Raw genomic sequence first — 112,354 nt, forward strand, 5'->3', positions numbered from 1 at the left:
CGCCGGCGGACAAGGACGCGGAGATCGCCCGGTTGCGGGCGCAGGTCGCCGAACTGCAGCAGGAGAAGCTGGTCCTGCGTAAGGCAGCCGCGTATTTCGCCAACGAGATGGATCGGTGACCAGCCGCTTGCGGTTCATCTGCGCCCACCGCGCCGAACCCGGCGTGAAGCGGTTGTGTCAGATCCTGGCTGTCTCGGCTTCCGGTTACTACCGGTGGCTGAACACGGAGCCCGCCCGGCAGGCCCGCGCGGCAGCCGAAGACCAGCTCGCCGTACGGATCCGGCAGGCCCACGAGCAGTCCGGCGGCGCCTACGGGTCACCGCGGGTCACCAGCGAACTGCGTGAGCAGGGCGTGCTGGTCAACCACAAACGCGTCGAGCGGGTCATGCGCCGCCGCGCGATCATCGGGATCCATCAGCGCCGCACGGTGCGCACCACCATCCCCGGCAGCAACGCGCCGGACGTGCCGGACCTGATCCGCCGGGACTTCACCGCCACCAGGCTGGATCAACGCTGGTGCGGCGACATCACCTACCTGCCGGTGGCCGGCGGCTGGCTGTACCTGGCCACCGTCATCGACATCGCCTCCCGACGCCTGATCGGCTGGTCCATCAATACCCATCTGCGCACCAGCCTGATCACCGACGCCCTCGACGCCGCCGTGACCGCCCGCAGCGGCCAGGTCACCGGGGTGATCTTCCACTCCGACCGCGGCACCCAGTACACCAGCAACGCATTCGCCCAAGCCTGCCAGCGGCACCAGATCCGCCGCTCGACGGGCCGGGTCGGCACCAGCTACGACAACGCCCTGGCCGAAGCGTTCTTCGCCACCCTCAAACGCGAACTCCAGATCAACCACCAAACCTGGACGTCCGAAGCCGACGCCCGCCGCGACGTGTTCCGCTGGATCGCGTACTACAACCACCGCCGCCGGCACTCCGCCCTCAGCCACCACAGCCCCGCCGACCACGAACACCAACTCCAAACCACCACCGTGAACCAGCCGATCGCGGCACAACCCAATGTCCACACCCCGGGTGGAAGCACACTGCGCCCCCTTTGCTCTGCTCACCTATGCGCACGAAAAACGAACGCCCGCTCGTTTCCGGTGCGCATAGGTGAGCAGAGCAAAGGGGGGCGCGCGCAGCCACCCTGCGCCACGACCGTGATCTTCCCCCCGGAGGAGCGGACACCTTGAAACTGGGCGTTGATGCCCAGAGGAACGGGTGTCCCCGGTTGGGACGTCCATCGAAGTTCACACCCGAGCTCAACCGGGACGCGGCGGCCGGTCAACGACGTGAACAAACACTGCCGCCGGCCCGAGGCCGACAGGCAGATCCCGGCGACGACGGCGGACAAGGACGCGGAGATCGCCCGGTTGCGGGCGCAGGTCGCCGGACTGCAACAGGAGAAGCTGATCCTGCGTAAGGCAGCCGCCTGGATCGCCTTCTACAACTACCCTCACCCAGCCAACCGCGGCATAACCCGGTGTCCACGCCCCGGGGGGAAGCTCATCTCCTCGGTCACTCTGGGCGGCATTCGCCGCCAAATCAAAGCCCGTCAGGTGAGTTCCAGGACCACGTAGTCGACGTCGGGTTCGTGGTGTAGCTCTATCAGGCGGAAGCCGCAGCGTTCCAGCAGGCGGCGGGAGGCCAGGTTGTTTACGTCGGTGTCGGCGTAGAGGGGTCTTGTCTGTTCCAGGGACAGGAACTCGCGGAGGGCGGAGGTGCCTATGCCTCGGCCCCAGAAGGCGCGGCCCAGCCAGTAGCCGACCGTCCGGCGGTCGTCGCGCCACCAGGAGACTACGTTGCCGGCTGTCTCGTTGCCGGACAGGATGGTGCGGACCAGCACCGACGGGTCGCCCAGGACTCGGTCGCGCCAATGGGTCTCGAACTCGTCGCGGGCGCGGGCCGGGACGTTCGCGCGGCGTACCGCCTCGGGGTCGGCTGCCTGGTGGTAGAAGACCTCGATGTCGTCGGGCGTCACTGGGCGGAGCGTCACCGGGTCGTCGAGTCCGAACCACGGGCGGCAGGCCTCGAAACCGGTCACGTCTACGTCGTAGCCGGGCCAGCGGTCGGCGGTGAGCAGCATGTTCTGCAGGTCGGCTACTTCGCCGCCGGTGTCGACGATGCGGGTGCGGCCGTTCTCCACGTAGCCGACGCGCCGGGACACGCCCAGGGACGCGCTGTTCGCGAGGGTGGCCGAGCTGATTGCCGCCGTCGCGCCCAGATGGTCGAAAGCCAAACCCAAGGCGGCCGTACGCATGCGCACGCCGATGCCTTTTCCGCGCGCGGCAGGGACCAGCCACGAGGCCGAGTCGACGGTTCGCAGGGCCGGGAAGTTCTCGCCCTCGAGGGTCTGCACGCCGACGATCTCGTCCTCGTGGATGACCGCCAGGTGCAGCACCCACGAGGTGGGGTCCCAGGTGCCCAGCGCCTTCCAGTAGCCCATGCACAGCAGGCGCCGTTCGTTCTCGAGCAGCGACTGGGACGGGAAGAGGGCCAGCCGCGGATCGTGCCCGACGTCGGGTGGGAGCACGTCGCAGAGGTATGGCAGATCCGCCTCGCGTACCGGCCGGAGCAGCACGTCGCGATGGCGGATCCGCAGGTCGAAGAGTGGCCACATAGAAGGGTGTATAGCCGATCGCCGGCCGCCCGGGGGCAAGAAGGCGGCCGGCGATCGGGGCCTTTCTACTCCGCGCCGAGGGCCACGACCGGGCTGACCTTCGCGGCGCGGCGGGCCGGCAGCACACCGGCGGCCGCCGTGAGCAGCACGAGGATCACGAAGACCAGGGCCAGCTGGCCGATCGGCAGGGTGAGCGGGGCGTTCACCGGAAGGACACGAACCGCGAGCCACGCGTACGGGACGCCGAGCACCAGCCCGATGCCGGCGCCGATGACCCCGTACAGGGCCGACTCGGTGGTCAGCATGGCGCGTAGTGCGCCCCGGGACAGGCCGACCGCGCGCAGCAGGCCGGACTCGCGGACCCGCTCGACCACCGACAGCGCCGTGGTCGTGCCGACGCCCACCACGGCGATCAGCACGGTGAGCCCGACCAGGCCGAGCGCGATCGCCAGCAGCACGGTCAGCTCGCTGTTGATCTCGTCGCGCTGGTCGGCCAGCACGTCGATGGCCCAGCCGCGGTTGCCGGCGGCCTCGCTGAGCACCTTGCGCCCGTCGGCCCGGCCCTTCTCGCCGGTGCCGGACGCGTCGGCGAGCAGGCCCGCGTACCCGGCCGTGGCCCCGAGTTTGGTCAGGTCGGACGGGTCGAGCACCATGGCCGAGCCGAGCGGCCCGGAGTCGGGCAGCTTGGCGGCCACCGTGAGCTTGTCCGTGTGCTTGCCGGAGGTCAGGGTGATCTGGTCGCCGACCCCGGCGCCGGTGTAGTCCGACATGAACGCGGAGATCACGACCTTGCCCGGCCCGAGGTCGGCGAGCTTGCCGGCGACCACGTCGAGCTTGCTCAGCCGCGGCACCGAGGCGATGGGCAGGTCGACGGCCCGCAGGTCGCTCTCGTTGCCCGAGACGCGCACGTCCAGCCGCCGGTAGGGCACCACGTGCGACAGCTCGGGCCGCCCCTGAAGCTGCGTGACCACGTCGGCCCCGATCGGCGCGTCGTTGGTGGTCATCTCGTAGTCGGCGGGCGACGACGAGGCGCTCTCCCGGTCGGCGAGGACCCGGATCGACGCGCCGCCCACGAGGCAGCCGGCGATGAGCGTGACGCCCAGCGCCACCACCACCGACACCGCAGCGGCCCGGCGGGGCGCGCCGCCCACTCCCCCGGCCGCCAGCCGCCCGATCGGGCCCGACCGGCGGATGGGCGCGCCCAGCACGGCCAGCACCGGCCGCACGAGCACCGGGCCGAGGGCGATCAGCGCGAGGAACGCGAGGCCGCCCGAGGCGACGATGGCCAGCAGGTTGACGCTCGGGTCGTAGTTCTTCGGATCGCGGCCGGGCAGGTTCCGCAGCACGTACCCGGCGATCAGCCCGGCCGCGACCACGAGCACGAGCCCGGCGGCCCAGCGCAGCTTGCCGATGTCGCGCCGCGCGCCGGTGACGCCCGCGCCGCGCAACGCCTCCAGCGGCGACACCTTGCCGGCGGTGAAGGCCGGCGCCATCACGGCGATCACGGTCAGCCCGACGGCGAGCAGCACGGTGAGCACGGCCGGTTTGAGCGGCAGGCCCGGCGAGGCGACGTCCGGCCCGAGCGCGGCGACGATCCGCGGCACGAGATGGCCGGCCCCGAGTGCCAGCAGCACGCCCGTCAGCCCGGTGACGAACCCGGTCAGCGCCCCCTCGAACGCCAGGGACCAGGTGATCCCGCCGCGTCCCGCGCCGACCGCGCGCAGCAATGCCAGCTGCCGCATCCGCTGGGCGAACACGATCCGGAACGTCGACGCGGCCACCAGCCCGGCCGCGACCACGGCGATCGCCACGAACAGCCCGATCACCTCGAAGACGCTGTCGACGTCGTTGGCCTTCTGCCGGGCCTCCTCGAGCCGGACTTCGCTGCCGGTGGCGACCTTCGGCCGCTCCCCGTCCTTCACCTTGGCGGCGCCGGCGGCGGTCAGTGCCTCGATCTGCCGGCGTACGCCGCCGGCATCCGCGCCCGGCGCCAGGCGCACGTCGATCTGGTTGAGGGCATCCGACCCGCTCATTGCGGCAACAGCCGGCAATGCCGCGTACGCCTGGAATCCGTAGTCATCGCGGCCCGTGACCACGCCCGTCACCGTGAGGGAACTCGGTGCCAGGGGTTTTCCGTCCTTGTCGTAGCGGAGCGAGACCTTGACGGCGGAACCGGCCTTGAGGCCGAGCCGTTCGACCGTGCGCGGGCTGACCGCGATCTCGGTGGGCCCCTGCGGCAGCCGGCCGGAGACGAGGTGGGTGACCGCGAGCGGCCCGGTCGAGGGGTCCGCGATGATCTGCAGGTATTCGTTGCCGATCTGGCCGCCCGCGTCGACGCGCCCGGCGGTCTCGGCCACCCCGGGGATCTTGCCGATCGCCGCGAGCTCGCCGGTGGTCAGCGTGCCCTGCCGGGCCACGATGTCGACCGCCTCGGGCGTGCCGCTCAGGCCGTCGAGCACGCTGCGCTCGGTGATCTGCTGGGCGAGCACGGTGGCGTAGACGACGAACGACACCACCAGCACCGCGAGGCCGGTGAGCAGGAGCCGCGCCGGCCGGCGGGCGACTCCGCGCAGCTGGGTGCGCAGGACCGCGCCGCTCACCGCTGCGCCGCCAGCGACCGCAGGGCCTCGGTGACCGACGCGTGGTCGGGGTGGTCGATCTCGCCGGCCACCTTGCCGTCGGCGAGCAGCACGACCCGGTCGGCGTAGGCCGCCGCGCCCGGGTCGTGGGTGACCATGACGACGGTCTGGCCGAGCTCGCGCACCGAGTTGCGCAGGAACAGCAGCACCTCGGCGCCGGAGCGGGAGTCCAGGTTGCCGGTCGGCTCGTCGGCGAAGACCACCTCGGGCCGGGAGACCAGCGCCCGGGCCACGGCGACGCGCTGCTGCTGGCCGCCGGAGAGCTCGCCGGGCCGGTGGCTGAGCCGCCCGGTGATGCCGAGCGACTCGGTGAGGTGCGCGAACAGGTGCCGGTCGGCCTTGCGGCCGGCCAGTTCCAGCGGCAGCAGGATGTTCTGCTCCGCGGTCAGCTGCGGCAGCAGGTTGAACGACTGGAAGACGAAGCCGATGCGCTCCCGGCGCACCTTGGTGAGCACCCGGTCGCTCTGCCGGGTCAGGTCGGTGCCGCCGAGCAGCGCCTGCCCGGAGGTGGCCGTGTCAAGGCCGGCCAGGCAGTGCATGAGGGTCGACTTGCCGGAGCCGGACGGTCCCATGATCGCCGTGAACTGCGCGCGGGTGAAGCCGACGGTCACCCCGTCCAGCGCGCGTACGGCCGTGTCGCCGCTACCGTAGACCTTGACCAGGTCGACGGCCGCGACCGCCGCCATCGCGTCCTGCGCGGCCGGTGGGTACTGGGTCTGCATTGTCACTCCACTCACACAACGGTCGATGTCGTGCAAGAGTCTGGATGGAGCGAGGTGCCCGGCACATCGGTCCCCGGCCAGGTTCGCCTCTCTTACTTTCGGCCGATGGGGACCGCCTGACCTGCCATTACGCTGGGTACACGATGCAGAACAACCCGAACCGGAAGATCCTGCTGCGCTTCGGCCAGGTCGGCGCGCTCATCGTCATGGCCATGCTCGGCCTGTTCGACGTCGCGCAGGGCCGCCTGCTCATCCAGTCCGGCACCGAGTTCCTCGGCCTGGTCCGGATCCTCCTGGCGATCGCCGCGGCCGCCGTCTGGCTGCCCGCCCACAAGCAGAACTCGACGTCCCTCGCGAAGGGCACCATCTGGCTGAGCCTCACCTCGATCGTGGTGACGTTCGCCGTCGCGTTCTCCCACCCGGAGTACGGCAGCTGGGGCCTGGCCGAGTCGCTGGCGTTCCTCGGGGTGCTGTTCGTGGTCGCGCGCCGGGCCCACGCGGGCTGGGCGGTCGCCGCCGTGATCGCCGCGGGCGCGGCGGTGAGCTTCCTGCCGCTGCGCGGTGGCCAGTCCTCCGAGTTCGTCATCTTCGGGCTGATCCAGGCGCTGGCCGCCGCCGCGGCCACCGGCCTCGGCGTCTACCTGCGCATCCTCGAAAGCTCACGGCAGCGGGCCGTCGACGCCGTACGCGCCGAGCAGCGCGCCGAGTTCGCCCGCGACCTGCACGACTTCATCGCGCACCACGTCACCGGCATCGTGGTGCAGGCGCAGGGCGCGAAGTTCATCGCCGAGCAGGACCCGGAACGCGTGCTGAAGGCCCTCGACCAGATCGAGCAGGCCGGCGCCGAGACGATGGCCTCGATGCGCCGCATGGTCGGGGTGCTGCGCGACCCGGAATCGAAGCCCGACGCGCCGCTCGCGCCGGTCGCCGGCGTACAGGATCTGGGTCTTCTGCTCGAGCACTTCACGGCGGCGGGCGGTCCGCTCGGCCGGCTGCATCTGGACGGCGAGACCGGCGGCCTGCCGGTGGAGGTGTCGACCTCGGCCTACCGGGTGGTGATGGAGGCGCTCACGAACATCCGCCAGCACGCGACCGGCGCCCGCGTCGCCGACGTCTGGATCCGGCGTACCCCCGAGTGGCTGCTCGTGCGGGTCGCCAACGACGGCACGGCCCGCCCGGCCGGTCCGCGGGAGCGCTCGGGGTACGGTCTCGTGGGCCTGACCGAACGGGTCCGCGCGGTCGGCGGCCGCCTCACGGCCGGGCCCGGCATCGAGGGCGGCTGGGTGGTCGACGCCGCGTTCCCCCTGAGTGTGAAGGTAGTGCAGTGATCAAGGTCTTGATCGCGGACGACCAGGCCATGGTCCGCACGGGCTTCGGCATGATCATCGGCGCGCAGCCGGACATGGAGGTCGTCGGCGAGGCGGCCGACGGCGTCGAGGCGGTGGCCCTGGCCCGCAAGCTGCGGCCCGACGTCGCGCTGCTCGACATCCGGATGCCCAAGATGGACGGTCTCGAGGCGCTGCGCCTGCTGGCCGGCCCGGGCGTGGCCGACCCGGTCAAGGTGGTCGTGGTGACCACGTTCGACCTCGACGAGTACGTCCACCAGGCACTGCGCAACGGAGCGGCCGGCTTCCTGCTCAAGGACTCCGGACCGGCGCTGCTGGTCGAGGCGGTCCGGGCCGCGGTCTCCGGCGATGCCCTGATCAGCCCGAAGATCACCGTACGGCTGCTGGAGCATTTGTCACTCCCGAAGCCGGCGGGTGACGACGGCGGTCTCTCCCCGCGCGAGCTCGATGTGGTCAAGCTCGTGGCCCGCGGCCTGACCAACGCCGAGATCGCCGGCGAGCTGTTCATCTCGATCGGCACCGTGAAGACCCACCTCGGCAGCGTGCAGACCAAGCTCGGCGCCCGCGGCCGCGTCGAGATCGCCGCCTGGGCCTGGGAGCGCCGCCTGGTCGGCTAGCCGGCCAGCACCCGCTTCACGAAACCGGTCAGGTTGGTCATGGCCCGGTCGACGCGCTCGTCGAGGCTGAGCGTCTCCTCCTGGCGCACGAGCCGGCCGCGCGGCTGCCGCTTGCCGCGCAGGTAGAGCGAGCAGGCCAGGTCGGTGCAGAGGTATTCCCCCACGGTGTTGCCCTGGCGGCCGGACGCGCCCGCGAGCGGCGCCACGAAGAGCGTCACGCCGTCGGCGGTGTGCGTGGTGTAGCAGACGCGGCACATGCTCGAGCGAAGCGCGCCTGCGCGGCGGGAGTCGGGCCTGCGCAGCACGACGCCGACCGCGCTGGGCAGAACAATGAGCGCCCGCTGCGGCGCGCCCGGGTCGGTCCAGCCAAGGAAGTCGAGGTCGCCCCACGCCACGGCGGCGAGGTCCGGCATCTTGATCCGGCTCGCCTCGCCCTTGCTGCAGTTGGCGAACCCGGCCCGGATCTGCCGCTCGGTCAGGGGTTCCATGCCGCGAACGTAACGGATCACCCCGGAACGGGCACCCGATTAACTGGGCTGATTCCAAAGACATCGAAAAACTTCGTTAGGTCTATTTACTGTTAACACTCTTTAACTTAGGTTGACCCCAACAACCGGCGCCACATCCCCCATGAAGAGGAGACCTTCATGAGACGCAGGTTCACCCTTCCCGCACTGACCGTCGCCGCGACGGCCGCCTCATTACTGGTGGCTGTCGCCCCCGCCTCCGCACACGGTTACATCTCGTCACCCCCGAGCCGCCAGGCCAACTGCGCCAGCGGCGCAGTCGCCAACTGCGGCGACATCATCTACGAGCCGCAGAGCGTCGAGGCCCCCAAGGGCTCGAAGCTGTGCAACGGCGGCGGTTCCCGGTTCGCCGTGCTCAACGACAACAGCAAGGCCTGGCCGTACGCCGGGGTCGGCAAGACCGTGACCTTCAACTGGATCCTCACGGCCCGGCACTCCACCGCCACCTGGGAGTACTTCATCGGCAACACCCTGCTGGCCTCGTTCAACGACGGCGGCGCGCAACCCGGCGCCACCAAGCAGCATACGGTCAGCATGGGCAGCTTCACCGGCCGACAGACCGTCCTCGCCCGGTGGAACATCGCCGACACGACGAACGCCTTCTACTCCTGCGTGGACGTGAACATCGGCGGCGGCACCACCACACCACCCACCACGCCGCCGACCACCACGCCCACGACCGCGCCGACCACCGCCCCGCCGACGACCAGCCCCACCACCGCCCCGAGCGGGACGTGGCGGGCCGGAACCGCGTACAAGGTGGGCGACGTGGTCACCTACAACGGCATCTCGTACCGCTGCCGGCAGGCGCACACCGCCATCGCCGGCTGGGAACCGCCGAACGTGCCCGCCCTGTGGCTCGCCATCTGATCCGCCTCGCGCTGATCCTCACGCTGGTCGCCGGCTGCTCCGCTCCTCGGGAGCAGCAGCCGGCGGCCGGCACCGCGCCGCCGTTCAACGCCACCGACGTGATGTTCCTGCAGATGGGCCTGGAGCAGATCACCGACGGCGACCAGGTGGCCGCGCTGGCCGCCCAGCACGCCGGCGACGCACGGATCCGCGCCCTGGCCACCGAGCTGCGCACACAGTGGAAGGACGAGTCGGGCACCATGAGCCGCTGGCTGCTCGGCTGGCAGCAGCCGCTCACGGCCGACCCGTCGTCGGGCGCCCACGCCGGCCACGGCGCGCTGCACGCCCTGCGGCCGTCCGACATCGAAGAGTTGCGCTCCGCGTCGGGTTCCGCTTCCTTCGACCGTACGGCGGTCAGCCTGCTCCTGGGGCATCTGGGCAACTGCGTCGAGACGTCCCGCATGGAGGAGACCGGCGGCGCTTACCCACCCACGCGCTCATTGGCCACGACCGTCACCCAGCGCCGCCAGGCCCAGATTCAGCAACTCCTCCAGCTCGCGGCCACCCAGTAGGACTGTCACCGGTCCTCGTCGGCCGTCAGGTGCGTCGTGGCGAAGCGCTCGTCGATCGCCGCTAGCTGCTCCGCCGACGGGTCCGGCCCAAGCCGGCCGATCTCCTCGAAGAGCTCCTCGTTCCCGGCCGGCGCGCTGACGAACAGCAGCTTGCCGCCGGTCGGCGTGACGAACGTGTGATAGGACCCCTGGGGAACGACGACCGTGGTGCCCGGTCCGCCCGAGAACTCGGCATCCCCCACGCGGAAGTGGTACTCGCCCTCGAGGACGTACGCGATCTTCATGAAACCGTGGTGCGCATGCGGCGGGTTCTCGGCGATGACGTCATGGTGGAACACGAAGACGCCGAGCGCTCCGCCGACCTCCTTCCCCCGGACGATGATCTCCGGCCGGTGCGGCCCACCCAGCTCGATGAGCTCGCCCTCGCCGGGCCCGACGGCCCATCCGTCCCGGCCCCAGTCGGCATTCACGGCCATGTCGCATCCCCTCGCTCGCCGGTCGTCCCGGACTCGGTCTCCTCAAACGATAGGGATGCTCCGCACCTGGACGAGGACCGGCCACCCCGCGACCGACCTGCGCGTCCGGGTGCTGGTGCGGCACCGTACCGTAGGGCCATGCCCGAGTTGATCGCGCCGACGACGCGACTGCACGCCGCCTGGATCGAGTCGCGGGACGAGTGGGGCCGGGGCGTCCATCAGGACGGTGCGGGGATGCGGCCCGGGGACGACTACGACTCGGCCGCCGGGTTCGCCAAGTGGGTGCGCCGGCTCAACGACGAAGAGGACACTCGCATCCCGCCCGCGCAGGACTGGGTGCACTGCACGTACCGGTGGATCGTGGACGGTGACCGGGTGCTCGGCGGGATCGCCCTGCGGCACGGCCTCAACCACTTCCTGATCAACGTGGGCGGTCACATCGGGTACGGCGTACGTCCCTCGGAGCGGCGCAAGGGACTGGCCAGCTGGGCGCTCGGGCTGATCCTCGACGACGCGCGGCGGATCGGCCTGAGCCGGGTGCTGATCACCTGCCGGGTCACGAACGAGGCGTCGGCCCGCACGATCGAGAAGGCCGGCGGCGTCTTCGAGGACATCCGCGGCTCGGGCAACGACGAGGTCCGTCGCTATTGGATAGTGCTGTAGGTCAGGACGCCGCGGGCGGGCGCCGTTGGCGTTGCGGCCACGGCGACCGGGTCGGCCTGCCGGCCGGTCGCTTCCCGAGCGGGAAGGCGCGGACGTTGCGCGGCGGTGGACTGCCGGGTTGTTGATCGTCTCCAGCGCCCTGCTCCGACTGACTGCCGCGCCCGTCGCCGTTCGCGGGCGGAAGGTCGGCCGGAGCCTCGGCCGTCGGCACCCCGGCCGGCCCGTCGGCGGACTGTGCCGAGATCGGCGGCCCGTCACCGCGCCGCCGGGGCCACAGCCGCACCTCGAACGCGGGCCCGCTCGGCGGCGGCCGCCGCCACAGCAGCGGCACGCCGAACGGCACCACGAGCACGGCCACGATCAGCGCCGGCAGCCAGTAGTGGACGCCGCCCGTGACCACCAGCCCGGTGAGCAGCACGAGGGAGACCAGCGCCATCCACAGGAAGCGCGGCTGCCCGCTGCGCGCGGCGGCCGGGACCACGAAGGCGACGTGGAGCGCGAGCATGGTGACCAGCAGGGCGCGGACCGGAAGATCGTCACCGACTCCGACCACCAGCAACAGGGCCACGAAGGCCACCGTCCAGTAGCGCAGGGAACCGGCCGGCAGCAGCAAAAAACTGATGATCACCCAGATCGAGATGATCACCGTCGTGGTCGCTTCGAATCCGCTGATGGATCGAGCGTAATGCGGATCAGAACGGCCCACATTCGCTGGGATGGGTAATTGTGTGCCAGCTTGCCGAACACAGGGTGACGACCTTGGGCCTAAGCGTGACAACCGGTCAATTGCGCGCAGATGAGGAGTTCTTCGGACAGCGGCGACGGCGCGCGGCCCAGCCAGACCGCGTGCAGCGGCCGGCTCAGGGCGAGCCCGGGCACCTGGAGCTCGACCAGCTCACCGGCCGCGCGGGCGCTGACCACGCCGATGCCGCCGCCGGCCCGGGCCGTGGCCAGGATCGTCGTGGTCGAGCCGAGACTCGTGGCGTGCGGCAGGGCGGGCGGGCCGCCGAGCGCCTTCTCCAGCGCGCCGAGGAACGTGTCGCGGGTGCCCGAACCCGGCTCGCGCAGCAGCAGCGGCTGTTCGAGCAGGTCGGCGACCGGCAGGTCCTGGCCGGCCCGCGCGGCGAGGGGATAGCCGGCCGACACCACCAGCGCCACCCGGTCCTCCCCGACCCGGCGGCGGCTCAGGTCGGCCGGGATGTCCGGCGACTCGACGAAGCCCAGGTCGGCCCGGCCAGAGCGGACCAGCTCGCAGACGCCGGCGCTGTTGGACACCGCGGCCGAGATCTCGGTGCCCGGGTGGGTGCGGCGCAGGCTCAGCAGCCAGGCCGGCAGCATGTACTCGGCGATCGTGAGGCTCGCCGCCACCCGCAGCCGGGCCTCCCGGTCGGCGCGCAGCGTCAGCACCCCGTCGGCGAGTGTGTGCGCGGCCCCGACCACCTGCTGCGTCCAGACCGCGACGGCCTGCCCGGCCGGGGTGAGCAGGCTGCCGCGCCGGGAGCGCACCAGCAGCGACACCCCGAGGCGGCGCTCGAGCCGGGCGAGACGGGCGCTGGCGCTGGGCTGGCTGATGCCGTGCGCCTTGGCGGCGCGCCCGACGCTGCCGGTCTCGGCGACCGACAGCAGGAGGTCCAGCGCCGGCAGGTCGCTGATCCAGGGCGGCAGGGGCATCGTCGCGCAGTCTGTCACACGTACGGAAGTCTCTGCAGGCCAAGGCTGGTGGCACCCACCGCGACCCAGAGGATGAGGCCGAGCAGCAACGGTCTCGCGCCGGCCCGGCGCAGGGCCGCCACGTCGGTCGAAAGACCGACGGCACCGAGCGCGACGGCGACGCAGAGCATGGCCAGGTGCTGCACCAAGGGCTCTATTTCCGGTGGTACGAGGCCAAGCGTGTGCAAGGCGGCCGCGGCGAGGAACGCCCCCAGGAACCACGGCTTCGGCGCCTTCGCCCCTCGCGACAGCGCGAGAGTCACCGGAATGATCATGAGGGTCCGCACCAGCTTGACCACCACGGCGTGCTGCGCGGCGACCGGCCCGTACGCGCTCGCCGCCGCCACCACGGCGCTCGTGTCGTTCACCGCCGTCCCCGCGAACAGCCCGAACGCCTGCTGATCGAGCCCGAGCAGATGCCCGAGCGCCGGAAAGACGAGCACCGCCGCCACATTGAAGAAAAAGATCGTCGAGATCGCGTACGCGACATCGCTGCTCTTGGCCCGCAGGGCCGGGGTGACCGCCGCGATGGCCGACGCGCCGCAGATGCCGGTGCCGACCCCGATGAGCGTGCGCAGGTCGCGGGAGATGCCCAGCTTGCGCCCGACCAGCCAGGCCAGTCCAAGGCAGACCGCGAGCGTGCCGAGCATGACCGGCAGCGAGCTGACGCCGACGGAGACCACCTCACCGAGGGCGAGCTGCGTGCCGAGCAACACGATCGACAGCCGCAGGACCGGCCCCTTGGCCAGCTCCAGAACGTTGGCGTCCCGCCGGACGAAGGGACTGAGCAGCACTCCCCCGGCAATAGCAAAGATCGGCGCGCCGACCGCCGGCACCACCGAGCCGCCGACGACGGCGGCAAGACCCAGGGCGAGCAGCAGGAACGGCACACCACAAGGCTCGGCCGCGCCACCACCCGCCGGTAGCGGCTACCTGCCGAGCGTGGTCATAGCCAACGCCTATGACCGGCCGGCGCCCGCATCGCATCGCCGCCGACGTCCGCGGCTCTCGGGCCGCCCGAGCGGCTGCTCAGCCCTCGGCTTCCAGGATTCGCTTGAGGTTCGCGAGGTCCTTCTGATTGGCGCGGCGGATCGACGCGGCCATCATCGGCGCGGTGACCCTGGCGAACCCGGCCGGCTCACCCCGGTTCCGCAAGGTCATCCGGGTCCGGTCCGGGCCGGCGGGCTGCCAGGCATAGGTGGTCTCCATCGGGAACGGCCCCTGCGCGGTCCGCATCACCAGCCGCTCACCCGGCACCAGCTCGACCACCTCGTAGGTGTAGGCGAGCCGGCGGCCGAGGAACCGTGCCACGAAGTCCATCCGCGACCCGACCGCCACCGGCCCGGTGGTGCGCCACTCGACCGACTCGATGTTCACATACCACCGCGGCGCGTGCGACGGGTCGCCCGCGTAGGCCGCCACCTGCGCACGGGGCCGGTCGATCACGATCTCGGTCAGCACGTCGACGGCCATCTCCCCATCCTGCACCCACGTTTGTTCTTACTGCCTGCTGCTCGCCGGCCTGCGGCGGCGGAGGACCAGCGGCAGGGCGGCCGCGGCGGCCAGCAGGACCGCAAGAACACCGAAACCAATTCCGAGGCTTGCGTACGTCGCGACGCCGGCGACCAGCAGCGGCCCACCGGCGTCGCCGAGCTCGCGTCCCAGCTCGGCCGTGCCCATGGTCTGACCCAGGCGTTCCTTCGGGGTGCTCGCGGCCAGCGCCGCGAAGCCGAGCGGCGTGATCAGCCCGGTGCCCACACCGATCAGCGCCGCCCCGGCCAGCACGCCCACGAGGCCCGGCAGCGTCGCCGCGGCCAGTCCTGCGGCGCCGATGGCGAGACCCGCGGTCAGTCCATTGAGGGTGCTGAGCCGCCCGTCGTCCAAGGCCCGGCCGGCCCACGGCTGCACGACGGCGCCGCACAGCGCCAGCATGGACACCGCGGCGCCGGTGGCGATCGGGCCCAGCCCCGCGGCCCGCCCGAGCACCGGCAGGAAGCCCACTCCCACCGACAGGGCCGCGGTCCCGGCGGCGAGTGCGGCGGTCGGGGCCAGGAAGACCGGGTCGGCGATCCGGCGGGCCAGGTCGAGCACGGTCTGGCGGATCTTCGGCAGGGGCGGCACCGCGGGCACGGCCACCAGTGCCCAACCAGCGACCACCAGCGCTAGCACGGTGAGCACCACGAACAGCAGGCGCAGCCCGCCGGCCCAGACCAGCAGACCGCCGAGAAGCGGCCCGAGCGTGTATCCGATCGACTTGTAGAACCCGTACGAGCCGAAGGCCTTGCCGTGTTTCGCGGCCGGGTTGAGCCGGGCGACCAGCGCCGAGGCCGCCGGGGAGAACGCCGAGGCGGCGGCGCCCTGGCCGAGGCGGGCGGCCCACAGCCAGCCGGGGCTGTCCGCGAGCACGTAGGTCACCGAGGCGAGCGCGAACGCGACCAGGCCGCCGAGCAGCACGGGCCGCGCCCCGATCCGGTCGGCGAGTGTCCCGAAGACCGGCTTGAGCAGCACCTCGGCCCCGTCGTACAGGGCAAGCAGGCCGCCCAGCACCATCAGTGAGGTGACCGCGTCGTCGGAGAACCCGCCCAGGTTCGCGGCGACCGCGTGCGCGCCGAACGCGGTGGTGAACCCGGCCGCGTACAGCGGCCACATCCGCCGGCTCAGGTCCCGGTGCCGGCGACGTGGCCGGGTCTTCCGCGAGGAGACCGAGTTCGAGCTCTCCGGGCGAGCGTCGCCGCTCACTCAGGCGCCGGCCGGCTGGAACAGCTCCACGGGGTTGCCCGCCGGATCGTCGAGGACGATCTGCCGGCCACCGGGCCCGCTGACGACGTCGCTGCGGAACACCACGCCTTCGGCGCGCAGCCGGGCCACCTCGGCGTCGATGTCCTCGACGAGCAGGTGTATCCGGTTCCAGCCGCCGGGATGCGGCGTGCGACCGTCGGGCATCGGCCGGCCGGCGGAGCTGGCCGGGCCGGACAGAAGCAGCCGCAGATTTCCCCGCAGCACGTCGGCGAACGCCGGCGGATACGTGGTGTTCGGCACGAAGCCGAGGTGTGTGGTGTAGAAGTCGATCGCGGCCTGCACGTCGTCCACGAGGTAACGGACGTGCACGGTTTCGTCGGTCATGACGCCTCCCTGGCAGGTTCCGTGGCGATGGTGTGCAACAGGAAATCGATCCGGTCGGTGAGCTCGGCGGCGACGCGATCGAACGCGGGCCGGCCGTCGGGGTCAGCGGCGGGGTCGGGGATGCTCCAGTGCGTCGTCACCGGGTGGCCGGGGAACTCGGGGCATACCTCCCGGACCCGATCGCACAAGGTGATCACCCAGTCGAAGCGCTGCCCGGCGAATTCGTCGAGGTGTTTCGGCCGGGCGGTAGCCAGGTCGATGCCCCGCTCGGCCATGGTGGTCACCGCGTCGGGATGGATCGGTTTGGGTCGGCTGCCGGCGCTGAACGTCATCACCCGGCCACCGGATCGCCGGCGCAGCAGCGCCTCGGCCATCTGCGATCGCGAGCTGTTGCCGGTACACAGGAAGAGGACTCGAGTCGGTGCCGCCCCGGCCGGTGCCGTTGGCGCCGGCGGCGCAGTGAGTCGCAGGCCCGGGTGCAACGCCCCGCCCGCCGCTGCCAAAAGCTGCCCGCAATGCGAAAGGTCGAGCCGGTAGTAGATGTCGCGGCCGTCGGCGGAGCTGCGGCGAGCCCGAACCAGATCCGCTTTACGCAGCAGGCCGAGGTGGTAGGAGATCAGGCTCTGCTGCTCGCCCAGCAGCGCGGTCAGTTCGTGCACCTGCCGATCACCGCGGGCCAGCGCGCCCAGCAGGCGCCACCGCACCGGGTGCCCGGCGGCCGAAAGGAACGCCGGCAGATCAGTACCGTCTCTACGGTCCTGGCTCACCGGCCGATAATACATCAAACTCGTTTGATGGGAATTCGGTCCGGTACGGCGCGGCCTGAAACCTCATTGGTAGCCGCGCTTGAGCAGGAACTTGGCGCCAGCCGCGAAGCCCTCCTCGTCGAGCACCCGAAACTCGAACGCGTCGGCGAGCCGGTTGGTGATGTTGAACGCGGCGCAAACGGCCAGCGCGTCCTCGACCTGCTGCCGCGAAACGCCCGCGGCCAGGACCTGTCGCATGTCCGTGGCGCCGACCGTGCCCTCGCGGGTCAGCTTGTCGACCATGCGCAGCGTCGCCCGCAGCCCGTCCTCGATCGGAGCCGTCTCCAGGTCGGCCAGCACCGCCCGGACCCGCGGGCGGTCCGCGTACGCCTGCTCCGAGGTGGCGGTGTGCGCGCCGATGCAGAACGCGCACGCGTTGGCCCGCGACACGACGGCCGCCATCAGCTCCCGATCGCCCACCGACCAGGCCGAAGGCCCGCGCATCGCCAGGTGGGTGAAGCGTTTCGACGGATCGCCGTAGAAGTCCGGGCGGTAGAAGACCAGCTTGGCGGCGTCCGGCAGCGGCCGGCCGGAGAACAGCCGGACGACCGCGAAGAGAAGCTTGGTTGCCGGCTTGTAGCCGCCGTTAAGAACCTCGGGACGCATCAGCCGGATGCCTCCTCGAGCGCCGCCAACGCGGCGTCGTACATGCGGGTCGTCTGTCCCACCGCGGAAGCGATCACCAATTCGAAGAGCTGATCCTCACCGAAGCCCGCCGCCCGGGCCACCTCGAAATCCGCGTCGGTGATTCGGGTCGGGCTGGTCGCGACCTTGCCGAGCAGCGGGTCGAGGGCCGGGCCGACGCGGGCGTTCTCGAAGGCATGGGCGCGCTGCTCCGCGGTCGTTTCGCGCGGCCCATTCAGGATGCGGTCCACCAGAGTCCCATATACGGCGCGCTTCTCATCAGGCACGGCGGCTGCCCGGTCCGAACAGGCCGGCATAGCGGTGGAGATAGAGCGGCCAGCCCTGGTCGTGGCCGACGCCGTCGCGGACCGACTCCCAGCCGGGGCCGTGCCGGTCGAGATGGCGATGCTCCAGCGCGACGCGGGTCCGGTCCGGGGTCTCGGCGGTGAAGGTCACCTCAACCTCGCTGGTGTGCTCCGGGTCGGCCTCGACCTGCCAGCTCGGTCCGATGTCCCAGCTGAACACCACCCGATGCGGCGGGTCGTAGGCCAGGATCCGCGCCCACCGGCATTCGGTGCCGTCGGTGCCGCGGTCGTAGATGTGCCCGCCGACCTTCGGCTCGAACACCGTCTCGGCGATCGGCACCGGCAGCAGGTTGTGCTCCGGTGGTTTGAAGTCACCGAACCGGTCGGTGAACACGCTGAAGGCCCTCTCGAGCGGCGCATCGACCACGATCTCCTGCCGCACCACCATGTCTGCCTGCGTCATGAATTCTCCTCGGCGTCCTCGACGACGTCCTGGTAACCGTCCAGCGCCCGGCGCCAGAACATGTCCAGCTGGTCCTTCAGGGCGGCCACCCCGGCCGGGTTCAACCGGTAGACCCGGCGGGTTCCCTCGGCCCGGTTGGTGACCAGCCCGGCGCTCTTGAGCACCTGCAGATGCTGGGACACGGCCTGCCGGCTGATCGGGAGCCGATCGGCGAGCTCCCCGACCGCGCGCGGCCGCTCGGCCAGACATTGCACGATGGCGAACCGGCTGGGATCTCCCAGCGCTTCCCAGCCCAGATGGCCTTTGAAAGTCGCCACTAACGAAAGCTACGACTTACGGATGCCCAAGTCAACATCAGGTGGCCGCACGACAACGCCGCGGGCGTGATGCCCGCGGCGTTGGAACCTGCCCCGCCGAATTCACTCAGCCACCGGTGACGGTGAGCCCGAAGCTGGCCGAGTGACTGATCGGCTTGCTGCCGGCGGTGACCGCGCTGACGGTGACCGTGTACGACCCGGTCGGTGTCGACGACGAGGTGGTCATGAAAAGACTCGACCGGCCGTCGAGGAAAGGCCTGGCCGGAGAGAACAGCGGCGTGGCACCGCCGGGCAGGCCGGTCACGCTCAGCGTCACCCGGGTGTCCTCCAGCTTGGGCACCACGGTGAAGGTGACCAGATTGGACGCGAGGCCGCCGGCCCGCACCGTAGCCGTGGTCTTGCTGAAGTTGATCGAGTAATCGGTCGTCGTGTCCGCGACCGCGGCCGCCGGAGCCGCCAGGACCAGCGCCGCCGCCACCGCTGCGGCGCTGCCGAGAATGCGGTACATGGGTGTCCTTCCGTTGCGCGGGCGGCCGTGTCCGACCCGGTCGCCGTCTGTCGTCGGGAGCATCGCAACGGGCGCTGGAGCCGGGCTGACACGGCGCTGAAAGGCGACCGGCCCCGTTCAGGACCGGTCCGTGCACAACTCCACCGGGATGTTGCCGCGGGTGGCGTTCGAGTACGGGCAGACCTGGTGCGTGGCCTCGAGAAGGTCGTCGGCGACCTCGGACGGCAGGTTCTCGGGCAGCTTGGTGCGCAGGGTGACCTCGAGACGGAAGCCGCCCTGCCCGTTCGGGAGCAGGCCGACCTCGGCGGTGACGGAAAGGCCGGTGACGTCGAGGTGCTTGCGCCTCGCCACCAGCTGCATGGACGTGGCGAAGCACGCGGCGTAGCCGGCGGCGAACAGCTGCTCGGGGTTGGTGCCGTCGCCGGTGCCGCCCAGCTCCTTCTGGAGGGCCAGGCCGACGTCGAGCCTTCCGTCCGAGCTGTAGGCGCGGCCGTCGCGGCCGGTGGAGGTGGCGATCGCGGTGTAATGGGTCATGGTGGGAGCGTAGGAAGACCACAGTCGGCGAAACATGGCTTTCCGTCTCCCATTCATGTCTGGTCGTCTCGCCGGACCGAGTCGAGCGATACGATCTGGCGATGGACGTGCTGAGCGACGCGATCGGGGCGATGCGCACCGGGCGCCCGCACTCGGCCGAGATCCGCAAGCGGGCGCCGTGGGGAGTGCGGGCCGAGCCGTTCTCGGGCGCCGGCTTTCACGTCGTCCTGGAAGGCACGTGCTGGCTGATTCCGCCCGAGGGCCCGGCAATCGCACTCGGCGTCGGTGATGTGGTGTGCCTGCCGCACGGGTGCGGGCACGCGCTGGCCGACAGCCCGTCGACATCGTTGGTGGACGTGCCCTCGGCCTCGCTCGCCTCGGTCAGGCCGGTCGCCGATGACCGCGCCACGACGGTCCTGCTGTGCGGGGCGTACACCCTGGATCAGAGCCGGCCGCACCCCCTGTTCGCGGAGCTGCCCGACGTCATCCACCTGCCCGCGCGGCTCGGCCATCGGTCGCCGCTGCGGGCCGCGGTCGGCCTGCTCGGCGACGAGGTCGCCGGCCCCGATCACGGCAGCTCGGCGGTGGTGTCGGCGCTGCTGGACGTGATGCTGCTCTACATCGTGCGGGCCTGGCTCGCCGAGTCGGAGGCGGCGGCCGTCTGGAGCGATCCGGCGGTGATGACGGCGCTGCGTCGCATGCACGAGGAGCCCGCGAGGCAATGGACGGTCGAGGCGCTGGGGTCGGCGGCGGGGCTGTCGCGTGCGGCGTTCTCGCGACGGTTCACCGCGATGGTCGGCAAGCCGCCCTTGGGCTATCTGACCTGGTGGCGGATGTCGCTGGCGGCACGGATGCTGCGCGAGAGCGACAAGCCGGTGCAGAGCGTGGCGCAGCGGGCCGGGTACGCGTCGGAGTTCGCCTTCGGCAAGGCGTTCAAGCGTGAGCACGGGGTAGCACCCGGTCAGTACCGCCGGCAGACGCGCCTGGGCTGAGCTTCTACGCGCGGCGCTCCAGGAATTCGTACACATCCTGGCTGTCGACGCCGGGGAAGGTGCCCGGCGGCAGCGCGGCCAGCAGGTGGGAGTGGACCCGCGCGCTCGGCCAGGCGCTGCCGGCCCACCGCCGCACCAGATCGGCCGGGGGGCGCCGGCAGCAGTCGGGGTCCGGGCAGCGGGAGACCGTACGCCGAGTGGTGTCGCCGCCGCGGAACCAGCGGGCGTGCTCGTACGGCGTCCCGACGGTCACCGAGAACTCGCCGGAGCGGGTCGATTCGATGTGGACGGTGCACCAGTACGTGCCCGCCGACGTGTCGGTGAACTGGTAGAACGACGAGTACGGGTTGTCGGACTGGAAGATGGTGCGCGACGCCCACTTGCGGCAGATCGGCTGGCCCTCGATCGCGCCGGTCACGTCCGACGGGAAACGGACACCGTCGTTCTCGTACGCCTTGTACACGATGCCGTTCTCGTGCACGCGCGTGAAGTGCACCGGGATGCCGAAGTGGTGGGTCGCCAGGTTGGTGAAGCGGTGCGCGGCGGTCTCGTAGGAGACGCCGAACGCGTCGCGGAAGTCGTCGATGGCCAGGGCCCGGTCGGCCTTGGCCTCCTTGAGGAACTCGACCGCGAACGTCTCCGGCATCAGCAGCGCCGCCGCGAAGTAGTTCGCCTCGACCCTCTGGCGCAGGAAGTCGCCGTAGTCGGCCGGGTCGTTGTGGCCGAGCACGAAGTGCCCGAGGGTCTGCAGCACCACCGCCCGCGGGTCGTGCCCCTTGCCGCTGGCGACCTGGGGCAGGTAGATGTGCCGGTTCTTCAGGTCGGTCACCGAGCGTGTCGAGCCGGGGAGGTCGTTCACGTAGTGCAACGAGAAGCCCAGTGACGCGGCGATGTCGAGGATGCCGCGCTGCGACAGCGGCCCCGTCGTGTACCGCACCGACTGCAGCACCCGGGCGGCCGCCGCCTCGATCTCGGGGAAGTAGTTGTCGCGCTCGCGCATGTTGACCCGCAGCTGCGCGTTCGCCTTCCGGGCGACCTCGGGCGTCGCGCTCTGCTCGGCCAGCACCCGGCCCAGCTCACGGTGCAGACCCACGAGCGCTTCGAGCGCATCCGCCGGCAGCCGCCGGCCGCCGCGAACCAAGGGCAACCCCAATTGGGCGTACGCCTGCTCGTGTTGAAAATGAGCGAGCTCGATCTCGAGCCCGGCGCGTCGGCTGGGCGCCTCGGGACGCAGAAGATCCTGCAGCGGTACGCCGAGGGTGGCGGCGATGGCCTGCAGGACCGACAGCTTCGGCTCGCGCTTGCCGTTCTCGATCAGCGACAGCTGCGACGGCGCCCGGCCGACCGCCTCGCTGAGCTGCTCGAGGGTCAGGCCCTTGGATTTGCGCTGGTGGCGCAGGCGCTGGCCGAGGGTCACGAGGTCGACGGAGGCGTCGGGGAGCGAAGCGGTCACGGGTTTGACGCTAGCAGAAATTCTGCGTTTCTTCTGTTCACAAATGCCTCCCGGACCCCTTGCGGCGTACGCGACAGTCGAATTCTTCCACCGCTTCTTCCACACGAAGCAGGCGCGACAGGGCAGGAAAGGGATATCCGATGACTGATCAGCTGACCGAAGTCAGGGGCGGTACCGCAGCGGACCTCACTCGGGCGTGGGCCGGCGATCCCCGGTGGCTCGGCATCAAGCGCAGCTACACCGCGCAGGATGTGATCAAGCTGCGCGGCACCGTCCAGGAGCGGCACACGCTGGCCGAGCGCGGCGCGCAGCGGCTCTGGGAGCTGCTCAACAGCGAGGACTACATCAATGCGCTGGGCGCGCTGACCGGCGGCCAGGCGGTCCAGCAGGTGCGGGCCGGCCTCAAGGCCATCTACCTCTCCGGCTGGCAGGTCGCGGCCGACGCCAACCTCTCCGGGAACACCTACCCGGACCAGTCCCTGTACCCGGCCAACTCGGTGCCCGCCGTGGTCCGCCGGATCAACAACGCGCTGATGCGCGCCGACCAGATCGACACCGCGGCCGGCCGGTACGAGCGTGACTGGTTCGCCCCGATCGTCGCCGACGCAGAGGCCGGCTTCGGCGGCCCGCTGAACGCGTTCGAGCTAATGAAGGCCATGATCGTCGCGGGCGCGGCCGGCGTGCACTGGGAGGACCAGCTCGCCAGCGAGAAGAAGTGCGGCCACCTCGGCGGGAAGGTGCTCATCCCGACCCAGCAGCACGTCCGTACGCTGAACGCCGCTCGCCTCGCCGCCGATGTGCTCGGCGTTCCGTCGCTGGTCATCGCCCGGACCGACGCGCTCGCGGCCGACCTGCTCACCACCGACGTGGACGAGCGGGACAAGCCGTTCCTCACCGGCGAGCGTACGGCCGAGGGCTTCTTCCGGGTGCGCCCGGGCGCCGACGCGGCCATCGCGCGCGGTGTCGCGTACGCGGATTATGCGGATCTTCTCTGGGTCGAGACCGGCAAGCCCGACCTCGACTTCGCCCGCGACTTCGCCGAGGCGGTGCACAAGGAGCACCCCGGCAAGATGCTGGCGTACAACTGCTCGCCGTCGTTCAACTGGAAGAAGAACCTGGACGACGCCGACATCGCCCGCTTCCAGAAGGAGCTGGGCGCGATGGGGTACAAGTTCCAGTTCGTCACGCTGGCCGGCTTCCACGCGCTCAACCACTCGATGTTCGAGCTGGCCCGCGGCTACGCCGAGACCGGCATGACCGCGTACGTGAAGTTGCAGGAGGCGGAGTTCGCCGCGGAGGCGGACGGCTACACCGCGACCAAGCACCAGGCCGAGGTCGGCACCGGCTACTTCGACGCGGTGTCCACGGCGCTCAACCCGGACAGCTCGACCACCGCCCTCAAGGGCTCGACGGAAGCGGAGCAGTTCTGATGGGCAACGAAGAAGTCACCATCACCGGTACGACGGAAGGCCGCTACTCCGAGATCCTGACCCCCGAGGCCGTGGCGTTCGTCGTCGCGCTCGACCGGGAGTTCGGCGCTCGCCGGGTGCAGCTGCTGGAGCGTCGCCGGCGCCGGCGGACCACGCGTACCGAGGAACTGGATTTTCTGCCGTCGACGAAGGCCGTCCGGGATGACACCTCGTGGCAGGTGGCGCCCGCGGCACCGGACCTGACCGACCGGCGGGTCGAGATCACCGGCCCGCCCGACCGGAAGATGACCATCAACGCGCTCAACTCGGGCGCGAAGGTCTGGATGGCCGACTTCGAGGACGCGACCTCGCCCACCTGGGAGAACGTGGTCCTCGGCCAGGCCAACCTGCGCGACGCGCTGGACGGCAAGCTGGACTTCACGGCGGCCGACGGGCGCGAGTACAAGGTCGGCGACGAGATCCCGACGATCATGGTCCGGCCCCGCGGCTGGCACCTGCCGGAGTGCCACCTGCGGATCGGCGGCCGGGCCGTCTCCGCCTCGCTGTTCGACTTCGGGCTCTACCTGTTCCACTGCGCGCAGCGACAGCTCGACCGGGGCTCCGGCCCGTACTTCTACCTGCCGAAGCTGGAGTCGCACCTGGAGGCCCGCCTCTGGAACGACGTGTTCGTCTTCGCGCAGGAGCAGCTCGGCATCCCGCGCGGCACCATACGCGCCACGGTGCTGATCGAGACCATCACCGCGGCGTTCGAGATGGACGAGATCCTGTACGAGCTGCGTGAGCACTCGGCCGGCCTGAACGCGGGCCGCTGGGACTACCTGTTCAGCATGATCAAGAACCGGCCGGACGTCGTCCTCCCGGAACGGTCCCAGGTCACGATGACCGCGCCGTTCATGCGGGCGTACACGGAACTGCTGGTCCGCACCTGCCACCGCCGCGGCGCCCACGCGATCGGCGGCATGGCCGCGGTCGTGCCCAGCCGCGACCCGGTCGCCGCCAAGCGCGCCCTCAACCAGGTGCGCCAGGACAAGCGGCGCGAGGTCGGCGATGGCTTCGACGGCTCCTGGGTGGCGCACCCCGGCCTGGTGACGACCTGCCGCGACGTGTTCGACCAGTGGCTCGGCGACGAGCCGCACCAAATCGTCCGCAAGCGCGACGACGTGCGGGTCACCGCCACCGAGTTGCTGGACGTGAAGGCGATCGGCGTCCAGGTGAGCGAGGTGGCGCTGCGTACGAACGTCAGCGTCGCGCTGCGCTACATCGCGGCCTGGCTCGACGGTCGCGGCGCGGTGGCGCTCGGCGGTCTCATGGAGGACGCGGCCACGGCCGAGATCTGCCGCGCCCAGCTGTGGCAGTGGATCCACGCGAGCACCCCGACCGACTACGGCGTGCCGGTCTCGGCCGCCCTGGTCACCCGGATGCTGCGCGAGGAGCTGGACGTCCTCAGCGAGACCGGCGCCCTCGACGAGGACGCGGCCCGCCGGTTCGGGCAGGCCCGCACGCTGCTGACGGTCCTGCTCACCGAGCGCACCTGCCCCGAGTTCCTGACCCTGCCGGCGTACCTGCGCCACCTGTCCGGCGGCTCCGGCACTCCCACCTCCGTCGAGCAGGCTCCTGTCGCGGCCTGACCTACGGAAGAGAACGGCGCGGTCCCCGGCACTTGGGGCCGCGCCGTTCGTCTGTCCACCGCTAAAGAGGGCGCCGGGCCCGTTCCATGACCTCCTCGTCGGTGAGCGGGCTGCTCGGGTGGTGGCTGAGGCAGAGCGGGGTGTTGATCTTCTGCGGCGGCTCGCCCTCCAGCGCCACGTAGAACTCGCCCGAGGTGAGACTGCCGATGTCCGGCACGTCCCCGCCCTTCGCCCGGGCCATCTCCTGGGCGGCGGCGATCTGCGCCGACACGGTCATCCGCCCGAACAGATGCGTCGCGGCGTTGCCGGAGACCCGATTGTGCAGGCCCTTGGGCGCCTGGGTCGCGAAGAGCAGCCCGAGGCCGTACTTCCGGGCCTGCGCGGCGAGGGCGAGCGTGCTCTGCGTACAGGCGGTCATCGCTCCCGACGGCGCGAAGTTCTGCGCCTCGTCCATGACCAGCAGGCCGAGCAGCGGCCGGTCCGAGGCCGGATGCTTCTTGATCCACGCGAACAGGCCCATCTGCAGCTGATTGACGAAACTCTGCCGGGCTTCGTCGTTCAGCCCGATCATGCTGATCACCGAGATCCGGGCCCGCTTCCCGGCCGACGGCGTGAGCAGGATCCCCGGGTCGGCCGGCGTCCCGCTCCCCCCGAACATCGGATCGTTGTCCATCGACGCGGTGAGCGTCTGCCCGAGATCCGACGCGATCTTGCCGGCGTCGGCCAGCTCGCTGACCCCGTCGGGCAGGTCGCCGAGCAGCTCGATCAGTCCGCGCAGGCTGCTTCCGCCCTGCCGTCCGTAGTACTCGATCGTCTTGCGCAGGACGGCCAGCCCGAGGTGGGCCTTCTGCGCGCGGCCCACGACGTTGGCCCGTGGCGCCAGCGCCGAAGCGGCCGCCTCGACGGCCGCCGCGAACTCGTCGGGGTCGTCGCGCACCGCGGCGAAGTCGGGCAGCGGCTGAAAACTCAGCGGCCGGCCCGTCTCCCGGCGCGGGGTCCACACCACGACCTCGGTGCCGGCCAGATACTCCGCGGCGCGTTCGGCGTCGCCCGCCCGCCAGCGTTCCGGCGGTTCCGGCCAGGCGTCACCGAGCCGCGCCAGGTCGTTGTTCGGATCGAGCACGATCGCCGAGACGCCGAGCAGCGCACATTCCTCCACGAGATGCCGGATCAGCACCGTCTTCCCGGACCCCGACGCGGCGAAGATCGCCCCGTGCTTACGCAGAGCCTCCAGGGTGATCGGCACGGGAACGCTGTCGTCGCCGCAGGCACGCCCGATCGGAAACCCCGCCGCCGGGACCTCCCGCCGGGCCACGGCCGGTATCGGCCACGAGTCGACGTCGGCGAGTGCCTCCTTGAACAGGGTGAGCTGCTGGGTCGGGCGCTCGCGCACCAGCCATGCCTGCAGCTCGGCCGGGTTCTCCTGGCGCAGCCCGTGCAGGGCGGCGAGCACCCGCAGGTCGGCCTCGTCGATGCTCAGCGTCACCCCGCCGTCGGCCGCCAGATCGGCGACGACCTCCCGGGTTTTCGCGGACGTCGACCACGGGCCGTTGCGAATCAAAAAGAGCTTCCGCTTCGGTACGTCGGCGCTGAGACCGGCCGCCGTCCGGGCCCGGCGGATCCGGTGCAGGGCGGCCGTGCCGTGGTGGGTGTCGCTGATCGCCCGGAACGACCAGTGCACCTGGTCCTCGGCGCCGACATCGTCCTCGTCCTCGTCGCCGAGAGCCCGTCGCAGCCGCGCGTGCAGGTCGGCCTTGGCGCTCGGCGGTGGATCCACGCTGAACGCCCGGCCGGCGTCACCCCGCTCGGCGATCCAGGCGTTGAGTCCGGCCGTGAGCAGGAGGGGGAACCATCGGTCCTCGGTGTCGTGCTCCAGCGGCGACGTGACATCGGCCGTACGCTTCAACTCCTCGAACCGGTCCTCGATGCGCCGCATCGCCTCGTCCGGCACGACCGGCGCCATCCTCGCCGCCGGTTGGACGGCCTGGTCCTCGGCCGGCACGTCGGCGAGGCTCGTCAGCTCCCGGACCTCGTCGTCGAGCAGGCACTTGCGGACGTGCCGGTTGATGTCGACGAGCAGCCGGCGCGGCGTGTAGTTGAGGGCCTCGCCGAAGACCTCCGGCCGGACCGGCCAGGTCGGGTACGGCGGCTCGAACCCGACCGAGGCGTACCGCGCCGTGAACCGCTTCTCGACGATCTGCCGGGCGAGCTCCGCGCTCCGGATCCCGCGGAAGGCCAGATTGTTGCGGAACCGGTCGGCGAAGGACGTGGGCACCCGGTCCTCGAGCATGGTCCAGGTCGAGGCGAGGGTCGTGGTGAGGGTGAGGGTCCGCCGAGTCGTCTCCCGAAGGTCCATGAGACCGGTGGCGAATCCGGCCACGACGTTCGACGCGTGGAGATCGACCGCCTCCTTCGAGACCTTGGCCAGTTCCTCCTGGATGAACGATTGCGCGATCGGCGTGTCCAGCTGGTCGAAGGCGATGACCGTGGGGCCGGTGAGCGCCAGCAGCCAGGAGATGTCCTTGACGATGTCCTGGTGCGTGCGCGGGCGCGACCGGATGCCCCAGGCCCGGCGTTCTCCCGGCACCGTCTCCTCACCGCACGCGAAATAGCTGTCCGCGATGTCCTGATGCTCCTCGTCGTCGGAGGCCAGCAACGCCAGGGCCCGCGCGGTGTCCCGGCATTGGAGAGCGACGTGCGGCTCGTAGTGCCGAAGCCCGTCGATGAAGGCGTCCAGGGCGTCACGGGTCAGTTCCGTCTCTCCCATCACCGCACGGCGGGCGGTCCGGGGCGCGCCGACCCGCGCGGACAGCCGGCGTAGCAGCAGCGTCAGCTGTGTCTCGTCACCGAGGACCGGGCGACCCATCCCCTCGATGACGAACAGGAGAACCCCGTCCCAGAAGTTCCGGCTGTCGAGCAGACCGATCAGGAAGAAGTAGCCGCCACGATGCTGAACCCGTTCGCGGACCCAGCCGAGCAGATGCGTCTTGCCCGAACCGGCCGGGCCTTGCAGGGCGAGCCCGACCGGATTGGTGTCGGCACTCGCCTCAGCCTCGGCGATGCCGTCGAGCACGTCCTGGACCACCGTCGGATGCAGACCGTCGACGTGGAAGGGCGAGTCCCGCCACACGTCGTCCGGCGCCTGGATCCAGTTGAATCGCAGTGCGGCGAGGGCGGCGCGCTCCTTCTCGATCATCGCAGCCCGATCGCCAACTTGTGCCTGTCCTCGCCACCGATCCGGACGGCCGCCGCCTTTTCCTCCTTGCCGAGGCGGTGCCGGTGGACCTCCGGGTCGAGCCGGACGTCGGGCGAGTCGAGCATCTTCTCCAAGGCCCGGTCGAGCTCGGCCTTGGGCACGTCGGGCAGCAGTGGCCGGATCGCGGTGAGATCCACCCACTCGCCCGCGCGCACCGACACTTGGTCGTATGCGTCACGAACCCGCTCGTCCAGGCTGCGGGTGTCCGGAGCGGGAGTCTTGTCGACGGCCGGCGCATCGGCATTTTTCCGGTGCTCCGCCGCGAGCGCGGCCCAGAGGATCCGCTCCTTGATCGTGCGCTTCTCGGTGGCGTCGACCTGCGCCTCGTCGATCTCCAGCGGCCGCCCGACGATCTTGACGCCCTTGGAGGAGAGGAGGTGCCGGTAGGGGCGGTGCTGGGTGTTCGAGATGATGTAGCCGAGTCCGTTGAGCTTCGCGTACAGCGACCCCGTGAGCCGGAACCCGTAAATCTCGTCGAGCTCCGTGTTGGAGATCTCCCGATCCTCGTTCCGGAGCAGCAGCAGGATCGCGTAGTCCGAGGGCGTCAGGTCGTCCGACATCAAGGGTCCTTTCAGGGGAGAGGTCATTGTGGGAAGGTGTCGGGGCCGAGCAGTTCCGACCCGTCAGCGTTCAGGCCGTAGGCCCGCAGGCGCGCCGTCCACTCGGGCGGCGTGTTCGTCGCGGTGTGCAGGGCCAGGAGGCGGTCGGCCGCGCCCTCGGTGCCGGCGTCCAGCTCGGCGGTGAGGCCGTCCAGGTCGCGAAGCTCGAACAGCAACGCGGACAGTTGTACCGCGGCCTCGGGCTTGCCCTCGTCGACGGCGGCGCGCAGCTCCTCCCGTTCGATCGCCGCGGCGGCGGCGCGGGCCTTGGCCGAGCGCACCCGCGACAGGCGCCGCTCGGCCGTGCGGTCGCCCTTCTTCGCCCGGGCGCGGAGCCGGTCGATGTCGCCCCAGGCGACGTAGAGATCGGCCAGCGCCTCGCCGGCGAAGACCTGGCCCTGATCGGCCCGCTCGTGGATCTCGGCGACGCAGCCGCGGTCGGCGAGGCGCTCGACCAGGCGCTCGGCCGCGATCAGGTCGCCCTGTTCCTCCCGCATCCGCAGGTCGTCGCTCAGACCGCAGTCGACCAGGATCTCCTCGATCCGATCGCGGGCGGCCGGGTTCCCGGCTTCGGCGGCCAGACGTAGTTTCTCGATCCGGTCCCACAGCTCCTCGGCCCGAGCGAGTCGGCGCTTGATCGCGTCGTCGCCCGGGTCGGCGTCGTGCCGGCGGCGCAGGACATCGACGGCCGGCTCGAACCGGCCCTGCCGGATCAGCAGGTCGGCCAGTTCAATCGCCGCCTGCGCATCGTGGCCGTCGGTGGCCAGCCGGCGCAGCGCCGGCTCGGCGTAGCAGTAGCGCATCCGGGCCAGCGCGGCGTCGGCGAGGCGGCGCAGGTCCGACGGGCGGTCCATCCCCCGGACGAACGCCTGCCAGGCCTCGCCGGGCACCGGTGCGGTCCGCCGGACCCGCCGCAGATGCTGGGCGAGATAGTCGGCGACGACGTAGCCGGCAAGACTGCCCGGTTCTCCGCCGTCGACCGGCGACAGCGGAGAGACGTCGCCGTACAGGGGCTTGGTCGCATGCGGTTTCGCCTCCTCGATCCACACCCGGGCCGGCTCCACCCGCTGTTTCGGCTGCAGGTAGCCGAACATCGCCCGGGCCAGAAGTTCCTCGCTCAGCGGCGCGTGCACCCCCAGGCGATGGGCGTCCGCGGCGGCCGTGATGATCGCTTTCGCGTACGGGTTGGCGGGCTGTTCCCAGGCCATGACCAGGGCCGGACCGCCGGCGAGAGCCTGGGTCAGCCCGGCGTCGCGGGTGTCGAGGGCCTGACGGATCCGGCTGTCGCGTTCGGCGACGCCGCGCGCCTGGTTGAGCTCGGCGGTCGTCAGCTCGGCCGGGACACTGATCTGGACCGCGCTCCTCATCAGCCTCCGGATGTCCTCCGACGCCGACGTCAGGTTGCCGAGCTGGCTGGGCCACACCGTGCCGACCACGACGTTCCCGCGGCGGATCAGGGTGCGTACGCATTCGGCGGTGAGCGGCTCGCGACCGCCGAGGTACTGCTGCAGCTCGTCCAGCCAGAAGACGGTCCGGCCCGGCGGATCGTTCTTGAGCTCGAGCAGGTACCCCGCGTGCGGCGGCTGGATCAGCCACCAGTCCGGATACATCTCGCGGACCGCCTCGTACAGCGATCGCGTCTTGCCGGTCGACGAGGAGCCGAGCATGACGACGAACGGTCCCCGGTCGACATTGGGGGCGAGCGCCGCGCGGAGCCTGAAATCAAAATCGCGTTCCACGTACGTCGGGAGCTCGTCGATCGCGTCGGGCGTGGTGATCGCGCTGTGGATGCCCAGGTCGCGCGCGACGGCCTCGTCGACCCGCTGGCGGTCGATCGGCCGGGCGCTCCCCATCGACCCGGGCGCTCCGATGCGGGTCAGCAAAACCTCACCCCACAATCGCGTGCGTGACCACCTGTTCACCCATGGCGATAATTGCTGGAAAAGGCGCAGGAAATTGATCTGCGAAAGCAGCAACGCGGACACTACCGCACCCCTCGACATGATCGCCAGAAGCCCGTAATGCGCGAGTTGGCGAACCACGAAACACCTGGTCAGCACGAGTTCAGCGGCCGGAAGAAAGAGCCGGAATGCCATCCGTCGAACAGCCAATAAACGATTCGAAAATTTGTACGAGGATCAGAATTGCGGGTAATCCGAGGGTGGCGGCGATATGATCAGCGATTGTGGACACTGACGATGTCGAGCGGTGGTTCGGGGAGTACCTGGCGGCCTACGCGGCCTGCGGCCGGGGCGAGACCGGGACGGAGGCGCTGCTCGCCTACTACGGTGACCCGCTGCTGATCACCACCGACGGCGGCTACTTCCCCCTGGCCGGCGGCCCGCGGATCGTCGCCGGCGTAGCCCCGCAGATCGAGGCGATGCGCCAGGCCGGCTACCACCACACCGAGGTCCTCGACTTCACGATCACCCCGATCAACGCGAAGTCCGCCCTCTACCGCGGCACCTTCTCCTGGCAGCGAGCCGACGGCACCGAGTTCAACCGCCCGACCGCCACCTACCTGATCACCGACGGCCCGGCCGGCCACCGCATCTCGGTCCTGGCCGTCCACGCGGACTGAGTCGATGCGGCGAAACTCCGTGGTGTGCCGGCGTCGCCGTTCCTAAGCTGCGGCCATGACTGACACCCCCGCGCCCCGGGTCTTTCGCAGCGTCGACGAGGTCTACGGCGACACGTTCGACGACGAGGAGGTCGAGGCGGCGCTCAACGAGAGCCTGTCGCCCCGGTCCCTGAACCAGCTGTTGTTCGACCTGGTCGCGGAGACCGGCCTGCCGCCGGGCTCGACCGTGCTGGACGTCGGCGCTCGCGACGGGCGGTACAGCTTCGAGCTGTCGCGTCGTTTCGGGTTCACGGTGCGGGGCGTCGAGCCGGTCCGCCGTAATCTGGACAACGCCGCCCGCGACCTCGCCGCGTTCGCGGCCGACGACCCGGAGGCCGCCGCGCGGGTCCGCATCGACGAGGGCGTCGCCGAGAAGCTGACCGACCCCAGCGGCTCGGTCGATCTGATCTGGTGCCGGGACGTACTGGTGCATGTCGAGGATCTTGAAACGGTGTTCGGCGAGTTCCGCCGGGTCCTCAAGCCCGGCGGCCGGGCGCTGGTGTTCCAGATGACCGCCACCGACTGGCTCACACCGGCCGAGGCGGCGTTCATGTGGCCCCCGGCCGGGATCCACGCCACCAGCCTCGACCCGCAGCGGATCGAGGCCGCGATCACCGGCTCCGGCCTGACCATCGCGCAATGCATTCAGTTGCACGGCGAGACACGCGAGCGCGCCGAGGAAGACGGCCTCAACAAGACCTCCGAGCAACTGCTCTGGGTGTCCCGGCTGCTGCGCAACCGCGCGGCCTTCGAGGAGCGCTTCGGCACCATCGCCTACGAATACCTGCTCACCGACAGCCTCTGGGGCGTGTACCAGATGATCGGCAAGCTGAACCCCCGGATCTACGTGCTGTCGGCCTGAGTCATCGGGTGCGGGGCGCCGGCGAGTTCCCCGAGGAACTGCACGATGCGCCGGGCCGCCCGGCGGTCCGGGTCCAGATCGGTGTTGTAGACCCCGACGCCGAGTCCTCGGCATTTCGGGCTGGTCAGCGCCCGGCGGACGATGGTCGTGAGCTCCGGCCAGCCGAGCCCGCCCGGCATGGCCGGGTCGCTCGCCGCGGCACAGGCCGGGAACTCGTCGCCCCGGAGAACGTCGAGGTCGATGTGGACCCACCACCCGGGCGTGGTCCGGTCGAGGTGCTCGGCGGCTTCGGCGGCGAGCTGAGCGGCCCGCCCGTGCACAACCTCGGCCGGGTGCAGGCGCACGCGCGGCGCGATGGACGGGATCGCGATCGCCTCGCGGTACCGTTCGTCGCGCTGACCGAGCATCACGATCGCGGCGGGGTCGAGCGCGGGCAGCCGGTGCCGCATCGACTCCGGCGCATCGCGACCGGTGAGTCCGAGCAGGAGCGCGATCTCCATGTTGGCGGCCTCACCGTCCGGCGAGGAATCCATGGTGGTCGCGTCCTCGTGCGCGTCCATGAAGAGCAGGCCGGCCGCGCCCAGCTCGTCACGCAGCGCCGGGAGGGCGCCCAGTAGGACGGCGCAGTCCGCGCCGTAGAGCAGCGGAAAGCGCCGCGCGCGGAGCGAGTCGCGGACGCGGCGATGGACATCATCGATCATGGCCAGCAGCGCGGCCTCGTTCATGAACGTGCCGGCGCCCCGGGACGGGTCGGGCGGCGGGGTCGTGACGTCGGCCGTCATGGTCGCGTCGCGCAGCGCCCGGGCCAGTCCCGCCTCGCGAAGGACGGCCGCCGCCCGCGCTTGACCGCGGGGTCGCCCCGAGCCGTCGAAACAGACGCCGATCAGGTCGGCCGCGCCCGTCCAACTCGACGACATCGCCCCATCATCGTCGCAAACCCGCGATCACGCAGTGACCGTCCGCGCGCCGTCGATAGGATCGCCGTCGATGGACACGCTGGGCTCGTTTCTGGACACGGGGGACAAGGTCGCGTCCATCGTGGGGGCCGTGGCCGGGCTGGCCGCGTTGTGGATCGCCGTGCGCGCCGGGACGCGGCTGCGGCGCCGGCCCGACCGGCGGATCGTCGCGCTGCTCGCGGCCCAGCTCGCCGGGGGCGGGCGGCATCGGTACCGGTTCTTCGGCGAGCACGTGCCGGCGCTGACCGATCTCTACGTGCGGTCGCGGGCCTCGCTCGGCGGGCCCTCCGCCGGCGACAAGCCGCGAACGGTGCAGGCCACCGAGATCCTCACCGAGCATCGGCACGCGGTGCTGCTCGGCGACGCGGGCGCCGGCAAGTCCAGCTTCCTGACGACCGTCGCGGGAGACCTCGCCCGGCGCCGGCGGGGTGACGTCGCGGTCGTCGTGCCGGCCACCGATCTGGTGGGGCGGCGGCTTCCCGAGGCGCTTTCCCGGGCCGTGCAAAGGGATCTCGCGGTCGACCTGCCGGCCGAGGTGTTCGAGCGGGCGCCGGGCGCGGGCCGGTCCTGGCGGGTGCTGCTCGACGGGCTGGACGAGGTGGTCGCGGCGCCGGACCGGTCCGACGTGCTGTGGCAGATCAAGGGGCTGCTCGCCGGGACGGGGCCGTACCGGTTCGTGGTCACCTGCCGGCCGCTCGCGGCGCCCGAGCTGGCCGAGCTGCACGGGCCCTCGGTCGGCGTGTACGACCTGCGGCCCTTCGACCGGCGGGAGCTCGACGAGTTCGCGCATCGGTGGTTCGCGGCGCGGTTCCCCGACGACCGTCGGCGGGCCGACCGGACCGCCGGGCGCTTCCTGGCCCGGGTGGCCGGGGCGCGGCTCGGTCCGGTGGCCCGGGTTCCGCTGCTGGCCACGATCGCGGCGCTGGTCTACGAGTCGGCGGACGACCGGGCGCTGCCGTCGAGCCGGGCCGCCCTCTACGACCGGTTCGTCGACCACCTGCTGGACGGGCGCGGCTCCCTCGACCGGTTCCGCGAGGCCACGCTGACCAGCGGCAGCACGGTCGCCGAGTGGCTGTGCTCCGACATCCGCGGGCATGTGGGCGGGTTGCTGCGTGCCTGCGGCGACGCCTGGTTCACCGATTCCGACGTACGCCTCACCGAGGTGGCCGCCGCGTGGATGGAGGCGAACGCGCCGCACGGCCTCGGACCGGAACCCGAGCGATTCCTGCGCGACCTGCTGCTCACCACCGGCGTGTGCACGATGCGACGAGACCGGGTGGTGTTCGCGCACCAGAGCTTCGCCGAGTACTTCGCGGCGTCCGAGTTCGACGTGGAGGCCTGGGTGGCGACGGGGGCCGAACCCGCCACCCGCAGCATCGCCGCGTTCGCGATCGCCCGGCGGCCCGACGCCGACGAGCTGATCGCGCGGCTGCTGGCCGACGGCGAGCCGGACGCCGCCGGTGACCTGCTCGCCGACGGCATCCCCGTACGGCCGGAGACCCGCGACCGGATCGTCGACACGCTGGTGTGGCAGGTCGCGTACGAGGGCGACGTGGCGCCGGAGGCGCTGCGCATCCTGGGCGAGCTGAGCATCGACGCCGGCGTGCTGGCCCGGATGACCACGATCGTCAAGGACTCCGACGTGTCCGCGTGGACGCGCGCCCTCGTGGCCGACCGGATCGCCGACATCGACCCGGCGGCCGGGTTCCAGCTGCTGCACATGGTGGCCGGGAGCGCGGACGAGGTGGTGCGCGCCTGGATCGCCGACACGCTGGACGAGCGCGGCGGCCGGCCGGATTCGTACATGCGGCTGCCGCTCTGGGACGACGGGGTCCCGGCCCCGCAGCGGCCGCTGGGCGAGCTGGCCCGGCAGGCGCTCACCCGGCGGCTCGCCGACGCCCGCGCCACCGAGAGCGAGCGGGTGGCGGCCGCCCGTCAGCTGGCGCTGGGCGGCGACCTCACTCCCCTGCGCGCGATGGCGTCGGCCGCCGACGTCGACCCGCACCGCCGGGTGGAGCTCGCGACGGCGCTGGCCGACGCCGGGGACCCGAGCCTGCTCCGGCGGATCGGCGCCGGCGCCGCGAGCGATTCGAACTCCCAGACCGCGTACGCGGCGGCCCGTGTCCTCTTCGGCCGACGCGACCCGGCCGCCCTGGCGTCGCTGCGGCTGATCGCCGAGACCTACCGGGACCGCCCGATGGCGTACGGGGCGGCCGCGCGCTGCGTCGACCTCGGCGACCGGGAGCCGCTGACCCGGCTGGCCCGCGAGCCCGGCGAGGATCACGTGCGGCTCGCGGCGGCCCGGCGGCTGGCCGCTCTCGGTGAGCCCGAGGCCCTGGAGTGGCTGCTGGCGCATCCGCAGCCGCCCGCGCTCGAGGCGGCCACCCTCGCCGGGCTGCTCGAGGCCGGCCGGGCCGAGATGGCGCCCCGGCTCGAGCGGCTGCTGGAGAAGCACCGCTTCCGGCGGTACCGGCAGATCGAGCTGCGCTATCTGCTCGCCGCCAACGGCCGCGAACGGTCCGCGGGGATCCTCCGCCGATGGTCGACCCGGCGCCGGGGCTCCCATGTCGCCGTCGAGGCCGCGATCGCCCTGACCGCGCTCGGCGACCCGCAGGGCCCGGAGCTGCTGAGACGTACGGCCGCCGACGGCCGGGTGCGGCAGCGCTCGCGCATGCGGGCCGCGGTCGGGCTCGCCCAGCTCGTCCCGGACGACGGCATGGAATGGCTGGAACGGCTCGCCGAGCCCGGTTCCCGGCCGGCGCTGCGCCTGCGGGCGGCCACGGTGGCGCTGGGCATCGGCGACCGGACCGAGCCGCTGACCGAGCTCGCGCTGGATCCGGGCGCACCGGCCGCCCAACGCGCCGCGGCCGTCGAGTTGATGGCCGACCGCGGCGACCCGAGAGTGGCCGCGCTGGCGGCGGACCGCGGCGTCCCGGCGCTGGTGCGCGCGGCCGCCGCGCCGATGCTGCCGGAGACGGAGGCACGCGCCGCGTTGTCGGAGATCGCCACCGGCCCGGCCGGGGCGGCGACCCGCGTCGCCGCGATCGACAAGCTGGACGCCCTCGACGGTCAGGCCGCCGGTGAGCTGTTCGGCCGGTTGCTGCGGGACCGCCGGATCGGCCGTTTCCGCCGCTGGTGGCTGGCGATCGATCGCAGCGAGCTGCTCTCCGGCCCCGACTCCCGCGTGCTCGCCGAGCGGGTCGACGAGGACGGCAGCATGCCGCGTGTGTTTCTCGACATCGCCGTCCTGGCCGTGCGACGGCCTGAGCGGGTGTTCGCGCCCCAGGACGGGACCGCGGGCTAGGGTGATCGCATGCCGGACGTCGAGCTGCTCGACCATGGGCCGGTCGCCGAGATCCGGCTGAACCGGGTCGCCGCCCGCAACGCGCTCTCCACCCAGCTGGCCGCCGATCTGGTGCGGGCCACCGCCGCCGTACAGGAAAAACGGGCAGTCGTGCTGAGCTCGGCCGCGCCCACCGTGTTCTGCGTCGGCGCGGACCTGAAGGAACGCGACCGGATGACCGACGCCGAGTTCATGGCCCAGCGCCTGGTCTTCCGCCGCGCCTTCGGCAGCCTCGTCGGCCTGCCGGTCCCGCTGGTCGCGGCGGTGCACGGCCACGCCCTCGGCGGCGGCTTCGAGCTGGCCCTGAGCTGCGACCTGATCGTCGCCGACGAGACCGCCGTCGTCGGCCTGCCCGAGGTACGCGTCGGCATCGTCCCCGGCGGAGGCGGAACCCAGCTGCTCCCCCGCCGCGTCGGCTACGGCCTGGCCGCCGACCTGATCCTCACCGGCCGGCACGTCCCCGCGGCCGAGGCGGCCCGGCTGGGCCTGATCGATCGCCTGGTCCCGGCCGGCACCGACCGCGACGCGGCCATCGAACTGGCCACGCAGATCGCCGCCAACTCCCCGGTCGCCGTGGCCAACGCCCGCAACGCGATCCGCCGTGGCCTCGACGTCGACCTCGCGGCGGGACTGGATATCGAAGACTCCGCCTGGCGCGCCACCGTCTTCTCCGACGACCGCCGGGAGGGCGTACGCGCCTTCGTGGAACGCCGCCGCCCCACCTGGCCGTAAGGTAAGACGATGGCCCAGGAGGTCCGGTTCTGCCGGTCACCGGACGGGGTGCGGATCGCGTACGCGGTGCATGGCAGCGGTCCGGCCCTGCTGATCAATTCGTGCTGGCTGTCGCACCTGCAATACGACTGGCAGAGTCCGGTCTGGCGGCACTTCCTCGACGACCTCGGCCGGATCGCGACGGTGATCCGGTATGACGAGCGGGGTCACGGGCTGTCCGACTGGCAGGTGGATGACTTCTCGCTGACGGCTCGCGTCGGTGACCTCGAGGCCGTCGTCGCGTCGGCGGGGTTCGAGCGGTTCGCCCTGCTCGGCATGTCGCAGGGCGGCCCGGTGGCCATCGCCTACGCGGCCGCGCATCCCGAGCGGCTCACCCGGCTGATCCTGTTCGGGGCGTACGCGGCCCGCCGCCGCTCCCCCGAGGACGACGAGATGTTCGAGGCCTTCACCAGCCTGATCCGAGTGGGCTGGGCGCGGCCGCAGTCGACGTTCCGGCGGGTCTTCACCAACTTGCTCATTCCGGGCGCCGACGAGACGCAGATGCAGTGGGTGGACGCGCTCCAGCGGATGTCGACCTCCACCGAGAACGCGTACCAGTTTCGCGTGCAGCGCCAGAACGAGGACGTCACGGCCCTGTTGCCGCAGGTCACCGCCCCGACGCTGGTCCTGCACGCGCTCGGCGACGAGACGGTGGGCTTCGCCGAGGGCCGGCTGATCGCCACCACCATTCCGGGCGCGTCGCTCGTGCCGCTGGACAGCCGCAACCACATCCTGCTCGCCGGCGAGCCCGCGTGGCCGGTCTTCGTCCGCGAGCTGGCGGCCTTCCTGGCGCCCGACCGCGACCAGGCCGAGCCGCCCGACGCCGAACTGCTCAACCTCGCCGATCTCACCGCTCGCGAGCTGGAGATTCTCCGGCTGGCCGCGGCCGGTCTGGACAACGGCGCGATCGCCGGGTCGCTCGTGCTGAGCGTGCGCACCGTCGAGCGCCATCTCTCCAACGCCTATCTGAAACTGGGCGTCAGCGGCCGTGCCGGCCGCGCCGCCGCCGTCGCCGGTCTCGCTCGCCGCGGCCTGGCCTGATTCATCTGCGTGTACGCCGTCAGCACGGCGGCCTGCGATTGCGTGTCAGCACCGATCCGGCGCCCGGGCGGACGCACCTAGCGTCGGGGCATGACCATCGCAGCGAGCATCGAGAAGTTCACCGCCGACCCGTCCGCCGGTCGTTCCGCGCCGGCCGTCACCGCCACCCTCGTCAACGGCCGGGCCCGGTTGTCGGCCGGCCCGTTCAACTGGGACGCCGACCTCGCCCCGGCCGTCGGCGGCACCAACCTGGCGCCGAGCCCGACCGCGTACCTGCTGGGCGCGCTGGCCGGCTGTGCCGTCGCCTTCCTGCACGACACGCTGGCCCCGCAGCTCGGCGTGAAGATCGACGACGTCACCGCGACCGCCCGCTGCTCCACCGACGCCCGCGGGCTGCTCGGCATGGACGGGGCCGTGCCCGATCTGGGCGATCTCGCGATTGAGATCAACATCGAGTCGCCCGAAACGGAGGAGCGCCTGCGCGAGCTCGCCGACGCCTGGACCGCCCGTTGCCCCATCTACCTGGCACTTCTCAAGCCCAATGCGGTGGCGACGACCGTGACCGCGGGCGGGCAGAAGATCAACGGTGTCGGTCGCCGGTGACCTAGGGGTCGCGGTGGGATGCTGAGGGTCACCGCCACCAGGTCCCCCGGGAGGTCACCGAAGATGCTGCCCCTCAGCGACGCCACGCTCGCTTCCCTCAAAGACCTTTCCGTTCCCTCGTACGACCGGTCCGCGCTGACCGCCGGCATCGTGCACTTCGGGGTCGGTGGTTTCCACCGCGCCCACGAGGCTATGTACCTCGACCGGCTGATGAGCGCGGGCCAGGCGTACGACTGGGCGATCTGTGGGGTCGGGGTGATGCCGGCCGACCAGCGGATGCGGGACGTGCTGCGGGCGCAGGACGGGCTTTACACGCTCGTGGTGAAGGCGCCCGGCGGCGGGCTCGACGCGCGGGTGATCGGCTCGATCGTGGAGTACCTGTACGCCCCCGACGACCCCGAGGCCGTGATCGAGAAGATGGCCTCGCCCGAGATCCGGATCGTCTCGCTGACGGTCACCGAGGGCGGGTACAACTTCAACGCGGTCACCGGCGAGTTCATGGCCGACAACCCGGACGTGCGGCACGACCTCCAACCGGGCGCCAAGCCGAAGACCACGTTCGGGCTGATCACGGCGGCCATCGAGCGGCGGCGGGAGCGCGGGCTTCCGCCCTTCACCATCATGAGCTGCGACAACATCCAGGGGAACGGCGAGGCCGCGAGGCGCAGCTTCGTCGCGTACGCGCGGCTGCGCGACCCCGGGCTGGCGTCGTACGTGGCCGGCGAGGTGCGTTTCCCGAACAGCATGGTCGACCGGATCACGCCGGTGACCACGGACGACGACCGGGAGCAGGTGCGCGCCCGCTTCGGCGTCGACGACGGCTGGCCGGTGGTGTGCGAGCCGTTCACCCAGTGGGTGCTCGAGGACAGCTTCGGCAACGGGCGGCCGCCGTTCGAGGACGCCGGCGTGCAGGTGGTGCCGGACGTCGAGCCGTACGAGCTGATGAAGTTGCGCCTGCTCAACGCCTCCCACCAGGGGCTGTGCTACTTCGCCTGGCTGGCCGGGTACCGCCTGGTCCACGAGGCCGCCCAGGATCCCCTTTTCGCGCGCTTCCTCCTCGCGTACATGGAAAAGGAAGCGACTCCGACGCTGGAGCCGGTGCCGGGGGTCGACCTGCGGGAATATCAGCATCAGCTGATCGACCGGTTCTCCAACGCGCAGGTACGCGACACCGTGGCCCGGCTGTGCGCGGAAAGCTCCGACCGGATCCCGAAATGGGTGCTCCCGGTCATCCGGCGCAACCTGGACACCGGCGGCGACATCCTGCTGGCGACGGCGATCGTGGCCTCCTGGGCCCGGTACGCCGAGGGCGTCGACGAACAGGGCGAGCCGATCGAGGTCGTCGACCAGCTCCGCGACCGGCTCATGGCGGCCGCCGCCCGCCAACGCTCGGAACCGCTCGCCTTCATCCAGGACCGCGACGTCTTCGGCGACCTGGCCGACAACGAGCGCTTCGCGTCGGCGTACACCTCCGTGTTGTCGAGCCTGCACCACAAGGGAGCGAGAGCGACCCTCGAAGATCTCGTGTCGGGTCTTGTATAGCTCTCGGTTGTGCCGGGGTGACAGCATGAGCCGGTGACCCTGCCGCTGCGTGTCAACGTCGCGCCGGAGCAGGCCGAGGCCTCGCCGGGCGACAACCTTCAGTTCGACGTCACCGTGCGCAACGCGAGCGACATCGTGGAGCACTACGGCGTCGAGATGATCGGGCTGCCGGACGGCGCCACCGTGCGGGCCGAGCCCGAGGTGGCCAAGCTGCGCCCCACGGAGAGCGCGACGCTCACCGTGCGGATCACGCTGCCCGTGCAGCCCCCGCCCCCGGCCGGCACCTACGTGGTCGGCGCGCTGGTGCGATCGCCGTACCGGCACGACGTGTCCCGCTGCGTCGAGGTGCCGATCCAGCTGGCCAGCGTCGAGCAGATCACCCTGCGGACGACGCCCGAGGTGGTCAACGGCGGCGGCAGCGGCCAGTTCACGGTCGAGGTGGCGAACGGCGGCAACGCGCCGGTGCGGCTCTACCTGACGGCGACCGATCCCGAGCGGCGGGTCAGCGCGGCCTTCCAGCCGAACTACCTCGATCTGCCGCCGGGCGCGGCGGCCCGGGCGCTGCTGGCGGTGTCGGCGCCGGTGCCGTGGAACAAGGAGAAGCAGCGCCAACTGACCATCACCGCCCAGCCCGACATGCCGGGAGCGGTGCCGGTGACCGGGACGGCGTCGTTCATTCAGCAGCCGCGGTTCGCGCCCAAGCTGCTGAAGTTCGCCGGGATCGCGGCCGGCGTGGTGGTGCTGGCCGCGGCGATCGCGGTGCCGGCCCTGATCGCCAAGAAGAACGACAAGCCCGACCCGACGGCGGCCGTCCAGACGCCGCCGACCGCGGCCGCCACGACGGCCGCCCAGCAACAACAGCCCAGCGCCGCGCCGCCGACGGCCGCCTCCGCTCCCGCCTCGGCCGCGGCGCCGCCGGCGTCCTCGGCCGCGCAGACGTCCGCGCCGCCCACCTCCGCGGCCGCGACGGCGAACAACGGCGGCGGCGTCCGCGAGGTCGACCTCACGAAGCCGCAGGACGGCGTGGTGCCGAGCGACGCGTTCCGCAACGACGGCTTCCTGGTGAGCGCCGACCCCGGCACGATCGCCGTGGCCGGCTGCCAGAACGCCCGCAGCACCGCGGTGGTCACCGACCCGGTCAGCGGCCAGCGGTTCCTGACGTCGAGCTCGCCGGACGACCCGACCCAGTGTCACCAGGTGCCGATGCTGATCGCGTTCCTGCCGGACAAGCCGGCCGGGGGCCTCCAGGTCACGCCGTTCACCCCGAACACGCTGGACATGGAGGTCACCTTCAAGGACCTCCAGCGGGGCGCGGCACCGACCCTGACCGTCTCGGCCGAGGACGCGGCCAAGCACGGCGGCATCGACCAGATCCTGCTCAAGCCGGCCGTCGCCGGCGCGGCCGGAACCCCGGTCGCCGTCACGAAGATCCGGTTCGCTCCGCTGGCCTGAGCGTTCACCGCGATCTCTGCGGTACCCGCGCTGCCGGGTCCGCCGACGACACTGCCACGTCCATGCCAGTCCGACCTCCGACAGACTTCCAGGGCGATTACATTCGGGTACAGCACGCCGCGGAGAGTTGCCACTCAAAGGTCGGCTACGGCAGTGGCGCGCGCGAGGTGAGTTGTGCCCCCAACTTACGCACCGTGGTCACCGCCGTACGAAACTCATCGGGCGCGCTGGGGCTCGTTTCCTGGGACGATCTTTCCGCCCGCGGGGAGCTTCAGCGGTGACGGCGCCACCGATCTGCTCGGTTCGGTCGCGCGTGCCGCGATCACGATGATCCGGTCGATGCCCCTGACCTGAGTCGTTTCGTTCCCAGGATCGCCGTTGCCATGATCGTGATGCAGAGGGCGCCGTTCACGAAGGACGCGGTGACGTCGCTCGGGTGGTGCATGCCGCGGTAGAGGCGAGAGATGGCCACGCAGACCGGGACGAGCACCAGCGCCCAGAAGACCCACTTGCGCGTCCTCATCACCAGGATGAGGGCGAGGCCGGCGTACAGGGCGACCGCGGCCGAGGTGTGGCCGGACGGGAAGCTCGAGGTCGGCGGGGAGTTGTCGAGGTGCTGTACCTCCGGGCGTTGGCGGTCGATCACCAGCGTCGTGAAGAAGAAGACGATCGCCTGGGCGCTCACGGCGGCGCACAGGAAGATGGGCTCCCGCCAGCTGTGCAGCGTGCGGAGCAGGATGAACGCGGCGATCGCGGTGACGCCGATGATCACTGGCGTGCTGCCGACCAGGCTGAAGAACGCGGTCACCTTGTTGAGCGGATCGGTGCGGTGTGCGGCGAAGTAGCGGTTGAGTCCGTCCTCGACCGTGAACGGCCAGACGTCGTCGAGCGCCTTCGTGACCAGCAGGCCGAGCCCGATCATCCCGAACTGCAGCACGGCGAGCGGGAGCAGGATCCGCTTGGCGAACCAGGCCAGGTGGGGGGCGTCCAGGTGCTGCCGGGCAGCGGTGGCTAATTCGGGCATGGACCGCGGTCTACCCGATCCGCGCCCCTTTCAAGCCTGCTATCGTCGGCCGGTGCGGGATGGGTAGGCATCGGGCGTGGCTACAGGCCCAGCTCGGCGGCCGTTTGACGATCAGATCCGTTCGCTCGCTGCACGACGGGGAAAGTCCGTGGTGGATCGAGGTGGCGGCGCCCGGCGGCCCGGCGTACGCGGTGATCATGCGCTATCCGAGCAGCCGCATCACCCCCGGCCAGATCGCGACCAACGCGGCGGCGCTCGAGGTCGCCGAGCGGCACGGGCTGCCGGCTCCGCGCCTGCTCGCGGCCGATCTCTCGCTGCCGGCCAGCGTGGAGACCGTCCTGCCGGGAACGAGCACCTGGCCGGCGGCTTCCTCCGTGGAACTGCTGCGGTCGGCGGGCACGGCGATGGCGCAGGTGCACACCGTCGTCATCGACGCGCAGCCCCGGCTCCCGTTCCGTCCTCGCCCGATCGCGGTCGACGACTTCGCCCATGACCGCCGCATCGGCCGGATGCCGAGCACGTCGCTGCTCGAACGAGCCGACAGCCGAATCCAGGCGATCAAGCCCCCCGCCGCCCCCGTCCGCTTCGTGCACGGCGACGTATGGCCGGGCAACACGATCATCACCGGCGACCGGGTCGACGCCTTGATCGACTGGAAGACGGCCGGCGTCGGGAATCCCGGTGTGGACCTGGGCGAACTACGCAAACAAGCCGCGATCCTGTACGACGACGACGCGCCCCGCCACGTGCAGGAGGGCTGGGAGCGGGCCGGCGGCGCGCGGGCCGGGGACGTGCCGTACTGGGATGCCGTGGCCGCCCTCAACACGCCGACCGAGCTGTACAGCCCCCGCGCCACCCGCCGCCGCGACGACTTCCTGCGAGCCGCGCTCGCCCAGCTCTGATCGCCCCCCGGCTCCGAAATTCCGGCCCGACGGTGTCGTATCGGCCGGACGCCGTTCGTAGGTTAGGTGGAGGCGGACGCCGGGTCCGGCCGAGCAGAGGGAGCAACCATGCCCGAGTACCTCATCTACTTCAACCAGCAGTGGGTGGGTGACCACAGCGAGGAGTGGTTCCGCGGGCGCGGGCCCCTCTCCAGGGCGGTCGTCGACGAGATCAAGGCCACCGGAGCGTACGTCTACGCCGGCGGCCTGGAGGAAGAGGACGGCCCGGTCTTCAGCGCCGACGCCACGAGCGGCGCACTGTTGTTCACCGACGGGCCCTACGCCGAGACCAAGGAGTTCCTGGGCGGACTGACCATCGTGAACGTCCCCGACGAGGAGACGGCCCGGATCTGGGCCGGCCGGATCGCGGAGGCGTGCGGCTGGCCCCAGGAGGTCCGCCGCTTCAAGCCGCGGCTCTGAGCGGTCAGTCGCGGCAGGGCTCGACCGCAGGCTTGGGCGGCGCGGCGACGGCGGCCTGCCCGAGCGTCTCCTTGAAGGCCTTGTTCCAGCGCCCGTCGTGCTCGACCTTCGTGATCACGCCGCTGAGGAAATCGCAGAGCGCCCGGTCGCCCTTGGGATAGCCGATTCCGTACGCGTCGACCGAGAACTCGGGCCCGACCACGGCCAGTTTTGTCGGAAGCTGGGCCACGTAGCCGAGCAGCACGACGCCGTCCGTGGTGACGCCGTCGACCGAACGGGTCAGCAGGCGCTGCACGCATTTGGTGTAGTTGTCGGCGATCTCCGGCGTGGTTCCGTAGAGCTGCCGCCACCGGTCGATCGAGGTCGAGCCGGAAACCGAGCAGACCCGGCCCCCGCGGATCTTTTCCGGGCCGGTGATGACGTTCTTCTCGGCCCGCCGGACCAGCAGTTGCTGGCCGGTTTTGAAGTACGGCCCGGCCTGCCCGACGACGGCTCGGCGGCGATCGCTCATCGAGTACGACGCGACGACGATGTCGACCCGGCCCTGGACGAGATAGTCCTCGCGGACCCGGGATGTCGTGGTGACGAAGGTGATCTGTTTGCGGCTCAGGCCGAGCTCGGCGGCCACGATGGTGGCGAGCTCGACGTCGAAGCCCTCGTACTGGTTGGTCGCCGGATTGAGGAACCCGAGACTGGGCTGGTCGGCCTTCACCCCGATGCGGATCCGCCCGCTGTGCTGGAGCCGGTGCATGGTGGTGCCGGCCGGGAAGTCCACGAATTCCGGCGAATCGCAGGCGGGAAGGGCCAGCAGCGCGACGACAGCGAGGGCGACGGCCAGGCGATTCATGACGGGTCACCGAAGCCGGCATCTCGTGCCTTGGCCACCGCGGCGGCCCGGTCGCCGGCGTGCAGCTTGAAGAGGATCGCCGAGACGTGGTTGCGGACGGTCTTCTCCGACAGAGCGAGCCGGCGGGCGATGTCATGGTTGCCGCACCCGGCCGCCACTAGCTTGAGTACCTGCCGTTCCCGATCGGTCAGCTCCGGGAACACGGTCGCCGCACGGTCCTGGTCGGCGCCGATGAAGAAGTCGCTGATGCGGTGGGCGATGCCGGTGCCGTACACGGACTCCCCCGCCGCGACCGCGAGAATCGCACGGGTGATCTCCGTACGGTCGGCGCCCTTGAGCAGATAGCCCCGGGCGCCCGCGCGAAGCGCACCGATCAGCGCCTGGTTCTCGTCGTGCATGGTCAGGACGAGCACCTTGGTCTCCGGGTGCCGGGCGAGTATGGCGCGAGTGGCCGCGGCCCCGTCCATGTCCGGCATGGTGAGGTCGGTGACCACGACGTCCGGCTCGGTGTCGTCGACGAGCTTCAGCAGCTGCCGGCCGTCGGCGGCCTCGCCGACGATCTCGATCTCCGGGTTGGCCGCGATCGCCGAGATGAGTCCGTAGCGGAACATCGGGTGGTCGTCGGCGAGGACGACCCGGACGGGACTGGTCATGACGGCTCCAGCGGCAGCGTGGCGGTGACGGTGGTGCCGGTGCTTCCCGAGCTGATCTCCAGGCGGCCGCCCAGGCTCTCCGCGCGCCGGCGCATGGAGGTCAGCCCGATTCCGGCAACGGCCGACCGGGTGCCGCACCCGTCGTCCGCGACCACGATGCGAAGAGCGCCGTCCGGCGCGGCGACGCTCACCCGCACGTGCCGGGCATCGGCGTGCCGGGCGACGTTCGTGAGTGCCTCCGTCGTGATCCGGTACGCGGCGTTCTCGACGTCTGCCGGCAGGAGCGGCAGGGCGGATTCGGTCAGCGAGACCGGCACCTTGGACGACACCGTCGCGGCGTGCCGGCGGATCGCCTCCGACAGCGTCATGGTGTCCAGTGCGGCCGGGCGCAGGTCGTCCACGATGCGGCGGACCTCGGCCAGGGCGACCGCCACCTCGTCCTGGATGCGGCGCAGTAGCGGGTTCTGATCGTTGTCGGCCAGGGCTTCCAGTCCGAGGCCGATGCCGGAGAGCGACGGTCCGAGCCCGTCGTGCATGTCGGCCCGGAGCCGGTCGCGCTCCGCCTCGGCCGCCGTGACCACCCGGTCCCGTTCCGCCTCCAGTTGCTCGGTGAGCTGATAGGCCCGGAGCACCACCGCGACCTGGAGGCCGAGCACCGCGAGCAGTCGTACGTCGGCCGTGGTGTAGGTCTCGCCCGGCCGGCGCGGCTGCACGCGCACCTCGCCGAGCGCGGTGCCGCCGAACTGCAGGGGCAGGTTCGTGGTGGGAATGTCGTCCTCGTCCGCGCCGACCAGGGCCAGCCGGCGGCCGTCGGGTCCGATCAGGCTCGCGCCCGGCGCGTGCACCGCGGCCGTGACACTGGTGAGGGCCGCGGCCAGCAGGTCGCCCTGTCCGGTCCCGGCGACCCGTTCACCGAGCGAGGTCAGGGCCTGGATCGGGTCGCCGCGCTGGCCGTACAACAGGCGGTCGGCGGCCCGTTGAAGCCGGTCACGGGCCGGTGCGAGCGCGACCGCCACGGCCGCCGCCGCGATCACGCCAGGTAGCGGCCGGCTGTCCAGCGCGGCGCCGACGACCGCGCCGGCCGCGGCCGTGACGCCCAGGTAGGCGGCCACGACGACCGACGTGTACATGCCGTAGACGAGTCCCCGCCGCAGCACCGTCTCGATGCCGAACAGCCGGTAGCGGAGTACCCCGACCGCCACGGCGATCGGGACGAGCAGCAGGGGCAACAGCGTCAGCACGTTGGCGAAGGTGGTCGAGACGAAGAACGAGGCCGCGAGGAACGGCATCACCACGCAGACCAGCAGGGCGAGCTGCTGGCGGCGGGGAAACTGCGCACGGTAGAGCCGCAGGACGGTACCGATCCAGATGGTGATCATCGAGATCACCAGGAGCGGCGTGAAGATCCAGGAGCTGATCCGGCTCCACTGCGCCCACGCCGGCGGCACGGCGGGAATCCTGGCATTGAGGTCGGTCGACAGGAAGACACCGAGCTCGTAGACGCGGGGGCCGGGGACCAGGACGTCGGCCAGTCGCTGCGGGAATCGCGGCACCATTCCCCAGCCCGACGTCGACACCGGATCGACGACCGGGAACGGGATGCAGAGCATCAGGATGACGATCGAGAGCGTGGCCGTGCCGACCGGCCACCGCCACCAGGCGCCGGGCAGCCGGCCGTCCGGATAGAGGGCCAGCAGCAGGGTCGGCGGGATCAGCCATCCGGGCAGGTAGAGCGCGGGCCCGAAATAGGCTCCCCACGACGGCGAACTGCCCAGCAGGCCGTACCCGCTGTAGGCGGTGATGCACACCGCCGCCGCCTGGGACGCGCCCACCCCGAGAACCAGCCAGCCGATCGCGTTGCGTGGTCGTACCGCGGCGAGAATCGCGCCGACGATCGCCCAGACCAGGGCCAGCACACCGCAGGCGAGCACGAAGGCGGGCCCGGTGAACGGCTCGGGCGCGAAGAACCAGGTCTCCTCGCTCGGCCGGAGGATCTTCCGCCACGCGACGGCGACCACGACGACCGAGGACGTCGCTGCCAATGCCGCACCCAACCGGGCGAACCTCACCACCACAGTCTGTGCCCGTGGCGAGCCGCCCTCCAGTGCGAATGTCCTGCCTGGACCGGGCGATCATCCCGGCCGGCCCGGGACCGCGGTCCCGCCGTCCCGGGTGGACGCGACGGCCCGGAGCGTCCGCCGGGTGCGATGCCCGGCCCCGAGGGGACGCCCGGCTCATGCGCCCGGCCGGGCGGGCAGCGCACCGTCGGAGTGCACCACCAGGCCCGTCGCCGGGAGGATCTCATGTCAACCCTCAACATCGCGTCCGGACCATCCGCCGACCTGCTCGTCACCATCCGCGATCTACGCGAGCGCACGGACGCCTACTTACGCATCGCCTGCTCGCGCCGGCGCTTGCTGATCAACGTCTCTCTCGTCGCCGCCGCACTCGCCACGTTCCTGACCGCGGCGCCGGCCCTGGGCGGCCGGTCGTTCGCGACGTGGCTGGGCGACGTCTTCGGACTGGCCTCGCCGGCGTGGCAGTTGCTGTGCGGCGGTGCCGCGATGTGTTCGCTCGCCGCCACGATCGCCACCCAGCTGTTGCGGTCGCACAACGTCGACGAGCAGGTCAAGGCCGCACGGAGCGTCCAGGCCCAGCTGCAGACCCTCGAGATCCGCGTCCGGCTGGATCGGATGGGCCAGGCCGAGGCGGTCGCCGAACTCGTCAAGTGCGTCGAGAACGCGGCCTTCGTGTGGCCGTCGCTGCCCTCGAGGCGAGCGACGGGACGGGCGACCGTGGCCGGCGGTGGCAGGCTGGGCTCGTGAGTCAAGCCGCGTGGAGTGTCAACACGCTCGTACGGTTCTGTGCCCGCCGGGATGTCGCCGAGCTGACGCCGGCCGCGCTGGGAGGCGTGGTCGACGTCGCGATCCTCTTCGGCGGCAGCATCCTGGCCGGGGCCGATGTGTTCGCGGCGGCGATGCGGGCCGGGGCGGCCCGGCGGTACCTGATCGTGGGCGGGCAGGGGCACACGACGGACGCGCTGCGGCGGGCGATGGGCTCGGACGACTCGGCACTGACCGAGGCGGCGCTCTTCGATCGGTACCTGCGACGGCGGTACGGCCTGGCCGTCGATCTGCTCGAGCAGGAGTCGACGAACTGCGGCAACAACGTCACCAATGCGCTCGCCGTGCTGCGGGCCGAGGGCGTACGGCATGAATGGCTGGTTTTGGTGCAGGACGCGACGATGCAGCAGCGGATGGATGCGGGTTTCCGCCGGCAGACCGCGCCCTCGACCCGGATAGTCAACTACGCCGCGCACCGGACCCTCGTCGACGACGCGCTGGCGTACGTGGATCCGCCGGCCGGCATGTGGCCGCTCGACCGGTACGTCTCGCTGCTGCTGGGCGAGGTGCGCCGGCTGACCGACGACGCGAACGGATACGGCCCGGCCGGGCGAGGCTTCATCGCGCACGTCGATGTGCCGGCCGAGGTCCGGCTGGCGGCCGAACACCTCTCCGCCGGCTTCACGGCCCGCGTGGCCGACGCGAGATGGGCAGGCTGATGGCCCCGGATCCGGAGTTCACCGCCCGGGAAATCGTGGCCGGGCGGTTCCCCCACGCCACCTGGGCGATCCTGACCGGCAGTGTGCTCGGTCCGCACCGGACCGCCGGCTCCGACCTGGACATCGTCGTGCTTCAGGAGAGCGAGCCGAGTCATCGCGAGAGCCTGCACTACCGCGGCTGGCCGGTGGAACTGTTCGTCAACACCGCCGACAGCCTCGCGGGCTTCATGGCGAGCGAGCTGGCCAAGCGGAAGCCCAGCACGCATCGGATGATCGCCCAGGGCGTGACGGTGCTGGGCGACCCGGGCGAGCTGCCCGCCCGGTGCGCCCGAGTGCTGGCCGAGGGGCCGCCGCCGCTGACCGAGGCCGAGCGGGACGGACTCCGGTACGGCCTGACCGACGTGCTCGACGACTTCACCCACGTCGTCGACCCGGGCGAGCGTACGGTCATCGCCTCGGTTTTGTGGTTCGAGGCCGGAAAGGCCGCGCTCGCGTTCGCCGGGCGCTGGGTCAGCGGGGGCAAATGGCTGCTCCGGGAGCTGCGGGAGCTCGACCCCGACTTCGCCGCGCGGTGGCTGGCGGCTCGCGACGAACCGGCCGAGCTCGCCACTCAGGTCCTGGCCGACGGCGGCGGCCCGCTGTTCGACGGCTATCGCGCCTGAGCACTCTGCCGGCCGAGTGTCCGGAATCCGGCAGACGAGGGTGGCGAAATCAGCTCGGCACGCCATTCATCAGGCGATACTCACCGGGAGGCCGCGCGGCGACGCTGGCCGGGGGTTGATAGCGTCGTCGCCGCACGATGATCAGCGCGTGGCTGGGACGCCGAGGAGTCCGCATGGGTCTGTGGGACAAGCTCAAGGGTGAGCTGATCGACATCATCGAGTGGCTCGACGACAGTCGGGACACCATCGTCTGGCGGTTCCCCCGGTACGAGAACGAGATCAAGATGGGCGCCAAGCTCATCGTCCGCGAGTCGCAGGCCGCCGTCTTCGTCAACGAGGGGCAGGTCGCCGACGTCTTCACGCCGGGCACGCACACCCTGACGACGCAGAACATGCCGATCCTGTCGACCCTCAAGGGCTGGAAGTACGGCTTCGAGTCGCCCTGGAAGGCCGAGGTGTACTTCGTCAGCACCCGGCAGTTCACCGACATGAAGTGGGGCACCCAGAACCCGGTCATCGTGCGCGACCCCGAGTTCGGCGCGGTCCGCCTGCGCGCGTTCGGCGCGTTCGCCATGCGGGTCGCCGACCCGGCCGCGTTGCTGCGCGAACTGGTCGGCACCGACCCGCAGTTCCGCACCGAGGAGGTCCAGGAGTACCTGCGCCAGCTGGTGGTCAGCCACCTCGGCAGCGCCCTGGCCACCGCGAACGTGCCGATGCTCGACCTGGCCGCCAAGCAGCAGACGATCGGCGCCAGCCTCGCCACCGTGCTCACCGACGAGCTCGCGCCCAGCGGCATCGCGATCCCGAGATTCATCATCGAGAACATCTCGGTGCCGCCGGAGGTCGAGGAGGCCCTCGACAAGCGCACCTCGATCGGCGTGGTCGGCAACCTGGACAGCTACACCAAGTTCCAGGCGGCGAACGCGATGGAGGACGCCGCCAACAACCCGGGCGGGGCGGGCGAGGCGTTCGGTTTCGGCCTCGGCATGGCCGCGGGCCAGCGGGCGACCCAGGCGATGAACACGCCGGCCAGTGCCCCGCCGCCGACCGGGCCGCCGCCGCTCCCGGCCACGGCCGAATGGTTCGTCGGCGTCAACGGGCAGCAGCAGGGTCCGTACGATCAAAGTGGTCTTGCCGGTCTGGCCGCGAGCGGAACGCTGCGCCGCGAGACGCTGGTCTGGAAGAACGGCATGGCGGCGTGGACCGCCGCCGGCCAGGTCGCCGAGCTGGCCGGCGTGTTCGCCCAGGTGCCGCCGCCGCTCCCCCCGCAGGGCTGACCCGCCGATGAGCCAGACGCAGTACCCGTGTTCCAACTGCGGGGCGAACGTCGAGTTCGCGCCGGGCACGACCGTCCTCAAATGCCCGTACTGCGGCGCCGAGACTCCACTCGCGCCCACCGGGCGGCACATCCGCGAGCATTCGTACGCCGAGTTCGCCGGTCTGCCTCGCAAGCCGATCTCGGCGCTGGCGCCGCACGCCTTCACCTGCCAGGGCTGCGGCGCCGTCACCCAGAGCGACAAGATCTCCGACCGCTGTCAGTTCTGCGGAGCGCCGCTGGTCGCCGACGTCTCCCCGGCCGACCAGGTGGTGCCCGAGGGCGTGCTGCCGTTCGTGGTCGACCGGTCCGCCCTGCGCGAGGCGCTGAAGGGCTGGGCGTCCTCGCGATGGTTCGCCCCGAACAGTCTCAAGAAGGTGACCGCGGCGGAGTCGTCGCACAGCACCTACCTACCCCATTGGACGTACGACGCCCGCACGGTCTCCAACTACTGGGGCGAGCGGGGCGACCACTACTGGGTCAGCGAGACGTACACGGAGAACGGCGAGACCAAGACCCGCCAGGTGCAGAAGACCCGCTGGCGGCCGGCGAGCGGCGTGGTGTCCCGCGACTTCGACGACGTACTGATCACCGGCACGACCCGGGTCACCACTCAGCACCTGGACAAGCTCGAGCCGTGGCCACTGCCGGAGTCCGAGCCGTACCGCCCGGAGTACCTGGCCGGTCACGACACCCTGCGCTACGACGTCGAGCCGGAGAACGGCCTGGAGACGGCGAAGGCCCGGATGGCCCCGGTCATCGAGCAGGACTGCCGCGACGACATCGGCGGCGACGAGCAGCGCGTGCAACAGGTGCAGACCCAGTACGGCGACGTGACCTTCAAGCTCATGCTGCTGCCCGTCTGGATCGCCTGCTACCTGCACGCCGGCCACACCTACAACATCATGGTCAACGGCCGCACGGCCGAGGTGGTCGGCGAACGCCCCTACAGCGCCGCGAAGATCACCCTCGCCATCGTCGCCGCGCTCCTGCTCATCACCGCCATCGTCGTCGCGATCGCGATGAGCAAATAGCTCGTTACATCGGACTTATTCCCGTAAAGCATCTGATTTCGCTGTATTCCAGAAATACGCCTGTTTCCAGCGTGTAATACATATTGCACCGCGCGGGCCGGTGTCGGTTGACCACGGGAGTGGACATGTACGACGCCGGCCAGATCTTCCCAGGTCACGGCGTCCGGACGGGCGGGCATCAGCGCTGAGGATCCCTGCTCGTGACCGGACCGCTCTCTCCTGAGCGCCGTGCATGCTTGCGCGCCGTCATCACCGCCCACACTGCCGACCGCACACCGAACCGGTGCGAGCTACCCAGGGCAGCAACGAGATCCGCGAGCGTGGCGCGATCCTGCGCCGGCACCAGCCGGACGATGATGAGAATAGGCAGCACGGCCGACAGGAGTTGCGAGACGGCCACCGCCACGATCAGGAAGCTGATCAGGAAGATCGTAAAGAACCCGTTCGCGGTGGACAGACCGGCCGACGTGCCCGCCGGCAGCGCGAGCGACGTGGACGTCTCGTGCGTGGTCATGGCGACCGGTCGGATCACCGGCTCCGCGTCCGCGGTGGACGCCCTTGCTACGGCGGCGATCAGGAGGAGAGCCACGCCGGCCGCGAGAAGCCCGGCGAAAAGCAGGACGCCCCGGAGCAGAGCGTCGAGAGCGGCGAGGACCAGGCGGACGGTCAGCAGCCCGAAGAGGCAAACAAACAGGATCAGGCAGAAGACGACGACGTGAGCAGGGTTTATGCTCATGGTGGACCCTCCGATCAAGGTTTACGGCTGAGATGGGGCTGGTTCCGCCGGAGAGCAGGGGTCCTCGGGTCTCGCGGCCAAACGATCACCTGAGGACGTCTGCCTCTCTGCGGACGAGGTACTGGCCTCGGCGCGTAGCGCGCCAACCTTCGTGAGACTCCCTTGTGTGACGACCACCTCTGTGCTTCATGATTTCGACGCTTCCTGGCTATCAGTAGACGCGTCGAACATCTATGATCACAACTGAACTTCAATAATATTTCCGGTAGTTGATAGATATCAGGATTGCCTCTAAGATGATGGCCTCGTGCCGGTTCTGGTGAGCCGACAAGACCCCGTCCCTGGGAGCTGATTACCGTGGCAGAGCCGTCCGTTGACGAGCTGCCCGAGTTGGCGCGCCGCCTGCGCCAGCTCCGCATGGGTCACGGGGACAAGGCGGTTACGCAGCGCATGGTGGCCGAGGCTCTCGGCGGCGGGGGGAGGCCCCTGGCGCAATCGTTGATCTCGGGCTGGGAGAAGGGAACCTTCGCGCCGCCCCCGGAACGCCTCCGTGAGATCGCCACCTTCTATGCCACGAAGCGGTCCGTGGCCGGCCGGTCCCCGAGGCTCCTGGCGGATCACGAGCTCACGCCCGAGGAGAAGAACGCTCGGGACGAGTTGTTCGACGAGCTGACGGCGCTCCGTGCCGACGTCGGCAATCGCCTCGAGGCGGCCGGCAACGCTCCCATCCGATTCGACTGGGCATTTCCTGGGACCGCGTCCGTCCGAGTCGTTTGCGGAAAACTGGATCATCCCGCTCATCCCTATACCGACCTCAACAACAAGAACTATTCGGATCTTTTGACCTTCGCCGATCCGGATGCGCTGGTCGAGCTCTACGGACACATCCGAAAGGTCAACCCCGACACCGACGTCCGCTATCGGAGGTCGGACCGGCTTGCGGGCGTGGACTCGTCCGACGAGCTGGCCAGCCATCTTGTGCTGCTCGGGGGCATCGGATTGAACGCACTCACTGACCGCATGCTGGCAGCGTCAGGTCTGCCGATCCGGCAGAAGGAACATCCCGCCCTCTCAGAGGGGGAGATCTTCGAGGTCGACGACGGCGTGCAGAAGATCGAATTTTTCCCGAGGGAGTCGGACGACAAACTCCTGGAAGACGTGGGCCTGATCGCCCGAATGCCCAATCCGCTGAACTCGTCTACTACGCTGACCCTCTGCAACGGCGTCTACGCGCGCGGAGTGCTCGGCGCCGTCCGGACCCTCACCGACGATCAGCTGCGCAGACAGAATGAAGCCTGGCTCGCGGAGCGATTCAGCGGTGCGGCACGGTTCGCCATACTGATGCGGGTACCGGTGGTGCTGGACAAAGCAGCGACACCCGACTTGACGACCGAAGCGACGCGGCTGTACGAGTGGTGTGATCAAAGGTGATTAGCCCGCCCCGCGCAGCCTGGAGAGGGCCGGTTGATCCTTGTCTGATCAAGGTCTCCACCAGACGAAACCGCCGACCGCTGTCGTTCATCACCACTCCCATGCCACCCTTCTCCGGGGGCACCGCCCAAACGGCCGGCGCGGACTGGACGCGATCATCGTGTCGACGAACCGGCCGGCCATCAACCTCAAACCGGCTTTCGTGCTCGGCGCAACGCTCGGCGTGCCGGTCGCCGCGATGTGCAGTGGCGAAACTCGATCCGACGACGTTCGGGCGGTCGCGAGGCAAACCGGAACGGACGTCATCGTCTTCGAGTTCGGAGACATGAAAGAGATGCCATTCGCGGAGTTGAGGACGGCCAGCGCATCGGCCGCCCGCCTGGTCGGCACACACGGCGATCTGGGGATCAAGCGGAATACGGGCCTGGTCCTGGGGCGGCTCGCCGGCTGGCGGAGCGTGCTGTTCCTCGATGACGACATCTACGAGCTGGATCCCAGGATCGTCGAAACGGCGGTTGCTGGGCTGGAGCATCACACGGCGGTCGGCATGCCCGCGCTGTCGTTCCCCGACAATTCCGCCGTGTGTCACGCCTATGGTCTGGGTGTGGGCGGCCAGGATGTCTTCGTCAGCGGCTCGGCATTGGCGGTCGACATCCGTTCGGCCGACTCCTTCTTCCCCAGCATCTACAACGAGGACTGGTTGTTTCTGACGCCGCATCTCGACCGGCGAAGAGTATCGTCCTTCGGCAATGTCAGACAAAAGACCTATGCGCCATTCGGGGACCCGCAGCGAGCGGAGAAGCAGGAATTCGGCGACGTCCTGGCCGAAGGTCTCGTGGGATATCTGCATTCGGCTCGGCTCCTGGACGGCCCATCGATCGGTTACTGGGCTGCGTTCCTCGAGCGACGCGCGGAACTGATCTCTGATGCCCGTCGCGGCTGTGTGGCGGCGATGCCGAAGAACACCGACGCTGGCGCCGCCTTGGTGGCGCTCGACGCCGCGGAGCGCGTGCGGTCCAAGATCTCCGCTGCCCAATTGGCGAATTATGTCCGAGCCTGGGCCGGCGACCTGCAAGAATGGCGCCGATTTCTCCTCACCGTGCCCCGCCTGGGGACGGTGGAGGAATCGATCACCTGGTTGGAGATACCAGCGAAGACCGTCACCGCCGAACGGGCTTTCCGTTTGTTTCTCCGGGACGGGCGTGCCAGCTGACCCGACTCGGCCTCATTGAATAGACCCCTTCACGGAGTAGGCCTTGATGCTTGAACAAAGTCGTTCGGAGCCGGAACCGGGATCGCCCGACGGTTCTCAACCGGTGATTCCCGCTGGCGCGCTGACCCTTCGTCCGTGGCGGGAAAGCGACGCCGCGCAAGTCAGCAAGGCCTTCTCCGACCCTGACATCCGGGAGTGGCACCTGCTCTCGTTCGATGACGAGGTCGACGCCGCGCAATGGATGGGCCTCTGGCATGAGAAGTGGCGACAACGGTCGGCTGCCGCGTGGGCCATCACCCGGAACTCGCAGCCGGAGACCGTCCTCGGCCAGGTGGCTTTCCGCGCCCTCTACCTGGATGCCGCCATGGCCGAGTGCTCCTACTGGGTGATCCCCGACTATCGTGGGGAGGGCATCGCGGCTCAGGCCACGTACGCGCTGAGTGACTGGGCGTTCGAGAAGCTCGGCCTGCGCCGCCTCGAGATCGTGCATTCCGTTCGTAACCACCGGTCGTGCCGCGTGGCTCACGACGCCGGTTTCACGGTGGAGGGCATCAAGCGCAGCTTGCAGCGCTATGAGCAAGGTGGTTACCACGACATGCATCTCCACGCGCGCGTGCGACCAGCCGATACCCCCGCGCGGGCGTGGGACAGGGCCTTGTTGGGACTCGTCTCCCACGTCCGGCTCTGGACGGCGGCTTCGCTGGTCAGCGCCGCATGTGCGCTTCTGACGCTGGTCTACCGATACGCTGCCCTCCTCCCCCTGGCAATGGTTGCCGCAGTCCTCCTGATGCGCATCAACGTCGCCTACTGGCCGTTTCGGAAACGCTCCCGTTTCCGGCCCGTCGAGGCCGGCTCGCACAACTTTCTGCACCGGTAGCGCCGGCTATCGGCTGCAGCGGCGGCGTCACACAGGGCGGATCCGGCCCGATTCGATAGCCCGGAGCTTGTCCGGGTTGGCGACGTTGTGGATGGCGGTGATCCGGCCGTCGGCGCCCACCTCGAACGTGACGGTCGCGATCACCCGGTCGGGCGAGCGGAAGACCAGGCCGTACGAGCCGTTGATCTCGGCCAGGGACGCCCGCATGTCGGCGGGGGCCACGCCCTGGTAGGTGACCGTGCCGAGGGCGCCGAACCACGCGGCGACCGTGGCGGCGCCGGTGATCGGGCGTAGTGCCTGACGGACCTTGCCGCCGCCGTCGGTCCACAGGGTCACGTCCGGGGAGAGCAGCTCCAGCAGGGCGTTCACGTCGCCACCGGAGGCGGCCGCGAAGAAGCGCTCGGTCACCTCGCGCTGCTGGGAGCGATCGGCCGTGAAGCGGGGACGCCGGGCCTGCACGTGGTCGCGGGCCCGGTGCGCCGCCTGCCGTACCGACTCCTCGGAGCGGCCGACCGCAGCGGCGATCTCGGCGTGGCTGAAGTCGAAGACCTCGCGCAGGACGAAGACGGCGCGCTCCAGGGGGCTGAGCGTCTCGAGGACCACCAGCATCGCCATCGAGACCGAGTCGGGATCGGCCGGCGAGGCGGTCGGGATCGGCTCGGGCAACCAGGGTCCCACGTAGACCTCCCGCCGACGCCGGGCCTCGCGCAGACGGGCCAGGGCCTCGTTGGTGACGATCCGGGCCAGGTACGCCTTCGGGTCGGCGACCTGCGACCGGTCGGCCGACCGCCAGCGCAGCCAGGCGTCCTGGACCGCGTCCTCGGCGTCGGCCGCGCTGCCGAGGACGCGGTAGGCCACCGCGAACAGGAGGTTGCGGTACTGATCGAACGGATCGGTCATGACCGTTTTCCGTGCGGCCAGATCGCGGCCGAGGCGGGCAGGCGCTTCATGCGGCGGTAGGTGGGCCAGGGCGACGCGGTCACGAACTCTTTGTAGCCGGCGGCGAGCCGGCCGGTCAGGTAGAACCGCCGGGGGCTGTCGTCGCCGTGGGTGAACTGCACGACACCATCGTGGCGGCCGAGGCTGACGGGCGTGTGGTAGTAGCCGAAACGGAACGGCTTGGGCTGCTTGCCGCGCAGCTCCCGCAGGATCGAGATCGCGGCATGCACGCCGGTCGGCATCCCGCCCTGGCAGGTTCCATGCATGATCCCGTACGGCTGGCGGACCGCGGCCGCGTCGCCGACGGCGTACACGAAGGGGTGTGAGACCGAGCGCAGCGAGGCGTCGGTGACGACTCGCCCGCGCTCGTCGGTGGTCATCCCCGCCGCCAGCGGCGACACCCGGGTGCCGCCGGCCCAGAGGAACAGGTCGGCGGGCAGGGTTTCGCTTTCCAGTTGTACGCCCTGCGGCAGCACCTTCGTGATCTCGCCGCGGACGCGACGGACGCCGAGCCGGTCGAGGGCCCGGTGTAGATGGGCCCTGGCCGAAGCATTCATCGACGCTCCGGGATCGGCCCGGCCAACCAGCGTGACCGTCAGCGATGGAAAGCGCGACGCGATCTCGGCGGCCGACTCGATGCCGGTCAGGCCCGTCCCGCCGATCACCACGTTCGCCGCGCCGGCCAGCCGCGACGCCAGCAGCGAGGCCGAGACCGGATCGTTGAGCGTGAACGCGTGCTCGTCGGCCCCGGGAACGGACGCGGTGTCGGCGACGGCGCCCAGAGCGTACACCAGGATGTCGAATTTGATCTTGGTGTCCTCGAGCGAGACCGTGCGCGCGCCGAGGTCGACGCCGGTGACCCAGCCCGGCCGGAAGTGCGCGCCGGTGCCTTCCAGGAGGGTGGGAATCCGCAGGTCGGCGACCGATTGGCCGGTCGCGGTCAGCGGCAGCCGGAGCCGCTCGGTGAAGCGGTCGCTCGCGTTGACCAGCGTCACCCTGATGTCGTCGTCGCGGCGCGTGCGGGCCGCCAGTTGCATCGCCGCCGCCATGCCGGCGTATCCGGCGCCCAGAATCACGATGTCAGTCATGCCCGCGAGATGGCGGCCGGCCCCGCGACCGTGACCAGACGTGACCGACGCCACTCAGGCCGCGCGGGCGGACTGCTCCGCGTACTCCTCGACGCCGTCGCCGCCCCGGCGCTTGACCTGGTACATCGCCTCGTCGGCGCGGCGCAGCGCCTCGGGCAGATCGGCGGCGTAGGCGGCCGCGATCCCGACACTCACGGTCGCCGGGCAGTCGGGGATCCGCCGGACCGCCGCGACCATGCGCTCGGCAATCCGCCGAGCCTCGGCCGCGCCCACCCCGGGCAGCAGCGCGGCGAACTCGTCCCCGCCCAGGCGGGCCAGCAGATCGCCGTCGCGGATCTGGGCCGACAGCGCCGCGGCGATCGCCCGCAGGGCCGCGTCGCCGGCCGCGTGACCGGCCGTATCGTTGATCTGTTTGAACTTGTCGGTGTCGATGAGCAGCACGGTGACCAGGTCGGCCGGGTGCGTCTGGGCCTGCCGGACGGCCAGGTCGAACGCTCCCCGGTTGGCGACGCCGGTGAGCGCGTCCAGCGCGGCGGCCCGGGCGGCCTGCTCGTGCTGGATACGCAGCAGCTCGAGCGACTTCATCGTTCCGACGGTCTGCAGGGTGCGCAGCCGCTGCCGCCAGAGGGCGCCCGCGAGCGTGTCGCCGTAGGAGAGGCCGACGGTCGCGTCGGCCGAGCCGCTCGCGGCCAGCAGCACGGCCCGGGTCCGGTGCGTGGACGCCTCGATCAGCCAGCCGGAGTCCGGGGGCAGCGCCGCCACCGCCCGCTCGATGACCTCGAGGGCCTCGTCGTGGCGTCCCGAGCGGCGCAGCGCCACCGCGTGGAACGGTCGCGAGTAGGCGAGCGCGGTCGGGCTGACGCCGCGCGCCTCCAGGACGGCGAGGGCCTCGGCGATCTCGACGGCCGCGCCGGCCGGGTTGTGCCGGTCGGCCTTCGCGCACGCCGCGGCCAGCATCGCGTGGTCCCGCCAGGCCGGCGCGTCCGGCCCGTCCGCCTCGGCCGCCGCCCGCAGCGCGTACCGCTCGGCCTCGGCGGTGTGGCTCTCGGCCGCCGCCACCTCGCCGATCTGGTAGAGCTCGAGCGCCCAGAACAGGTGCAGCTCGGCCTGGTTGGACAGCCACATCGCCCGGTTGCCGCTGCCGGGCGGGCTCATCTCGTACGCGGCGTCGTACTGCGCGCCGACCAGCTCGTAGAGGCGCAGCTCGAAGTACCCGATGGCGACGGCGACCCGGGCGTTGACCGCGGCGATCGGCTCGGTCTCCTCGACCACGAGGATCTCGGCGGTGACCAGGTCGTGCAGGACACCGTCCGCGTCGTAGCCGGTCTCCCCCAGCCGCAGCACGTGCGACGCCCGGGTCGCGAGCGCGCAGGCGTGCCACCCGGGGCTGCCCTCCCGCTCGGCGGCGCGGGCCATCAGGTCGAGCGCGGGCAGCGGCGCGTGCGGGTCGCCGAGGTTGGCCAGGGCGATCGCCCGCACGAAGTGCATGCCGGCCGGCCCGTCGGCGATGTTTCCGGTGTACTGGCGCAGGACTGACTCGGCCTCGTCGAGCGCGGCCCGGGCGTGCCCGCTCTGCGCCCGCTCGAGCAGCCGCGCCGCCCGTCGCGTGGTCTCGGTCATCGGCCCTCCCGACGCGCATAATCGGCAGCCGCGCGCCGGGTGGGAGCCAAATGTCAGTTGAATGAGAGGATCTTGTTGATCAGACCACCGCCCGGGAAGTCGAGCATGAGCGCGCCGGTCCGGGTCACGGGCGTGTGCACGTCGGGGCCCTCGTTGAGGTAGATCAGCAGGAACGGGTCGACGCCCTGGACTCCGAGCGCGCCGCCGGCGACCTGCTGGGGCTGGGCGAAGATGCTCGCGCCGCTGGCGAAGTTCACGTACATCCTCGCGGGGTCGCCGGCGCTGGTCGCGTCCAGGAAACGGCGTACCTGGTCGCGTTTGGTGGCGATCGCCCCGACATTCGGCACGTTGTAGTTGTCCTGCACGTAGGTGGAATTACCGTCATTCCAATCGCCGAACTGCGCGAGCCCGTAGCCGGCGAACCTCCCGCCGTGCGCGCCGTTCATGACAACCAGAACGACCTTTCCCCGTACGCCGCCCAGCGTGGGCATTGCGGCATCGCCCGACACGCTCGGCGTCCAGAACAAGCCCGGATATTTCTGAACATATGCGTTGAAGATGGCCGAGAAGGAGTTTTGTCCGGTGGCGTCGGAGCAGGAGCCGATCTCGCCGGTGCACTCCTGCTTGAGCCGCATCAGCACGGTCTCGCCCGGGTGCGCGCTCAGGAACGCCGAGAGCCGCCCGAGGACGTCGTCGAAGTTCGCGTTCTGGTACGTGGCGCCGTGGTGGATCGTGAACGTGTTGCCGGCGTTCACCCGCGCCCTGATGTCGATCATCCGGATGCCGGCGGTCAGCTGGGCGGCGAGCGTGCCGCCGCTGTCGCCGAAGTCCTCCTGGGCCTGCGTCCACGCCCCGCCGTGGATCGCCATGGTCTCGTGGGTGCCGGGGATCGACAGGCTCGCGAGGCTCCGCGAGTCGGCGAGACCGCGCATCCAGTCGGGATTGCCGGCACTGCTCAGGGTGCGGTAGGAGGAGTCGGCGGCCAGCGCGGGCTGCGGCGCGGCGACGACGAGGACGGCGATCAGTGCTCCGATGGCGGCGGCACGCTTCATGGCGGGAAAGATATCGATCAATGCGGGGGCGCGGAAGCACCCTGCCTTGACGTACCGTTCACAGTGCCCTCCCGGCGTCAGGAGCCGCCGATGTTCGAGAAATTCAGTGATCGGGCGCGCCAGGTCGTGGTCCTGGCGCAGGAGGAGGCGCGCCTCCTCTCGCACAACTACATCGGGACCGAGCATCTGCTGCTCGGCGTGATCGACCAGGGCGACAGTGTGGCCGCCGCCGCCCTGGACGACTTCGGGCTGACCGCCGAGCCGGTCCGCGCCGAGGTCGAGGCGTCGATCGGGCGCGGGCTCGAGCCGCCCGGCCCCCACATCCCGTTCACGCCGCTGATCAAGAAGTCGCTCGAGCAGGCCATGCGCGAGTCGAAGCGGTACGGAGACGGCCGGATCACACCCGCCCACCTGCTGCTCGGCCTGCTCGCGTTCACCGAGAGCTCCGCGGTCCGCCTGATCAGCAAGCTCGGCCAGGACCCCGAGCTGGTCCGCCGCCGGGTGCTCGAGCTCATCGGCGGCGCCCGGCCCGACGAGCCCGCCGAGATCCCGGAGCCACCCGAGCCCGTGTCCCTGCTGACCGCGGCCGCCCAGGTCACCTCGCCGGGCCCGGCGGTCGGATTCGCCCGGGCCGTGCCCGCGCTCGACCGCTACGCGCGCAACCTCGACGAGGCCGCCCGGCTCGGCCGGCTCAACCCGGTCGCCGGCCGCGACCAGGAGATCGACCGGCTCGTCCGCGTCCTGAGCCGCCGCACCCGCAACAACGCGATCCTGACCGGCGAGCCCGGCGCGGGGCGCATGGCGATCGCCGAGGGACTGGCCCAGCTGATCGCGCGCGGTGACGCGCCGCGCCACCTGCGCGACAAGAAGCTGTACGCGGTGGAGTTCGGCCTGATCGCCGTCGGCGCGTCCGATCGCTCCGAGGCCGAGTGGCGGGTCGCCTCGCTGCTGACCGCGATCCGCGAGCGCGGCGACGCGATCGTGGTGACCGAGGAACTGGCGCCGTTCGAGGGCATGCCCGGCGACCACGGCCCCCTGCTCGGGGTCTTCGTGCGGACCGCCCTGGAACGCCAGGAGCTGCAGCTGATCACGACCGCCACGCCCGAGTCGCTGCGCGCCCGCACGACGGCCGACCCGCGGCTGGCCGCCCAGGTGCAGACGGTCGACGTGCGCACTCCCGACGCGACCGCCGCGGTGGACATGGTGGGTGCCGCGACGGCACGTCTCGAGTCTCATCATCACGTACGCGTCGGCGAGTCGGCGGTCGGCCTGGTGATCGAGCTGGCGACCGGCACGTTGCCGGGCGCGGCGATCGACCTCCTCGACGACGCGTGCGCCGGAGTGCCCGAGGGAGGAGAGGTCGGCGAGGCGGACGTCCGCGCCGCCGCAGGACGCCTGCGCGAGACCTAGACCGGCGGCCGTGACGGTCCCGCCGCGCGCCGGCACTCCTCCAGCCGGCGGCGCGTGGACTGCAGCCGGTCGCCCATCACGTGCAGGAACCGGGTGGCCAGCTCGTACCCGAGGGCGGGATCACGCCGGCCGAGTGCCCGCACGCTCGGACCGTCGAAGGCCAGGCAGTTCGTCGTCGTGACGGCAACCGCGCCGAAGTGCCAGAGATAGGGCGGGAAGAGCCACGACCAGCCGAGCACCGAACCGGGCCGGAGGGTTTCGAACACGATGTTGTCCTGGCCCTCGACCTCGCTGTCCAGGTACACGCTGCCGCTGGAGATCAGCCAGAACCGATCGGCCGGGGCGCCCTGGTAGCAGACGCGGTTGCCGGCGTGGAACATCGACCCGGCGGCCAGGGGCGCGAGCTGGACGAGCTGGAATTCGGTCAGCCCGGTCAGGAACGGTTGTTCGGCGAGCGTCTCGATGCTGGGAAACATGACGACTCCTGACGACGATGCCTCCGGTCGTCCCACCCATGCGGGCTCCCTCAGCCAACCAGGCCCGCCGTCCGTCCGGTCAGGGCCGTACGGCCGCCGGGCCCGGGACCTCCGTCCCGGACTTCGCGGCCGGGATTGCCGGTGACGTGACGTCACAGCGGACACTGCCACGGTGCGCAGGCCACGACGATCGGCGATCTGGCGCCCACCGGCGGCTAGGCTGGCCTCGTGGAGATCCGGCAGGTCGGTGCCGCGCGGCTGCCCGACGTGGGCGCCCTGTTCCAGGGCACCGCGACGACCCGCGGCTGCTACTGCATGTGGTTCCTGCTGTCCAGCAAGGAGATGGACACGGGCTGGACGGGCGGCAACCGCGACCGCTTCGAGGCCCTGGTGCGGGAGTCGGGCGAGCCGTTCGGGGTGCTCGCCTACGACGACGAGGGAGAACCGCTGGGCTGGTGCGCGATCGGCCCGCGCTCCCGCTACGGCCGCGTGCTGCGCTCCCCGCTGATGACCGGCCGCGACCCGGCCGAGGACGACGGCGTCTGGATGGTTCCGTGCTTCTTCGTCCGGGTCGGCGCCCGCCGCGCCGGCACGACCGAGCATCTGCTGAAATCCGCCGTCGAGGCCGCCGCCGCGCACGGGGCCACCGCCGTCGAGGGTTTCCCGCTGGCCGGTCCGGGCCCGCACCGCGACGACCGCTACCTGGGCACCGAGGGTCTTTTCGCCGCGTGCGGCTTCCACGCGATCGCCCGCCCGTCGCCGCGGCGCGTGGTGATGCGCCGGGCCCTTGTTTGATAACCGGGCCCCGGCACGGCAGTATGCACGGGTGCGGCGCGACCGGATTGCGATCTTTGCTGTGGCTGCGGCAGTGATCCTCGGCGGCGGAGGCCTCATCGCGGTGGGGCTCGGCGGCAAGGACGGCACCAGCAGCCTCTCCCCCAGCTCGCTGATCCGCGGTGACTCTCCGTCGCCCAAAGGATCACCGTCACCGACCGGGCCCAGCCCCGAGGAGCTGGCGAAGGCCGAGCGGGCCAAGCGGGTCACCCAGCTCACCGCCGCACTCAAGAAGCTCGACGCGACCAGCCCCGAGTTCTCGGTCGCCGTGCTCGACAAGAAGACCGGGCAGACGTACGCGTACCGCGGCACCGTCAAGTACGACACCGCGAGCATCGTGAAGGCGCAGATCCTGGCCTGCATGCTGCTGCACGACCAGGACGCCGGCCACGACCCCCCCTCGGGCGAGATGGCCCTGGCCAAGCCGATGATCCGGCTCAGCGACAACAACGCCGCCACCTCGCTCTTCCAGCACGTCGGCGCCAAGTCCGGCGTCACGAAGTGCAACAAGCGCCTCGGCCTCACCGCCACGGCCGTCAACAGCTCGTGGGGCCTGACCCGCACCACGGCCGACGACCAGATCCGCCTGCTCTCCGAGCTGGTCGACACCAAGGGCCCGCTCGACGCCGACTCGCGCAAGACCGCCTTCACCCTGATGAACACGGTCAGCGAAGAGCAGGAGTGGGGCATCCCGTCGATCGCCAAGTCCGGCGAGACCGCCACGGTCAAGAACGGCTGGGACACCCGCTCGGCCGACGGCGGTCTCTGGGCCATCAACACCATCGGCCGGGTCACCACCGCCGACGGCGACGTGAACGTCTCGGTGGCCGTGCTCTCGCACGACAACAAGTCGATGGACTCCGGCGTCGCCCTCGTCCAGCAGGTCGCCAAGCTGACCCGCCAGTACCTCAAATACTGACGGGCCGGCCCGGCCGTCCGGGTCTAGAAGCCGGACCAGCGGATCCCGGTCACCAGATGGTACGAGCCACCGGTGCTCGCGGTCGCGCTGACCTTGTAGGACGTGCCCCTCAGGACGCCGTTCCGGTATCCGCTCCACGCGGAGTACCAGGCGTAGTAGCCACCCGCGCCGAGCGGGTAGGTGCCGCTGGGGATCCAGCCGTCGTTCGTGAAGCGCGCGTTGTACGCGTAGCTGACCAGCATGTTGGCGGCCGAGTCGTTGCACGCGCCGTACCCGACCATGCCCGTGATCTCGGAGCTCGCGACGCCACCCACGTACTGGATGCCGGCGCCACCGGGGTAGACCACGTCGGCGACGTTGTACCACTGGTCGCTGCCGGTGGTGGGAAGCACCTCCTCCGAGCAGCTCACCGCGAGCAGCCCGGCCGGACGCGCCGTCCGGACCGCACCGTCCCGGCCGAGCCGCGCGGCGTCCGCCGGCTGCGCCCGGACCAGTTCCATCGGCGCGGCGGTCCCGCCGGGCGCCAGGGCCAGGAAGATCTCCAGTGGCGTGAGTCCCTGGGCGACCAGGCCGGCGACCGGTGAGCCGGTGCGCATGGTGCCGTGCTCGCGGATGGCGATCAGCGGCTGCCCGTCCGGCCCCGGCTCGGACAGGAAGGTCACCGTGGCGCCCCCGCTGGTGAGGGTTCCGACTTCGCTCGCGTGCCGCCCGGCCGGTGCCGCGTTCGCGGCGGAGGGCGCCAGGGCGAGACCGGCCAGCGTGCCGGCCAGCAGGACGACGACCGCGCCCAGCCGTCCTCGTGATGTGAATTTCATGGATGAGGCTGCGCTTTCTGTCGGGCCGTCCCTGGTGGTCCGGCCGTGGTTGCGGCGACTGTCGATCGCCACGGAAAGCGTCGCCGTTCTCGCGAAGCGGGGCCTGAGTAGTGCTTACTCAACTGTGGACGAGGCGTCCGGCTGAGTAGGCTCGTTCGATCGTGGGAGGTGCCATGGGCGCGTTGTTCAACGAGATCGGGGACGCGGCAACGCTCCGGACCGCGGTCAATCTGCTCTACCAGCGGGTGCTGGCCGACCCGGAGCTGGCGCCCTGGTTCGCCGGTGTCGACATGCCCCGGCTGCGAGCGCACCAGCTGGCGTTCCTCGCCGGCGCGCTCGGCGGGCCGAACCTGTTCAACGGCCGGGACGTCGCCACCGCGCACGCCGGGCTGAAGATCACCGATGAGGCGTTCGACGCCCTGATCGGCCACCTGGCCACCGCCCTGCGCGATCTCGGCAGCGCCCCGGCCGCGGTCGACCGGCTGGTGCGGCGGCTCGAGACGTGGCGCACGGCGGTGGTCGAGAGCCCGGGGGCAGCGGTCATTTCGCCAGCTGGAGCGCCGCCCGCAACTCCACCCGCGAGCTGACGCCGAGCTTCTGATATCCGGCGCGCAGGTGATTGTCGACCGTCCGGACCGACAGCACCAGGCGCTCGGCGATGTCCCGGCTCGGCAGGCCGGCGGCGGCCATCATCGCGATCTCCCGTTCCCGGGCCGTGAGAGGCTCGACGCTGCCGGCGGCGAGAAGCGCGGGAGTGCAGGCGCCCTCGCAGCGGCGGGAGAGCGCCGTCGCCCGGGCCAGCAGGGCGGCGGCCTTCCGGGGCGAGCCGGCCGCCCGGGCGGTCCGGGCGGCGTCCGCGGCCACCTCGGCGGCGAACAGCACCGCGCCCATGCCGTCGAAGGCGTTGACCGTCTCGACGAGCCCCGCGACGTCCCGCTCGACGCGGGCGGTGGCATGGGCGGCCCGAGCCGTCACCAGCGGGCTGCGCCCGGCCGCGGCCAGCTCCACCAGATGCGGAGCGGCCCGGTCCGGCCGTCCCAGCCGGGCCACGTCGTGCCAGAGCGCCGCGGCCACGGTGGACTGCCCGCGCCGCCGCGCCTCGTCGCCACCCGCCTCGAGCAGCCCGATCGCGGTCCGGAGATCCCCCTCGGCGGCCGACAGCCAGGCATCCGCGACGACCCGCCAGGCGCCGGCGGGCCCGGCGGCCGGGGGCAGCTCCGTCCACGCGGCCCGGGCCGCGGCCACGTCGCCGAGCCAGGCCGCGGCGACGGTCAGGCCGCACAGGGCGAGCTGCCGCTGGCTGTCGAGGCCGTAGGAGCGCGCCCCGCTCACCACGTCCCGGTACAGCCGGAACGCGCTGCGCGGCCGCCCGGCCAGCAGGTACACCCCGGCCAGCCGGGACCCGGCCGCGCAGGCGGAGCGGTCCAGCCCGTCGTCGAGCGCCTGGGCCAGGGCCCGCCGGGCGGCCGCGACCGCCTCGTCGAGACGACCGTCCTCGGACAGCGCCAGCGCCTGGGCCATCAGGGGTTCGCTGGCGTGCCGCGCCGCGCCACGGCCCGGGCCGTGCCACTCGGCGACGGCATCGGCCGCCACCGCGACCGCCTCGTCGGTGCGCCCGGCGGTCGCCAGTGCCGGCACGACCGCCATCGCCCAATCGGTGCCCCGCCCGGCGCGCGGTCCGACGCTGTCCAGCTCGGCCAGGGCGGCGGCGGTCTCGTCGGCGTCGCCGAACAGGCCGGCGGCGGCGTACGCCAGCACCTCGTCCTGGCCGGGCAGCGCCCGCCGGGCCGCCCGAAGCACCGCCAGGGCGTCGTCCGGCCGCCCGCAGTGATATCCGAGGATCATGGCCCGGGCCACCGCGAGCCGGGCCGCGACCGGCGGGGCGGCAGGCAGCCCGGCCGCGCGGGTCAGCGTCGACAGCGCCTCGTCCGGCTGGCCCAGCTCGCCCTGGGCCTCGCCGAGGAGCAGCAACAGCTCCGCGCCACCGCTCATCGTCGTGGCGGCGCCGGCCGCCGCACCCGCCAGGCGCTGCACCGCCGGGAAGTCGTGCGCCATCCGGGCCAGCCGCGCCGCACGCAGCAGCAGCCCGGGATCGGCGGTGCCGGTGGCCGCCAGCCGCCACGACGCCACCCGCAACGCGTCCACATTGCCGCCCGGCCGCCGGTCGGCCAGCTCGGCCTGTTCCAGCAGCAGGGCTCGCGCCCGCAGCCGGGACAGCCCGCCGCGAACCACCTCGGCGTACTGCGGATGGGACAGCTCGGCGACCATCCGGCCTCCGGACTCGTCCAGGCGGACCAGGCCGATCTCGTCCAGCCGGGCCAGCGAGCGCCGGTCCGCCTCGTCCGGGAACTCGTCCACCGCGAGCGGATGGCACAGGGCCAGACGCTCCAGCACCGCCCGCTCGGCCGGGTCGGTCACCGTTTCCAGCCGGATGGTCAGCAGGTCGCGCAGGGCCACCGTGGCGGCCGGCGGCCGAGTCAACCGCCAGGCGCCGTTCACCGCGGCGAGCGAGCCGTCCGCCCGCGCGCCGAGCACCAGTTCGCGCAGGTGCAAGGCGTTTCCCCGGCTCGCCCGGTAGAGGCCGGCCACGCAACTGGCGCTCACGGTCCCGCCGAGCACCGCGCCGAGCAGGGCATGGCACTCGCCCCGGCGCAGCAGCGGCACGTCCACGCGGAGCGCCCGGTCCCCGCTCCACAGCCCGAGGAAGGCGTCGGGCACCGCCTCGCCGTCGCGGACGGTGGCCAGGAGCAGGACCGCGCCCGCCTCGACGAGCTGCGCCAGCAAGGCGACCGAGAGCGAGTCCAGCGCCGGCAGGTCGTCGACCAGGAGAACCAGCCGGCGCCCATCGCCCAGCGCCGAGATCACCCGCCGCGCGTACCCGTAGAGCTTGACGAAATCGTCGGTGATGCCGGATGGATCCGCCTCGCCGGCCCGGCCGGGGGCGAGCAGGGCGACCAGGGCACCGAGCGGGATCTGGGCCAGCGAGCGGTTCGCGCTCACCCGGGCCACCGGATGCCCGGCGGCCGCCGCACGGTCGGCGCACTCGTTGCCGAGCCGTGTCTTGCCGACCCCCGACTGGCCGTAGAGCAGCACGGCCGCCGTGTGGCCGGCACCGAGCGCCTCGCCGATGGAGTCCAGAATGGAGGTGCGGCCGACGAACGGCCACCGGCCGACGGCGGTCGCCGACGCCCGGGCCGGTTGTCCGCCCCGCGCCACGCCCACAGGATGCCGCGTCCGGGATGTCGGCACAACGTCTTGGCAAGTCCGGCCGGTGGTGCGATCGTCGAGCTACCGATCGCGCCCGGGGGTGGCTGTGCTGGACGACGCGTACCTCTGGCTCGAGGCTCTTGATTCTCCCGAGGTCCGGCGGTGGGTGGCGGATCGGAACGCGGAGACGTTCGCCGCTCTGGCCGGGTTCGAGCCGACGCGCGACGCGATCCGGCAGGTGCTCGACAACAAGGACCGGATCCCCTACCCCGGCTGGCGTGGCGACGGTTTCTACTACGACTTCTGGACCGACGCCGACCACCCGCGCGGGCTGTGGCGGCGGACCACGCCGTCGCAGTACCGGCTGGACAAGCCCGAGTGGGACGTCCTGCTGGACGTCGACGCGCTCAACGCGGCCGAGGGCGAGAGCTGGACGTGGGACGGCGTGACGGTGCTGCGCCCGGACTACGACCGCTGCCTGATCAGTCTCTCCCGCGGCGGCGCCGATGCCGTCGTGGTCCGCGAGTTCGACCTGCGCGAGCGCGCCTTCGTCGCGGACGGCTTCCGCGTGGCCGAGGCGAAGACCGACGTGAGCTGGATCGACGCCGACCACATCTTCGTGGCGACCGACTTCGGGCCCGGCTCGCTGACCTCGTCGGGCTATCCGCGCGTCGTCAAGCGCTGGCGGCGCGGCACCCCGCTGGCTCAGGCCGAGCTCGTCCACGAGGGACTCGCCGACGACGTCGCGGTGCGGGCCTTCCACGATCCGACGCCCGGGTACGAGCGCGACTTCATCGGCCGGTTCCTGGACTTCTTCCGCTCGGAGTTCTACCTGCTCGCGGCGAACGGCGACCCGGTCGGGATCGACGTTCCCGCCGACGCCCGGTGGGACGTGCACCGGGACTGGCTGCTGATCCGCCCGCGGTCGCCGTGGACGGTCGGCGACGTGACGTATCCGCCGGGCGCGTTGCTGGCCGCCGAGTTCGAGCCGTACCTCAGCGGCCGGCGAGAGCTCCACGTCCTGTTCAACCCGGACGACCACACTTCCCTCAGCGACTGGACCTGGACCCGCAACCATCTGCTCCTGGTCACGATGACCGACGTGAAGACCCGGATCGACATCCTCACCCCGGACCCGGCGGACTGGCGGCGGCGCCCGATGCCCTCCCCGGACGAGTTCGACCACACCTGGATAGTCGACACCGACCCCGACAACGACGACTCGTACCTGATCTCCTCGACGGGCTTCCTCCGGCCGCCCTCGCTCGGCCTGGGCACCGTCGGCGGTGCGGTCACGCTGCTGAAACGGGAACCCACGGCCTTCGACGCGGACGGCATGGAGGTGCGGCAGTTCTTCGCCGTCTCCGCCGACGGCACCCGCGTCCCGTACTTCGTCGTGGGCGGCGCCACGGCCGGGCCGACCCTGCTCACCGGGTACGGCGGCTTCGAGATCTCCATGACCCCCGGCTACGACGGCGTCATCGGCCGCAGCTGGCTGTCCCGCGGCGGGACCTACGCGGTGGCGAACATCCGCGGCGGCGGCGAGTACGGCCCCGCCTGGCACCGGGCCGCACAACGGGAGAACCGGCCCCGGGCGTACGAGGATTTCGCCGCGGTCGCCGCCGATCTGGCCGCCCGGGGCATCACGACGCCGGCGGAGCTGGGCATCCAGGGCGGCAGCAACGGCGGCCTGCTGATGGGCGTCATGCTGACCCGCTACCCGCAGTTGTTCGGCGCGATCGTCGCCACGGTCCCGCTGCTCGACATGCGCCGGTACACCCAACTCCTGGCCGGCAAGTCCTGGATAGCCGAGTACGGCGACCCCGACGACGAGACCGAGTGGTCCCACCTGCGGTCGTTCTCCCCGTACCACGCGGTGCGCCCCGGCCGGCCCTACCCGCCGACCCTGCTGATCACCTCCACCCGCGACGACCGGGTCCATCCCGCTCACGCCCGCAAGATGACCGCCCGGCTCCGCGAGTACGGCTACGACGTCTCCTACTACGAGAACGTGGAAGGAGGCCACGGCGGCGCCGCCGACAACGAGCAGCACGCCACCCTGTGGGCCCTGACGCTCGAATTTCTCTGGCGAAAACTCACGCCGCCTAGGCCCGGCGGATAGGCCGCCACCGTATTCTCGGAGGGCTTGTCCGGGAAGGGGGACCCATGCGGATCACCGTGCTGGGCGCGGGTTCGTGGGGTACCACGGTCGCGTCCGTTCTCACCCGCCGGGATCACGAGTCGCTGATCTGGGCGCGCAGTCCGGCCGTGGCCGACGAGGTCAATGCCAAGCACACCAACGAGCGGTATCTCGCGGGCTTCCCGCTGCCGGGCCGGCTCCGGGCCACCGCGGACCTCGCCGAGGCGGCGGCCCACGCCGAGCTGCTCGTCGTCGGCGTGCCCACCGGGGCGTTCCGCGACACCCTCGAGCTCGTCCGGCCCGACCTGCACCCGTGGATCCCCGTGGTGAGCCTCAGCAAGGGCCTGGAACGCGACTCGTTGTCGCGGATGACCGAGGTGATCAAGGAGGTGCTGCCGGGACACCCGGCCGCGGCGCTCACCGGCCCCAACCTGGCCAAGGAGATCATGGCGGGCATGGCGGCGGCCACGGTGATCGCCACCGAAGATCTGACCGTCGCCGCGGAGATCCAGCGAGTGTTCCGCCGCGGGCTGCTGCGCGTGTACACCAACCACGACGTGATCGGCTGCGAGGTCGGTGGCGCGCTGAAGAACGTCGTGGCGATCGCCACGGGCATCGCTCAGGGCCTCGGCGTCGGCGACAACACCCGGGCCGGGGTGATCTCCCGCGGACTGGCCGAGCTGACCACCCTGGCCGTCGCGATGGGCGGCGAGCCGGCCACGCTCGCCGGGCTGGCCGGGATGGGTGACCTGGTGGCGACCTGCATCAGCCCGCACAGCCGCAACCGGCACGTCGGCGAGCAACTCGGCCGCGGGCGGAGCCTCGACGACATCCTCGCCGAGATGGGGCAGGTCGCCGAGGGCGTCAAGACGGTTCACGCCGCCGTCCGGCTGGCCGACCAGCACGGGCTGGCCATGCCCATCACCCGCACGATCCACCGGGTCGTCACCGGCGACATCACCGCCGAGCGGGCCTACGACGGCCTGTTGCGTGCCCACCCGGCCGGGCACGAGTCCGAGCCCGGGTGACGATCGATTTCGGGCGGCGGCAGATTCCGTTTGGGGGCCTCAACCACCCGCCGCGGCGGCCTCGGTGTTCCACATGCTGATGACCACGCCGAGCACGAACACCTGCAGCGCCGGCGTGAGGGCCGGCAGCTCGACGGCGATGTCGCCACCCCAGAAGCTGGTCTTGCGTACCGAGCCGACACGGGTCTCGCCGAGGACCAGTTCCTGCTCGCTGCCCCAGAAGGACTTGCGCCGGAAATGATAGGTCTGACCGGCGGCCTCGACGGTCCACCGCTTGCGGCCCACCCGGTCGGCCGACGCGACCACCGCCTCGGCGTCGTCGATCATCGTGTACTTGTTGTGCCAGGCGTTGGAGCGGACCCGGAAGCGCCGCCCGTCCAGCTGGAACTCGCCGCCGCCCTTCCAGACCGAGCTGTCCCACACGGCGATCTCCCGGCCCCGGTCCGTCACGCTGTAACGAGATCGCCACACGCTGATCTTCCGAGCTTCCATACGATCAGGGTAGGACCGGGATACGAGACCGAGCGCTCGCCCGCCGGCCGGCCTCAGCCGAAGCCGGGCCGGCGTACCGCCTGCTTGGTCAGCTCGCGGTTTCGCGCCTGGTCGCCGCCCAGGTCGGACGTCGACGCCACGATCGTCACCAGGTCGCCGCGCCGGGCCACCCCGTAGTACCAGCCCGGATAGGTTCCCGGCGGGCCCGCGCCGACGTAGACGAGCATGCTCTCGTCGCCGGCGAAACCGGACGCCACGATCGACGTCCGCCAGTCACCGGGCGTTGCCGGCAGGGTGTAGTGCCCGCACCCGGTCACCCGGGCCCGGACCTGACTCATCAGCTCCGCCGCCCCGCCGTCGCGGAACCGGGCCACCGTCTGGTACCCGGAGACCTCCGGGCCGCCGGTGAACGTGCGCAGCCGGCCCGCCGTGCGTTTCGCGTCGGCCGGGTAGTCGGCCGCCCGGCACAGGTCCAGTGCCGCGGTCTCGCCCTGGGACCGGTCCGGCACCGGGTACCCGGGCACGTCCGCGGTCTGAACGAAACAGCGGCCGAAGTCGGTGGCGCGCAGCATCAGCCCGGCCGGGAGTGCCGGTCCGGCCGGCCGCGGCCCGTCGTACGGGAAAACCTGCACCTCGTCGCAGCCGGGCCGGACCACCGCCGAGCCGGTCGAATCCGGAGTGGACGGAGAGCCGGTGGTCGGGGCCGGCGACGGCACCGAGATCGACGGCACCGGGGTCAACGACGGCGGCACGGGCGGAGACGGGTCAGCGAGGATCACCCCGGCGCCGGCCGACACGCCCGCCACCGCCACGACGACCGCGACCAGCCCGAGTACGGCGCGGCGCCGGCGACGCCGATCAGCGGTGCGGCGCAGTTCGGTGGCCGGGGGCAGCATGGCGTTGTCCGTGTCCGTGCGCAGCGCGGAGAACATCCGGTCCAGGTCAGCCGACATCGTTCGCCTCCGGCATCAGGTCGTTCGGCTCCAGCGCGAGGTCGCCGAGGATGACGGCGAGCCGGGCCCGGCCCCGGGACAGCCACGCCTTCACGGTTCCGGTCGCCGCGCCGGTCTCCGTCGCGATCTGGTCGACCGAGAGGTCACACAGGTAGTGCAGGGCCACCGCCCGCCGCTGGTCGACCGGCAGCCGGCGGAGCGCGCCGACCAGCAGCACCGTGTCCTCGCTCGGCGGCCCGATGTCGCCCGGCGGCTCGGTCCGGGCCAGCGCCAGCCCGCGCACCCGCAGTCGCCGCCAGCGGTCGGTGGCCAGCCGGGTGAGCACGAGACGCACCCAGCCCTCCGGCTGCTCGTACCCGGCCAGCCGCCGCCATCGCAGCCAGGCCCGTACGTACGCCTCCTGCAGCAGGTCCTGCGCCTCGCCCAGATCTCCGGTCAGGGCATAGGCGTAGCGCAGCATCCGGGACGAGGTCATCCGGTAGAACTCGTCGAACCCGTCCGCGTTCCGCATCCCCTCCGCCTCTCCCTCGACACTTCAGGACACGGCGCCCGGCCACGGCCGGTTGCAGCGACCGGCCTGAATGGCGCCGAGAACTACGGAGAGTGCTCACCGACCCCCGATGGGGTCAACAACCTGGTACCTGAAGTTTGTCCTAACGGACAGGCGCATCGCCTTGCCTGGATGGATAGTCTCCGATGATCGCCCAAGGGTGGGCGGGGTCACCCTGCCCGCCCGCACTCGATACGGGAGTAGAACCGGAAACGAAGGGCATGGCATGAAACGACTCCTGGCGGCTACCGTCGCCACGACTGTCGGGCTGGTGATCGGCGGCGGCATGATCCCGTCGGCGGCGCAGGCCCACAGCGGTACCCCCAGCTACGAACCGCCCCCGATCTCGTGGGGCACCTGCACCAACGCAACACTGAACGCGCGCGGAGCCCAGTGCGGTTTCGTGATCGTCCCGCTGGACTACGCGCATCCGGGCGGCACCAAGATCAAGATCGCCGTCTCGCGGGTCCTGCACAAGTCCGCGGCCGCCGACTACCAGGGCGTCATGCTGGTCAACCCGGGTGGACCGGGCGGATCCGGCCTGATCTACTCGGTGCTGCAGCCGGCGATCCCGAACGGCGTCGGTCTCGACTACGACTGGATCGGGTTCGACCCGCGCGGCGTCGGTTCCAGCGTGCCGTCGCTGGCCTGTGACGGGAACGTCGCCGGCTACAACCGGCCGTACTACGTGCCGGTCACCAGGCAGCTGGAGAACACCTGGCTGGCGAGGTCCAAGGCGTACGCACAGGCGTGTGCCCGGGCCGGCGGCGCGCTGCTCAACCACCTGAAGACCACCGACAACGTGGCCGACATGGAGAGCATCCGCAAGGCGCTGGGCCAGAAGCAGATCAACTACTACGGCTTCTCGTACGGGACATATCTCGGCCAGGCGTACGCGACGTTGCACCCGAACCAGGTCCGCCGGATGGTCTTCGACGGTGTCGTCGACCCGCGCGGTGTCTGGTACGGCGACAACCTCGACCAGGACGTCCAGTTCGACAAGAACATCCAGACCTGGTTCACCTGGGTCGCCCGGTACGACGCGGTGTACCACCTGGGCACCACGGGCAAGGCCGTGAAGGCCAAGTACTACGCCACGCTGCAGAAACTCCGCAAGTCGCCGGCCGAAGGCAAGATCGGCCCGGACGAGTGGACCGACATCTTCCTCTCGGCCGCCTACTACGTGTACGGCTGGGAGGACGTGGCCACCGCGTTCTCGGCGTACGTCAACGAGGGCGACGCCTCCGGCCTGCTGGCGCTCTACCCGGAGCCCGGCCCCGGCGCGGACAACGGCTACGCCATCTACCTGGGCACCGAGTGCACGGACGTGCAGTGGCCGACCAACTGGAACAAGTGGGAGCGGGACAACTGGCGGCTCCACGCCCAGTATCCGTTCACGACCTGGGGCAACGCCTGGTTCAACGCGCCCTGCGTGTTCTGGAAGGGTGACGTCGGCAAGCCGGTGAACGTCAACGGCAGCAAGGTTCCGCCGATCCTGCTGATCAGCGAGACCAACGACGCCGCCACGCCGTACCCGGGCGCCATCGAGATCCGCAAGCGGTTCCCCCGCTCCGTTCTCATCGAGGGCGTCGGCGGCACCACGCACGCCGGCTCCCTGAGCGGCGTAGCCTGCACCGACGACACGATCGCCGCGTACCTGGACAACGGCGCCCTGCCGAACCGCGTACACGGCAACCGTTCCGACAAGCAGTGCGACCCGGTCCCGCAGCCGAACCCCACGGCCGCGGCGGCCAAGTCCCTGGCCACCACCGGCAGCGGCAGCATCAAGGCCATGCTGCGCAACGCGGCCCCCACCGTGCGGTAACGCACAAACGGCGCCAACCGGCCCGGGAGTCTCCACGGACTGCCGGGCCGTCCGCCGCCGCAGACTCTCAGAGATCAGCTCGATGAGTGGAGGGCAACCAATGGCGATCTCGGTGATGCTCATCGTGCCGGACGCCGACGCGGCGATCGCCTGGTACAAGGCGGCGCTGGGCGCGACGGAGTTGTGGGACCTGGGCGGTGTGGCCGGGCTCGAGATCGGCGGTGCGCCGTTCTTTCTGCACGAGGTGAACCCCGAGAATCCCGCCGAGGTCGATCCCCGCCGGGCGGGCGTCACGAGCGTGCGCGTCGAGATGTTCACCGACGACCCCGACGGCGTCATCGAGCGCGCGGTCGCCGCCGGTGCGACCGCCGGCGCGAGAATCGAGGATCATCGCACGCCGTGGGGCAATCATCGGCAGGGTGGCTTCACCGATCCCTTCGGCCACCGGTGGTCCGTCGGCGACCGGTCTCCACTTCGCCAGTTCCGGGGCTGACCAGGCCGGCCCGGAGCGGGCTCAGGACCGCGCGGTGGCACGGGCGCTTCATCCGTACGGAATGAATGCCGTTGCTCTCGTGACCTGATCGATGCCTCAGCGTCGCCATCCCTCTACTCAGCGCATCGACGATCCACCCGGAGGTGGCCGGTCATGCGCCGGCCGCCCGGAGGGAGGAATTGTGCGGACTCCTGGGCGTATGGCGATCGCTCTGCTGGCAGCCACCACGTTTGCCTCACTGACGGCGTGCTCGCCGCCCGAGAAGAAGACCGAATCGGGCGCCTCCGGTGCGGCCACCGCGACGAGCGCGGCCGATCTCGGCGGGATGGACGCGCTGGTCGCGGCGGCCAAGAAGGAAGGCCAGCTCAACGTCATCGCGCTGCCGCCGGACTGGGCGAACTACGGCGAGATCATCAAGGCGTTCGGCGACAAGTACGGGATCAAGGTCAACTCTGCGCAGCCGGACGGGTCCAGTCAGGACGAGATCAACGCCGCCGGTCAGCTCAAGGGACAGGGCGGCGCGCCGGACGTCTTCGACCTCGGTGGCGCGGTCGCCACGGCCAATACCGCGCTGTTCGCGCCGTACCAGGTCGCCACGTTCGGCGACATCCCGGCCAACCTCAAGGACGCCAAGGGGACCTGGGTCAACGACTACGGCGGCTACATGTCGATCGGCTACGACAGCGCCAAGGTGCCCGCGCCGACGTCGATCGCCGACCTGCTGAAGCCCGAGTACAAGGGCAAGGTCGCGCTCAACGGCGACCCGACCCAGGCCGGCGCGGCGTTCTCCGGCGTCGTCATGGCCTCGCTGGGCAGCGGCGGCTCCGCCGACGACATCGCGCCCGGCGTCGACTTCTTCGGCAAGCTGAAGAAGGCCGGCAACTTCCTGCCGGTCGACCCCACCTCGGCCACCGTCGAGTCGGGACAGACGCCCGTCGTCATCGACTGGGACTACCTGAACGTCGCCCAGGGCGCCAAGCTCAAGGGCAAGATGGACTGGAAGACGGTCGTCCCGGCCAACGCGGTGCTGGGCTCGTACTACGTGCAGGCCATCAACAAGGACGCGCCGCACCCGGCGGCCGCCCGGCTGTGGGAGGAATTCCTCTACTCCGACGACGGCCAGAACCTCTGGCTCAAGGGCAGCGCCCGGCCGGTCCGCGCCGACGCCATGCAGAAGGCCGGCACGATCGACGCGACCGCGTTCGCGGCCCTGCCCAAGGTCGAGGGCACACCGGTGTTCCTGACCGACGAGCAGACCACGAAGGCGAAGGACTACCTGGCCGCGAACTGGCAGAAGGCCATCGGCTGACCATGGCCGACGTCGTCGAGGCCCCGGTTCCCGTGGCGTCCGCGCCCAGGAACCGGGGCCTGGCCCATGCCCGCAGCCTGCTGGGTGTCGTCCCGTTCTTCGCGTACGTCGCGATCTTCCTGGTCGTGCCCACCCTGGTCGTCGTGATCGGCGCGTTCGCCGGCGACGGCGGCTTCACGATGTCCAACCTGACCGCGCTCGGCGACCGGTACATCCTGGAGGCGTTCGGCCGCAGCATCCTGCTGTCCGCGGTGACCGCGGCGATCGGCGCGGTCCTGGGAGCCCTGCTGGCGTACGCGCTGGTGACGGCGAAGCCCGGTGGGGTGCTGCGGCGGGTGGTCACGGCCGCGTCGGGCGTGCTCGCCCAGTTCGGCGGGGTCACCCTGGCGTTCGCCTTCCTCGCCACGATCGGCCTCTCCGGCTTCGTCACCATCTGGCTGCAGGAGCACCTGAGCATCAACATCTACGCCAACGGCGTCTGGCTGTTCGAGCTGCCGGGCCTGGCGCTCGTCTACACGTACTTCCAGATTCCGCTGATGGTGATCGTGTTCCTGCCCGCGCTCGACGGCATCCGCCCGCAGTGGCGCGAGGCGACCGAGAGCCTCGGCGGCTCCACGTGGCAGTACTGGACCCGGGTCGCGGGGCCGCTGCTCGCCCCGGCCTTCCTGGGCTCCACGCTCCTGCTGTTCGCCAATGCCTTCTCCGCGTACGCGACCGCCGCCGCCCTGATCAGCCAGGGCAACCCGATCATCCCGCTGCAGATCCGGACGGCGCTGACCAGCGAGGTCGTGCTCGGCCAGCAGAACCTCGGCAAGGCCATGGCGCTCGGCATGGTCGTGGTGGTCTCGGTCGTGATGACGCTGTACGCGCTCCTGCAACGGAGAACCGTGCGATGGCTGGGCTGACGGCGCGCCGGGCCCGCCGGCAACGCGCGTTCCGCTGGACGGTGCTGCTCGTCCTCGGCGTGTTCTTCCTGCTCCCCCTGGTCGCCATGCTCGAGTTCACGACGCGCGACGGCGGCGGTACGTGGCGGCTGCTGGTCGACTGGCCCCGGCTCAGCGCGACCTACCCCGACCTGTCCGCCGGCATCGTCGCCTCCCTCGGCCAGGCCGCCCTGACCGCGCTGCTGATGCTGGTGCTGCTGGTGCCCACCGCGATCTGGGTCCGGCTCCGGCTGCCCTGGCTGCGGCGGTTCGTCGAGTTCATCTGCCTGCTGCCGCTGACCATCCCGGCGATCGTGCTGGTGGTCGGGCTCGCCCCGGTGTACGCGTGGGTCACGTACTTCCTCGGCGGCTCGTCCCTGACCCTGACCTTCGCGTACACGATCCTGGTCCTGCCCTATGCCTATCGCGCGATCGACGCCGGGCTGTCCGCGATCGACGTGCGCACGCTCGCCGAGGCCGCCCGCAGCCTCGGCGCGGGGTGGGCGACGGTGATGTGGCGGGTCGTACTGCCCAACATCCGGTCCGCGGTGCTCTCCGCGGCGTTCCTGACCGTGGCGCTGGTGCTCGGCGAGTTCACCATCGCCTCGCTGCTCAACCGCACCAATGTGCAGGTGGCCATCAACTTCCTCGGCAAGAGCAGCGCCACGATGTCGGTGGCCGTCTCGCTGGCGGCCCTGTTCCTGGCGTTCGTCCTGCTCCTCCTGCTGTCCCTGATCGGCGGCGGACGCCGCGGCGGGTCCGAGGCGGCGCCCCTGTCCACCGCGAAGGAGTCCCCGTGAACGAGTCCGGTGTCGCCGTCCGCCTGAAGGAGCTGCACAAGGCCTTCGGCAGTCTGCATGCGCTCGACGGGCTCGACCTGGCGATCGAGCCGGGCGAGCTGGTCGCGCTGCTCGGGCCGTCCGGCTGCGGCAAGACCACCGCGCTGCGTGTGCTCGCCGGGCTCGAGGACGCCGACGCCGGACAGGTGCTGGTCGGCGGACGGGACGTCACCTCGCTGCCGGCCAACCGGCGCGACATGGGCATGGTGTTCCAGGCGTACAGCCTGTTCCCCCATCTCACCGCCCTCGACAACGTCGAGTTCGGACTCAAGCTGCGCGGCCGCCGCCGCATGCCCGGGCGGGCGGCCGAGATGCTGGAGCTGGTCGGGCTCGGGGCGTTCGCCGACCGCTATCCGCACCAGCTCTCCGGTGGACAGCAGCAACGGGTGGCGCTGGCCCGCGCTCTCGCCATCCGGCCGCAGGTGCTGCTGCTCGACGAGCCGCTGTCGGCCCTCGACGCCAAGGTTCGCGTGCAGCTGCGCGACGAGATCAAACGGATCCAGACCGAGGTCGGCACGACCACGCTGTTCGTCACGCACGACCAGGAGGAGGCGCTCGCCATGGCCGACCGGGTCGGCGTGATGCGCGCCGGCCGGCTCGAGCAACTGGCCTCGCCCGCGGACGTCTACCAGAAGCCGGCCACCGCGTTCGTGGCCGACTTCGTCGGTCTGAGCAACCGCCTGCCCGGACGCGTCGACGGCGACGGCGTCGTCGTCCTCGGCACCCGCCTGCCACTGGTGTCGCCGGCCGGCCGGGGTCCCGACGTGGCCGCGCTGGTGCGCCCGGAGTCCGTCGAGGTGCTGCCCGACGCCGACGGCCCGCACCGAGTGCTCACGGTGAGCTTCCTGGGCCCCACCAGCCGGGTCACCGTGTCGGTCGCCGACCGGCTGGTCGTGGCCCAGGTGGCCAGCGGACGCCTCGCCGAACTGGCCGCCGGCACCCCCGTCCGCATCGAGCTCCGTCCCGTACCCGTGGTCCTCGACACCGACTGACCAAAGCAGATCAAGGGCAGGCCCGCCGAAGCGCTGATCCCTCACTCCGCAGCCGCTCGCGCCGTGCCGCCCACGAACGACACGCACCCCGACCGATGGTGGTGAGCTTCCCCCGAGGGTGTGGACACCTTGAGACTGGGCGTTGATGTCCAGAGAGAGGGGTGTCCCGTTGGGGCGTCCACCGAGGTTCACTGCCGAGTTCAAGCGGGACGCGGTTGACCTTGTGCTTTCGTCCGGGCGGGCGGTCAATGAGGTTGCCCGGGAGCTCGGCGTGGGGAACGAGACCTTGCGTAATTGGGTGAACAAACGCCGCCAGGCACCGGAGGCGGACGAGCGGGTTCCGGCGTCGCCGGCGGACAAGGACACGGAGATCGCCCGGTTGCGGGCGCAGGTCGCCGAGTTGTAGCAGGAGAAACAGATCCTGCGTAAGGCGGCCGCGTATTTCGCGAAGGAGATGGATCGGTGACCGGCCGCTTCCGGTTCATCTCCGCCCCTCGAGCCGAGTACGGCACCAAGCGGTTGTGCCAGGTCCTGGCGGTGTCGGCCGCCGGTTTCTCCCGGTGGGTCAACGCCGAACCCGCCCGGCAGGCACGCGCGGCCGCGGACGACGTCGCGGCCGGGCAGATCCGGGCGGTTCATGAGCAGTCTCGCGGCGCCTACGGGTCACCACGGGCCACCGCCGAACTACGTGCGCAAAGGGGTGCTGGTCAACCGCAAGCGGGTCGAGCGGATGATGCGCCGGCGCGGGATCATCGGGGCGCATCAGCGCCGCACGGTGCACACCACGATCGGCGGCCCGGCCGCGGCGGGCGTGCCGGACCCCATCCGGCGCGACTGCACCGCCACCGGACCGGACCAACGCTGATGCGGGGACATCACCTACCTGCCGGTGGCCGGCGACTGGTTGCATCTGGCCACGGTCATCGACATCGCCTCCCGCCGGCTGACCGGCTGATCACCGACGCCCTCGAGGCCGCCGTCGCCGCCCGCAGCGGCCAGGTCCCCGGGGTGATCTTCCACTCCGACCGCGGCTCCCCGTACACCAGCAGCCAGTTCGCCCGAGCCCGCCAGCAGCACCGGATCCGCCGCTCGATGAGCCGGACCGCGACCAGCTACGACAATCCCCTGGCCGAGGCGTTCTTCACCACCCTCAAACGCGAACCGGACGTCAACCACCAGACCTGGGCCAGCGACGCTGACGCCCGCCGCGACGTGTTCCGCTGGATCGCGTACGACAACCACCGCCGCCGACACTCCGCCCTCAGCCACCACAGCCCCGCCGACCACGAACACCAACTCCAAACCACCACCGTGAACCAGCCGATCGCGGCACAACCCGCTGTCCACACCCCGGGTGGAAGCTCATGGCGCGCCCTTTGCTCTGCTTACCTATGCGCACGAAAAACGAACGCCGGCTCGTTTCCGGTGCGCATAGGTGAGCAGAGCAAAGGGGGGCGCGCAGCCCACCCTGCGCCGCGACCGTGATCCTCCACCCGGAGGAGCGGACACCTTGAAACTGGGCGTTGATGTCCAGAGGAACGGGTGTCCCCGTTGGGACGTCCATCGACGTTCACACCCGAGCTCAAGCGGGACGCGGCGGCCGGTCAACGACGTGAACAAACGCCGACGCCGGCCCGAGGCTGGGCAGATCCCGGCGACGCCGGCGGACAAGGACGCGGAGATGCGGCGCAGGTCGCCGGACTGCAGCTGGAGAAGCTGATCCTGCGTGAGGCAGCCGCCTGGATCGCCTTCTACAACTACCCTCACCCAGCCAATCGCGGCATAACCCGGTGTCCACGCCCCTGCGGGAAGCTCACGGGCGCTGGCTGTCGGGGGCGCTGAGTTTGGTGGTCACCCAGTCGTGGAAGGCTCCGATGTGGTGCTCGGACGGGACCAGGACGCCGCCGCGGGCGTACGCGCGGGAGCTCATCGACGGCTGGCAGCGCTCGCAGGCGTCGAAGTCCTGGAGGTTCACGCGGTGGAAAAGCTCGACCGAGCGGGAGACGTCGCGGCCGGACGCCACCACCTCGGCCGAGTAGAGCCAGTCGCATTCGACGACGGTGCGGTCGGCCGCCAGCGGGTACATCCGGTGGAAGATGATGTGGTCGGGCACCAGGTTGACGAAGACCTGCGGTCTGATGGTTATGGCGTAATACCGCCGGTCCTGCTCGTTGGTTATACCGGGCAGATTGGCGAAACCCTCGCCGCCGTCGACCGTGAAGCCCCTGATCTCGCTGCCGAACTCGGCGCCGTGCCCGACGTAGTACTGCGCCGCGTAGCCGTCGGCGAACTCGGGAAGTACCTCGGTCAGCTCGGGATGGATCGTCGCGCAGTGGTAGCACTCCATGAAATTCTCGACAATCAACTTCCAATTCGCCCGTACGTCGTAGGTGATGCGCTTGCCGACCGCGAGGTCGCCGATCTCGTACGCGTCGATCGCCGCCGCCGTGCCGAGGCGCTCGCTGACGGCGCCCAGCACGTCCTCCTCGAACGAGGGCGGCTCGTCGGCCAGGCACACCCAGGCATAACCCAGCCATTCCCGCAGGTGCAGGCCGACCAGCCCGTACTCGGTGCGGTCGAGGTCCGGCATCTTGGTGAGGTTGGGCGCGGCGACCAGCTTGCCGTCCAGCCCGTAGGTCCAGGCGTGGTACGCGCACTGGAAGGCCCGCTTGACCTCGCCGCTGTCCTCGGTGCAGAGCGTGGCCCCGCGGTGCCGGCAGATGTTCAGGAACGCCCGGAGCGCGCCGTCGCGGCCCCGGGCGACCAGGACGCTCTCCCGCCCGATCCGCACCGTGCGGAAGCTGCCGGGGTTGGGCAGGTCACTCGACCGCACCGCGCAGAACCACATGGTCTCGAAGATCCGCGACTGCTCGCGCGCGAAGATCTCGGGATCGGTGTAGTAGCGCCCGGGCAGGGTCGGAATCAGGCTCGGGGGCAGGCTGACTGCGGTCACGATGACACCTCGCGTTATCGGCGGATGCGTTCCATCTGGGGGTCGAACAGGGGCTCCGCCGCGACGGTCGCCGGCAGCCGCTCGCCGAAGTACTCGACGGCCACGGCGGTGCCGGGCACCGCCAGCTCGCCGTGAAGCCAGGCGTAGGCCACGGTCCGGCCGATCGTGTAGCCGTACGAGGCGCTGGTGACGTAGCCGACCGGGGATCCCGCGGCGAACACGGGCTCCTTGCCCATCACCACGGCGGCCGGGTCGTCGAGCGTGAGGCAGGTCAACCGGCGCCGGGCCGTCTCCTCCGAGCGTCCCTCGATCGCGGCCCGGCCGACGAAGTCCCCCTTGTCCATGCGGACCGCGAAGCCGAGACCGGCCTCGTACGGATCATGCTCGGTCGTCATGTCGATCCCCCAGGCCCGGTAGCCCTTCTCCAGCCGGAGACTGTTGAAGGCGCTGCGCCCGGCCGCGACCACGCCCAGCGACGTGCCCGCCTGCCAGAGCGTGTCCCAGAGCTTGAGCCCGAGGTCGGCCGAGGTGTAGAGCTCCCAGCCCAGCTCACCCACATAGGACAGCCGCAGCGCGGTGACCGGAACCTCGCCGAGGTAGGCGTGCGTCCCGCGGAAGTACTTCAGGGCGGCGTGCGAGAAGTCCGTGCGGGTCAGCGGCTGGACGAGGTCGCGGGCGAGCGGCCCCCAGAGGCCGACGCAGCACGTGCCGGCGGTGATGTCGCGAACCGAGACCCCGTCGGCGGGCAGGTGCTGCCGCATCCAGTCCTCGTCGAGCGGGCCGTTGGCGCCGACCTGGAAGACGTTCTCGCCGAGGCGGGCCACGGTCAGGTCGCTGCGCACACCGCCGTCGTGGCCGAGCATCAGCGTGTACGTGACCGACCCGATCGACTTGGCGAGGTTGTTGGTGGTCAGCCCCTGCAGGAAGGCGAGCGCCCCCGGACCGCTGACCTCGAGCCTCTTCAGCGGGGTCATGTCGTACATCGCCACGCGCTGCCGGGTCGCGGCGGCCTCGGCGGCGGCGATCGGCGACCAGTACCGCGCCGACCACTCATCGCGCGGCGGCACGGTGGCCGGCAGACCGGCGTTGGACTCGAACCAGTAGGGCCGTTCCCAGCCCGCCCCTTCCAGGAAGTACGCCCCGAGCTCCCGCTGCCGCGGATAGAACGGGCTGGTGCGCAGCGGGCGCGGGCGCTCCATCGGCTGCAGCGGGTGCACGATGTCGTACACCTCGATGAAGTTCTGTTTGCCGCGCTCCTCGATGAAGTCGGGGGCCAGCTGCACGTGCTCGAAGCGGTGCAGGTCGCACTCGTGCACGTCGGTCTCGGGACGGCCGTCCACCAGCCACTGGGCCATCGCGCGGGCGACGCCGGCCGAGTGCGTCACCCAGACGGCCTCGGCCACCCAGAAACCGGACAGCTCGCGGTGCTCCCCCATGATCGGGAAGCCGTCGGGGGTGAAGGAGAAGATGCCGTTGATGCCCTCCTCCACCTTGGTGCCGGACAGGCCGGGCAGCAGCGCGACGCTCTCCCGCCAGGCCGGCGCGAAGTCGTCCTCGGTGAACGGCAGGACGCTCGGCATCACGGGCGCCTCGGCCGGCGGCAGAACGTCGTCGACGTCGACCGGCATCGGCCGGTGCCCGTAGTAGCCGATGCCGAGGCGGTCGCCGTGCTCCCGGTAGTACAGGTCCTGGTCCTGGTGGCGCAGGATGGGCGAGCCCGCCTCCAGCACCGGGTCGTTCACGCCGGCCAGCGCGGCCACCTGCCCGGTGATGGCGTACTGGTGGGCCAGCGGCAGCAGCGGAACGGTGAGGCCGACCATGCGGCCGATCCGGGGTCCCCAGAACCCGGCCGCGCAGACGACGATGTCGGCCGCGAGGAAGCCGTGGTCGGTCTCGACGCCGGTGACCCGGCCGTCCTCCCGGCCGATGCCGACGACGGTGTGGCCGCCGAGGAAGCGGGCGCCGCGCCCGATGGCTCGCCGGGCCTGCGCCTCGACCGCGCGCACCGCCTTGGCCAGCCCGTCGGTCGGCACGTGCAGGCCGCCGCGGATCGCCGCGGGATCGAGCAGCGGATGCAGCGCGGCGCACTCCCCGGGGCCGAGCAGCGCGGCCTCGACCCCCCACGAGGTGGCCAGGCCGTGCTTGCGCTTGAGGTCGGTCCAGCGGGCCTCGGTGGTGGCGACCTCGAGGCCGCCGACCTGCCGGAAGCACCACCGGCCGTCGAGCGTGAGGCCGCTGAGCTTGCGGACCGTGTAGGCGGCGAACTCGGTCATGGTCTTCGACGGGTTGGTCTGGAACACCAGGCCCGGGGCGTGCGAGCTGGAACCGCCCGGTGCGAACAGCGGACCCTGGTCGACCACGGTCACGTCCGTCCATCCGCGCTCGGTCAGCTCGTCCGCGAGCGCGCTGCCGACCACGCCGGCGCCGATGACGACCACCCGAGGGGATCTGGTCATGAGTTGCACCGTACGATGCGCGTTGCGCTCAGCACAACACTTCGCGCCTAGCGGACGTGGCCCATCCGCTCGCTCACCTCGTCCGCCGCCTCGATCACCCGCTTCGCGATCCCGGGGAACGACTCGGTGGCCAGCCGGTAGGCCGGGCCGGAGACGCTGAGCGCCGCCACCACCGAGCCGTCGGCGCCACGGACCGGCGCGGCCACCGCGTTCAGGCCGATCTCGTACTCCTCCGCGGTGCAGGCCCAGCCCACCTCCCGGATCCGGTCCAGCTCGGCCGCCAGCGTCGCCACGTCGGTGACCGTCGCGGCGGTGAACCGCTCCAGCGGCTCGGCGAAGACGGATGCCAGGACGCTCGTCCGGCCGAAGGCGAGCAGGATCTTGCCGCTGGAGGTGGCGTGCAGCGGGGTCTGCTGACCGATCCAGTTGTGGCTGGCGACGGCGGCCGCGCCCCGGCTCTGACTGATGTTCACGGCCCGGTCGCCGTCGAGAATCGCCAGGTTGACGGTGTCGCCGAGGTCGGCGGCGAGCCGTTCGCAGGCATCCTGGCCCTGCCGGTTCAGGTCGAGCTGGGCGGTGATCGCGCCGGCCAGGCGGACGATGCCGAACCCGAGGCGGTAGCTGCCACGATCCTCCGTCTGCTCGACGAACCCGTGCGTCTCCAGGGCGGCGAGCAGGCGGAACGCGGTGGACTTGTGCACGCCGAGTTCCTTGCCGATCTCGGTGACGCCGGCGTCGCCCCGGCGGGCCAGGATCTCCAGGATGCTCAGCGCGCGGTCGACGGACTGCACGTTGCTCATGGCGCAACAATAATCCACCACCTGCCCTTGACGATCGGCCGACCAGCGGGCACGCTGTTGCGTATCTCAAGATCTGTTTCGTGTTACACAACGAAACAATGGGGGCGGTGACGTGCTCAGGATCGCGATCGTCGGCGCCGCAATCGCGGGCTTCAATGCCGCGCGCGCCCTGCGCCGGCAGTCCTTCACCGGCGAGATCGTCGCGATCGGGGCCGAGCGTCATCCGCCCTACGACCGTCCGCCGCTGTCCAAGGCCTTCCTGACCGGGGACTGCTCGGCGCCGGATCTCGCGCTGGCCGACCCCGACGAAGACCTGGACGTACGGTGGAAGCTCGGCACCCTGGCGGCCCGGCTCGACCCCGCCAACCGCCGCATCGTGCTCGACGACGGCGAGGAGATCCGGGCCGACGGCGTGATCGTGGCGACCGGGGCCCGGGCGCGGCGTCTGCCGGGTGCGGACGGGCTCGCGAACGTCCACACGCTCCGCACCCTCGACGACGCGATCGCCCTGCGCGCAGCCCTGCTGGGCGCCCGCCGGCTGGTGGTCATCGGGGCCGGCTTCATCGGCGCCGAGGTCGCCTCCAGCGCCCGTTCCCTCGGCCTGGAGGTCACGGTCGTCGAGACTCTCCCGACCCCGCTCGCCGGCCCCCTCGGCACCGAGATGGGCGCCTTGTGCGCACGCCTGCACGGCGACCACGGCGTACGGCTGCTCACCGGGGTCGCGGTCACCCGCCTGATCGGGGCGGCCCGGGCCGAGGCGGTCGAGCTCACCGACGGGACCCGCCTGCCGGCCGACGTCGTGCTGGTCGCGATCGGCGCCCGGCCCAATGTGGAGTGGCTGGCCGGCTCGGGGCTGGACATCTCCGGCGGCGTGGTCACCGACGAAGGGGGCGCGACCAATGTGCCGGCCGTGGTCGCCACCGGCGACTGCGCGATGTCCTTCAACCGGCACGCCGGCCGGGCCATCCGCGTCGAGCACTGGACCCACGCCTTCGAGCAGCCCGCGACGGCGGTGGCGACCCTGCTGGCCGGCTCCCGGCGCGCGCCGGACCGTCCGGACGTCCCCTATTTCTGGTCCGACCAGTACGGCGTGCGCCTTCAGTTCGCCGGGCATCGCGAGGAGGGTGACACCGTACGGATCGTCGAGGGCGACGCCGAGCAGCGCAGCTTCCTCGCCGTCTACGAGCGCCACGGGCGGCCGGTCGCCGTCCTCGGCATGAACCAGCCGAAGCTGTTCACCCGGTGGCGGCGCCAGTTGCGCGCACCGGGCCCGGTACCAACCGCCGCGCCCTGACCCGCACCGTCCCGCCAGCCATGGAGCCCCGATGTTGCGACCCGTTTGCCCGCTCGGCGCCATCCCGCGCGGCGAGGCGTACCGCTGGGCGATCGACCCCCCTGTGGCGATCTTCCACACGGACGACGGCGAGGTCTTCGCCGTCGACGACACCTGCACGCATCAGGACGCGTCCCTGGCCGACGGCTGGCTCGAGGGGTGCGAGATCGAATGCCCGCTGCACTCCTCGCGGTTCGATCTGCGGACGGGGCAGGTCGACGAGCCCCCGGCGAAGAGGCCGATCCGGACCCATCGGGTCGAGGTGATCGACGGCGTGGTCCATGTCGCGCTCTCCGACCTCGAGGCGGGTCGCGTATGACGTACGACTTCGTCGTCGTCGGCGGCGGCTCCGCGGGCTGCGCGCTGGCCAACCGGCTCTCGGCCGACCCCGCCAACCGGGTTCTCGTGCTGGAGGCGGGCCGCTCCGACTACCCGTGGGACGTCTACATCCACATGCCGGCCGCGCTGACCTTCCCCATCGGCAACAAGCTCTACGACTGGAAGTACGAGTCGGAGCCCGAGCCGCACATGAACGGGCGGCGGATCTACCACGCCCGGGGCAAGGTGCTGGGCGGTTCGAGCAGCATCAACGGCATGATCTTCCAGCGCGGCAACCCGCTGGACTACGAGCGCTGGGCCGCCGACCCCGGCATGGCGACCTGGGACTACGCCCACTGCCTGCCGTACTTCAAACGGATGGAGTCGTGCCTCGCCGCCGGCCCGGACGACGGGTTCCGCGGCCACGACGGCCCGCTCGTGCTCGAACGCGGCCCCGGCACCAACCCGATCTTCGGCGCGATGCTCGAGGCGACCCGGCAGGCCGGCTATCCCGCCACCGGCGACGTCAACGGCGAGCGGCAGGAGGGCTTCGGCCTGTTCGACCGCACGATCCGGCGCGGGCGGCGGCTGTCGGCGGCCCGGGCCTACCTGCACCCGGTGCTGAAGCGGCCCAACCTCACCGTGCGGACCCGGGCCTTCGTCACCCGGGTCCTCTTCGAGGGCACGCGAGCGGTGGGCGTCGAATACGAGCACGGCCGGGGCGCGCCGCGGCGGGCGTACGGCGGCGAAGTGATCCTTTGTGGTGGTGCGGTCAACACTCCCCAGCTCCTGCAGCTCTCGGGCGTCGGCAACGCCGGCGAGCTGACCGGGCTCGGCATCACCCCCGTGCACCATCTGCCCGGCGTGGGCGAGAACCTCCAGGACCACCTCGAGGTCTACATCCAGTACGCCTGTACGCAACCGGTGTCGGTGCAGCCCTATCTGAAATGGCGCCACCGGCCGTGGATCGGCGCGCGATGGCTGTTCCTGCGCAGCGGCCCGGGGGCGACCAACCACTTCGAGGCGGGCGGGTTCGTCCGGAGCAACGACACCGTCGGCTATCCCAACCTGATGTTCCACTTCCTGCCGATCGCGGTGCGCTACGACGGCTCCGCTCCCGCCGGCGGCCACGGTTACCAGGTGCACGTCGGCCCGATGTACTCCGACTCGCGCGGCTCCGTGAAGATCGTCAGCCGGGATCCACGGGTCCATCCCGCCCTGCGCTTCAACTACCTCTCGACCGAGCAGGACCGCCGCGAATGGGTCGAGGCCGTCCGGGTCTCCCGCGCCATCCTCAACCAGCCTGCCCTCGAGCCCTTCAACGGCGGCGAGCTCTCGCCGGGACCGGCGGTGCAGACCGACGAGGAGATCCTCGACTGGGTGGCGCGGGAGGGCGAGACGGCGCTGCATCCCTCCTGCACGGCCCGGATGGGCACCGGCGACATGGCCGTGGTCGACCCGCTGACCATGCGGGTGCACGGCCTGAGCGGACTGCGCGTGGTCGACGCCTCGGTCATGCCGTACGTCACCAACGGCAACATCTATGCGCCGGTGATGATGGTCGCCGAGAAGGCGGCCGACCTCATCCTCGAGAACACGCCGCCGGCGCCGGACCCGGTCGCGTTCTACCGTCACGCCCCGGAGGCCCAGCGGTGAAGGATCTCCTGATCGGCGGCGAGTGGCGCGAACCCGCGGCGGGCGGGCAGCGCGAGATCCGCTGCCCGGCGGACGGACGGCTCGTCGCCACCGTCGCCGAGGCCGGCCCCGCCGACACGCTGGCGGCCATCGCCGCCGCCCGGAAGGCCTTCGACGAAGGGCCCTGGCCGGGCACCCCGGCGACCGAGCGGGCCGCGCTGCTGTTCCGGGTGGCCGACCTGATCGCCCGCGACAAGGCGGAACTCGCCCGGGCGGAATCGCTCGACACCGGCAAGCGCCTGGTCGAGAGCGAGTACGACATGGACGACGTCGCCGCCTGCTTCCGCTACTACGCCGGGACCGCGGCGACCGACGCCGGACGGGTCATCGAGACGGGCCGAACGGACGCGATCAGCCGGATCGTGCACGAGCCGGTCGGCGTGTGCGGGCTCATCACCCCGTGGAACTATCCGCTGCTGCAGGCGTCGTGGAAGGTGGCTCCGGCGCTGGCCGCCGGCAACACGTTCGTCCTCAAGCCCAGCGAGCTGACCCCGTCCACGGCCGTCCACCTGATGCGCCTGCTCGACGAGGCGGGACTGCCGCCCGGCGTCGCCAACCTGGTCCTCGGCGCCGGGGCCGAGGCCGGCGCGCCCCTCGCCGTACACCCGGATGTGGATTTGATCTCTTTCACCGGTGGCGTGGCGACCGGCCGTGCCCTGATGGCCGCCGCCTCCGCCACCGTGAAGCGGGTGTGTCTGGAGCTCGGCGGCAAGAACCCGAACGTCGTGTTCGCCGACGCCGACTTCGCGACCGCGGTGGATTTCGCGCTCACCGCCGTCTTCCTGCACTCCGGGCAGGTCTGCTCGGCCGGCGCGCGGCTCGTCGTCGAGGAGTCCGTCCACGACGTGTTCGTCGAGGCGCTCGTCGCCCGTGCCGCCCGGATCCGGCTCGGCGGGCCGTTCGACGCCGGCGCGGAGACCGGGCCGCTGATCTCGGCGGCGCATCTGGCCAAGGTGGAGAGCTACGTCGCGGCCGGTGTGGCCGAGGGCGCGGTGCTGCTCTGCGGCGGCCGCCGGCCCGACGATCCGGCACTGGCCGACGGCTTCTACTACCCGCCGACGGTGCTCGACGGCTGCCGCACGGGCATGACCGTGGTCCGCGAGGAGTCGTTCGGCCCGGTGCTCACGGTCGAGACCTTCACCGGGGAGGACGAGGCGGTCCGGATCGCCAACGACACCCAGTACGGCCTGGCCGGCGCGGTCTGGACCCAGGACGCGGGCAAGGCACAGCGGGTCGCGGGGCGGCTGCGGCACGGCACCGTCTGGATCAACGACTACCACCCGTACGTGCCGCAGGCCGAATGGGGCGGTTTCAAGCAGTCCGGAATCGGCCGCGAGCTGGGCCCGACCGGTCTGGACGAGTATCGCGAGACGAAACACATCTGGCAGAACATCGACCCCCGGCCGCAGCACTGGTTCCGCGGCTAGCCCTTTTGGAGCGTTCCCATGACCCGGGTGATCTCGGTCCGCGATCTCTGGAAGGTGTTCGGGCCGAAGGCGGCGCAGGTCCCCGCCTCGACCGACCTCTGCGCGCTCTCCCGGCGGGAGCTGCTCGACCGGACCGGCTGCACGGCGGCGGTGCGCGACATCTCCTTCGACGTCGCGCCGGGCGAGGTCTTCGTGGTCATGGGCCTGTCCGGGTCGGGCAAGTCGACCCTGGTGCGCTGCCTCACCCGGCTGGTGGAGCCGACCGCGGGCGAGGTCGTCTTCGAGGGCGAGGACATCCTGAACGCGGACCGCAAGCGGCTGCGCGAGCTGCGCCGGCGGAAGTTCTCCATGGTCTTCCAGCATTTCGGGCTGCTGCCCTACCGCCGGGTCGTCGACAACGTCGCCTACGGGCTGGAGATCCGCGGTGCCGGGCGGGCCGAGCGGACCCGGCGCGCCATGGAGGTCATCGAACTGGTCGGCCTCGACGGGTACGAGAATTCGTACCCCGACCAGCTGTCCGGCGGCATGCAGCAGCGGGTCGGGCTGGCCCGGGCGCTGGCCGTCGACCCGGACGTGCTCTTCTTCGACGAGCCGTTCTCCGCCCTGGACCCGCTGATCCGCCGGGACATGCAGAACGAGGTCATCCGGCTGCACCACGAGGTCGGCAAGACGATGGTCTTCATCACCCACGACCTGTCCGAGGCGCTGAAGCTCGGCGACCGGATCCTCATCATGCGCGACGGCATGACGGTGCAGTGCGGCACCGGCGCCGATCTCGTCGGGGCGCCCGCCGACGACTACGTCCGCGACTTCGTCCGGGACGTCCCGCGGGCGCGGGTGCTCACGTTGCGCTGGGTCATGCGGCCGCCGCGGCCCGACGAGCCGCTCGACGGTCCGGAGCTCGGCCCGGACGTGGTCGTGGTCGACGCCGCGCGCCCGGTGCTCGACGCCGGGAAGCCGGTGAAGATCGTCGAGGACGGGCAGCTGCTCGGGGTCGTCACCGGCGACGAGATCTTCGCCGTGCTGGCCGGTGCCTGATGATCACTACCACGACCACCGCCGCGGCGCCCCGGGCCCGCCTCCGCCGGCAGCTGAGCAGGCCGGTGCAGGCGGGCGCGGTCCTGGTGGTCTGGGTGGCGCTGTGGCCGCTGGTCCGGGGGCGCGACACGCTCGCCCTCTCCCCCGCCGACCTGACCCCGCTGCATCGCTGGCTCAACGACCTCAACGACACCATCGGGGCCAACCGCAACAGCAACCCGATCTTCCTGTACGTCATCAACGAGATCCGGGCGGTCGTCGGCGCCTTCGCCACGTTCGTCCAGTCGCTGCTCTCCCAGCCGTCGTTCGGCCGCCCGGTGCCCGTCCTGGGCTGGCTCGGCGTCGTCGCCGTGGTCGCGTACGTCTCCTGGGTCTTCGCCAACTGGCGGGTCGCGCTGCTCGCCGCGGCCGGGTTCGTCTTCTTCGGCCTGCAGGGGCTCTGGCAGGAGAGCATGGACACCCTCGCGCTGACCCTGGCCGCGGTGGCGATCTCGCTGCTCCTCGGTATTCCGCTGGGCATCTGGGCCGGGCTCTCCGACCGGTTCAACCGGCTGGTCACCCCGGTCCTGGACTTCATGCAGACCATGCCCACCTTCGTCTACCTCGCCCCGCTGACCCTGCTGTTCCTGATCGGACCGGCCTCGGCGGTGATCGCGACGCTGATCTACGCCATGCCGCCGGCGATCCGCCTCACCGCCCACGGCATCCGGTCGGTGCCCCCGACGCCGATCGAGGCGACCGAGTCGCTCGGTGCGACCCGATGGCAGACGCTCACCGGGGTCCTGCTGCCGATGTCGAAGCGCACCATCGTCCTCGGCGTCAACCAGACGATCATGGCGGCGCTGTCGATGGTGACCATCGCGGCCCTCATCGACGCCCCCGGGCTCGGCAAGACGGTCGTCAAGGCGCTGCAGACGCTCGACGTCGGCACGGCGTTCAACGCCGGCCTGGCGATCGTGGTGATGGCCATCGTGCTGGACCGGGTCACCACGGCCGCCGGCGCCCGCGTCGACCAGGCCGGCCGGCCGAGCCGCTTCCGCCTGCCGCTCAAGGTCCTGCTCGGCGTCCTGGCCGTGGTGTGCTGCTACCTGTCCTACACGTACGTGTGGGCGGCCGAGTTCCCCGGCGAGGGCAGTGCCGGCAGCGCTCTCGCCCGGGGCGCCGACGCGGTCACCACCTGGGCCCAGGACGACCTGAGCACCGCGACCCAGGCCGTGAAGAACGCCGTCACGCTCCTGCTGGTCGATCCGCTTCAGGCCCTGCTCACCGAGTCGCCCTGGTGGCTGGTGGGTGCGGCGGCCATCGCGCTCGCGTCGCTGCTCGGCAGCATGCGCGCCGCGGCCACCACGACCGTCTGCATCGGACTGCTGGTCGGCACGGGACTGTGGCAGGACAGCATGACGACCCTCGCCATGACCATCGTCGCGACGCTGATGGTGATGGTGCTCGGCATCGTCTTCGGGGTCTGGATCGGGCGCAACCGGCACGTGGACCGGATCATCCGCCCGGTCCTCGACGCCGGCCAGACGATGCCGCCCTTCGTCTACCTGGTGCCGTTCCTGGCGCTCTTCTCGGCCACCAGGTTCACCGCGATCGTCGCGGCCGTCGTCTTCGCGGCGCCGGTCGCCATCAAGATCATTGCAGACGGCGTACGGGGAGTCTCCCCCACCACGGTCGAGGCCGCGACGGCCGCCGGGTCGAACACCTGGCAGATGATCACGAAGGTCCAGTTGCCGATGGCGCGGCAGTCGCTGACGCTCGCCGCGAACCAGGGCCTGATCTACGTGCTCTCCATGGTCGTGGTCGGCGGCCTCGTCGGGGCCGGCGCGCTCGGTTACGACGTCGTCGCCGGCTTCTCGCAGGGCGAGCTGTACGGCAAGGGGCTCGCCGCCGGCGTGGCCATCGTGCTGCTCGGCATCATGCTCGACCGCATCGCCCGCGCGGCCGCCCAGCGCTCGGCCGCCAAGACCCGCCCCCGTTGACCCCTCACAAAGGATGCGAATCATGACTGTTCATTTCAGCCGGCTGGCCGGCGCCACCATCGCCACGACCCTCACCGTCGCGCTCACCGCCTGCGGCGGCGCGAAGGTCGGTGACTCCACGACCACCGGCGGCGGCGCCTCCGCGCAGGCGGCCAACTGCGGAACCTTCAACCTCGCCGTCAACCCCTGGGTCGGGTACGAGGCCGACGCCGCCGTCGTCGCGTACGTGGCGGAGAAGAACCTCGGCTGCAAGGTGACCAAGAAGGATCTCAAGGAGGAGGTCTCCTGGCAGGGCTTCGGCACCGGCGAGGTGGACGCGATCCTGGAGAACTGGGGCCACGACGACCTGAAGAAGAAGTACATCGACGAGCAGAAGACCGCGGTCGAGGCCGGGCAGACCGGCAACGAGGGCGTCATCGGCTGGTACGTCCCGCCGTGGATGGCCACGAAGTACTCCGACATCACCGACTGGAACAACCTCAACAAGTACGCGGCGATGTTCAAGACCTCGGAGTCCGGCGGCAAGGGCCAGCTGCTCGACGGCGACCCGTCCTACGTGACCAACGACGAGGCGCTGGTCAAGAACCTCAAGCTCGACTTCAAGGTGGTCTACGCCGGCAGCGAGACCGCGCTGATCCAGGCGTTCCGGCAGGCCGAGGCGAAGAAGACCCCGCTGCTCGGCTACTTCTACGAGCCGCAGTGGTTCCTCTCCGAGGTCAAGCTGGTCAAGGTCAACCTGCCCCCGTACACCGCGGGCTGCGACGCGGACGCCGCGAAGGTCGCCTGCGACTACCCGAAGTACGACCTCGACAAGATCGTCAGCAAGAAGTTCGCCGACGCCAACGGACCGGCCTACCAGCTCGTCAAGGCGTTCAGCTGGACCAACGACGACCAGAACACCGTCTCCAAGTACATCTCCGAGGACAAGATGTCGCCGGAGGACGCCGCCAAGAAGTGGGTCGACGCCAACCCGGACAAGGTCAAGGCATGGCTGCCGGCGAAATGACCGGGCGGCTCTGGCGCAACCCCGAGCCCCGGAGCCGCTATGACGTGGTGATCGTGGGCGGCGGCGGGCACGGGCTCGCCACCGCCTACTACCTCGCGAAGAACCACGGGATCACCGACGTGGCGGTGCTGGAGCGCGGCTGGCTGGCCGGCGGCAACATGGCCCGCAACACGACGATCATCCGCTCGAACTACCTGTGGGACGAGAGCGCGGGCATCTACGAGCACGCGCTCAAGCTGTGGGAGGGCCTGGAGGAGGAGCTCGACTACCCGATCCTGTTCAGCCAGCGGGGCGTGCTCAACCTCGCGCACAGCCCGCAGGACGTGCGCGACAGCGTGCGCCGGGTGCACGCCAACCGGCTCAACGGGGTCGACGCCGAGTGGCTCGGCCCCGAGCAGGTCAAGGAGGTCTGCCCGATCGTCAACATCTCGCCCGACGTGCGGTACCCGGTGCTCGGCGCCACGTACCAGCCGCGGGCGGGCATCGCCAAGCACGACTACGTCGCCTGGGGGTTCGCGCGCGCCGCGGACGCCCTGGGCGTCGACCTCATCCAGAACTGCGAGGTCACCGGCCTTTCCATGGCCGGCGGGCGGGTGACGGGGGTGCACACGACGCGGGGGACCATCGGGGCCGGCCGGGTCGCGCTCAGCGCGGCCGGCCACACCTCGGTGGTGGCCGCCATGGCCGGCATCCCCCTGCCCCTGCAGAGCCACCCGCTGCAGGCGCTCGTCTCCGAGCTGCTCGAACCGGTGCACCCGACCGTGGTCATGTCCAACGCCGTGCACGTCTACGTCAGCCAGGCCCACAAGGGCGAGCTCGTGATGGGCGCCGGCATCGACAGCTACAACGGGTACGGGCAGCGCGGCGCGTTCCACATCATCGAGCGGCAGATGTCGGCGGCGCTCGAACTCTTCCCGGTCTTCGCCCGTGCCCACCTCCTGCGCACGTGGGGCGGCATCGTGGACGTCACGCCCGACGCCTCCCCGATCGTCGGCCCGACCCCGGTCGACGGGTTGTACCTCAACTGCGGGTGGGGCACCGGCGGCTTCAAGGCCACGCCCGGCGTCGGCTGGTGCTACGCGCACACCGTCGCGCACGGTTCGCCCCACCCGCTGAACGCGCCGTTCGGCCTGGACCGCTTCACCACCGGCGCGCTCGTCGACGAACACGGCGCCGCCGCCGTCGCACACTGAGGAATCGCCACGATGATGCTCATCCCCTGTCCCTGGTGCGGTCCCCGCAACGAGTCCGAGTTCCACTACGGCGGAGCGGCCGGGGTGGCGTACCCCGCCGACCCCGGTGCGCTCTCCGACGAGGAATGGGCGCGGTACCTGTTCTTCCGCGACAACCCGAAGGGCCCGTTCGAGGAGCGCTGGAGCCACAGCGCCGGCTGCCGCCGCTGGTTCACCCTGGTCCGCGACACCGTCACCAACGAGATCGTGGCCTCATGACCGGCCAGGAATTCCGGACCGACCGGGGCGGGCTCGTCGATCGGAGCCGGCCGTTGCGCTTCCGCTTCGACGGGCGGGACTACACGGGGTACGAGGGCGACACGCTCGCCTCGGCGCTGCTGGCCAACGGCGTGCACCGGACGGGAGCAAGCATCCGGCTCGGACGGCCGCGGGGCATCTTCTCGGCCGGCGTGGAGGAGCCCAACGCGCTGGTACAGATCGAGGAGCCGTTCCCGGAGCCGATGCTGCCGGCGACGACCGTCGAGCTGTACGACGGGCTCGTCGCGCGTGGCCTGGGAGGCCGGGGCCGCCTGGCCGATCGGCCCGACCCGGCCCGCTACGACGCGATCCACGCGCACTGCGACGTCCTCGTCGTCGGCGCGGGGCCGGCCGGGCTCGCCGCCGCCTCCGCCGCCGCATCGGCCGGGGGCCGCGTCATCGTCATCGACGACCAGCCGCGGCCGGGCGGGAGCCTCCTGGGCGCCGGCTCGCCCGTCCCGGAGCTGCCGCCCAACCCGGAGCTGCGCCTGCTGACCCGCACGACCGCCTTCGGCTACTACGACGACAACTACGTCGTCGCGGTCGAGCGGCGCACCAACCACCTCGGCGCGAACGCCCCCGCGCACCTGTCCCGGGAGCGGATCTGGCGCATCCGGGCGCGGGAGGTCGTGCTCGCCACCGGCGCCCACGAGCGCTCGCTGGCGTTCGCCGACAACGACCGTCCCGGCGTCATGCTGGCCGGGGCCGCCCGCACCTACGTCAACCGGTACGGGGTCCGGCCCGGCCGGCGCGCGGTGGTGATGACCACCAACGACAGTGCCTACGCCGCCGCACTGGACCTGCACGCCGCGGGAGTCGAGATCGCGGCGGTCGCCGACCTGCGGCCCGGGGGCAGCCCGGCGTGGGCGCAACGCTGCGCCGAGCGCGGGATCGACGTTCTCGACGGCCACGCCGTCGCCCGCGTGATCGGGGAGGACCGGGTCTCCGCCGTGACTCTGCGCCGCAAGGACGGCGGGCCGGCCCGCGACCTGGACGCGGATCTGCTACTCGTCTCGGGCGGGTGGAACCCGGTAGCAGCGCTGTACAGCCAGGCCGGCGGCCGCCTCACCTACGACGAGGAGCTGGGCGCCTTCCGCCCGGACGGGAGCTGCCGTCAGGCCGTAACGGTCGTCGGCACGCATACGCCGGGCATCGCCGTCTGGACCTTGCCGGGCGGAGACCCCGCCACCGCCTTTGTGGACCTGCAGCGCGACGTGACCGTGGCCGACCTCGAGCGGGCCACCGGCACCGGCATGCGCTCGGTCGAGCACGTCAAGCGGTACACCACCGCGGGAACCGCGCACGACCAGGGCAAGACCTCCGGCACGCTGACCAGTGGCGTGGTCGCCGGGCTGATCGGCGCCGAGATCGGGGAGCTGGGCACGACGACGTTCCGCCCGCCGTACGCGCCGGTCAGCTTCGCCGCCCTCGCCGGCCGCGACCGGGGCCTGCGCTACGACCCGGTACGGGTGACGGCCCTGCACGCGTGGCACGAGGCGCACGGGGCGCCGTTCGAGAACGTCGGCCAGTGGAAGCGGCCGTGGTACTACCCGGGCGACGGCGAGGACATGGTCACCGCGGTGCTACGCGAATGCCGGGCCGCCCGCGAGGGCGTGGCCATGATGGACGCCTCCACCCTCGGCAAGATCGAGGTAGGCGGCCCGGACGCGGCCGTGCTGCTCGACCGCCTGTACACGAACATGATGAGCACGCTCAAGGTCGGGGCCGTCCGGTACGGCGTGATGTGCCGGCCGGACGGGATGGTGCTCGACGACGGGACGGTCAGCCGGCTCGCCGAGGACCGCTTCCTGGTGACCACGACGACCGGCAACGCCGCCGCGGTGCTCGACTGGATGGAGGAGTGGCTGCAGACCGAGTGGCCCGAGCTGCGCGTGCACTGCACCTCGGTGACCGAGCAGTGGGCCACGGTCGCGGTGGTCGGGCCGCGATCCCGGGAGGTGGTCGCCGCCCTCTCCCCCGGCCTCGACGTCAGCCGGGAGGGCTTCGGGTTCATGACGTGGCGGGACGCGGTCCTCGCCGGCATCCCGGGTCGCGTCTTCCGGATCAGCTTTTCCGGCGAGCTGGCGTACGAGCTCAACGTGAGCTGGTGGGACGCCGCGGCGCTGTGGGACGCGGTGCTGGCCGCCGGAGCCGCGCACGGCATCACTCCGTACGGCACGGAGACGATGCATGTGCTCCGGGCCGAGAAGGGCTACCCGATCATCGGCCAGGACACGGACGGCACGGTCACCCCGTACGACCTCGGATTGGGTTGGGCCGTCTCGAAGAAGAAGCCCGATTTCGTCGGCAAGCGCTCCTTCAGCCGCGCGGACACCAGCCGCGCCGACCGCAAGCAGCTGGTCGGCCTGCTCCCCGACGACGGCCGGACCCTGCTGCCGGAGGGCGCCCACCTGGTGGAGACGCCGGCGCTGCCCGAACCCCCGGTGCCGACCCTGGGACACGTCACGTCCGCCTACCACAGCGCGGCGCTGGGCCGGACGTTCGCGCTCGCCCTGGTCCGGGGCGGCCGGGACCGGATCGGCGAGCGGGTCTTCGCGCCGCTCGGGGACGACCTGGTGCCGGTGACGATCACCAGCTCCGTTCTCTACGACCCGGAAGGGGCACGGCGCGATGGCTGAGCCGACCACCCGGCACTCCCCCCTGGCCGGCGCCGCGGACCGCCTGGCCCGGGTCACCGACGCGGCCGGCGGCGCGATCGCGATGGCCGAGGTTCCGTTCCTCACCCAGCTCGATCTGCGGCTGGACCCGAAAGGGCCGGCCGCGGCGGCGCTCGGCGTCACGCTGCCGACCCACGCATGCACCAGTGCGCGATCCGGCGACGTCGACGTCCTCTGGCTCGGCCCGGACGAATGGCTGGTCGTCGGGCCGCCCGGCGCGGCGGAGCGGCTGGCCGGGCAGCTGCGGCCGGCCGCCGGTTCCGAGCACGTGTCGGTCGTCGACGTCTCCGCCCAGCGCACCACCCTGCTGCTCAGCGGTCCCCGGGTCCGCGACCTGCTGGCCCTCGGGTGCGCGATCGACCTGCATCCGCGCTCGTTCGGGCCCGGCGACTGCGTGCAGACCGAGCTGGCGCACGCGCCGGTCGTGCTGTTCCGGCGCGACCCGGGTTTCCTGATATTCGTCCGGGCGTCCTTCGCGGCTCACCTGGCCGACTGGCTCGTCGACGCGAGCGTCGAGTACACCGGGATTCCGACCTAGTCCTCCGCCACCCGAATGATCGTCTTGCCGGGCGCGCGGTGGTGGCGGGCGAGCGCTGCGGCGGCCTCGGCGAGCGGCCGCACCGCGCTGACGATCGGCTTGAGCCGTCCGGCCCGGACCCGTTCGGCGAGGTCGGCCAGCCGGACCCGATCGGGCTCGACGATGAAGAAGAGGGCTCGCCCGTCCTTGGGCTGAACCGGCGGCGGCATGGCGATCGAGACGAGCGTGCCGCCCGGGCGTACCAGTTCCGCCGATTGTTCGAGGGTCTTACCGCCGACGACGTCGAGGACCACGTCCACCTCGCCCGCCGTCCCGAGGTCGTCGGCGTCGAGATCGAGGAAGGTCTGCGCGCCGAGCCCGAGCACGGTGTCGCGGTCGCCGGCGCGGCCGGTGCCGATCACGAAGGCGCCCACCTCCCGCGCGAGCTGGACGGCGAGCGAGCCGACACCGCCCGCGGCACCGTGGACAAGAACGGTCTGCCCGGTCGTGAGGCGGGCGTGGTCGAACAGACCCTGCCAGGCGGTCAGCCCCGAGATGGGCAGCGCGGCGGCCACGGTGTGGTCGATGTCGGCCGCGAGCGGGGCCAGGTTGCGCGCCTCGACGGCGACGAACTCGGCCAGCGAACCGTTGCGGGCCCAGTCGGCGAGTCCGAACACCCGCTGCCCCACGGTCAGGCCGGTGGTTCCGGTCGGGACCTCGGCCACGACTCCGGACAGCTCGTGCCCGGGGATGCTGGGAGTCCGGTCGCGACCGGCACGATCGGTCCACGTCGCCGGCCAGGCGAGCTCGCCGGGCGTGAATCCCGCGGCGTGCACCCGGACGATGACGTCGTTCTCCGCGGCGTGGGGGTACGGCATCTCGGTCAGGGTGAGACCGCCGACACCCGCGTCACGGTCCTGCACGGTGATCGCGCGCATGTTCACAATCCTTTCCAAATCTTTTCGCGTACGTAGTACGTCAGCTCGGCCAGGACGAGCCGAGGATGCGCTCGACCGTGGTCGCCGGCCGGAAGCCCGGGACGAAGTGCTCGAGGACATCGGCGTTCACTGTGCCGATCGTGGTGTCCGGGCGATTCTTGAGCCCCTCCGCGTACGCCCGCAGGAATTCGTTCTTGAAGTCCCCGCGCGGGTGAACGGCGAGGATCTCGCCCAGCTGATCCGGGTCCAGCTCGTCCCGGCCGAAGCCGACCACGTCGGTCAGGACGCCGAAGTACGTGGCCGCGATCTCCGGAGCCATCCGGCCGGGAATGCCGGGCGTGGTGTGCAGGGCGATCGCCGTCCAGACCGTCTCGGCGGCGGCCGCCGAGAATCCCCGGCCCTGGAGGAAGGCGCGCGCGTGGTCGGCGCCGTCCAGCTCGAACCGCTGCTCGACCTCGGAGAAGGGGGTCATGAGACCCGAGTCGTGGAAGATGGCCGCCAGGTAGAGCAGCTCCGGGTCCGGTGTCAGGCCGGCCTTCCGAGCGTGGATCAAGCCGAAGAGGAAGACCCGCCGGGAATGGTGGTAGACGAGAGGGCTGGTCGTGTCCCGGATCAGCCTGGTCGCCTCGGCGACCGCCGCCGTCTCCGGAACCGCCAGGCCCGCGATGACCTCTGGCATGACCTCCATGCTGCCCGCCGGGCGGGGCGCGCCGCCGCCCTCGTCCGGCCACGAATCACTTAAATTCGGACCTGTGCTACCAATGGTCGGTGTGGCTTCCCATCGGGTGGCGATCCTCGTCTACGACGGCGTGACGCTGCTGGACGTCGCCGGTCCCGCCGAGGTGTTCAAGGAGGCGAACCGGTTCGGCGCCGACTACCGCATCGTGCTGGTGTCACCGACCGGCGCCGAGATCACGTCGAACCTGGGGGTCCGGATAGCGGTCGACGGCGCCGTCTCCGCGGAACCCGCCTTCGACACGTTCATGGTGGCCGGGTCCGACCTCTACCCGCGCGCCTGGGTCCCCGCCGACCTGGCGGAGGCGGCACGGATACCGTCGGCCGTGGCCGGCCGAGTCGCGTCGGTCTGCACCGGCGCGTTCGTCCTGGCCGCCGCCGGTCTCCTCGACGGCAAGCGCGCGACAACCCACTGGAAGGTCGCGCACGAGCTGGCCGCCCGCTGCCCGACCTGCCGCGTCGAGCCCGACGCGATCTACGTCCGCGACGGCACCACGTACACCTCGGCCGGCGTGACGGCCGGCATCGACCTCGCGCTCGCCCTGGTCGAGGAGGACCACGGTCCCGGCGTGACCCGCGACGTCGCCCGCGCCCTGGTCGTCTACATGCAGCGCGCCGGCGGCCAGTCCCAGTTCTCGGCGCCGCTGCAGGGCCCGCCGCCCCGCTCGCCCGACCTCCGCAAGATAACCGACCTGGTGACCGCGAACCCCCGCGCCGACCATTCGCTCGATCACCTCGCCAAACACCTCAACATGAGCACGCGGCATCTCACCCGGCTCTTCCACGACGAGCTGTCGACGACGCCGGCCCGCTACGTGGAGAACATCCGCTTCGACCTGGCCCGCGCCTTGCTCGACCAGGGCCACACCGCGACGCAGGCCGCGTCCCTCGCCGGCTTCCCCAGCTACGAAAGCATGCGCCGGGTCTTCGCCCGCAAGCTCTCCCTGACCCCCGCCGCCTACCAGCGCCGCTTCAGCACCGCCCGCCGCCCCCGGTCCAACTCACCCATCAGCTGACCGGCTGCTTCGTCAACCGAGCTGGACGCCTCGCACATCGCGTACTGCCAGCAGTTGAGCGACCAGGCCGCCCAGCTCTCCGACCTCACTCGCAGAGGTGTCTGCCGGACGAGTACGCCACGGCGATGATCAGGGCATGTGCGCCGACGGGCTGGTGGTATGTCGGCCACGGGGTTGGGTACGCGTACCTATGGCTCGTGGGTTGTTGATAAAGCAGGCTGTGCTGGTGACCGCTACCGCATCCGCCGCGCCGGCGCGGCGTCGTGAGCCTGTGGTGTTGCTGGGGATCGGAATCGTCGCGCTGTGCGTCTCGGCGATCGGGGCCAAGTCGCTGGGCACCTGGTTCATGGAGGTGCTCGCCGCGGTCATCGCCGCGCCGATTCTGGTGCTCACGTATCGGCGGTTCCCGCTCACGCCGCTCGCCTACCGGCTCATCCTGGCGCAGTCGCTCATCCTGATGATCGGCGGGCATTGGACGTACGCGGAGGTGCCCGCGGGCGACTGGGTGCGCGACGCCCTCGGGCTGGGCCGCAACCCGTACGACCGGCTCGGGCATCTCGCGCAGGGCTTCGTGCCGGCGATCGTGGCCCGGGAAATCCTGCTGCGCCGCACCCCGCTGCGGCCCGGCGGCTGGCTGAACGCCCTGGTCTGGTGCGTCGTGATGGCGGTCAGCGCGACCTGGGAGCTGTTCGAGTGGGTCTCCGCCCTGATCGGCGGGTCCGCCGCCGACGACTTCCTGGGCGCGCAGGGCGACATCTGGGACACGCAGTGGGACATGTTCATGGCCGCGGTCGGCGCGGTGGCCAGCCTCCTGTTGCTCACCCGGGTCCACGACCGGCAGCTGCGGGCGTATCACCTGGACCGCCCGGCGGAATGACGCGAGAGGAACGCGGCGAGACGCTCCGCCAGCCCGCCGGGATTTTGCAGGTGCATCAGGTGATTCGCGCCGGGCAACTCGAACGACTCCGCCCGCGGCAGCCAAGCGCGCAGCAGGGCGTGCCGCTCGTCGAAGACCGGGCTGAGGTCCTTGCTGCGCTCGCCGACCACGAGCAGGACGGGACAGCCGATCGCGCCGGCCTCGGCCCGGCCGAACGCCCACGCCCGTACGGCCGGAAGCTCCTGCCCGAAGAACGTGCCGGCGTCGGTCTCCGCGCGCTCGATCGCGCCGGGCAGCACCGCATCGAACAGATCGCGGTAGCCGGAGCCACCGACGCCGCGCATCCACCGGTCGACCGCTGCCGTCGGATCGCCGTCGAGATACGCCCGCATCGCGTCGGCGGCGAACTGTCCGCTCGGTATCGCCAGCAGCGCGGTCTCCAGCAGCGCGAGGCTCGACACCAGGTCCGGCCGGTCGATGGCCAGCTGCAGGGCGATCACGGCGCTGGACGAATGCCCGACGAGGTGCGCCCGCTCAATTCCGAGGTACCGCAGCAGCGCGGCGCAGTGGTGCGCGAGTCGCGCGACGGTCACCGGCCCGTCGATCCGGTCGCTGTCGCCGTAGCCGGGCCGGTGACACCGGATGAGCCGGTACGCCCCGGCGAGCGCCGGCTCGTCCATGAGGTTGGCGAACCAGTCCGCGCACAGGCCGGCGTGGATGAACACCACGGGTTCACCGGCGCCCCGTTCCTCGTACGCAATCTGGTGTGTTTCGATCCGGGCCCGGCGCACGGTCACCTCACCCGCACCCGGACGAGCAGCCAGGCGAACCTCCATCGCCCCGGCCCGCCGGGCGGACCCTCGTTCTCGGCGGTGAGCAGGCCGACCAGGTCGCGGTCGAAGGCGGCCCGCGCGTCGTCGCCGTCGAGCGCGGCCCGCGTCGCGATCACCGGCGGGAAGGCGGAACGGTAGAGCGCGGCCAGCTCGGCCGGGGTGCCGGTGAAGCCGTACTCGACGACGCGGTGCTCGGTCTCGACCGGGAGGCCGCCGAACAGCGCGCGGACCTGCTCGGGATCGCCCCACCGCGTCGGCGACGGCCCCGGCGGCGGCCCGTCCTGGTAACGCGCGAGCAGCCCGAAAAACCTGCCCACGCCGCCGTCCGGCGTCCAGTTCGCCATCGCCACCAGTCCGCCCGGCCGGCACACCCGCACGAGCTCGCGAGCGGTCGCCTCCTGGTCGGCGGCGAACATCGCGCCGACCGCGGACAACACAACATCAAATTCACCGTCCGCGTACGGGAGCTTCGTCGCGTCACCCTCCACCCACTCGATCGGCAACTCCCCCGCCACGCGGCGACCGACGTCGAGCAACTGCGGGGTGACGTCCAGCGCGGTGACGCGGGCCGACGCGCGGGCCGCGGCGATGGCCGCGTTGCCGGTGCCCGCGGCCACGTCGAGGACGCGCTGGCCGGGGCGTACGTCCGCGGCGGTCACGAGATCGCGGCCCATGCCGGCGATGAGTTCGGCGATCCGGTCGTAGTTCCCGAGTTCCCACATGCGATCAGGCTGCGCTGCGGCCGCCGCGCCGGGAGGTACGAAGAATGGACTTCCCCTGGGCGGACCGGCCGCCGCACGATGGGATATGCGCGGTTACGGTCAGTACTGCCCGGTCGCACTCGGCGCGGAGGTGTTCGCGGAGCGCTGGACGCCGATCATCCTCCGCAATCTGCAGCTCGGCTGCGGTCGGTTCGTGGAGATCCTGGACGGTGCGCCCGGCCTGCCCCGCAGCGTGCTGGCCACCCGATTACGGACGCTTTGCCGGTACGGCGTCGTCCGGCAGGCCGGTTCTGGGAGGCGCACGCGGTACGAGCTCACCGACTGTGGCCGCGAGCTGGCCGGGGTCTGCGTCGCGCTCGGCGCATGGGGCGCCCGCTGGCTCGAGGTGCGGCCGGAGGACCAGGATCCCTACCTCGCGCTCTGGACCGTCTCCCGGATGATCGATCCCGGCTCGCTGCCTCGCGACCGGGTGGTGGTCCGCTTCGACCTGACCGGCGTGCGTGGCCCCAGCCGGTACTGGCTGGTCGCCGGCCGGACGGGCAACGAGGTGTGCGCCGAGCCGCCCGGCTATCCCGAGGACGGCGTGGTCACCAGCGACACCGCCTCGCTCGTCCGCTGGTACGCCGGGCAACTGACGCTCGGCGCGGCGCAGCGGACCGGCGGCATGACCGTGGCCGCGCCGCGCTGGCTCGAGAAGGAGCTTGCCCGCTGGGGACGGCTCAGCCCGTACGCCGGCATCGAACCGCGCTCGCGTGGTGCGATGCCCGGGCCCGGGACCGGAGCGGCCCCGACATAACCTGGGCAGATGACCAAGACCGACACCCGGCGACGACGAAGGCGCCGGGTGGTGCTGGTCGTCCTGGCGGTGGTTCTCGTCGGCGCGTCGGCGCTGGCCGCACGCCTGTTCGTCTGGCCGAGCCTGCCCCCACTGCCCGACAAGGCCGACGCCATCATCCAGCTCGGCGGGCCCGGCAACCGGCGTTCCGTCGCGCTCGACCTGGTCCGGGAGGGCCGGGCGCCGGTCGCGGCGATCTCGGTCTCCGACGAGGAGCGGGCCGTGGCCGGGTGGTGCGACGACGGCCGGCTCCGCGGCGTACCGGTGATCTGCTTCCACTCCGAGCCGTTCACCACCCGGGGCGAGGCTCGCTCGATCGAGCAGTTGGCCCGGGAGCACGGCTGGCACTCCGTGATTCTCGTGACCTCCCCCGACCAGGCGAAACGCGCGGAACTGCGGGTCCGGCGGTGCTACCCCGGTCAGATCTTCGTCGCGACGGCCCATCTGCCCTGGTACTGGTATCCCGGACAGGTCCTCTATCAGGCGGCCGCGATGGTGAAGGCGTACACGATCGAGACCTCCTGCTGACCGATTCGCCGTGACGATAGTCTGCTGTGAATATTTTGGCGGCCGCGGGGGAAACCATGACAGCCGATCAGGTCATCCGGCTCATCGACGCGATAGCGGGCCTCCTCGCCGTCCTCGTCTGGCCGGCGCTGCTGGTGTTCCTGGCCATCCGATTCCGCAGCTCGCTCGCCGACTTCCTCGGCCATCTCGGCGAGTTCTCGTTCAAGGCGCCCGGCCTGGAGGCCTCCGCCCGGCGCCAGCAAGTAGAGGCCGCGGCCGCGCTCGGCGCCGCGGCCGCCTCCCAGGCGGGCTCTCCCGGCGACGCGGATCCGGCCGCCGTCGCGGACACGGTCGCCGCCGCGCTTCCCGACGCCCGCAGCCAGCGCCGCCTGCGCGACAAGCTCGTCCTCTGGGTCGACGACCACCCCGGCAACAACCGCTACGAGCGGCAGGCCATGGAGGCCCTCGGCGTCCGCTTCGCCCTGAGCACCTCCACCGAGGACGCGCTCGAGCAGCTCAAACGCCAGTCCTTCGACCTCATCATCTCGGACATGAGCCGTCCGCCGGATGACCGCGCGGGGTACACGCTGCTCGACACCCTGCGGAGCCGGGGAGACCGCACCCCGTACATGATCTACGCCAGCTCCCGCTCGCCGGAGCACGTCCAGGAGGCCCGCAAGCATGGCGCGCTGGGCTGCACCAACTCGCCGGAGGAGCTGACCCGCGTCGTCACGCAGGCGCTCGGATCAAGCGCCGTCCGAAGCCTCTGAGGATCCTGTCGTGACCACCTCGAGCTCGCCGCCGGCGTAGCTGGACCGGACCCGCTTCTTGTCGAACTTGCCGACGCTCGTCTTCGGCACCTGCTCGATGAAGGCCCAGCGCTCGGGCACCTGCCAGTGCGCTGTCCGGCCCTCGAGGAACTGCCGCAGCTCGCCGACGGTGACGGTGGCCCCCTCCCGGACGACGACCGTCGCGAGGGGACGCTCGCCCCACTTGTCGTCGGGCACGCCGACCACGCAGGCCTCGAGCACCGCCGGGTGGCCCATGAGCGCGTTCTCCAGTTCGACCGAGCTGATCCATTCGCCGCCGGACTTGATGACGTCCTTGGCCCGGTCGGTCAGCACGATGTAGCCGTCGGCCGACAGCGTGCCGACGTCACCGGTACGCAGCCAGCCGTCGCGGAACTTGTCGGGGTCGGGACCGCCCTCGCCGAGATACTCGCCGGTGACCCACGGCCCGCGGACCTCGACCTCGCCGACCGCCTTGCCGTCGGCCGGCAGCGCCTCCCCGAGCGGGCCGACGATCCGGGCGTCGACCGAGGCCGGCACGCGGCCCTGGGTGTAGCGGTAGGCCCAGGCCTCCGGGCCGCTGAGGTGCGCGGGCGGACGGGCGACCGAGCCGAGCGGCGACATCTCGGTCATGCCCCAGGCGTGGATGACCTGGATGCCGTACCGCTCGTCGAAGGCGTGCATGAGCGACGGCGGGCAGGCCGAGCCGCCGATCACGACCTCCTTGACCGAGGAGACGTCGGCCGGGTTGGCGTCGAGGTACGCCAGCAGGTCGGTGAAGATGGTCGGCACCGCGCCCGCGAACGTCGGCCTCTCGGCCTCGATCATCGCCGCGATGGGGGCCGCCTGCAGGAACCGGTCGGTCATGACGATCGAGGCGCCGGCCATGAAGGACGCGTACGGCAGGCCCCAGGCCATCGCGTGGAACATCGGCACGATCGCCAGGACCCGCTCGCGCGGGCCGAGCGAGAACGTCTCGGCCGCCGGCACCTGCATGGAGTGCAGATAGATCGACCGATGGGAGTAGGCGACGCCCTTCGGGTTGCCGGTCGTCCCGGAGGTGTAGCAGAGCGCGGCGGCGTCGTTCTCGTCCAGCTCCGGCCAGTCGAACTGCTCGGGCCGGCCGGCCAGCAGCTCGTCCCACCGGTGCACGGCCACCCGGTCGCCTTGGCCGAGCGGGCTCACGTCGCCGTCCCCGACCACCACCACGTGCCGGACCGTCGTCAGCTTGTCGAGCACACCGGCGAGCAGCGGGATCAGCGTGCTGTCCACGATGACGACCCGGTCCTCGGCGTGGTTGGCGATATAGGCCAGTTGCTCGGGGAACAGCCGCAGGTTCAGCGTGTGCAGCACGGCGCCCATGCTGGGCACGGCCAGGTACGTGATCAGGTGCTCGGCGTTGTTCCACATCAGGGTGGCGACCCGCTCGTCGCCGGTGATCCCGAGGTCGTCCCGCAGGGCGTGGGCCAGCTGCGCGCTCTTGCGCCCGACCTCCCCGTACGTCATCCGGCGCGGCGCGGCCTCAGGGCCGGCCCAGGTGACGACCTCGGCACCGCTGTGCACCGAGCGTCCATGCTGAAGAATCCGCGACACCAGCAGCGGCGTGGGCATCATCGTGCTGCGCATCCCGCAACGGTAATGTGCGCCACGTCACAACGGCTAGGGGCGATCAGACCCGGGCTTGCATGACCCATCGCCACTTCGCAATCTTCCGTACGCGCGTGAAGCCGTACCGCTCGTACAACTCCTCCGGCCCGGTGTGCAGGTAGGCGCCCCGCTGCGGCGGCCGCTCCGCGGTCTGCTCCGGATACGCTTCGACGACACCGCCGCCGGCCCGCTTGATCTCCTCAAGCGCCGCCGCGACGGCCACGGCGGCGACACCCTTGCCGCGGTCCTTCGAGTTGGTGAAGATGCACCCGATCCGCCAGTCAGGGGGCTCGCCGGCTCCCCGGTCGTACGTGCGCCGGTTTTGAATGTTCGGAAGTTCCGGCGGCGTGCCGAACTGACACCAGCCGACGCACCGCTCACCGTCATAGACGAGCACCTGCCGAACCGTCCCCCGCGTCACGTGCCGGTGCTTGGCCTCCCGGTTCCCTTCCGCGGTATGCCCGGCGCCAACCCCCTCCGGGTGGAACCCCATGCACCAGCAACCGCCCCACACGCCGTTGTTGGCCTCGACGAGCGCGGCAAAGTCGTCCCAGGTCGCGACCGCAAGCATCCGAGTCGTGAACGTCATCCCCGCATTCTGACCGCCCTGTACGACATAAATGCGCCACTGTCAGCCGCACCGACACCGTGCGCCCTTCCAGCGCGCAACCTCGCACGCCCCAGCGGTTGGACCGGTTCGAGTCCCGTCCGCCCCACCCATACGGATACCCAAAGGGACGGCGCGAGCGCCCGTCCCTTGCACGGGTTTTGTCTGCACGTCGTCCCGGCTGCGCAACGCCGCCGGGACGCTACCAGATCGTCCTGTCTGCCCGACTTACGGAAGCGAGTGGACTCGTCGCTCGGCCAAGTCCGGGAGGTGTCGTGCGGGCCGCCACGAAGTCGTTGTCGTCGTGCAGGATCACGAGTCCGCGGATGGCGGCGCAAGCGCAGATCAGCAGATCTACACATGACAACGCACGATGCGCGTCGGCGCGCATTATCTCCACCATTGCAAGCAATGCGCCGCTGCGGCTGGCCGGCTCGGGCCGAACCGCGGTGATGCGATCAGCCGAAACCAGGCCGCGCCGGGCACAGCCGGACGGCCTGGCGACGATCCGCGGCGCGGTGGCGTTCCTTGAGGGGTTGAACGGACGCGATCTGGGAGCGCTCCCATAATTCGGCCCGCGGTGTTAACGTTCAACCACAATCAAGGACATCGATGTGTTGCCACTGTGGTCAAGGGAGCAGGCATGGCCGGATCGAGCGCAACCAACGTCGGCTGGATGTCGGCCGGTGTCCTGTCGCTGGTGTCGGCGACGGTCCTGGTGGCCGCGCCTGCCGGCGCCGCGACCACCGGATGCTCGGTGAACTATGCCGTGTCGTCACAGTGGCAGGGCGGTTTCGGCGTCAACGTGACGATCACCAACCTCGGTGATCCACTGACCAGTTGGACGCTGACCTGGTCGTTCAGCGCCGGCCAGGCAGTGACGCAGGCGTGGAACACGGCATTGACGCAGGACGGTTCGGCGGTGACGGCGAAAAACGTCAGCTACAACGGTTCGATCGCCACTGGCGGCACAGCGTCGTTCGGCTTCAACGGCTCGTGGACCGGCAGCAACCCGGCACCGGCGAGTTTCACCCTCAACGGGGTGACGTGCACCGGCGGTACGACTCCGACGACCGTGCCCACGACGGCTCCCACCAGCGCGCCGACCACGACACCGCCGACCGGCACCTGCACATTGCCCTCGGCGTTCCGCTGGACGTCGACCGGCCCGCTGGCGACGCCCAAATCCGGCTGGGTCGGGCTCAAGGACTTCTCCAGCGTCATCTACAACGGCAAGCACCTGGTCTACGCGTCGACGACCGACACGAACGGATCGTACGGGTCGATGAACTTCGGTCTGTTCACCAACTGGTCCGACATGGCCTCCGCGAGTCAGAACACGATGTCCTCCTCCGCCGTCGCGCCGACTCTGTTCTACTTCGCCCCGAAGAACATCTGGGTGCTGACCGGCCAGTGGGGCGCCACACCGTTCTTCTACAAGACGTCGAGCGACCCCACCAACGCCAACGGCTGGTCGGCGAACCGGCCGCTGTTCTCCGGGAGCATTTCCGGTTCGTCGCCGCTCGATCAGACACTCATCGGCGACAGCACGACCATGTACCTCTTCTTCGCCGGGGACAACGGGAAGATCTACCGGGCGAGCATGCCGATCGGGAACTTCCCCGGCGACTTCGGCACCGCCTCGACGGTGGTCATGAGCGACACCACGGCCAACCTGTTCGAAGGGATCGAGGTCTACAAGGTCCAAGGGCAGAACCAGTACCTCATGCTGGTCGAGGCGATGGGCGCGAACGGCCGCTACTTCCGGTCGTTCACCGCTACCAGCCTGAACGGCACGTGGACCCCGCTGGCCGCGACCGAGAGCAACCCGTTCGCCGGTAAGGCCAACAGCGGCGCGACCTGGACCAACGACATAAGCCACGGCGATCTGGTCCGCGCCAACGCCGACCAGACCAAGACCATCGACCCCTGCGGCCTGCAACTGCTTTACCAGGGCCGGAACCCGAGTTCCGACGGGACCGACTACAACCTCCTGCCGTGGCGACCGGCCGTGCTCACCCTGCAGCGCTGACGCCGCGAGCCGCATGTGTGCCCGCCTGCCGTCTCCAGCACCTGATACCTGTCAATCGAACAAGGCCTTTGGGAGGGTTTCGATGCGTACTCGACGGACGCGGAAGCCGCGGGTTACCGCCGGCGGCATCGCCGTGACACTGGTCGCGGCCGGCGTGGCCGCCCACCCGGCGCCGGCTCTGGCCGCCGCCACCACCGGACCGGCGCTGTCCGTCAACGTGGCCGCCGCCCGCCGTGCGATCAGCCCCGATATCTACGGGCTCAACGGGGCTGATCCCGCGTTCGCTGCGGAGATCGGTATGCCAGTGGCGCGCTGGGGCGGCAACGCGAGCAGCCGCTACAACTTCAAAAACCACACCTACAACACCGGTAGCGACTGGTATTTCGAAAACATCGTGGCCGGGCCGGAGAACACGGTGGAGTCGTTCGTCCGGACCAACCGCGACCGCGGCACCAAACAGATCGTCACCGTGCCACTGATCGGCTGGGTCGCCAAGGACTCGCCGCAGTCGCATCCCTTCAGTTGCGGATT

Annotated in this window: 108 protein-coding genes (1 of these 108 cut by a window edge); 61 read left to right on the top strand and 47 right to left on the bottom strand. The window is 71.2% G+C overall.

Going from position 1 to position 112,354, the window contains the following annotated elements; all coding sequences use genetic code 11:
• Positions 1-115 precede the first annotated feature (115 nt).
• Together A3CQ_RS55075 and A3CQ_RS57975 are read left to right on the top strand one after the other, a co-directional pair.
• Positions 116-1,198, top strand: a complete 1,083-nt coding sequence (locus A3CQ_RS55075) for an IS3 family transposase (RefSeq protein ID WP_020515505.1) — start codon at positions 116-118, stop codon at positions 1,196-1,198.
• 99 nt (positions 1,199-1,297) lie between these two features.
• On the top strand, positions 1,298-1,585 hold the full coding sequence (locus tag A3CQ_RS57975) for a hypothetical protein (protein WP_020515506.1): 288 nt from the start codon (positions 1,298-1,300) through the stop codon (positions 1,583-1,585).
• On the opposite strand, the gene A3CQ_RS59605 is transcribed toward A3CQ_RS57975, so the two are convergent.
• From A3CQ_RS59605 to A3CQ_RS0134475, 3 genes are all read right to left on the bottom strand, one after another.
• Entirely contained in the window at positions 1,561-2,625 is a 1,065-nt protein-coding gene (locus A3CQ_RS59605; protein WP_020515507.1) for a GNAT family N-acetyltransferase, read from the bottom strand. The two genes, A3CQ_RS57975 and A3CQ_RS59605, sit on opposite strands and share 25 nt — an antisense overlap.
• Before the next feature lie 65 nt (positions 2,626-2,690).
• Positions 2,691-5,225, bottom strand: a complete 2,535-nt coding sequence (locus A3CQ_RS0134470) for an FtsX-like permease family protein (protein WP_020515508.1) — start codon at positions 5,223-5,225, stop codon at positions 2,691-2,693.
• On the bottom strand, positions 5,222-5,986 hold the full coding sequence (locus tag A3CQ_RS0134475; protein ID WP_020515509.1) for an ABC transporter ATP-binding protein: 765 nt from the start codon (positions 5,984-5,986) through the stop codon (positions 5,222-5,224). The genes A3CQ_RS0134470 and A3CQ_RS0134475 overlap by 4 nt, the downstream gene beginning before the upstream one ends.
• A gap of 143 nt (positions 5,987-6,129) precedes the next feature.
• On the opposite strand from A3CQ_RS0134475, the gene A3CQ_RS0134480 reads away from it, so the two are divergent.
• Both A3CQ_RS0134480 and A3CQ_RS0134485 read left to right on the top strand, forming a co-directional pair.
• Entirely contained in the window at positions 6,130-7,314 is a 1,185-nt protein-coding gene (locus A3CQ_RS0134480) for a sensor histidine kinase (RefSeq protein WP_020515510.1), read from the top strand.
• Entirely contained in the window at positions 7,311-7,949 is a 639-nt protein-coding gene (locus A3CQ_RS0134485; protein ID WP_020515511.1) for a response regulator, read from the top strand. The genes A3CQ_RS0134480 and A3CQ_RS0134485 overlap by 4 nt, the downstream gene beginning before the upstream one ends.
• Here A3CQ_RS0134485 and A3CQ_RS0134490 read toward each other — a convergent pair.
• Entirely contained in the window at positions 7,946-8,437 is a 492-nt protein-coding gene (locus A3CQ_RS0134490) for an FBP domain-containing protein (protein WP_020515512.1), read from the bottom strand. The two genes, A3CQ_RS0134485 and A3CQ_RS0134490, sit on opposite strands and share 4 nt — an antisense overlap.
• A 159-nt stretch (positions 8,438-8,596) precedes the next feature.
• On the opposite strand from A3CQ_RS0134490, the gene A3CQ_RS0134495 reads away from it, so the two are divergent.
• Together A3CQ_RS0134495 and A3CQ_RS0134500 are read left to right on the top strand one after the other, a co-directional pair.
• The gene (locus A3CQ_RS0134495; protein WP_020515513.1) at positions 8,597-9,346 is read left to right on the top strand and encodes a lytic polysaccharide monooxygenase; all 750 of its coding nucleotides are present in this window, start codon (positions 8,597-8,599) and stop codon (positions 9,344-9,346) included.
• Entirely contained in the window at positions 9,331-9,897 is a 567-nt protein-coding gene (locus tag A3CQ_RS0134500) for a DUF305 domain-containing protein (protein ID WP_020515514.1), read from the top strand. The genes A3CQ_RS0134495 and A3CQ_RS0134500 overlap by 16 nt, the downstream gene beginning before the upstream one ends.
• Before the next feature lie 5 nt (positions 9,898-9,902).
• Here A3CQ_RS0134500 and A3CQ_RS55090 read toward each other — a convergent pair whose 3' ends face one another.
• Positions 9,903-10,373, bottom strand: coding sequence for a cupin domain-containing protein (locus tag A3CQ_RS55090; RefSeq protein ID WP_020515515.1), 471 nt, complete (start codon positions 10,371-10,373; stop codon positions 9,903-9,905).
• Positions 10,374-10,511: 138 nt separating this feature from the next.
• On the opposite strand from A3CQ_RS55090, the gene A3CQ_RS0134510 reads away from it, so the two are divergent.
• On the top strand, positions 10,512-11,036 hold the full coding sequence (locus A3CQ_RS0134510; protein ID WP_020515516.1) for a GNAT family N-acetyltransferase: 525 nt from the start codon (positions 10,512-10,514) through the stop codon (positions 11,034-11,036).
• Between the two features lies 1 nt (position 11,037).
• Here the strand turns inward: A3CQ_RS0134510 and A3CQ_RS0134515 are convergent, their stop codons facing one another.
• The 13 genes from A3CQ_RS0134515 to A3CQ_RS0134575 all read right to left on the bottom strand — a co-directional run bounded on the left by A3CQ_RS0134515 (position 11,038) and on the right by A3CQ_RS0134575 (position 19,426).
• Positions 11,038-11,682 (bottom strand): hypothetical protein, encoded by a 645-nt coding sequence (locus A3CQ_RS0134515; protein ID WP_020515517.1) that lies wholly within the window; start codon positions 11,680-11,682, stop codon positions 11,038-11,040.
• 119 nt (positions 11,683-11,801) lie between these two features.
• Positions 11,802-12,707, bottom strand: a complete 906-nt coding sequence (locus A3CQ_RS0134520; protein ID WP_020515518.1) for a LysR family transcriptional regulator — start codon at positions 12,705-12,707, stop codon at positions 11,802-11,804.
• 14 nt (positions 12,708-12,721) lie between these two features.
• Positions 12,722-13,636 carry a YeiH family protein gene (locus A3CQ_RS0134525; protein WP_020515519.1) on the bottom strand — a complete coding sequence of 305 codons (915 nt, stop codon included), beginning with the start codon at positions 13,634-13,636 and terminating at the stop codon, positions 12,722-12,724.
• Positions 13,637-13,775: 139 nt separating this feature from the next.
• On the bottom strand, positions 13,776-14,219 hold the full coding sequence (locus tag A3CQ_RS0134530; protein ID WP_020515520.1) for an SRPBCC family protein: 444 nt from the start codon (positions 14,217-14,219) through the stop codon (positions 13,776-13,778).
• Between the two features lie 27 nt (positions 14,220-14,246).
• On the bottom strand, positions 14,247-15,485 hold the full coding sequence (locus A3CQ_RS0134535) for an MFS transporter (protein WP_020515521.1): 1,239 nt from the start codon (positions 15,483-15,485) through the stop codon (positions 14,247-14,249).
• On the bottom strand, positions 15,486-15,869 hold the full coding sequence (locus tag A3CQ_RS0134540; RefSeq protein WP_020515522.1) for a VOC family protein: 384 nt from the start codon (positions 15,867-15,869) through the stop codon (positions 15,486-15,488).
• Positions 15,866-16,651: a metalloregulator ArsR/SmtB family transcription factor gene (locus A3CQ_RS0134545; protein WP_020515523.1), complete on the bottom strand. Its 786-nt coding sequence runs from the start codon at positions 16,649-16,651 to the stop codon at positions 15,866-15,868. Before A3CQ_RS0134545 ends, A3CQ_RS0134540 begins: the two co-directional genes overlap by 4 nt.
• 48 nt (positions 16,652-16,699) lie before the next feature.
• Positions 16,700-17,281 carry a carboxymuconolactone decarboxylase family protein gene (locus A3CQ_RS0134550; protein WP_020515524.1) on the bottom strand — a complete coding sequence of 194 codons (582 nt, stop codon included), beginning with the start codon at positions 17,279-17,281 and terminating at the stop codon, positions 16,700-16,702.
• On the bottom strand, positions 17,281-17,550 hold the full coding sequence (locus A3CQ_RS0134555) for a carboxymuconolactone decarboxylase family protein (RefSeq protein ID WP_020515525.1): 270 nt from the start codon (positions 17,548-17,550) through the stop codon (positions 17,281-17,283). The genes A3CQ_RS0134550 and A3CQ_RS0134555 overlap by 1 nt, the downstream gene beginning before the upstream one ends.
• A gap of 28 nt (positions 17,551-17,578) precedes the next feature.
• A complete protein-coding gene (locus A3CQ_RS0134560) occupies positions 17,579-18,067 on the bottom strand; it encodes an SRPBCC family protein (protein WP_026206535.1) in 489 nt (162 codons plus the stop codon).
• Entirely contained in the window at positions 18,064-18,384 is a 321-nt protein-coding gene (locus tag A3CQ_RS0134565; RefSeq protein ID WP_020515527.1) for an ArsR/SmtB family transcription factor, read from the bottom strand. Before A3CQ_RS0134565 ends, A3CQ_RS0134560 begins: the two co-directional genes overlap by 4 nt.
• Positions 18,385-18,490: 106 nt before the next feature.
• Positions 18,491-18,892, bottom strand: coding sequence for a hypothetical protein (locus A3CQ_RS0134570; RefSeq protein ID WP_020515528.1), 402 nt, complete (start codon positions 18,890-18,892; stop codon positions 18,491-18,493).
• Between the two features lie 117 nt (positions 18,893-19,009).
• Complete coding sequence (locus A3CQ_RS0134575) at positions 19,010-19,426, bottom strand: organic hydroperoxide resistance protein (RefSeq protein ID WP_020515529.1); 417 nt, start codon at positions 19,424-19,426, stop codon at positions 19,010-19,012.
• 101 nt (positions 19,427-19,527) lie between these two features.
• Between A3CQ_RS0134575 and A3CQ_RS0134580 the strand changes: the two genes are divergently transcribed.
• Entirely contained in the window at positions 19,528-20,418 is an 891-nt protein-coding gene (locus tag A3CQ_RS0134580) for an AraC family transcriptional regulator (protein WP_020515530.1), read from the top strand.
• Positions 20,419-20,422: 4 nt separating this feature from the next.
• On the opposite strand, the gene A3CQ_RS0134585 is transcribed toward A3CQ_RS0134580, so the two are convergent.
• On the bottom strand, positions 20,423-21,871 hold the full coding sequence (locus A3CQ_RS0134585) for a helix-turn-helix domain-containing protein (protein WP_020515531.1): 1,449 nt from the start codon (positions 21,869-21,871) through the stop codon (positions 20,423-20,425).
• Positions 21,872-22,011: 140 nt separating this feature from the next.
• Between A3CQ_RS0134585 and aceA the strand changes: the two genes are divergently transcribed.
• Positions 22,012-23,301: an isocitrate lyase gene (aceA, locus tag A3CQ_RS0134590; RefSeq protein ID WP_020515532.1), complete on the top strand. Its 1,290-nt coding sequence runs from the start codon at positions 22,012-22,014 to the stop codon at positions 23,299-23,301.
• On the top strand, positions 23,301-24,929 hold the full coding sequence (gene aceB, locus A3CQ_RS0134595) for a malate synthase A (RefSeq protein WP_020515533.1): 1,629 nt from the start codon (positions 23,301-23,303) through the stop codon (positions 24,927-24,929). Before aceA ends, aceB begins: the two co-directional genes overlap by 1 nt.
• A 61-nt stretch (positions 24,930-24,990) precedes the next feature.
• Here aceB and A3CQ_RS0134600 read toward each other — a convergent pair whose 3' ends face one another.
• The 3 genes from A3CQ_RS0134600 to A3CQ_RS0134610 are packed head-to-tail and all read right to left on the bottom strand — an operon-like array spanning position 24,991 to position 30,667.
• Positions 24,991-28,125: an ATP-binding protein gene (locus A3CQ_RS0134600; protein ID WP_020515534.1), complete on the bottom strand. Its 3,135-nt coding sequence runs from the start codon at positions 28,123-28,125 to the stop codon at positions 24,991-24,993.
• Positions 28,122-28,745: a hypothetical protein gene (locus tag A3CQ_RS57980; protein WP_020515535.1), complete on the bottom strand. Its 624-nt coding sequence runs from the start codon at positions 28,743-28,745 to the stop codon at positions 28,122-28,124. The genes A3CQ_RS0134600 and A3CQ_RS57980 overlap by 4 nt, the downstream gene beginning before the upstream one ends.
• 23 nt (positions 28,746-28,768) lie before the next feature.
• Complete coding sequence (locus tag A3CQ_RS0134610) at positions 28,769-30,667, bottom strand: tetratricopeptide repeat protein (protein ID WP_020515536.1); 1,899 nt, start codon at positions 30,665-30,667, stop codon at positions 28,769-28,771.
• A gap of 302 nt (positions 30,668-30,969) precedes the next feature.
• Here A3CQ_RS0134610 and A3CQ_RS0134615 point away from each other — a divergent pair, with 302 nt between their 5' ends.
• Both A3CQ_RS0134615 and A3CQ_RS57985 read left to right on the top strand, forming a co-directional pair.
• Positions 30,970-31,365 carry a DUF6841 family protein gene (locus A3CQ_RS0134615; RefSeq protein WP_020515537.1) on the top strand — a complete coding sequence of 132 codons (396 nt, stop codon included), beginning with the start codon at positions 30,970-30,972 and terminating at the stop codon, positions 31,363-31,365.
• A gap of 55 nt (positions 31,366-31,420) precedes the next feature.
• Positions 31,421-32,266, top strand: a complete 846-nt coding sequence (locus tag A3CQ_RS57985) for a class I SAM-dependent methyltransferase (protein ID WP_020515538.1) — start codon at positions 31,421-31,423, stop codon at positions 32,264-32,266.
• Here the strand turns inward: A3CQ_RS57985 and A3CQ_RS55105 are convergent.
• A complete protein-coding gene (locus tag A3CQ_RS55105) occupies positions 32,248-33,183 on the bottom strand; it encodes an arginase family protein (RefSeq protein ID WP_020515539.1) in 936 nt (311 codons plus the stop codon). The two genes, A3CQ_RS57985 and A3CQ_RS55105, sit on opposite strands and share 19 nt — an antisense overlap.
• A 70-nt stretch (positions 33,184-33,253) precedes the next feature.
• Between A3CQ_RS55105 and A3CQ_RS0134630 the strand changes: the two genes are divergently transcribed.
• The 6 genes from A3CQ_RS0134630 (at position 33,254) to A3CQ_RS0134655 (ending at position 41,974) form a co-directional block, all read left to right on the top strand.
• A complete protein-coding gene (locus A3CQ_RS0134630) occupies positions 33,254-36,526 on the top strand; it encodes an NACHT domain-containing protein (protein ID WP_020515540.1) in 3,273 nt (1,090 codons plus the stop codon).
• Between the two features lie 9 nt (positions 36,527-36,535).
• A complete protein-coding gene (locus A3CQ_RS0134635; RefSeq protein WP_020515541.1) occupies positions 36,536-37,297 on the top strand; it encodes an enoyl-CoA hydratase/isomerase family protein in 762 nt (253 codons plus the stop codon).
• Positions 37,298-37,306: 9 nt separating this feature from the next.
• Positions 37,307-38,377 carry an alpha/beta fold hydrolase gene (locus tag A3CQ_RS63205; protein ID WP_020515542.1) on the top strand — a complete coding sequence of 357 codons (1,071 nt, stop codon included), beginning with the start codon at positions 37,307-37,309 and terminating at the stop codon, positions 38,375-38,377.
• A 90-nt stretch (positions 38,378-38,467) separates the two neighbouring features.
• Positions 38,468-38,980: an OsmC family protein gene (locus tag A3CQ_RS0134645; protein ID WP_020515543.1), complete on the top strand. Its 513-nt coding sequence runs from the start codon at positions 38,468-38,470 to the stop codon at positions 38,978-38,980.
• Positions 38,981-39,043: 63 nt separating this feature from the next.
• Complete coding sequence (locus A3CQ_RS0134650) at positions 39,044-40,522, top strand: mannitol dehydrogenase family protein (RefSeq protein WP_020515544.1); 1,479 nt, start codon at positions 39,044-39,046, stop codon at positions 40,520-40,522.
• Positions 40,523-40,555: 33 nt separating this feature from the next.
• On the top strand, positions 40,556-41,974 hold the full coding sequence (locus tag A3CQ_RS0134655) for a COG1470 family protein (RefSeq protein ID WP_020515545.1): 1,419 nt from the start codon (positions 40,556-40,558) through the stop codon (positions 41,972-41,974).
• Positions 41,975-42,296: 322 nt separating this feature from the next.
• Here A3CQ_RS0134655 and A3CQ_RS0134660 read toward each other — a convergent pair whose 3' ends face one another.
• A complete protein-coding gene (locus A3CQ_RS0134660) occupies positions 42,297-42,998 on the bottom strand; it encodes a phosphatase PAP2 family protein (protein WP_020515546.1) in 702 nt (233 codons plus the stop codon).
• Between the two features lie 59 nt (positions 42,999-43,057).
• Here A3CQ_RS0134660 and A3CQ_RS0134665 point away from each other — a divergent pair, with 59 nt between their 5' ends.
• Both A3CQ_RS0134665 and A3CQ_RS0134670 read left to right on the top strand, forming a co-directional pair.
• Positions 43,058-43,900 carry a phosphotransferase family protein gene (locus tag A3CQ_RS0134665; protein ID WP_026206538.1) on the top strand — a complete coding sequence of 281 codons (843 nt, stop codon included), beginning with the start codon at positions 43,058-43,060 and terminating at the stop codon, positions 43,898-43,900.
• A gap of 108 nt (positions 43,901-44,008) precedes the next feature.
• Positions 44,009-44,359 (top strand): YciI family protein, encoded by a 351-nt coding sequence (locus A3CQ_RS0134670; RefSeq protein WP_020515548.1) that lies wholly within the window; start codon positions 44,009-44,011, stop codon positions 44,357-44,359.
• A 4-nt stretch (positions 44,360-44,363) separates the two neighbouring features.
• Here A3CQ_RS0134670 and A3CQ_RS0134675 read toward each other — a convergent pair whose 3' ends face one another.
• From A3CQ_RS0134675 to A3CQ_RS0134685, 3 genes are read right to left on the bottom strand one after another with little or no spacing between them, the layout of a single operon-like run.
• A complete protein-coding gene (locus A3CQ_RS0134675) occupies positions 44,364-45,206 on the bottom strand; it encodes a glutamate ABC transporter substrate-binding protein (RefSeq protein ID WP_020515549.1) in 843 nt (280 codons plus the stop codon).
• Positions 45,203-45,859 (bottom strand): response regulator transcription factor, encoded by a 657-nt coding sequence (locus A3CQ_RS0134680; protein ID WP_020515550.1) that lies wholly within the window; start codon positions 45,857-45,859, stop codon positions 45,203-45,205. The genes A3CQ_RS0134675 and A3CQ_RS0134680 overlap by 4 nt, the downstream gene beginning before the upstream one ends.
• The gene (locus A3CQ_RS0134685) at positions 45,856-47,901 is read right to left on the bottom strand and encodes a sensor histidine kinase (protein WP_020515551.1); all 2,046 of its coding nucleotides are present in this window, start codon (positions 47,899-47,901) and stop codon (positions 45,856-45,858) included. Before A3CQ_RS0134685 ends, A3CQ_RS0134680 begins: the two co-directional genes overlap by 4 nt.
• Before the next feature lie 261 nt (positions 47,902-48,162).
• Between A3CQ_RS0134685 and A3CQ_RS63210 the strand changes: the two genes are divergently transcribed.
• From A3CQ_RS63210 to A3CQ_RS0134710, 5 genes are all read left to right on the top strand, one after another.
• The gene (locus A3CQ_RS63210) at positions 48,163-48,684 is read left to right on the top strand and encodes a hypothetical protein (RefSeq protein WP_020515552.1); all 522 of its coding nucleotides are present in this window, start codon (positions 48,163-48,165) and stop codon (positions 48,682-48,684) included.
• The gene (locus tag A3CQ_RS63215) at positions 48,681-49,421 is read left to right on the top strand and encodes an ElyC/SanA/YdcF family protein (RefSeq protein ID WP_026206540.1); all 741 of its coding nucleotides are present in this window, start codon (positions 48,681-48,683) and stop codon (positions 49,419-49,421) included. Before A3CQ_RS63210 ends, A3CQ_RS63215 begins: the two co-directional genes overlap by 4 nt.
• A complete protein-coding gene (locus tag A3CQ_RS0134700) occupies positions 49,421-50,083 on the top strand; it encodes a hypothetical protein (protein ID WP_020515554.1) in 663 nt (220 codons plus the stop codon). The genes A3CQ_RS63215 and A3CQ_RS0134700 overlap by 1 nt, the downstream gene beginning before the upstream one ends.
• Before the next feature lie 173 nt (positions 50,084-50,256).
• Positions 50,257-51,360: an SPFH domain-containing protein gene (locus A3CQ_RS0134705; RefSeq protein ID WP_020515555.1), complete on the top strand. Its 1,104-nt coding sequence runs from the start codon at positions 50,257-50,259 to the stop codon at positions 51,358-51,360.
• 7 nt (positions 51,361-51,367) lie between these two features.
• Positions 51,368-52,432, top strand: coding sequence for a TFIIB-type zinc ribbon-containing protein (locus tag A3CQ_RS0134710; protein ID WP_020515556.1), 1,065 nt, complete (start codon positions 51,368-51,370; stop codon positions 52,430-52,432).
• Positions 52,433-52,610: 178 nt separating this feature from the next.
• On the opposite strand, the gene A3CQ_RS0134715 is transcribed toward A3CQ_RS0134710, so the two are convergent.
• Positions 52,611-53,186 carry a hypothetical protein gene (locus A3CQ_RS0134715; protein ID WP_157296704.1) on the bottom strand — a complete coding sequence of 192 codons (576 nt, stop codon included), beginning with the start codon at positions 53,184-53,186 and terminating at the stop codon, positions 52,611-52,613.
• Between the two features lie 339 nt (positions 53,187-53,525).
• On the opposite strand from A3CQ_RS0134715, the gene A3CQ_RS0134720 reads away from it, so the two are divergent.
• From A3CQ_RS0134720 to A3CQ_RS55115, 3 genes are all read left to right on the top strand, one after another.
• On the top strand, positions 53,526-54,599 hold the full coding sequence (locus tag A3CQ_RS0134720; protein WP_020515558.1) for a helix-turn-helix domain-containing protein: 1,074 nt from the start codon (positions 53,526-53,528) through the stop codon (positions 54,597-54,599).
• A 160-nt stretch (positions 54,600-54,759) separates the two neighbouring features.
• Positions 54,760-55,812 (top strand): hypothetical protein, encoded by a 1,053-nt coding sequence (locus A3CQ_RS55110; RefSeq protein ID WP_051115442.1) that lies wholly within the window; start codon positions 54,760-54,762, stop codon positions 55,810-55,812.
• 46 nt (positions 55,813-55,858) lie between these two features.
• Entirely contained in the window at positions 55,859-56,689 is an 831-nt protein-coding gene (locus A3CQ_RS55115) for a GNAT family N-acetyltransferase (RefSeq protein ID WP_245577475.1), read from the top strand.
• 27 nt (positions 56,690-56,716) lie between these two features.
• Here A3CQ_RS55115 and A3CQ_RS0134735 read toward each other — a convergent pair whose 3' ends face one another.
• From A3CQ_RS0134735 to A3CQ_RS0134750, 4 genes are read right to left on the bottom strand one after another with little or no spacing between them, the layout of a single operon-like run.
• Complete coding sequence (locus A3CQ_RS0134735) at positions 56,717-57,589, bottom strand: RNA polymerase sigma-70 factor (RefSeq protein WP_020515561.1); 873 nt, start codon at positions 57,587-57,589, stop codon at positions 56,717-56,719.
• A complete protein-coding gene (locus A3CQ_RS0134740) occupies positions 57,586-58,716 on the bottom strand; it encodes an NAD(P)/FAD-dependent oxidoreductase (RefSeq protein ID WP_020515562.1) in 1,131 nt (376 codons plus the stop codon). The genes A3CQ_RS0134735 and A3CQ_RS0134740 overlap by 4 nt, the downstream gene beginning before the upstream one ends.
• Before the next feature lie 54 nt (positions 58,717-58,770).
• Entirely contained in the window at positions 58,771-60,336 is a 1,566-nt protein-coding gene (locus A3CQ_RS0134745) for a GGDEF domain-containing protein (protein WP_020515563.1), read from the bottom strand.
• A gap of 53 nt (positions 60,337-60,389) precedes the next feature.
• Positions 60,390-61,388 (bottom strand): phosphatidylinositol-specific phospholipase C, encoded by a 999-nt coding sequence (locus A3CQ_RS0134750; protein ID WP_020515564.1) that lies wholly within the window; start codon positions 61,386-61,388, stop codon positions 60,390-60,392.
• 90 nt (positions 61,389-61,478) lie between these two features.
• Between A3CQ_RS0134750 and A3CQ_RS55120 the strand changes: the two genes are divergently transcribed.
• Positions 61,479-62,798 (top strand): Clp protease N-terminal domain-containing protein, encoded by a 1,320-nt coding sequence (locus tag A3CQ_RS55120; RefSeq protein WP_020515565.1) that lies wholly within the window; start codon positions 61,479-61,481, stop codon positions 62,796-62,798.
• On the opposite strand, the gene A3CQ_RS0134760 is transcribed toward A3CQ_RS55120, so the two are convergent.
• Positions 62,795-63,274, bottom strand: coding sequence for a Crp/Fnr family transcriptional regulator (locus A3CQ_RS0134760; RefSeq protein ID WP_020515566.1), 480 nt, complete (start codon positions 63,272-63,274; stop codon positions 62,795-62,797). The two genes, A3CQ_RS55120 and A3CQ_RS0134760, sit on opposite strands and share 4 nt — an antisense overlap.
• 228 nt (positions 63,275-63,502) lie before the next feature.
• Here A3CQ_RS0134760 and A3CQ_RS55125 point away from each other — a divergent pair, with 228 nt between their 5' ends.
• Together A3CQ_RS55125 and A3CQ_RS0134770 are read left to right on the top strand one after the other, a co-directional pair.
• Positions 63,503-64,069, top strand: a complete 567-nt coding sequence (locus tag A3CQ_RS55125) for a hypothetical protein (protein ID WP_020515567.1) — start codon at positions 63,503-63,505, stop codon at positions 64,067-64,069.
• A 73-nt stretch (positions 64,070-64,142) separates the two neighbouring features.
• The gene (locus A3CQ_RS0134770; protein ID WP_020515568.1) at positions 64,143-65,027 is read left to right on the top strand and encodes a serine hydrolase; all 885 of its coding nucleotides are present in this window, start codon (positions 64,143-64,145) and stop codon (positions 65,025-65,027) included.
• 23 nt (positions 65,028-65,050) lie between these two features.
• Here the strand turns inward: A3CQ_RS0134770 and A3CQ_RS0134775 are convergent, their stop codons facing one another.
• A complete protein-coding gene (locus tag A3CQ_RS0134775) occupies positions 65,051-65,842 on the bottom strand; it encodes a hypothetical protein (RefSeq protein WP_020515569.1) in 792 nt (263 codons plus the stop codon).
• Positions 65,843-66,015: 173 nt separating this feature from the next.
• On the opposite strand from A3CQ_RS0134775, the gene A3CQ_RS55130 reads away from it, so the two are divergent.
• On the top strand, positions 66,016-66,429 hold the full coding sequence (locus A3CQ_RS55130; RefSeq protein WP_020515570.1) for a group I truncated hemoglobin: 414 nt from the start codon (positions 66,016-66,018) through the stop codon (positions 66,427-66,429).
• On the opposite strand, the gene A3CQ_RS55135 is transcribed toward A3CQ_RS55130, so the two are convergent.
• On the bottom strand, positions 66,383-69,058 hold the full coding sequence (locus A3CQ_RS55135) for a helix-turn-helix transcriptional regulator (RefSeq protein ID WP_169516331.1): 2,676 nt from the start codon (positions 69,056-69,058) through the stop codon (positions 66,383-66,385). The two genes, A3CQ_RS55130 and A3CQ_RS55135, sit on opposite strands and share 47 nt — an antisense overlap.
• A gap of 91 nt (positions 69,059-69,149) precedes the next feature.
• Between A3CQ_RS55135 and A3CQ_RS0134790 the strand changes: the two genes are divergently transcribed.
• Complete coding sequence (locus A3CQ_RS0134790) at positions 69,150-71,171, top strand: prolyl oligopeptidase family serine peptidase (protein WP_245577468.1); 2,022 nt, start codon at positions 69,150-69,152, stop codon at positions 71,169-71,171.
• A 44-nt stretch (positions 71,172-71,215) separates the two neighbouring features.
• Positions 71,216-72,217: an NAD(P)H-dependent glycerol-3-phosphate dehydrogenase gene (locus tag A3CQ_RS0134795; RefSeq protein ID WP_020515573.1), complete on the top strand. Its 1,002-nt coding sequence runs from the start codon at positions 71,216-71,218 to the stop codon at positions 72,215-72,217.
• A gap of 39 nt (positions 72,218-72,256) precedes the next feature.
• Here A3CQ_RS0134795 and A3CQ_RS0134800 read toward each other — a convergent pair whose 3' ends face one another.
• From A3CQ_RS0134800 to A3CQ_RS0134810, 3 genes are read right to left on the bottom strand one after another with little or no spacing between them, the layout of a single operon-like run.
• Complete coding sequence (locus A3CQ_RS0134800) at positions 72,257-72,709, bottom strand: hypothetical protein (RefSeq protein ID WP_063713632.1); 453 nt, start codon at positions 72,707-72,709, stop codon at positions 72,257-72,259.
• Positions 72,710-72,762: 53 nt separating this feature from the next.
• A complete protein-coding gene (locus A3CQ_RS57990; protein WP_020515575.1) occupies positions 72,763-73,662 on the bottom strand; it encodes a hypothetical protein in 900 nt (299 codons plus the stop codon).
• Entirely contained in the window at positions 73,652-74,173 is a 522-nt protein-coding gene (locus tag A3CQ_RS0134810) for a SigE family RNA polymerase sigma factor (protein ID WP_020515576.1), read from the bottom strand. The genes A3CQ_RS57990 and A3CQ_RS0134810 overlap by 11 nt, the downstream gene beginning before the upstream one ends.
• 265 nt (positions 74,174-74,438) lie before the next feature.
• Here A3CQ_RS0134810 and A3CQ_RS0134815 point away from each other — a divergent pair, with 265 nt between their 5' ends.
• The 9 genes from A3CQ_RS0134815 (at position 74,439) to A3CQ_RS63225 (ending at position 82,078) form a co-directional block, all read left to right on the top strand.
• The gene (locus tag A3CQ_RS0134815; protein WP_020515577.1) at positions 74,439-76,037 is read left to right on the top strand and encodes an alpha/beta hydrolase; all 1,599 of its coding nucleotides are present in this window, start codon (positions 74,439-74,441) and stop codon (positions 76,035-76,037) included.
• Positions 76,038-76,137: 100 nt separating this feature from the next.
• Complete coding sequence (locus A3CQ_RS0134820; protein ID WP_020515578.1) at positions 76,138-76,530, top strand: VOC family protein; 393 nt, start codon at positions 76,138-76,140, stop codon at positions 76,528-76,530.
• A gap of 199 nt (positions 76,531-76,729) precedes the next feature.
• Entirely contained in the window at positions 76,730-77,839 is a 1,110-nt protein-coding gene (locus A3CQ_RS0134825; RefSeq protein ID WP_020515579.1) for an ABC transporter substrate-binding protein, read from the top strand.
• Positions 77,840-77,841: 2 nt separating this feature from the next.
• The gene (locus A3CQ_RS0134830; protein ID WP_020515580.1) at positions 77,842-78,744 is read left to right on the top strand and encodes an ABC transporter permease; all 903 of its coding nucleotides are present in this window, start codon (positions 77,842-77,844) and stop codon (positions 78,742-78,744) included.
• The gene (locus A3CQ_RS0134835; RefSeq protein ID WP_020515581.1) at positions 78,732-79,562 is read left to right on the top strand and encodes an ABC transporter permease; all 831 of its coding nucleotides are present in this window, start codon (positions 78,732-78,734) and stop codon (positions 79,560-79,562) included. The genes A3CQ_RS0134830 and A3CQ_RS0134835 overlap by 13 nt, the downstream gene beginning before the upstream one ends.
• Positions 79,559-80,593, top strand: coding sequence for an ABC transporter ATP-binding protein (locus A3CQ_RS0134840; RefSeq protein WP_020515582.1), 1,035 nt, complete (start codon positions 79,559-79,561; stop codon positions 80,591-80,593). The genes A3CQ_RS0134835 and A3CQ_RS0134840 overlap by 4 nt, the downstream gene beginning before the upstream one ends.
• Before the next feature lie 145 nt (positions 80,594-80,738).
• Positions 80,739-80,999, top strand: coding sequence for a transposase (locus A3CQ_RS55145; RefSeq protein ID WP_020515583.1), 261 nt, complete (start codon positions 80,739-80,741; stop codon positions 80,997-80,999).
• Positions 81,000-81,230: 231 nt separating this feature from the next.
• Entirely contained in the window at positions 81,231-81,458 is a 228-nt protein-coding gene (locus tag A3CQ_RS63220; RefSeq protein WP_245577469.1) for a hypothetical protein, read from the top strand.
• Positions 81,458-82,078: an integrase core domain-containing protein gene (locus A3CQ_RS63225; RefSeq protein WP_084699357.1), complete on the top strand. Its 621-nt coding sequence runs from the start codon at positions 81,458-81,460 to the stop codon at positions 82,076-82,078. The genes A3CQ_RS63220 and A3CQ_RS63225 overlap by 1 nt, the downstream gene beginning before the upstream one ends.
• Positions 82,079-82,406: 328 nt before the next feature.
• Here the strand turns inward: A3CQ_RS63225 and A3CQ_RS0134860 are convergent, their stop codons facing one another.
• The 3 genes from A3CQ_RS0134860 to A3CQ_RS0134870 are packed head-to-tail and all read right to left on the bottom strand — an operon-like array spanning position 82,407 to position 86,802.
• A complete protein-coding gene (locus A3CQ_RS0134860) occupies positions 82,407-83,546 on the bottom strand; it encodes an aromatic ring-hydroxylating oxygenase subunit alpha (protein ID WP_020515586.1) in 1,140 nt (379 codons plus the stop codon).
• A 14-nt stretch (positions 83,547-83,560) separates the two neighbouring features.
• Positions 83,561-86,002 (bottom strand): GcvT family protein, encoded by a 2,442-nt coding sequence (locus A3CQ_RS0134865; protein WP_026206544.1) that lies wholly within the window; start codon positions 86,000-86,002, stop codon positions 83,561-83,563.
• Between the two features lie 47 nt (positions 86,003-86,049).
• Complete coding sequence (locus A3CQ_RS0134870; protein ID WP_020515588.1) at positions 86,050-86,802, bottom strand: IclR family transcriptional regulator; 753 nt, start codon at positions 86,800-86,802, stop codon at positions 86,050-86,052.
• A 112-nt stretch (positions 86,803-86,914) separates the two neighbouring features.
• Here A3CQ_RS0134870 and A3CQ_RS0134875 point away from each other — a divergent pair, with 112 nt between their 5' ends.
• Genes A3CQ_RS0134875 through A3CQ_RS0134925 form a run of 11 tightly spaced genes read left to right on the top strand, consistent with a single transcriptional unit; the run spans position 86,915 to position 100,307 of the window.
• A complete protein-coding gene (locus A3CQ_RS0134875; protein ID WP_020515589.1) occupies positions 86,915-88,096 on the top strand; it encodes an NAD(P)/FAD-dependent oxidoreductase in 1,182 nt (393 codons plus the stop codon).
• Positions 88,097-88,127: 31 nt separating this feature from the next.
• Positions 88,128-88,454, top strand: a complete 327-nt coding sequence (locus tag A3CQ_RS0134880; protein WP_020515590.1) for a bifunctional 3-phenylpropionate/cinnamic acid dioxygenase ferredoxin subunit — start codon at positions 88,128-88,130, stop codon at positions 88,452-88,454.
• Positions 88,451-90,109, top strand: a complete 1,659-nt coding sequence (betA, locus tag A3CQ_RS0134885) for a choline dehydrogenase (RefSeq protein WP_020515591.1) — start codon at positions 88,451-88,453, stop codon at positions 90,107-90,109. Before A3CQ_RS0134880 ends, betA begins: the two co-directional genes overlap by 4 nt.
• The gene (locus tag A3CQ_RS0134890; protein WP_020515592.1) at positions 90,106-91,575 is read left to right on the top strand and encodes an aldehyde dehydrogenase family protein; all 1,470 of its coding nucleotides are present in this window, start codon (positions 90,106-90,108) and stop codon (positions 91,573-91,575) included. The genes betA and A3CQ_RS0134890 overlap by 4 nt, the downstream gene beginning before the upstream one ends.
• 18 nt (positions 91,576-91,593) lie before the next feature.
• Positions 91,594-92,613, top strand: a complete 1,020-nt coding sequence (locus A3CQ_RS0134895) for a quaternary amine ABC transporter ATP-binding protein (protein ID WP_040433563.1) — start codon at positions 91,594-91,596, stop codon at positions 92,611-92,613.
• Positions 92,613-94,595 carry an ABC transporter permease gene (locus A3CQ_RS0134900; protein WP_020515594.1) on the top strand — a complete coding sequence of 661 codons (1,983 nt, stop codon included), beginning with the start codon at positions 92,613-92,615 and terminating at the stop codon, positions 94,593-94,595. Before A3CQ_RS0134895 ends, A3CQ_RS0134900 begins: the two co-directional genes overlap by 1 nt.
• Before the next feature lie 22 nt (positions 94,596-94,617).
• Complete coding sequence (locus A3CQ_RS0134905; protein WP_084699358.1) at positions 94,618-95,601, top strand: ABC transporter substrate-binding protein; 984 nt, start codon at positions 94,618-94,620, stop codon at positions 95,599-95,601.
• Complete coding sequence (locus A3CQ_RS0134910; RefSeq protein WP_026206545.1) at positions 95,583-96,794, top strand: sarcosine oxidase subunit beta family protein; 1,212 nt, start codon at positions 95,583-95,585, stop codon at positions 96,792-96,794. The genes A3CQ_RS0134905 and A3CQ_RS0134910 overlap by 19 nt, the downstream gene beginning before the upstream one ends.
• A gap of 12 nt (positions 96,795-96,806) precedes the next feature.
• On the top strand, positions 96,807-97,052 hold the full coding sequence (locus tag A3CQ_RS60275) for a sarcosine oxidase subunit delta (protein ID WP_020515597.1): 246 nt from the start codon (positions 96,807-96,809) through the stop codon (positions 97,050-97,052).
• The gene (locus A3CQ_RS0134920) at positions 97,049-99,730 is read left to right on the top strand and encodes a 2Fe-2S iron-sulfur cluster-binding protein (protein WP_020515598.1); all 2,682 of its coding nucleotides are present in this window, start codon (positions 97,049-97,051) and stop codon (positions 99,728-99,730) included. Before A3CQ_RS60275 ends, A3CQ_RS0134920 begins: the two co-directional genes overlap by 4 nt.
• A complete protein-coding gene (locus A3CQ_RS0134925; protein WP_020515599.1) occupies positions 99,723-100,307 on the top strand; it encodes a sarcosine oxidase subunit gamma in 585 nt (194 codons plus the stop codon). Before A3CQ_RS0134920 ends, A3CQ_RS0134925 begins: the two co-directional genes overlap by 8 nt.
• On the opposite strand, the gene A3CQ_RS0134930 is transcribed toward A3CQ_RS0134925, so the two are convergent.
• Positions 100,304-101,224 carry an NADP-dependent oxidoreductase gene (locus A3CQ_RS0134930; RefSeq protein ID WP_020515600.1) on the bottom strand — a complete coding sequence of 307 codons (921 nt, stop codon included), beginning with the start codon at positions 101,222-101,224 and terminating at the stop codon, positions 100,304-100,306. The two genes, A3CQ_RS0134925 and A3CQ_RS0134930, sit on opposite strands and share 4 nt — an antisense overlap.
• A gap of 40 nt (positions 101,225-101,264) precedes the next feature.
• On the bottom strand, positions 101,265-101,903 hold the full coding sequence (locus A3CQ_RS0134935; protein ID WP_026206546.1) for an HD domain-containing protein: 639 nt from the start codon (positions 101,901-101,903) through the stop codon (positions 101,265-101,267).
• Between the two features lie 82 nt (positions 101,904-101,985).
• Here A3CQ_RS0134935 and A3CQ_RS0134940 point away from each other — a divergent pair, with 82 nt between their 5' ends.
• Entirely contained in the window at positions 101,986-102,975 is a 990-nt protein-coding gene (locus tag A3CQ_RS0134940; protein WP_020515602.1) for a GlxA family transcriptional regulator, read from the top strand.
• Positions 102,976-103,201: 226 nt separating this feature from the next.
• Positions 103,202-103,852, top strand: coding sequence for a DUF2238 domain-containing protein (locus A3CQ_RS0134945; protein ID WP_051115445.1), 651 nt, complete (start codon positions 103,202-103,204; stop codon positions 103,850-103,852).
• Here A3CQ_RS0134945 and A3CQ_RS0134950 read toward each other — a convergent pair.
• Entirely contained in the window at positions 103,828-104,649 is an 822-nt protein-coding gene (locus A3CQ_RS0134950; protein WP_020515604.1) for an alpha/beta fold hydrolase, read from the bottom strand. The genes A3CQ_RS0134945 and A3CQ_RS0134950 overlap by 25 nt on opposite strands.
• On the bottom strand, positions 104,646-105,407 hold the full coding sequence (locus A3CQ_RS0134955) for a class I SAM-dependent methyltransferase (RefSeq protein WP_020515605.1): 762 nt from the start codon (positions 105,405-105,407) through the stop codon (positions 104,646-104,648). Before A3CQ_RS0134955 ends, A3CQ_RS0134950 begins: the two co-directional genes overlap by 4 nt.
• Positions 105,408-105,492: 85 nt before the next feature.
• On the opposite strand from A3CQ_RS0134955, the gene A3CQ_RS55155 reads away from it, so the two are divergent.
• From A3CQ_RS55155 to A3CQ_RS0134970, 3 genes are read left to right on the top strand one after another with little or no spacing between them, the layout of a single operon-like run.
• Positions 105,493-106,203, top strand: coding sequence for a winged helix-turn-helix transcriptional regulator (locus A3CQ_RS55155; RefSeq protein WP_020515606.1), 711 nt, complete (start codon positions 105,493-105,495; stop codon positions 106,201-106,203).
• 9 nt (positions 106,204-106,212) lie between these two features.
• Positions 106,213-106,770 carry a YdcF family protein gene (locus tag A3CQ_RS55160; protein ID WP_040433564.1) on the top strand — a complete coding sequence of 186 codons (558 nt, stop codon included), beginning with the start codon at positions 106,213-106,215 and terminating at the stop codon, positions 106,768-106,770.
• 56 nt (positions 106,771-106,826) lie between these two features.
• Entirely contained in the window at positions 106,827-107,519 is a 693-nt protein-coding gene (locus A3CQ_RS0134970; RefSeq protein WP_020515608.1) for a response regulator, read from the top strand.
• Here the strand turns inward: A3CQ_RS0134970 and A3CQ_RS0134975 are convergent.
• The gene (locus tag A3CQ_RS0134975; protein WP_020515609.1) at positions 107,496-109,163 is read right to left on the bottom strand and encodes a fatty acid--CoA ligase; all 1,668 of its coding nucleotides are present in this window, start codon (positions 109,161-109,163) and stop codon (positions 107,496-107,498) included. The genes A3CQ_RS0134970 and A3CQ_RS0134975 overlap by 24 nt on opposite strands.
• Positions 109,164-109,206: 43 nt before the next feature.
• Positions 109,207-109,755 carry a GNAT family N-acetyltransferase gene (locus tag A3CQ_RS0134980; RefSeq protein ID WP_020515610.1) on the bottom strand — a complete coding sequence of 183 codons (549 nt, stop codon included), beginning with the start codon at positions 109,753-109,755 and terminating at the stop codon, positions 109,207-109,209.
• 679 nt (positions 109,756-110,434) lie between these two features.
• On the opposite strand from A3CQ_RS0134980, the gene A3CQ_RS0134985 reads away from it, so the two are divergent.
• Both A3CQ_RS0134985 and A3CQ_RS0134990 read left to right on the top strand, forming a co-directional pair.
• Complete coding sequence (locus A3CQ_RS0134985; protein WP_020515611.1) at positions 110,435-111,823, top strand: non-reducing end alpha-L-arabinofuranosidase family hydrolase; 1,389 nt, start codon at positions 110,435-110,437, stop codon at positions 111,821-111,823.
• A gap of 154 nt (positions 111,824-111,977) precedes the next feature.
• Positions 111,978-112,354, top strand: partial view of a glycoside hydrolase family 44 protein gene (locus A3CQ_RS0134990; protein ID WP_245577473.1) — the 5' portion only. Its footprint extends 1,198 nt past the window's final position; the window shows 377 of its 1,575 coding nt (coding positions 1-377); its start codon is at positions 111,978-111,980; the stop codon falls past the right edge of the window.

Origin of the sequence: Paractinoplanes globisporus DSM 43857 (assembly GCF_000379645.1) — a bacterium.
In the GTDB taxonomy this organism is placed as follows: domain Bacteria; phylum Actinomycetota; class Actinomycetes; order Mycobacteriales; family Micromonosporaceae; genus Actinoplanes; species Actinoplanes globisporus.

Bases quoted from the DNA above. Each gene is read 5' to 3' on its own strand.
- A3CQ_RS59605 (WP_020515507.1), bottom strand. From the start codon at position 2,625: ATGTGGCCACTCTTCGACCTGCGGATCCGCCATCGCGACGTGCTGCTC.
- A3CQ_RS0134475 (WP_020515509.1), bottom strand. From the start codon at position 5,986: ATGCAGACCCAGTACCCACCGGCCGCGCAGGACGCGATGGCGGCGGTC.
- A3CQ_RS0134480 (WP_020515510.1), top strand. From the start codon at position 6,130: ATGCAGAACAACCCGAACCGGAAGATCCTGCTGCGCTTCGGCCAGGTC.
- A3CQ_RS0134490 (WP_020515512.1), bottom strand. From the start codon at position 8,437: ATGGAACCCCTGACCGAGCGGCAGATCCGGGCCGGGTTCGCCAACTGC.
- A3CQ_RS0134495 (WP_020515513.1), top strand. From the start codon at position 8,597: ATGAGACGCAGGTTCACCCTTCCCGCACTGACCGTCGCCGCGACGGCC.
- A3CQ_RS55090 (WP_020515515.1), bottom strand. From the start codon at position 10,373: ATGGCCGTGAATGCCGACTGGGGCCGGGACGGATGGGCCGTCGGGCCC.
- A3CQ_RS0134510 (WP_020515516.1), top strand. From the start codon at position 10,512: ATGCCCGAGTTGATCGCGCCGACGACGCGACTGCACGCCGCCTGGATC.
- A3CQ_RS0134520 (WP_020515518.1), bottom strand. From the start codon at position 12,707: ATGCCCCTGCCGCCCTGGATCAGCGACCTGCCGGCGCTGGACCTCCTG.
- A3CQ_RS0134530 (WP_020515520.1), bottom strand. From the start codon at position 14,219: ATGGCCGTCGACGTGCTGACCGAGATCGTGATCGACCGGCCCCGTGCG.
- A3CQ_RS0134540 (WP_020515522.1), bottom strand. From the start codon at position 15,869: ATGACCGACGAAACCGTGCACGTCCGTTACCTCGTGGACGACGTGCAG.
- A3CQ_RS0134545 (WP_020515523.1), bottom strand. From the start codon at position 16,651: ATGTATTATCGGCCGGTGAGCCAGGACCGTAGAGACGGTACTGATCTG.
- A3CQ_RS0134550 (WP_020515524.1), bottom strand. From the start codon at position 17,281: ATGCGTCCCGAGGTTCTTAACGGCGGCTACAAGCCGGCAACCAAGCTT.
- A3CQ_RS0134560 (WP_026206535.1), bottom strand. From the start codon at position 18,067: ATGACGCAGGCAGACATGGTGGTGCGGCAGGAGATCGTGGTCGATGCG.
- A3CQ_RS0134570 (WP_020515528.1), bottom strand. From the start codon at position 18,892: ATGTACCGCATTCTCGGCAGCGCCGCAGCGGTGGCGGCGGCGCTGGTC.
- A3CQ_RS0134575 (WP_020515529.1), bottom strand. From the start codon at position 19,426: ATGACCCATTACACCGCGATCGCCACCTCCACCGGCCGCGACGGCCGC.
- A3CQ_RS0134580 (WP_020515530.1), top strand. From the start codon at position 19,528: ATGGACGTGCTGAGCGACGCGATCGGGGCGATGCGCACCGGGCGCCCG.
- aceA (WP_020515532.1), top strand. From the start codon at position 22,012: ATGACTGATCAGCTGACCGAAGTCAGGGGCGGTACCGCAGCGGACCTC.
- aceB (WP_020515533.1), top strand. From the start codon at position 23,301: ATGGGCAACGAAGAAGTCACCATCACCGGTACGACGGAAGGCCGCTAC.
- A3CQ_RS0134600 (WP_020515534.1), bottom strand. From the start codon at position 28,125: ATGATCGAGAAGGAGCGCGCCGCCCTCGCCGCACTGCGATTCAACTGG.
- A3CQ_RS57980 (WP_020515535.1), bottom strand. From the start codon at position 28,745: ATGTCGGACGACCTGACGCCCTCGGACTACGCGATCCTGCTGCTGCTC.
- A3CQ_RS57985 (WP_020515538.1), top strand. From the start codon at position 31,421: ATGACTGACACCCCCGCGCCCCGGGTCTTTCGCAGCGTCGACGAGGTC.
- A3CQ_RS55105 (WP_020515539.1), bottom strand. From the start codon at position 33,183: ATGTCGTCGAGTTGGACGGGCGCGGCCGACCTGATCGGCGTCTGTTTC.
- A3CQ_RS0134630 (WP_020515540.1), top strand. From the start codon at position 33,254: ATGGACACGCTGGGCTCGTTTCTGGACACGGGGGACAAGGTCGCGTCC.
- A3CQ_RS0134635 (WP_020515541.1), top strand. From the start codon at position 36,536: ATGCCGGACGTCGAGCTGCTCGACCATGGGCCGGTCGCCGAGATCCGG.
- A3CQ_RS63205 (WP_020515542.1), top strand. From the start codon at position 37,307: ATGGCCCAGGAGGTCCGGTTCTGCCGGTCACCGGACGGGGTGCGGATC.
- A3CQ_RS0134645 (WP_020515543.1), top strand. From the start codon at position 38,468: ATGACCATCGCAGCGAGCATCGAGAAGTTCACCGCCGACCCGTCCGCC.
- A3CQ_RS0134650 (WP_020515544.1), top strand. From the start codon at position 39,044: ATGCTGCCCCTCAGCGACGCCACGCTCGCTTCCCTCAAAGACCTTTCC.
- A3CQ_RS0134660 (WP_020515546.1), bottom strand. From the start codon at position 42,998: ATGCCCGAATTAGCCACCGCTGCCCGGCAGCACCTGGACGCCCCCCAC.
- A3CQ_RS0134665 (WP_026206538.1), top strand. From the start codon at position 43,058: ATGGGTAGGCATCGGGCGTGGCTACAGGCCCAGCTCGGCGGCCGTTTG.
- A3CQ_RS0134670 (WP_020515548.1), top strand. From the start codon at position 44,009: ATGCCCGAGTACCTCATCTACTTCAACCAGCAGTGGGTGGGTGACCAC.
- A3CQ_RS0134675 (WP_020515549.1), bottom strand. From the start codon at position 45,206: ATGAATCGCCTGGCCGTCGCCCTCGCTGTCGTCGCGCTGCTGGCCCTT.
- A3CQ_RS0134680 (WP_020515550.1), bottom strand. From the start codon at position 45,859: ATGACCAGTCCCGTCCGGGTCGTCCTCGCCGACGACCACCCGATGTTC.
- A3CQ_RS63210 (WP_020515552.1), top strand. From the start codon at position 48,163: ATGTCAACCCTCAACATCGCGTCCGGACCATCCGCCGACCTGCTCGTC.
- A3CQ_RS0134700 (WP_020515554.1), top strand. From the start codon at position 49,421: ATGGCCCCGGATCCGGAGTTCACCGCCCGGGAAATCGTGGCCGGGCGG.
- A3CQ_RS0134705 (WP_020515555.1), top strand. From the start codon at position 50,257: ATGGGTCTGTGGGACAAGCTCAAGGGTGAGCTGATCGACATCATCGAG.
- A3CQ_RS0134710 (WP_020515556.1), top strand. From the start codon at position 51,368: ATGAGCCAGACGCAGTACCCGTGTTCCAACTGCGGGGCGAACGTCGAG.
- A3CQ_RS55115 (WP_245577475.1), top strand. From the start codon at position 55,859: ATGCTTGAACAAAGTCGTTCGGAGCCGGAACCGGGATCGCCCGACGGT.
- A3CQ_RS0134735 (WP_020515561.1), bottom strand. From the start codon at position 57,589: ATGACCGATCCGTTCGATCAGTACCGCAACCTCCTGTTCGCGGTGGCC.
- A3CQ_RS0134740 (WP_020515562.1), bottom strand. From the start codon at position 58,716: ATGACTGACATCGTGATTCTGGGCGCCGGATACGCCGGCATGGCGGCG.
- A3CQ_RS0134745 (WP_020515563.1), bottom strand. From the start codon at position 60,336: ATGACCGAGACCACGCGACGGGCGGCGCGGCTGCTCGAGCGGGCGCAG.
- A3CQ_RS0134750 (WP_020515564.1), bottom strand. From the start codon at position 61,388: ATGAAGCGTGCCGCCGCCATCGGAGCACTGATCGCCGTCCTCGTCGTC.
- A3CQ_RS55120 (WP_020515565.1), top strand. From the start codon at position 61,479: ATGTTCGAGAAATTCAGTGATCGGGCGCGCCAGGTCGTGGTCCTGGCG.
- A3CQ_RS0134760 (WP_020515566.1), bottom strand. From the start codon at position 63,274: ATGTTTCCCAGCATCGAGACGCTCGCCGAACAACCGTTCCTGACCGGG.
- A3CQ_RS0134775 (WP_020515569.1), bottom strand. From the start codon at position 65,842: ATGAAATTCACATCACGAGGACGGCTGGGCGCGGTCGTCGTCCTGCTG.
- A3CQ_RS55130 (WP_020515570.1), top strand. From the start codon at position 66,016: ATGGGCGCGTTGTTCAACGAGATCGGGGACGCGGCAACGCTCCGGACC.
- A3CQ_RS0134795 (WP_020515573.1), top strand. From the start codon at position 71,216: ATGCGGATCACCGTGCTGGGCGCGGGTTCGTGGGGTACCACGGTCGCG.
- A3CQ_RS0134800 (WP_063713632.1), bottom strand. From the start codon at position 72,709: ATGGAAGCTCGGAAGATCAGCGTGTGGCGATCTCGTTACAGCGTGACG.
- A3CQ_RS57990 (WP_020515575.1), bottom strand. From the start codon at position 73,662: ATGTCGGCTGACCTGGACCGGATGTTCTCCGCGCTGCGCACGGACACG.
- A3CQ_RS0134810 (WP_020515576.1), bottom strand. From the start codon at position 74,173: ATGCGGAACGCGGACGGGTTCGACGAGTTCTACCGGATGACCTCGTCC.
- A3CQ_RS0134815 (WP_020515577.1), top strand. From the start codon at position 74,439: ATGAAACGACTCCTGGCGGCTACCGTCGCCACGACTGTCGGGCTGGTG.
- A3CQ_RS0134820 (WP_020515578.1), top strand. From the start codon at position 76,138: ATGGCGATCTCGGTGATGCTCATCGTGCCGGACGCCGACGCGGCGATC.
- A3CQ_RS0134825 (WP_020515579.1), top strand. From the start codon at position 76,730: ATGGCGATCGCTCTGCTGGCAGCCACCACGTTTGCCTCACTGACGGCG.
- A3CQ_RS0134830 (WP_020515580.1), top strand. From the start codon at position 77,842: ATGGCCGACGTCGTCGAGGCCCCGGTTCCCGTGGCGTCCGCGCCCAGG.
- A3CQ_RS0134835 (WP_020515581.1), top strand. From the start codon at position 78,732: ATGGCTGGGCTGACGGCGCGCCGGGCCCGCCGGCAACGCGCGTTCCGC.
- A3CQ_RS55145 (WP_020515583.1), top strand. From the start codon at position 80,739: ATGTCCAGAGAGAGGGGTGTCCCGTTGGGGCGTCCACCGAGGTTCACT.
- A3CQ_RS63220 (WP_245577469.1), top strand. From the start codon at position 81,231: ATGAGCAGTCTCGCGGCGCCTACGGGTCACCACGGGCCACCGCCGAAC.
- A3CQ_RS63225 (WP_084699357.1), top strand. From the start codon at position 81,458: ATGCGGGGACATCACCTACCTGCCGGTGGCCGGCGACTGGTTGCATCT.
- A3CQ_RS0134865 (WP_026206544.1), bottom strand. From the start codon at position 86,002: ATGACCAGATCCCCTCGGGTGGTCGTCATCGGCGCCGGCGTGGTCGGC.
- A3CQ_RS0134870 (WP_020515588.1), bottom strand. From the start codon at position 86,802: ATGAGCAACGTGCAGTCCGTCGACCGCGCGCTGAGCATCCTGGAGATC.
- A3CQ_RS0134880 (WP_020515590.1), top strand. From the start codon at position 88,128: ATGTTGCGACCCGTTTGCCCGCTCGGCGCCATCCCGCGCGGCGAGGCG.
- betA (WP_020515591.1), top strand. From the start codon at position 88,451: ATGACGTACGACTTCGTCGTCGTCGGCGGCGGCTCCGCGGGCTGCGCG.
- A3CQ_RS0134895 (WP_040433563.1), top strand. From the start codon at position 91,594: ATGACCCGGGTGATCTCGGTCCGCGATCTCTGGAAGGTGTTCGGGCCG.
- A3CQ_RS0134900 (WP_020515594.1), top strand. From the start codon at position 92,613: ATGATCACTACCACGACCACCGCCGCGGCGCCCCGGGCCCGCCTCCGC.
- A3CQ_RS0134905 (WP_084699358.1), top strand. From the start codon at position 94,618: ATGACTGTTCATTTCAGCCGGCTGGCCGGCGCCACCATCGCCACGACC.
- A3CQ_RS0134910 (WP_026206545.1), top strand. From the start codon at position 95,583: ATGGCTGCCGGCGAAATGACCGGGCGGCTCTGGCGCAACCCCGAGCCC.
- A3CQ_RS60275 (WP_020515597.1), top strand. From the start codon at position 96,807: ATGATGCTCATCCCCTGTCCCTGGTGCGGTCCCCGCAACGAGTCCGAG.
- A3CQ_RS0134920 (WP_020515598.1), top strand. From the start codon at position 97,049: ATGACCGGCCAGGAATTCCGGACCGACCGGGGCGGGCTCGTCGATCGG.
- A3CQ_RS0134925 (WP_020515599.1), top strand. From the start codon at position 99,723: ATGGCTGAGCCGACCACCCGGCACTCCCCCCTGGCCGGCGCCGCGGAC.
- A3CQ_RS0134930 (WP_020515600.1), bottom strand. From the start codon at position 101,224: ATGCGCGCGATCACCGTGCAGGACCGTGACGCGGGTGTCGGCGGTCTC.
- A3CQ_RS0134935 (WP_026206546.1), bottom strand. From the start codon at position 101,903: ATGCCAGAGGTCATCGCGGGCCTGGCGGTTCCGGAGACGGCGGCGGTC.
- A3CQ_RS0134940 (WP_020515602.1), top strand. From the start codon at position 101,986: ATGGTCGGTGTGGCTTCCCATCGGGTGGCGATCCTCGTCTACGACGGC.
- A3CQ_RS0134955 (WP_020515605.1), bottom strand. From the start codon at position 105,407: ATGTGGGAACTCGGGAACTACGACCGGATCGCCGAACTCATCGCCGGC.
- A3CQ_RS55155 (WP_020515606.1), top strand. From the start codon at position 105,493: ATGCGCGGTTACGGTCAGTACTGCCCGGTCGCACTCGGCGCGGAGGTG.
- A3CQ_RS55160 (WP_040433564.1), top strand. From the start codon at position 106,213: ATGACCAAGACCGACACCCGGCGACGACGAAGGCGCCGGGTGGTGCTG.
- A3CQ_RS0134970 (WP_020515608.1), top strand. From the start codon at position 106,827: ATGACAGCCGATCAGGTCATCCGGCTCATCGACGCGATAGCGGGCCTC.
- A3CQ_RS0134975 (WP_020515609.1), bottom strand. From the start codon at position 109,163: ATGCGCAGCACGATGATGCCCACGCCGCTGCTGGTGTCGCGGATTCTT.
- A3CQ_RS0134980 (WP_020515610.1), bottom strand. From the start codon at position 109,755: ATGCTTGCGGTCGCGACCTGGGACGACTTTGCCGCGCTCGTCGAGGCC.
- A3CQ_RS0134985 (WP_020515611.1), top strand. From the start codon at position 110,435: ATGGCCGGATCGAGCGCAACCAACGTCGGCTGGATGTCGGCCGGTGTC.